Origin of the sequence: Roseateles cavernae, from assembly GCF_040187885.1 — a bacterium.
Lineage (GTDB): Bacteria > Pseudomonadota > Gammaproteobacteria > Burkholderiales > Burkholderiaceae_C > Roseateles_E > Roseateles_E cavernae.
In genome coordinates this window covers 1-87,897 of the sequence record NZ_JBDPLH010000012.1, presented here as the reverse complement: position 1 = coordinate 87,897, position 87,897 = coordinate 1, and the positions used below count along the sequence as shown (strand labels likewise).

Below are 87,897 nucleotides of genomic sequence, written 5' to 3'. Positions count from 1 at the left end.
CCTTCAGCACCTCGCGTTCGCCATAGCGTTTGTGCAGGTTTTCAACAACAAGACTGTCCATGATGGTTTCTTTTTCTTCAGGCACTCAGGAGTTTGCCGCTGCGCAGCGCCTGCTCGCCGGCGATCTTGGCCAGGCGCAGGCCGGCATGGGCGTAGCGGCGGTGTTCGCGGGCATAGAGCAGGCCGTCGACCGGGCTCAGCAGCGGCGTGATTGCGCCACTGAGCGGGTCGATCAGCTCGACGATCAGCTCCCCTGCCCTGAGCTCGTCGCCAGGCGCACGTGCAAACACCAGGATGCCGGCATGCGGCGCGTGCAAGGGCATCGAGCCCTCCAGCGGCCGGGCGGCCCGGCGCAGCGGCGGCGGCTCGCTGACCGGTTGATCGATGAAGCCGCGCTCGCTCAGAAAGGCCAGGATGGCCATTGCATCCTGCACCGCCAGGCCATGGCCGACATCGCCGTAGCCGCGGTGCTCGATGGTGGCCGCGAAGCAGGCCTGCGGCACCGGATGGCGGCCCGCGAAGATCTGGCCAAGCCGCCACCAGACCTGGGAGCAGGCCTCATCGAAGGGCTCATCGCCGGACTCATTGGCCAGCAGGCTCAGGCCCACGCCCAGATGGCGGGCCAGGCGCTCGGCCTGCGGCCACAGCGGCGTGGCGCTGTAGAGATGCAGCACGGCCTCGCAGTCGCAGTGCAGGTCCAGCACCACATCGGCATCGATCGCCAGGCCCAGCAGGATCTTGCGCAGGCTTTGCAGCTCGCTGCTGACCGGCAGCGCCGCCAGGCTCTCGCGCAAGGCCTGGCGCAGCACGGCCACATTGAGGGTCGGGTCTTGCGTCAACCGCGGCGCGGCGCGCTCGGCGGCCTGGCGGCTGAGGTCGACATAGTGGCGGTTGAAGTTCTCGCCCGAGTTGGCCTCGAAGCGGCCCTGATGGGCCAGCTGCTGCCATTGCGACAGGCCGATCGGGTTGGCGGCCGGCAGCAGCACGATCTCGCCGCGCAGCGACCCGGCGTCCTCAAGGCGCTGCAGCATCTGGCGCAGATGATGAGCCACCAGCATGCCGGGCACCTCGTCGGCATGCAGCGAGGCCTGCAACACGGCCTTGCGGCCGCTGCGCCCCTGATCGGGGCCGTAGTGCAGGCTCAGCAGCTCGCGCCGGGTGCCGGGCGTGCCCAGCTCGATCACATGGTGAAGGGTTTGCATCGGTTCAACGGGCCAGCATCGGCTGCAGCCAGCGCTGCTCGGCAGCGCGCAGCAGACCGACCAGGGCCAGGGTGATCAGCAGATAGAAGGCACCGGCCGTCAGATAGGCCTCGAAGGGCAGATAGTGGGTGGCGTTGAACTGGCGCGCCACGCCGGTCAGGTCGGCCAAGGTGACGATGCTGGCCAGCGAGGTGCCGTGCAGCATCATCACGATCTCGTTGCCATAGGCCGGCAGCGCGCGGCGCAGCGCGCTGGGCAGGGCCACACGGCGCAGCATCTGGGCCCGGCTCAGGCCCATCGCATAGGCCGCCTCGATCTCGCCGGCCGGCAAGGCGCGGATCGCGCCAGCGATGATTTCGGTCGTGTAGGCGCAGGTGTTGATCGCGAAGGCCGCCACCGCGCAGAACCAGGCCGAGCTGAGCCAGGGCCAGGCCAGGCTCTCGCGCACCGCCTCGAACTGGGCCAGGCCGTAGTACAGCAGGAAGAGCTGCACCAGCAGCGGCGTGCCGCGGATGCAGTAGGTGAAGGCAAACACCGGCCGGCTCAGCCAAGGCGAGGGCAAGGCCCGCAGCAGCGCCAGCGGCACGGCGCAGACCAGACCCAGCAGCAGGGCCAGCAGCAGCAGCTTGAAGGTGGTGACGGCGCCCTGCAGATACAGCGGCAGCGCCTCGGCAATCAGGTCCCAGTTCATAGCCGGCTCCCCTTGACGCCGATGGCCAGGCGCCGCGACAGGCGTGCAAAGCCCAGCTCCGACACACTGGTGAAGGCCAGATAGACCAGGGCCGCCGTGCCGTAGAACAGAAAGGGCTCGCGGGTCGCACCGGCCGCGAGGCCGGCGCGGTGCATCAGATCGGTCAGGCCGATCACCGAGACGATGGCCGTGCTCTTGAGCAGCACCAGCCAGTTGTTGGCCAGCGCCGGCAGCGCATGACGCAGCATCTGCGGCGCGACGATGCGCGAGAACACCCGCCACCCGCCCATGCCGAAGGCCTGGGCCGCCTCGCGCTGGCCCGGCGGCACGGCCATGAAAGCGCCGCGAAACGTCTCGGTCAGGTAGGCGCCGAAAATGAAGCCGATGGTGGCCACGCCGGCGACAAAGGGATTGATGTCGATGTAGTCCTGATGGCCCAGGCGCAGCGCGATCTCGTTGATCAGGGCCTGGCCGCCGAAGAAGACCAACAGCATCAGCAGCAGATCGGGCACCGCCCGTATCGTCGTCGTGTAGCTCTGGGCCAGGCCGCGCAGCAGCCGGCTGTGCGAGAGCTTGGCCAGCGCGCCCAGCAGGCCCAGGGCCAGGGCCACGCCCAGCGAAGCCAGCGCGAGCACGAGCGTCATCAGGGCGCCCTCGGCGAGGCTGGCGCCGTATCCATGCAACATCGGGAACTCCTTGCGGCTCAGGGGGTGGGCGCGTTCATCGGCAGGTAGAAAGGACGCCTGATCTGCACCGGCAGCACATCCAGATGCATGCGGACCACGGTGTAGTCCTCGCCGCCAAAGGCGCCGGTGAACCAGCCGCGGGTGTCGGGGCCTTTGTAGAGCCGGAACTCGAAGGCCAGGTCCGGTTTTGCATCGTCGGCCAGCGGCTGACCGCTGAAGGCCAGGCCTCGGGCCTCGCTCGCCGGGCTGTCCAGCAGCTGGCCCATCGCGTTGACGATGGTGGTATCGCCCAGCATGTCGGGATAGAAAGGCACGCTCTTGAAATAGGGCTTGAAGCCGGTGGCATGGGGGTCGATGAAGAGGTCCCTGGCCTTCTGCGGCGAGGGCGTGGTGAGGCCGCTCTTCAGCGAGTGGCGATCCCCGCGGTCCAGATAGCTCAGGCTGGCTCCGCGCAGATTGAAGGCGGCCAGCTTGGCGTCATGCGTGGCCTGGCCCAGGTCCACCAGCAGCGCGCCCTTGGCGCCTATCACCTCGATCTCGCCGCTGCGGATGACCGCGGCGCTGTTCTCCTCGACACCGAGGCCCAGCCGGTAGCCCTGGGCCTGCATCAGCGGCAGCATGCGGCCGAAGCGGCCGCGCTTGAGAAAGTGCTGGTCGATGAAGAGATCCGGGCCGACGAAGCCCAGGCCCCGGTCGGTCTCTATGCCCTCGCGCAGCTGGCCCTTCAGCACCTTCAGCGTGTCCTGCGCATCGCGGAACATCGTGCGGCTCATGATGGCTGCGCCGGCGCTGCTGCCGGCCACGACGCCGCCACGCTCGAACACGGACCAGATCGCCTTGAGCATCTCGGTGGGCCGGCCAGCGGGCTGCAAGGTGTCGACGATCAGCTCCTGGGCACCGCCGGAGAAATAGACGCCGCGCGACTCGCGCACCCGGGCGATCAGCGCCGGGTCGTTGAGGCGGGCCTGCAGGTCCTCGCCCTTCAGGCGCGGGGCGACCGGGATGTGCTCGGCCTGGGCGCCGTTGCGGTTCAGCGCCTCGATGATCTGGCGGGCGCTGCGCTCGGGGTTGCCGGCGGCGGTGGCGAACACCGCGAAGCGTGCGCCGGGGCCGCCGGCCTCGTCGACGATGCGCCTCCAGACCGCATCGTTGTCGAATTTCAGTGCGCCGCCGATCGCGATGGCGGTCTGGGCGCTGGCAGGGCCGGCCTGCAGCAGCGCGGCCAGCAGCAGAAACAGTTTCAAGAAAGGCATGGAGCGTCGGTCTGGTGGTCGATGGCTGCCATCTTGTCAGCCGTCGCCGCGCCCGGCCAGCGGGTAAGGCCCTGGAAAAGCCCTCGCTGCACCGAGGCCGCAACTGCATGTCGCATTCACGCAAGAGCGCGACAGGCCGCAGGCCCCGGCGCAACAAGGGCTTGCACGCAAGCGACGAGGACTTGCGCACAAGCGACCGCCCCGCCAAAACCCCATCCCCGCAACTTGCGGCCGACTTCTAGAGTCGCCTCAAGGCCTGCAGTCCAGGGCCCGCTCCCTCCACCGTTCGCCAAAGAGGCTTTCCATGTCCATGCCCCGCTTCCGCCGCCCCCAACTTCATCTGCTGGCCCAGGCCAGCCTGTTGCTGCTCAGCAGCGCCGCGCTGGCGCAAGAGGCCAAGCTCGAGCGCGTCGAGATCACCGGCTCCAGCATCAAGCGCATCGACGGCGAGACCGCGTTGCCGGTGCAGACCATCAAGCGTGACGACATCGACAAAAGCGGCGTCACCACCGCCGCCGAGCTGCTGAAGAACATCAGCGCCAGCGCCGCCAATCTCGGTGACGGCGCCTCGATCACCGACAACACCGGCGGCCAGCGCGGCTTCAACGGCGCCAATCTGCGCGGCATCGGCGTCTCCAGCACCCTGGTGCTGCTGAACGGCCGCCGCCTGGCCAACTTCGCCTCGCCCGGCGACAGCGCCGGGGTCGATCTCAACAGCATCCCGGCCGGCGCGATCCAGCGCGTCGAGATCCTGAAGGACGGCGCCTCGGCCATCTACGGCACCGACGCGATCGGCGGCGTGATCAACTTCATCACCCGCCAGGACTATCGCGGCGTCGACATCAGCGCCTATGTGGCCGACACCCAGGACGGCGGCGCCGGCAAGCGCACAGTGACCTTGAGCGGTGGTGTCGGCGACCTCAGCCGCGACCGTTTCAATGTCTTCGCGACGCTGGACATCCAGCAGCTGGACGCGCTGCGCAGCACCCAGCGCGACTTCATCCAGGAGCGTCCGCTGGCCGAGACCGTGCCCTACTACCTGTCGAGCCGCCCTTTCCCGGGCAATATCCGTCTGTCGGGCACGGCCGCCACCCGCAACGCCCAGCTGGCCGCGATCAACGCCGCCGGCTACCGCTTCAACGGCCAGCCCTACAACCAGCGCACGGTCAATCTGTTCGCACCGGGCTGCAACCCGCCCGCCTCGGTCTACACCGAGCTGGTCGGCACCCAGGCCTGCGGCTATGACTATATGGCCGATACCGAGGTCTATCCCCAGTCCGACAAGATCGCCTTCCTCAGCCGCGGCATTGCCGATCTGGGCGGCGGCCAGCAGGTCTTTGCCGAGCTGATGCTGGCGCGGGCCGAGACGCTGTATGTGCTGTCGCCCAACCCGACCACGCTCTCCGGCGTCAACTGGAGCGCGATCAACGCCTTCCTGCCCAATCCGGTCAACCACCCGAGCAGCTTCGAAGTGCGCTTTCGCGCCACCGAGCTGGGCAACCGCAGCAGCGAGGTGAGCAGCGAAGCCAATCGCGTCGTCGTCGGCACCACCGGCACCTTCGGCAGCTGGGACTACACGGTGGGCGCCAGCCATGCGCTCAACAAGGTCGAGGACCGCTATGTCAACGGCTATTTCAAGTTCAACGAGCTGCTGGCGGCCGTGCGGGGCGGCCAGATCAACCCCTTCGGGGCGAGCCCGGCCGCCAGCCAGGCGCTGATCCAGTCGCTGCGCATCGATGATGCGGCGCGCCGCAGCGAGGGCACGACCTCGGGCCTGGACGCCAAGATCACCGGCACCCTGGGTCAGCTCGACGGCGGCGATATCGGCGTGGCCTTCGGCGCCGAGCTGCGCCGCGAGACCCAGAAGTTCACACCCTCGGCCCTGCTGGTCAGCAACAATATCGGCGGCGACCGTGACGGCAGCGGCACCAGCCCGGCACTCGTCGCCACCCGCAACGGCCGCAATATCAGCTCGGCCTATGCCGAGATCAGCGCGCCCTATAGCAAGACCCTGGAGATCCAGGCCGCGCTGCGCGCCGACCACTACCAGCGCGTCGGCAGCTCGGTGAACCCCAAGCTGGGCCTGCGCTGGCAGCCGAACAAGGAGCTGCTGGTGCGCACCTCGGCCGGCACGGGCTTCCGGGCGCCGAGCTTCAGCGAGCTCTACCGCCCGACCTCCTATGGCACCAGCGCCGCCTTCCTGTACGACGGCGTCTACGACTCCTTCGAGCAGTACCCCACCGAGAAGGTCGCCAACCCCGATCTGAAGCCCGAGAAGAGCAAGCAGTTCTCGCTGGGCCTGGTGTTCGAACCGCTGCGCGACACCAGCGTCAGCGTCGACTACTGGCATATCAAGAAGACCGATGTGATCAGCGACCTGTCCGGCAAGATCATCCTGGAGAACCCGGATCGCTATGCCGCCTACATCAAACGCGATCCGATCGACGACTTCCCGACCCTGATACTGCGCAAGGAAAACCAGGGCGGCCTGAAGACCTCGGGTCTGGACCTCGAAGGCCGCTGGCGCTCGGCCAGCACGGCAGCCGGCCGCTTCGGTGTGAACTTCAGCGGCACTTATGTGATCGAGTACAAGCGCCAGTTCGGCAAGACCGAGCCCTTCATCGAGAACGCCGGCCGCTTCCTGCAGGACCAGACCATCCAGCGCTGGCGCCATCGCCTGTCGCTGGACTGGGACCTCGGCCCGGCCAGCCTGACCCTGGGCAATAGCTACTTCTCGGCCCATACCGACGACAGCTACCTGCCCGACACCCAGCCGCGCAAGGTCAAGGCCTATGCGCTGTGGGACCTGAGCGGCAGCTACGCGATCAGCAAGGACCTGAAGCTGCGCGCCGGCCTGCTGAACCTGCTGAACACCGACCCGCCGTTCAGCAACCAGTCCTACTACTTCCTGTCCACCTATGACCCGACCTACACCGACCCGCGCGGCCGGACCTGGTTTGCAAGCCTGAGCTACAGCTTCCGCTGAGCGGGCCACAGCGCCAGGCCGCCGGCCAGGCTGAAGGCCTGGTCGCGGCCCAGCCGCCGCAGCGCCCTCGCGGCCTGGGCGCTGCGCTTGCCGCTGCGGCAGAAGAACAGCAGCGGCATCCCGGCCGGCAGGGCCAGCCAGCCGGGCAGCGCCTCGGGCAGCGCCGACAGCGGCACGGCCTGGCAGGGTAAGGCCGTGCCGAGATCGAGGCTGAGGCCCATGCGCTGCTCATAAGGCTCGCGCACATCGACCAGCAGCAGCTCGGGGTGCTGCTGCAGCAGGGCCCGCACGGCGGCGGCGTCCAGCTCCGACCGCTGCTCCTGCGCATCACCGCCCTCCAGCGACAGCACGGGGTGCAGCGGGCGCGGGCCGGCGCTGCATTGGCGCAGGGACTCGCCGCAGGCGCGGATGCGCTCGCAGGCCTGGGCGATGAACTCGGGCTCGGTGGCCGGGCCGAAGGACAGGCGCACCGCCGAGGCCGTCTGCCAGTCGGGCAATCCCATGGCCTCCAGCACATAGCTGGGCTGGGCCTTCGCGGCGCCGCAGGCCGAGCCGCCGCTGACGCGGATCTCGGCGGCGTCGAACAGGTCCAGCAGCAGCTTGGCGCTCAGGCCCGGCACCGCGAAGTTCAGCGTGGTGGGCAGGCACAGATCTGGCGGCGCATTGAAGACCAGGCCGGGAAAAGCCTGCCGCAGCGCGTCGGCGAGGCGCTCGCGGTAGCCGGCCAGCACGGCATGGTGCTTGAAGGTCTTGCCCTCATCCAGCGCCGCCAGCACCGCGCCCAGCGCGGCAATGCCCGACACATTCTCGGTGCCCGCGCGCTGCGCGCCCTCCTGGCCGCCGCCGGCCATCAGGGGCGTCAGCGGCGCGCCTTCGCGCACATAGAGCAGGCCTATGCCCTTGGGCGCATAGAGCTTGTGGCCCGAGAACGGCGCGTAGTCGATGCGGCGCCCGGCCAGGTCCAGGCCCAGCTTGCCCAGGGCCTGCACGCTGTCCACCAGCCACAGCGCCGGGCTGTCGGCCAGCGCGGCCGCGATGCCGTCCAGATCGCTGATCACGCCGGTTTCGTTATTGGCGGCCATGGTGCAGACCAGGCCGGCGCGCGGCGCCTGGGCGCGCAGCCAGTCCAGATCGTGGCGGCCATCGCGGCCGACCGGAATCGCCTGCACGACAAAGTTCAGGCCCAGCAGTGCATTCCAGTGCTTCAGCGCCTCGGGCACGGCCTTGTGCTCGGTGGCGCCATACAGCAGCAGATCGGGAACGAACTGTCCGGCATCGCGACGGGCCCGCAAGGCATTCAGCGCCGACAGCACCGCCGTCTGTATGCCCTCGGTCGCGCCGCTGACGAAGAGCAGCTGGCCGCTGGGCGCGCCCAGCACCCGCCGCGCCTGCGCGCGCACCGCATCCATCAGCGCGCGGGCCTTCAGCCCGGTGCTGTGGATGCTGCTGGGGTTGCCGAAGTCCTCGGCCATCGCCGCCAGCGCGGCGTCGCGGGCCTGGGGCAGCACCGGCGTGGTGGCATTGGCATCGAGATAGATTTCCATGAGATCGGGCGCGGGGCACCGCTGGCTTTGCTGATGCCCGGAATTCTGCGCGGCCGAGGCCGGAAACGACGTTCGTTATTGACCGTCTTCCCGCTTTGTTATGCAATCCAATTCCTCAATAGAGAATAATTATGAAATTGGATTCCCTGGATCTGAAAATTCTTGAACTTCTGCAGCAGGACGCCGAGCAACAGGTGGCGCAGATCGCAGCCCAGGTGGGCCTCTCGACCACGCCCTGCTGGCGGCGCATCCAGCGCCTGAAGGAAGCCGGCGTGATCACCCGCCAGGTGGCCCTGCTGGACGCGCGCAAGATCAATGTGGGCGTCACCGTGTTTGTCTCGGTGCGCACCAGCATCCACAGCCAGGAGTGGTTCGAGCGCTTTCGCGCCACCATCCAGGCGATTCCCGAGGTGGTCGAGTTCTACCGCATGAGCGGCGATGTCGACTATCTGCTGCGCGTGGTCGTGCCCGATATCGCGGCCTACGACGCGGTCTACAAGCGCCTGATCGCCGGCACCGAGCTGCACGACGTCAGCTCCAGCTTCGCGATGGAGGAGCTGAAGCTGACGACGGCGCTGCCGCTGAGCTATGTGAAGTGAAGCGCTGCGTCAGGCCGCGATGCCCAGCTCGGCGGCCATGCGGTGGACCAGGGCCGTCAAGGCCTCGACCTCGGCCCGCAGGCGCAGCTGCTCGGCGCGCAAGGCCTCGATCTCCTGCTCGCGCGGCAGCGCCGGTGCCGCTGCTCCGCCGCTGTAGGCGTCCTGCGCCACCGGCCCGCTCAGCAGATGGGCCCAGCGCGACTCGCGCGCACCCGGCGCACGGGCCAGCTTGATCACATAGGGCTGAGGCTCGCGGCTGGCCAGTTCATCGAGAAAGCCCTCGACCGAGGAGATGTCGGCGAAGCGGTGCAGGCGCTCGGTGTACAGGCGCAGCTCGGCGGCGGTCAGCGGCCCGCGCAGCATCAACAGGGTCAGACAAGCCAGCGCCGCACCGGGCACACCCAGCACGCGCGCGGCGTTGTGCTCGAAGCGCACGACGCGGCTGCCGCTGACGGTGTTGATCAGGTGCATGGCCTTGAGCTCATCGAGCGCCTGCAGCACCTCGGACTCGGAGGCATTCATCACCGGGTCGCGCGCGGTCTTCTGGTTGCAGCCCAGGGTCAGCGCGTTGACGGACAGCGGGTAGCTGTCGGGCACCGTGTGCTCCTTCTCGACCAGCACGGCCAGCACGCGGGCCTCCAAAGGGGTCAGGTCACGCAGCGTCGACATGCGCTCAGACTCCGAAGCCATCATCGGCCTGGATCACGGCCCCGTTGATGAAATGGCTCTCGTTGGCACACAGCATCAGCAGCGAGGTGTCAAGGTCCTGCGGATGGCCGACGCGCTTGCGCGGCAGCAGGTCGATCAGCTTCTTGCCGCCGTCGGTGGTCCAGTGGTGGTGGTTGATCTCGGTGTCGATATAGCCGGGGCAGATCGCGTTGACATTGATGCCGTACTTGCCCCACTCCAGCGCCATCGCCTTGGTCATGTGGATCACGGCGGCCTTGCTCATCGAGTAGACGCCGATCTGACTGAGCACCCGCAGGCCGGCCATCGACGCGATATTGACGATGCGCCCGCCGATGAAGGTGCCCGGCGCCGAGCCGCGGGCCCGCGCCAGCATGCGCTTGCCGACCTCCTGCGCAACGAAGAAGGCGCCGCGCACATTGGTGTCCATCACGAAGTCGTAGTCATCGGTGCTGACATCGACCAGCTTCTGCGTCGTGCTGACGCCGGAGTTGTTGATCAGGATGTCCAGCGTGCCGACCTCGGTCTCGGCATGGGCGACCGCCGACTTGATGCTGTCCAGATCGGTGACGTCCAGGGTCACGACATGGGCGTCGCCGCCGGCCGCCTCGATCTCGGCGCGCAAGGCCTTGAGCCGGTCCAGGCGCCGACCGGCCAGCACCACCCCGGCCCCGGCCTTGGCCAGGGTCTTGGCGAACTGCGCGCCCAGGCCGCTGGAGGCGCCGGTCACCAGGGCCACACGGCCCGATAAGTCAATGCTGTAGCTCATGGTCTCGTCCTCGGAAAACTGCTGGAGGAAACGATAGCATGGGCCGCCCAAGGCTCAGGGTCAGAACTGCATGAAGCTCACCCCGGCACCGATGCTGGTCTGGCGGAAGTTGTAGTCGGTCAGCGTTTCGCCATAGCCGCGGAAGGCCTGCAAATACCAGCGCAGGCCGTTGGGCTGGTCCTCAAAGACCGGGTAGGTCCATTCCAGCTGCAGCGCGCCGTACTTGACGTTTTTCAGTGTGCTGCGATAGAGCAGCGAGGCGGTGTGCTTGCCATGGGCCCAGTTCAGCTGGAACTCGCCGCGGCCGCGGTAGCTGACCAGGTCGGGGTTGTTGTCGGTGGCCAGCGGCTCGTTGAGGCGCTGGGTCAACCGGGTGCTTAGCGACCAGTCACCGCGCTCGAAACCGGCGCCCAGATTGACGCGGTTCCAGCTGCGCGACAGCGGGTCGGACTGGCCGTTGGACTGGTGGGCGATGCCCAGCTGCGCATAGCGCCATTGCCAGCCGAAGGGCAGCTGGCGCCAGGCCTCGGGCGTGGGCAGCACATAGATCACCTCGGGCTCGTAGTCGCTGTTGCGAAAGGGCTTGGAGTCCTTGCCGTTCCAGATCTGCCACATCGCCTGCTGGGTGAAGGCCACCCACAGATCGCCACCGGGCAGTATCAGGTCCTGGGCCAGCTTGGTGCGCAGCGAGAGCTGGAACTTGGCCTCCTCGCGCCGGTAGTTCGGCTGCGCCACGACCGCCTGGGTCGGCGACTGCGGCTGGCGGTTGATGCGGCTGGTGTAGTGAAAGGGCAGCACATAGTTGGGCTTGTAGCCGACGAAGTTGAAGGTGCCGCGCTTGTCCTCGGCGTCGAGCTCCCAGAACTTGGACATCAGGCTGGAGCTGCTGCGCGTTTGCGCGGCGTTCAGCGCACCCTTGGGGGCCAGTTCGGAGCTGGACGGCAAGGGTGCGGCCACCGCAGTGGGCGCCGCCTCGGGCGACGGCGGCAGCTCGGGTGCGCGGCCCGCCAGCTTGTCATAGCAGGCCAGCCGGTCGGCCGGGGCACCGATCGCGGCGCAATAGGCCAGGGTCGGCGCCTCGGCCTCGGCAAATGCCGGCTGAGCGCTGGCAGCGGCCAGCAGGGTCAACAGCGACGGGACAGCGGAATGTCTGGGCATGGGGGCGTTCAAAACGATTCGAGCTGCGCATGATGGCAGCCCCGGCGGCGCCGGTCTGTGACACGGGGTTTCCGCGCCGTGCTAGAGGCTTCAGCCCAAAGCCAAATAGCACGATCGTTCTATTTTTTAATCACACCAGTAGAATGCGGCCCGAACAAGCGCGCGGCCGCCCGCGTGACTCCAGCAAAAGAACCAAGGACAAGCATGACGAGCGAAGAACTTGTGGCCCAGTACGGTCCGCGCGAGAACATGGAGTACGACGTGGTCGTGGTGGGCGGTGGCCCGGCCGGCCTGGCCAGCGCGATCCGGCTCAAGCAGCTGGCGGCCGCCAAGGGTCAGGACTTGTCCGTGGTGGTGCTGGAGAAGGGTTCCGAGCCCGGCGCGCACATCCTGTCCGGCGCCGTGATGGACCCGAGGGCCATCACCGAGCTGTTCCCGAACTGGCAAGAGCTCGGCGCGCCACTGAAGCAGGCCGTGACCGGCGACGAGGTGCTGTTCCTCAGCGAAAGCGGCGCCACCAGCACGCCGCAGTGGCTGATTCCCGAGTGCTTCCACAACCACGGCAACTATGTGATCTCGCTGGGCGCGGTCAGCAAATGGCTGGGCGAGCAGGCCGAGGCGCTGGGCGTCGAGATCTTCCCCGGCTTCACCGCCGCCGAGATCGTCTACGGCGAGCAGGGCGAGGTGCGCGGCATCGCCACCGGCAATATGGGTGTCGGCAAGGACGGCGAGCCCACCGGCGAGTTCCAGCTGGGCATGGAGCTGCTGGGCAAGTACACGATCTTTGCCGAGGGCTCGCGCGGCCATCTGGGCAAGCAGCTGATCGCCAAGTACCAGCTCGACGCCGGCAAGGACCCGCAGAGCTATGCGATCGGCATCAAGGAGCTGTGGGAAGTGCCGGCCGACAAGGCCAAGCCCGGCCTGGTCGTGCACACCGCCGGCTGGCCGATGGACAACGAGACCTATGGCGGCGGCTTCCTCTACCACCTGGAAGGCAACAAGATCACGCTCGGCTTTGTCGTCGGCCTCGACTACAAGAACCCCTGGCTCTCGCCCTTCGAGGAAATGCAGCGCTGGAAGACCCATCCCAGCATCCGCGCGCACCTGGAAGGTGCCAAGCGCATCAGCTACGGCGCGCGCGCGATCACGGCCGGCGGCCTCTTGAGCCTGCCCAAGACCGTGTTCCCTGGCGGCGCCCTGGTCGGCTGCGATGCCGGCTATCTGAACGCGGCCCGCATCAAGGGCAGCCATGCAGCCATCAAGACCGGCATGCTGGCCGCCGAAGCCGCCTTCGAGGCCCTGGGCGCCGGCCGCTCGCACGACGAGCTGGCCGCCTACCCGGCCGCCTTCGAGCAGAGCTGGCTGCACGCCGAGCTGAACCAGTCGCGCAACTTCAAGCAGTGGTTCAAGAAGGGCAACACGGTCGGCGCGCTGATGACCGGCATCGAGCAGTGGTTCCTGCCCAAGCTGGGCATCAAGAGCCCGCCGTGGACGATCCACCGCACCCTGCCCGACCATGTCTATCTGCGCCCCGCCGCCGAGTCGAGCAAGATCGACTACCCGAAACCCGATGGCAAGCTGACCTTCGACCGGCTCTCCTCGGTCTTCGTCTCCAACACCAACCATGCGGAAGACCAGCCGGCCCACCTGACCTTGAAGGACGCCGCGGTGCCGGTGGCCATCAACCTGGCCAAGTTCGCCGGCCCCGAGAGCCGCTACTGCCCGGCCGGGGTCTACGAGTTCGTCAAGACCGATGCCGGCGAGGACCGGCTGCAGATCAATGCGCAGAACTGCGTGCACTGCAAGACCTGCGACATCAAGGATCCGACGCAGAACATCGTCTGGGTCACCCCCGAAGGTGGGGGCGGTCCGAACTACGCGGGCATGTAAAGTCCGACGCAGCGCTTAGCCTTCCGCCATAGCCCGCCCTCACCGGCGGGCTTTTTCATGTCTGCCTTGCTTATCTCTATGCCCTCGCTGATCCGCACTGCCCTGCTCACGATCGCCGCCCTCCTGGCAGGGTCGGCCGCCCAGGCCCAGCCGCTGAGCCGCGCCGAGGTGTTCCGCTCGCCCGACTATGCCGCCGCCCAGCTCTCACCCAGCGGCCGCTATGTGGCCGTTCTGGTGCCCGGCGAAGACCGCCGCCGCAACCTGGCCATCCTCGATCTGGACAGCGACCGTTTCACCGCCCGAATCTCCGTGCCTTTTGCCGACGTCGGCGAGTTCATCTGGCTCGGTGACGCGCGTCTGGTGTTCTCGCTGACCCAGCTGGGACAGAGCCGCAAGACCAGCAGCCATGTGGGGGGTCTCTATGTGACAGGCCGCGACGGCAAGGAGCAGCGCCGCCTGTTCCAGACCGCCGGCGAATGGGCCAACACGGGCGTGCGCCGGATGGTGCAGATGTGGCCGCAGCAGCGCGTGCCTGGCAGCGATGAGGAGCTGATCGTTGCCAGCAACGATGTGGACGAGCACAGCATCGATCTCTATCGCCTCAATGTACTGACCGGCAAACGCAAGCTGCTGACCGACAAGCGCCCGCCGCGCATCGGCCGCTGGGTGCTGGACGCGCAGCTCCAGCCGCGGGTGGCGATCGGCCGGGAGGCCGACTCGCTGGATCTGATCAGCCACTACCGTGACAGCGACGGCAGCTGGCGCGAGCTCTGGCGCCATCGCGGCAGCCGTGGCGACGTCAGCGTGCCGCTGAGCATCGAGGCCGACGGCAAGCTGCTGGTCGCCAGCAACGCGGGCCGCGACACCACGTCCGTGCGCGAGTACGACCCGCAGCGCCAGCAATGGGGCGAGGTCCTGGTCGAGCATCCGCGCTACGACGTGGCCGTTGACGCGCTGGGATCGCCCGTCGGTGCGCAGCTGCATCATGAGCTCACCCACGAGCTGCTGGGCTTTTCCGTCGCGGCCGAGCGCCCGCTGCAGCTCTGGATGGATGAGCGTCGCCGGGCTGTGCAGGCACTGGTCGACAAGGCCCTGCCGGGCCGCAGCAACATCCTGCAGTTCAGCGCCCGCGATCGGGTGCTGGTGGGCTCCAGCTCAGACACCGAGGTGATGCGCTGGTACCTGCTGGACAGCCGGCAAGGCCTGCTCACCGAGCTGCTGAACAGCCGCCCCGGACTGGCACGCGAACGCGTGCCGGGGACCGAGATCCTGGAGCTGCGCGCCCGCGACGGCCTGCCACTGCTGGCCTATCTGCTCAAGCCGGTCAGGGCGCCGAAAGGCCAGCCCCTGCCCGTGCTGATGATGGTGCACGGCGGCCCCTGGGACCGCGGTGCCGTCTGGGGCGACGAGCACGGCGACATGGCCACGGCCCGCTGGCTGGCCTCGCGCGGTTATCTGGTCGTGCTGCCCAGCTTTCGCGGCAGCCTGGGCTTCGGCAAGCGCGTGCTGCAATCCTCGCGCGGCCAGTTCGGCCTGGCCATGCAGGACGATCTGGACGATGTGCTGGCCGCCGTGCTCCAGCGCGCCGATGCCGACCCGCAGCGCCTGTGCATCATGGGCGCCAGCTACGGCGGCTATGCCAGCCTGATGGCGGTGGCCCGGGCACCCGAACGCTACCGCTGCGCGGTCGCCGGCATGCCGGTCAGCGATCTGCCGGCGCTGCTGGACTCGGGCTGGAGCGACATCTCCAGCAACGAGCGGGCGCGCGAGTTCTGGGTCGAGATGGTGGGCGATCCCAAGCAGCAGCGCGCCGCGCTGCAGGCCGTCTCGCCGGTCCATCTGGCCGACAGAATCAAATCCAAGGTGATGATCTACGCCGGCGTCGATGACCGGCGCACGCCGCTGGAGCAGGCCGAGAGCATGCGCCGCGCCTTGCAGCGTGCCGGCAACGAGCCGCTCTGGCTGGCCAAGTACGGCGAGGGCCACGGCTACCGGCTCACCGGCAACCATGACGAAATGCTGGACCTGCTGGAGCGCTTTCTGGCCGAGCAGCTCAAGCCCTGATCGCGTCAGCCCAGCGGATAGTCGTAGCGCACAAAGCCACGATGCTGGGCCACCCGGTCATAGAGCGCGCGGGCCCTGGCGTTGTGGGCCTGGGTCAGCCAGTAGTAGCGCGTCGCACCCTGCGCGCGGGCACACTCGGCCACCGCCGCGATCAGCGCAGCAGCCACGCCCTGGCCACGCGCCTCGGTAGCGACGAACAGATCCTGCAAATAGCAGCAGGGCCCGGTCCAGATGCTGGTGTGGAACAGGTAATGCGCGATGCCCAGCAGCCGGCCCGCGTCATCGACCGCCGCCAGCCCATGGACCTCCTGCCCGGCCAGCAGGCCTTGCCAGGCCAGCTCGTAGGTCGCGGCATCATGCTCGGTCTCGTAGAAGGCCTTGTAGCCGCGCGCCAGCGGCTCCCAGCCGGCACGGTCGGCGGCCTGCAGGGGCCGAATCGTCCAGTCCGGCCGGCTCATGCGCCCAGCCCCAGTTGGTGCATCCACTGCGCCAGTTCGCGTTCCTTGGCCGTGCCGGCCTCGCTGTGGGCGATGATGCGTGCGCGCTCGAGCGCCGAGCGGTTCTGGCTCAGCTTGGCCTTGGCCTCCCAGCGCTCCACCCGGATGCGGAAGCCGACGATGGCGCCCAGCAGCTTGTGCTGGAAGTCCTCGGGCAGGCCGCGCCACTGCTCGGCATAGCCGGGCTCATGGCGGGCGATCAGACGCTTGAGCAGCGCGTCCTTGGCGGCGGCCTCATCCAGGGTCTGCAAGGCCCCGCGCACATGCACGGCCAGGTAGTTCCAGGTCGGCACATTGAGCCGGGTTTCGTAGTGCGTCGGTGAGATATAGCCGTCCGGCCCGCTGAACACCGCCAGCACCTGGCCCTGCGCGGCCAGCCAGGCCCAGTGCGGATTGGCGCGCGCCATATGCCCCTCCAGCCACCAACCCTCTTCATCGCCCCCCCAGGACAGCGGCAGATGGGTCACGAAACTCTGCCCCTGCACATCGGGGCCGACCAGCATCGCGAAGGGTTGTTCATCGATCAGCCGGCGCGCCAGCGCCAGATCGCTCAGTGCAAAGTGCTTGGGTGTGTACATGGCCCTCACTCTAGGGCATCGCTTGGTACGATCAAAGATCCAATATCCGGAATTTTCATGGCACCAATCCTGGCCCTTGATCCAGCCGGCATGAAGCTGCAGCCGGGTCAGCCGCTGGCCCGCCAGATCCATGCGCAGCTGAAGACACGCATCCTGCAAGGCCAGCTGCCGGCCGCACTGCGCCTGCCGACCACGCGCGAGCTGGCGGCAGCGCTCGGGGTGTCGCGCAACACCGTGGTGCGGGCCTACGAGCAGCTGCTGGCCGAGGGCTTTCTGCAGACCCGCGTCGGCGATGGCAGCTATGTGGCCGGGCTGCCGGGCGGCGCCATCGCGCAGGCCGCCGGGTCCGCTGCGCAGCAGGCCATGCCGGGCACCGCGCTGTGGCAGCATCTGCAGCGCTACAGCCAGCCCCGCATGGTCGAGGGGCCGCCGCGCGCCTTCCGCTATGGCGTGCCGGCACTGGACCTGTTCCCGGCCGAGATCTGGGCCCGGCTGCAGGCGCGCTTCTGGCGCCGCGCCGGCCAGCAATCGCTGGGCTACTCGGACCCTGCCGGCCTGCCGCGCCTGCGCGAGATGGTGGCCCGCTACCTGAGCCATTCGCGCGGCCTGCGCTGCACGGCCGAGCAGGTGCTGATCACCGGCGGCTCTCAGCAGGCCATCGCGCTGGCCGCGCTGGCCCTGCTCGGGCCCGGCGAGCGCGCCGCGATCGAGTCGCCCGGCTACCGCGCCGCCGCTGCGGCGCTGGCCCTGCAAGGGGGTCGGGTCTTGCCGGTGCCGGTCGACGCCCAGGGCCTGCAGGTCGGCGCGCTAGAGGCGCTGGGGCCTTGCCGGCTGGCCTATGTCTCGCCCTCGCACCAGTTTCCCAGCGGCGCGGTGATGAGCTTGCAGCGGCGCCTGGACCTGCTGGCCTGGGCGCAGCGCCATGATGCCTACATCCTGGAGGACGACTACGACGGCGAGTACCGCTACACCGGTGTGCCGCTCGCGCCGCTGGCCAGCCTGGACCGCAGCGGCCGCACGCTCTATATCGGCACCTTCTCCAAGCTGCTGTTCCCGGGCCTGCGCCTGGGCTATCTGGTGGCGCCGCCGGCCTGGGCGTCGAATCTGGCCAAGCTGCGCGCGCTGCTGGACCGGCATGCCTCGATCGCCGACCAGAGCGTGATGGCCGACTTCATCGAGCAAGGCCACTTCCTGCGCCATGTGCGCCGGGTGCGTCGCGCCGCCGAGCGCCGGCGCGACGCGCTGCTGGGCAGCTGGCAACAGCACTTCGGTACCGCGCTGCCGCTGGCGCCGGTCGATGCCGGCCTGCACGCGCTGCTGCCGCTGGACAGCGCCGTGCAGGAGCAGCGCCTGCATGCCCTGGCCGAGGCCCAGGGCGTCGAGCTGGGCCCGCTGCGCCAGGTCGGCGCCGTGCTGCCGGCCAGCGCACGCGCCGGGCTGCTGCTGGGTTTTGCCGGCGTGACCGAGGCACAGATCCGGTCCGCCGTCGCAACGCTGGCCCGCGCCTGGCGGTAAGGGCGGCCCAGAAACAACAAAGCCCCCGCAGCTTGCGCTGCGGGGGCTTTTCAACTGTTGGCGGAGTCGGAGAGATTCGAACTCTCGATGCAGGTTTTGCCCACATACTCCCTTAGCAGGGGAGCACCTTCGGCCACTCGGTCACGACTCCAGCTGAGCCTCGCATTCTATACGAAGAATTCGAGGCTTCAAGAAAATCAGGCAGAAATTTCCTGATCCAGGTCGAAGGCCTTGTGCAACGCACGCACCGCCAGCTCCATGTACTTCTCGTCGATCACGACCGAGGTCTTGATTTCGCTGGTGCTGATCATCTGGATATTGATGCCCTCCTCGCTCAGCGCGCGGAACATCTTGGACGCAACGCCCACATGCGAGCGCATGCCGATGCCGACGATGGAGACCTTGCAGATCTTCGGGTCGCCCAGCACCTTGGCGGCCTGGGTGGCCGGGCCGACGGTGCTCTCCAGCAGTTCCATCGTGCGCGCGTAATCGTTGCGGTGCACGGTGAAGCTGAAGTCGGTCTTGCCATCCTGCGAGACGTTCTGGATGATGACGTCGATGTCGATATTGGCCTCGGCCACCGGGCCCAGGATCTGGAAGGCGATGCCGGGCTTGTCCGGCACGCCCAGCAAGGTCACCTTGGCTTCGTCACGGTTGAAGGCGATACCCGACACGACGGCTTGTTCCATTTTTTCGTCCTCTTCAAAACTGATCAGGGTGCCGGACTTGGCTTCCTCGTTGATATCGATGTCCCAGGGCGTGAAGCTGGACAGCACGCGCAGCGGCACGCGGTACTTGCCGGCGAACTCGACCGAGCGGATCTGCAGGATCTTGGAGCCCAGCGAGGCCATCTCCAGCATCTCTTCGAAGCTGATGGTGTGCAGGCGGCGCGCCTCGGGCACGATGCGCGGGTCGGTGGTGTAGACGCCGTCCACATCGGTGTAGATCAGGCACTCGTCGGCCTTCATCGCAGCGGCAATGGCCACGGCCGAGGTGTCGGAGCCGCCACGACCCAGGGTCGTGATGTTCTGATCTTCGTCAACACCCTGGAAGCCGGCGATCACGACGACCTTGCCGGCGGCCAGATCGGCGCGCACGCGCGCGTCATCGATGCTCTCGATGCGGGCCTTGGTGTGCGAGGAGTCGGTCTGCACCGGCACCTGCCAGCCGGTGTAGCTGACGGCCTCCAGGCCTTCGGCCTGCAGTGCGATCGCCAGCAGGCCGACCGAGACCTGCTCGCCGGTAGCGGCAATCATGTCCAGCTCGCGATTCAGCTCCGGGCTGGACGAGGCCGGGGCCAGTTCCTTGGCCAGGCCCAGCAGGCGGTTGGTCTCGCCGCTCATCGCCGAGGGCACGACCACCATCTGATGCCCGGCGCGCGCCCATTTGGCGACGCGCTTGGCCACATTGCGGATGCGCTCGGTGGACCCCATCGAGGTCCCGCCGTATTTGTGAACTATCAGTGCCATGGGGATTCTTCAACGCGGGGGTCGAGGCCCTGAATCGGGCAAGGGGTGCGCCGCGGTCGCAGCCCTCGATTCTAGCTGCCGCACCGCAGCAATCGACGCCCCGGGCGTTACATGCGAGGCACAGGACGCCAGTCCAGGCTCAGCTGCGGCTCGCCCGGCCGGGCCAGGCAGCGCGCATCCAGGCCCAGGCCTGGCACGAAAAGCAGCTGGGAACCGGCATAAAGCAGCGGTGCGCCGCGCTGCCAGGCCGGCAAGGCGGCGCTCTGGAACGCCTTCTTCAGGCTGCGCGGCGGGCCGGCCGCGTGGCGCTGGAACTGCTCACCGCCCTCGCGCGGGCGCATCACCAGCGATGCAAGGCTCGCGGCGGCCACGCCACCGCGCTCGACGGCTTCAACAATCCACGCTCCCTGCCAGGCCGGCACGGAATGGACGCCGGGCCGCCCCAGATTCAGTTCGATCACAGGCGCTGCGGTCGCAGCCGGCGCAGGGACATACAGCAAGCGCCACCGATACAGCCTCAGCGAAGCGCCGGCGCAAGGCCAGGCCCCCTGCCCCGTGCCCGACTCGTGCAACAGTCGCTGCACCAGGCTGGCCGGCGCCGGTCGGCCGAGCCGGGCGTGCAACCAGGCCCGCAAGGCATTGCTGGCGCGTGCCGGCGACAGGGTCAGCAGACCCGCCATGTCCAGGCCCTCGGGGCCGGCGAGTTGCGTCAGATCCGCAGCGGCCATCTCGTGCTGCAAGGCCAAGGCCTGTTGCGCCCATTCGGCCGTCTGCGCCAGGCTGGCTTCGGCGGCCGGAAAAGCCTGGCTCAGCCCCGGCCACACCTGCAAGCGCAGGCGGTTGCGGGCGTAGCGAGGGTCGCCATTGCTGTCGTCATCGATGTAGTCCAGGCCATGGGCGTGCAGATAGGCCTCGATGGCCTCGCGCGGCTGCGCCAGCCAGGGTCGGGCCCAGAGCAGGCCATCGCGCCATTGCTGCACCGGCATCGCGGCCAGACCGGCCACGCCGGCGCCGCGCAGGGCCTGCAACAGCAGGGTTTCGGCCTGATCACGGCGATGCTGGGCCAGCAGCAGCAGATCGGCGCCGGCCGCCTGGGCCATCGCCCTCAGCGCCGCATAGCGCCCCTCGCGGGCCCAGGCCTCGACGCTTTGCGCCGCCGCCGGCGCGCCGTCCAGACGCCGCGACAGCAGGCGCAGGGGCAGCCCCGAGGCGGCCCAGCGCTCGCATTGCCGCTCGCAGTGGGCCAGCCAATCGTCGGCATGGGCGCTGAGCCCGTGATGCACATGCAGGGCCAGGACCTCGAGACCGAGTTCGCCGGCCTGACGGGCCGTCGCATGCAGCAAGGCGGTGGAATCGCGGCCGCCGCTGTAGGCGACCGCTACACAGCGGCGCGACTGAGGCTCAGCGGCTCTTGGTGTCGGTGAAGCGACCATAGGCTTGCAGGCGCTCATAGCGGCGCTCCAGCAATTCCTTGGGCTTCAGATCGCTGACCTGGCGCAGCGCATCGGACAGCGCACGCTTCAGGTAGGAGGCCATGGCCTTGGTGTCGCGGTGGGCACCACCGACCGGCTCGTTGACGATCTTGTCGATCAGGCCCATGGCCTTCAAGCGGTGGGCGGTGATGCCCAGCGCGTCGGCCGCTTCGGAGGCACGTTCGGCGCTCTTCCACAGAATCGACGCGCAACCTTCCGGCGAGATCACCGAATAGGCGGCGAACTGCAGCATCAGGACCTGGTCGGCCACACCGATGGCCAACGCGCCGCCGGAGCCGCCCTCACCGATCACGGTGGCGATGATGGGCACTTCCAGCTGGGCCATCTCGAAGATATTGCGGCCGATCGCCTCCGACTGGCCTCGCTCCTCGGCACCGATGCCGGGATAGGCGCCCATGGTGTCGATGAAGGTGAAGACCGGCAGGCCGAACTTCTCGGCCAGCTTCAGCAGGCGCAAGGCTTTGCGATAGCCCTCGGGGCGCGGCATGCCGAAATTGCGCTTGGTGCGTTCCTTCGAGTCGGCGCCGCGCTGGTGGCCGATGATCATGCAGGCCTGGCCGTTGAAGCGGGCCAGACCGCCAACAATGGCGGCATCGTCGGCGTAATGGCGGTCACCGTGCAGTTCCTGGAACTCGGTGAACACGTCGGCGCAATAGTCCAGGGTCTGCGGGCGTTGCGGGTGCCGGGCGATCTGGTAGACCTGCCAGGGCGCCACATTGGCGTAGATGTCCTTGGTGAGCTGCTGGCTCTTTTTGCTGAGGCGGTCGATTTCTTCGGAGATGTCGACGGCGGACTCGCTTTGCACGTAGCGCAGCTCTTCAATCTTGGTGTCGAGCTCGGCGATCGGCTGCTCGAATTCGAGAAAATGTTTCTTGCTCATCCTGCTTAGGTCTTTCAGAGATGACGGCCCGCGATCGGTAGATACGGGCCGAGATACCAGGGTCAGGGCTCCACCGGGAGCGGATCAAGGCTGCGCCAAATGTACCATGTGGCTACCGAGCGGTAAGGGGCCCAGGCCTCTCCGACCTCGCGGCCCTCGGCGCGCGAGACCGGCTCGCCGCTGAAGTAGTTCTGGCTGATGCCCTTGAGCAGCCCGGGGTCGTCCAGCGGCATCACATTGGGCCGCATCAGATGGAAGATCAGGAACATCTCGGCCGTCCAACGGCTGATGCCTCGGATCGCCACCAGCTCCTCGATGATGGCTTCGTCGTCCATCTGCGTCCATTGGCGCACATGCACCCGCCCGGCCTCGAAATGCTGGGCCAGATCGCTGAGATACTCGACCTTGCGGGCCGACAGACCGGCCGTGCGCAGATCGGCCACCGGCAGTGCCAGCACGGCGGCCGGCTGGATCACGCGGGCGGTCGGCATGCTGATCAGCGCGGCAAACTTCTCCCAGACCACCTGCGCGGACTTGACCGAGATCTGCTGGCCGACGATGGAGCGCGCCAGGGTCGTGAACGCATCGCCACGCACCTGCAGCCGCGCCTCGCCGAACTGCGGGATGAGTTTCTTCATCACGCGGTCGCGCTTGGCCAGATGGCGGCAAGCCTCGTCCCAGTAGTCCGGGGTCACCCCCGCTGCAGCGCGTCCCACCTCAGGCCTTCATCCACGTCGTGCCCTGGGGCGAGTCCTGCAAGACAATGCCGGCGGCCAGCAGCTCCTGACGGATGCGGTCGGCCTCGGCGAAGTTGCGTGCCGCCTTCGCGGCCGCACGGGCTTCGATCTGCGCCTGGATCGCGGCCTCGTCCAGGCCGCTGCCGGCCTGCAGATACTGGCGCGGCGGCTGCTGCAGAATCCCCAGCACCGCGCCCAGGCTCTTCAGCAGGCGTGCCTCGTCCAGCGAACGGCTGCGGTTCAGGCTGGCGGCCAGCTCGAAGAGCTGGGCCACCGCGCCGGGCGCATTGAAGTCATCATCCATCGCGACCCGGAAAGCGGCCGCCTGCGGCTGTGTCCAGTCGATCTCGCCAGCCTCGACGTCGAGGCCATCCAGCGCCGTGTAGAGCCGGCGCAGTGCGCTGCGCGCATCGTCCAGATTGGCGTCGCTGAAATTGAAGGGGCTGCGGTAATGGGTGCGCAGCATGAAATAGCGCAGCGTCTCGCCGTCGTAGCGCTTCAGCACATCCTGGATCGTGAAGAAGTTGCCCAGGCTCTTGGACATCTTCTCGTTGTCGACATTCAGGAAGCCGTTGTGCATCCAGACGTTGACGAAGGGTTTGCCACCGCTGGCGCCTTCGCTCTGGGCGATCTCGTTCTCGTGGTGGGGGAACTGCAGATCCTGCCCGCCGCCATGGATGTCGAAATGCTCGCCCAGCAGCGCGCAGGCCATGGCCGAGCATTCGATATGCCAGCCGGGGCGGCCGGGGCCGTAAGGGCCAGAGTACTTGGCATCCTCGGGCTCGCTGTCCTTGGCGGCCTTCCAGAGCACGAAATCCAGCGGATCGAGCTTGCCGTCGTCGACGGCGACGCGCTCGCCGGCGCGCAAATCGTCCAGCGACTTGCCGGACAGCTTGCCGTAGCCGGGGAACTTGCGCACCGCGTAGTTCACATCGCCGTTGCTGGCGCGGTAGGCCAGACCCTTGTTTTCCAGGGTGCCGATCAGGTCCAGCATCTGGCCCACATAGTCGGTGGCGCGCGGCTCATGCGTGGGTGTCTCGACGCCCAGCGCGCCGATGTCGCGGCGCATCGCGGCAATCATCTCGTCGGTCAGCTCGCGGATGCTGATGCCCCGCTCGACCGCACGCCTGATGATCTTGTCCTCGATATCGGTGATGTTGCGCACATAGGTGACCTTGAAGCCCGAGGCCTTGAGCCAGCGTTGCACCACATCGAAAGCCATCATCATGCGGGCATGGCCGACATGACAGAGGTCGTAAATCGTCATGCCGCACACATACATGCGCACATGACCGGGATCGATAGGGCTGAAGGGCTCGACCTTGCGGGTCAGCGAGTTGTAGATGCGCAGGGACATGGGATCTTGATTTGCCAGCGTCGGTCGTGAATCGATGGCGAGCTCAGGGTTGGGCTGCGGACGGCTCTGTTGCGATGGGGACTTCGAAATCAGGCACTTCGAGATCGCATAAAGCGCGCAGCGGTGGGCCCCGTAGAATCGGTCAGTATAGCGGCTCGCTCTTCGGCGGCGCCCAGGCCCCGGGCTTAGCGCCCAAGAACTTATGCACAGTCCTGCTGCCAGCTTGCGTCCCTTTTTCCGCCCCCACAGGCTACGCCTCGCGGCGCTGCTGACGAGCGCGTGGCTGTGCGCGCTGCCGGCCGGAGCGCAGGATTTCGACGCGGCCCAGGCCCTGTGGCTGCAAGGTCAGAAGACCCAGGCGCTGCAGACCGTGCAGGCCGCGCTGGCCTTGAACCCCAACGATGCCAAGCTGCGCTTTGCCCAAGCCGTGATGCAGATGGAGCTGGGCCAGGCCAGCCAGGCGGAAGCCGGGCTGCTGGCCCTGACGCAGGACTACCCCGACCTGGCCGACCCGTTCAACAACCTGGCCGTGCTCTACGCCGCCCGGGGCGAGCTGGACCTGGCCCATGCCGCGCTGGAACAGGCGGTGCGGCTGCAGCCCGAGCACGCCCAGGCCCAGGAGAATCTGGGCGATGTGCTGCTGCGCATGGCGGCCCGCGCCTATGGGCTGGCACTCAAACATGGCAGCGGCGACGGCGCGGCGCTCAAGCTCAAGCTGAGCCGCTTGAGCCCGGCTCGCTGACGGCCTGGGTAACAATAGCACTCTCGCGTTTTTCAGCCCGCAACCATGTTCATGCAAAAACACTCCTTACTCCCTGCGCTGGGCCTGCTGGCGCTGCTGGCCGCCGCACCGGCCTGGGCCCAGACGGTCAAGCTGAGCACGACCGAGGGCGATATCCGCATCGAGCTGGACGCCCAGAAGGCACCCAAGTCGGTCGACAACTTCATCAAGTATGTGAAGGCCGGCCATTACAACGGCACGATCTTCCATCGCGTGATCGAGGGCTTCATGATCCAGGGCGGCGGTTTCACGCCCAAGATGGAGCAAAAGCCGACGCGTCCGCCGATCCCGCTGGAAGCCGGCAACGGCCTGAACAATGTGCGCGGCACGCTGGCCATGGCCCGCACCGGCGACCCCAACTCCGCCACCGCGCAGTTCTTCATCAATGTCGTCGACAACCCCTTTCTGGACGCCGCCAACGCACGCGACGGCAAGGGTTATGCGGTGTTCGGCCAGGTCGTCGAAGGCATGGACATCGTCGACAAGATTCGCATCAAACCCACGGGCAACCAAGGCATGCATCAAAACCTGCCTCTGACACCCGTGATCATCACCAAGGCCATTGTGGAGCCCAAGAAATGAGCAAGATCGTTGAACTGCATACCAACCACGGCCTGATCAAGGTCGAACTCGACGATGCCAAGGCACCGCTGAGCGTCGAGAACTTCCTCAGCTATGTGCGCAAGGGCCATTACGACGGCACGGTGTTCCACCGCGTCATCAAGGGCTTCATGATCCAGGGCGGCGGCATGGAACCCGGCATGAAGCAGAAGGCCACCGACGCGACGATCCAGAACGAGGCCAACAACGGCCTGACCAACGAGCACTACACGCTGGCCATGGCCCGCACCAATGCCCCGCACTCGGCCTCCAGCCAGTTCTTCATCAACACGACCAATAACGGGTTCCTGAACTTCAAGTCCGAGACCCCGTCGGGCTGGGGCTATGCCGTGTTCGGCAAGGTCATCGAAGGCAAGGAAGTCGTCGATGCGATCGAGAAGGTCAAGACCGGCCGCAGCGGTTTCCATGACGATGTACCGCTGGAAGATGTGGTGATCGAGCGCGCGGTTGAAATCGCCTGATATCGACACCCCGACCCTGATCGCGCCTCCCGAGTGGGGCGTGATCGACTTTCTGTCGGACCTGCATCTGGCGCCCGCCACGCCGCTGACGCTGGCTGCGCTGGAGCAGCACCTGGAGCGCACGCCGGCCAAGGCGGTGTTCCTGCTCGGCGATATCTTCGAGGTCTGGATCGGCGACGATGCCCGCTTCGAGGGTTTTGAAGCCGAGTGCACGGCCCTGCTGCAACGCGCCGGCCGGAAACGCAGGCTCTTCTTCATGGCCGGCAACCGCGACTTCCTGCTCGGCGAGGCGATGGCGCAAGATGCCGGCCTGCAGCTGCTGCCCGACCCGATCGCGCTCGAGGCCTTAGGGCAGCGCCTGCTGCTGAGCCATGGCGACGCGCTGTGCCTGGACGACCAAGACTACCAACACTTTCGCGCCCAGGTGCGCGGCGCGGACTGGCAGCGCGAATTCCTCGCCCAGCCGCTGCCGCAGCGCCGCGCGATCGCGCGCCAGATGCGCGAGGCCAGCGAGCTGAACAAACGCGGGCAAACACTCCAGAACTGGTCCGATCTCGATGCCGCCGCCTGCCGCGACTGGCTGCGGCAGGCCCGGTGCCAGGTCTTGCTGCATGGCCACACGCACCGCCCGGCCGTCCATGACCTGGGCGAAGGCCTGAGGCGATGGGTGCTGTCCGACTGGGATCTGGAGGCCGAACTCCCGCGCGCCGACGTGCTGCGCCTGGACGCCCAGGGCTTGCGGCGCATCGCCCTGCTCTGATGCTGGGGCGCCTGTGGTCGGCCTGGCAGGCCAGGCGGGAGGCGCAAACGCTGCGCGACTACGCCATCCCCGAGCCGCTGTGGCGCTTGACGCTGCTGCGCTACCCCTTCATCGCCGCCCGTTCCAGCGAGGAACTGGCCGAGCTGCGGCGCCTGTGTTCGCTGTTTCTGTCCGCCAAGGAATTCCACGGCGTCGACGGTTTCGAGGTCACCGATGAGGTCGCACTGGCCGTCGCGGCCCAGGCCTGCCTGCCGGTGCTGCGCCTGGGCCTGGCGGCCTATGACGGCTTTGTTGGCATCGTGATGCATGCGGGCGAGGTGGTCGCGCAGCGCGAATTCATCGACGAGGACGGCGTGGTCCACCGCTATGAGGAGGTGCTGGCCGGCGAGGCGATGGAGGGCGGCCCCTTGATGCTGGCCTGGAGCGAGGTCGACAGCGGCGACCCCGCCTCGGCCGAGCCGGACAGCATCTACAACGTCGTCATCCACGAGTTCGCCCATGTGCTGGACATGGGCGACGGCCTCGCCGACGGCGTGCCGCCGCTGGGCTCGGCGGCCGAGCGCGAACGCTGGCTGGATGTGATCGAGGCCGAGTGGCAAGGGTTCTGCGAGCAGGTCGACGCCGGGGCGCCGACCCTGATCGATCCCTATGGCGCCGAGAGCCTGGAGGAGTTCTTCGCGGTTGCGGCCGAGGCCTTCTTTGTCGCCCCGGCCGAACTGAAGTGGGAGCAGCCGGCGCTGTACGAACTACTGGCCGGCTACTTTAGGCAAGACCTGGCCCCGTAAAAAAAGGCCCCGAGGGGCCTTTGTCGATCAGCTGGCCGTCGCCGGCTCGGCCTTGGGTTTGTTGTCGCTGGCGCGCTTGAGCGGCTGGATGTCCAGCTGCACCGCGCCCGCCTCGTCGACATCGACACTCAGGCGGCCGCCGTCGACCAGGCGGCCGAACAGCAGCTCGTCGGCCAGGGCCCGGCGTATCGTGTCCTGGATCAGGCGCTGCATCGGCCGCGCGCCCATCAGCGGATCGAAGCCCTTCTTGCCCAGATGCTTGCGCAGCGCATCGCTGAAGGTGACCTCGACCTTCTTCTCCTGCAACTGGCTTTCCAGCTGCAGCAGGAACTTGTCGACCACCCGCAGGATGATCTCCTCGTCCAGCGCCCGGAAGGACACGATGGCGTCCAGCCGGTTGCGGAACTCGGGCGTGAACAGGCGCTTGATGTCGGCCATCTCGTCGCCCTGCTCGCGCGAGTTGGTGAAGCCGATGCTGGCCTTGTTCATCGTCTCGGCGCCCGCATTGGTCGTCATGATGATGATGATGTTGCGGAAGTCGGCCTTGCGTCCGTTGTTGTCGGTCAGCGAGCCATGGTCCATCACCTGCAGCAGCACGTTGAACACGTCCGGGTGCGCTTTCTCGATCTCGTCGAGCAAGAGCACCGCGTGCGGCTTCTTCGTGATCGCCTCGGTCAAGAGACCGCCCTGGTCGAAACCGACATAGCCCGGAGGCGCACCGATCAGGCGGCTGACCGCATGGCGCTCCATGTACTCGGACATATCGAAGCGGATCAGCTCGATGCCCAGGATATAGGCCAGCTGCTTGGCCACCTCGGTCTTGCCGACGCCGGTGGGGCCGCTGAACAGGAAGCTGCCGATCGGCTTGTCCGGCTTGCCCAGGCCCGAACGCGCCATCTTGATCGCGGCCGCCAGCGCATCGATGGCCGGCTCCTGGCCGAACACCACGCTGTTGAGGTCGCGGTCCAGGCTCTTGAGCTTGCCGCGGTCATCGCTGGACACCGAGGCCGGCGGGATGCGAGCGATCTTGGCGACGATGTCCTCGACTTCGTTGCGGGTGATGGTCTTCTTCTGCTTGCTCTTGGGCAGGATGCGCTGGGCGGCGCCGGCCTCGTCGATCACATCGATGGCCTTGTCCGGCAGATGGCGGTCGTTGATGTACTTGGCCGACAGCTCGGCCGCCGCCTGCAGCGCACCCAGCGCGTACTTGACGCTGTGGTGTTCCTCGAAGCGCGACTTCAGGCCCTTCAGGATCTCGACGGTCTGCTCGACCGAGGGCTCGACGACGTCGACCTTCTGGAAGCGCCTTGAGAGCGCCGCGTCCTTCTCGAAGATGCCGCGGTATTCGCTGAAGGTGGTCGCGCCTATGCACTTCATCGCGCCGGAGGACAAGGCGGGCTTGAGCAGATTGCTGGCGTCCAGCGTGCCGCCCGAGGCCGCACCGGCACCGATCAGGGTATGGATCTCGTCAATGAAAAGCACCGCATTGGGCTGGTCCTTGAGCTGCTTGAGCACCGCCTTCAGGCGTTGCTCGAAGTCGCCGCGGTACTTGGTGCCCGCCAGCAGCGCGCCCATGTCCAGCGAATAGACCACGCTGTCGGCCAGCACCTCGGGCACATCACCCTCGGTGATGCGCCAGGCCAGGCCCTCGGCGATGGCGGTCTTGCCGACACCGGCCTCGCCGACCAGCAGCGGGTTGTTCTTGCGCCGGCGGCACAGGATCTGCACGACGCGCTCGACCTCGTGCTCGCGGCCGATCAGCGGATCGATCTTGCCGTCCTTGGCCAGCTGGTTGAGGTTTTGCGTGAACTGCTCCAGGGGCGAGCCCTTGCCGCCGCCCTGCGCCTCGGCCTCTTCGCGCTCGCTCTCGCCGCCGCCGCTGCCCTCCTGGCCCTTCGGAGGCTCGGGCGGCTCGCTCTTCTTGATACCGTGGGCGATGTAGTTGACGACGTCCAGCCGGGTCACGCCCTGCTGGTGCAGGTAGTAGACGGCGTGCGAGTCCTTCTCGCCGAAGATCGCGACCAGCACATTCGCGCCGGTCACTTCCTTCTTGCCGCTGCCGGTGGACTGCACATGCATGATGGCGCGCTGGATCACGCGCTGGAAGCCCAGCGTGGGCTGGGTATCCACTTCCTCGCTGCCGCCCACCGTGGGCGTGTTTTCCTTGATGAACTGCGCCAGGCTCTTGCGCAAATCATCGATATTGGCCGAACAGGCCCGCAGCACCTCGGCCGCAGACGGGTTGTCCAGCAAGGCCATCAGCAGGTGTTCGACGGTGATGAATTCGTGACGCTGCTGACGCGCTTCGACAAACGCCATGTGCAGGCTGACTTCAAGCTCTTGCGCAATCATGCGGCCTCCATAATGCACTGCAGGGGATGGCCGGCTCGCCTTGCGGCGGCCAGCACCAACTCAACCTTGGTGGCCGCCACGTCCTTGGTGAACACACCGCAAACGCCCCGGCCCTCATGGTGGATTTTCAGCATGATTTGGGTTGCAGTATCCAAGTCATGGCGAAAAAACTCTTGTAGCACCATGACGACAAACTCCATGGGCGTGAAATCATCATTGAGCAGCAGCACCTGGTACAGGCGCGGCGGCTCGGTTTTCTGCGCCACCCGTTCCAGCGTGGTGGTGCCGTCCGCATCGTCGCGGCCGGGCCCGACGCCCGGGGTTTTCACCGGCGGTTCGGGGGGCTTGTTGGGTAGATCGGGCATGGGCTGATTCTATAGAGTGGGGCCGGAGCGCGCCGCTGCAAGGGGATCTTCCGTCAAGCATTCCACAAGCACTGCGGGATATGGGGGCGAGCTGCGCGCCTTTTCAACGCCCGAACCCACCCATCCGTACAACTACCCCCCGGGCAGGCCCTGAATTGACAGCCGGTGGACCGCGCTTTGAGAATCCCGCCGGTACAAAAACCAGTGGGGTGGAGACGGTTATGGCAGTAGGAACGGTGAAATGGTTCAACGACGCCAAGGGCTTCGGCTTTCTTGAACCGGAGGCGGGCGGCGAGGATGTATTCGCCCATTTTTCGGCCATCCAGATGGAAGGCTTTCGTACGCTGCGCCAGGGTGGCCGGGTCAGCTTTGATCTGGTGCAAGGCCCCAAGGGGCAACTGGCACAGAACATCCGCCCGCTGGACGAGGCCGAGCTGATGCAGGAAAGCGAGGCGCTGCGCGCCGCCTGAGGCGGCACGCAGCTCAGATCCGGCACCCTGCCGGATGGGAAGTTCTACATCTGGTCGATCATGACCTGGCCGAAACCGGAGCAGGAGACCTGGGTCGCGCCGTCCATCAGGCGGGCGAAGTCATAGGTGACCTTTTTGCTGGCGATGGCCTTTTCCAGCGAGCTGATGATCAGGTCGGCGGCGGCCGTCCAGCCCATATGGCGCAGCATCATCTCGGCCGACAGGATTTCGCTGCCCGGGTTGACATAGTCCTTGCCGGCATACTTCGGCGCGGTGCCATGGGTGGCTTCGAAGCAGGCCACCGAGTCCGACATATTGGCGCCGGGCGCGATGCCGATACCGCCGACCTGGGCGGCCAGCGCATCGGAGATGTAGTCGCCGTTGAGGTTCAGCGTCGCGACCACCGAGTACTCGGCCGGACGCAGCAGGATCTGCTGCAGGAAGGCGTCGGCGATCGAATCCTTGATCGTGATGTCCTTGCCGCTCTTCGGGCTCTTGAACTTGCACCAGGGGCCGCCGTCGATCAGCTCGGCGCCGAATTCCTTTTGCGCCAGGCTGTAGGCCCAGTCACGGAAGCCACCCTCGGTGTACTTCATGATATTGCCCTTGTGCACGATGGTGACGCTGGGCTTGTCGTTGTCGATCGCGTACTGGATGGCCTTGCGCACCAGGCGCTCGGTGCCTTCACGCGAAACCGGCTTGATGCCGATGCCCGAGGTATCGGGGAAGCGGATCTTCTTGACGCCCATCTCCTCCTGCAGGAACTTGATCAGCTTCCTGGCCTTGTCGCTCTCGGCCTCGTACTCGATGCCGGCGTAAATGTCTTCCGAGTTCTCGCGGAAGATCACCATATGGGTCTTCTCGGGCTCCTTCAGCGGCGAGGGCACGCCCTTGAAATACTGCACCGGACGCAGGCAGACATACAGGTCCAGTTCCTGGCGCAGCGCGACGTTCAGCGAACGGATGCCGCCGCCGACCGGCGTGGTCAGCGGCCCCTTGATCGAGACCACATACTCGCGCAGCACCTCCAGCGTCTCGGCCGGCAGCCAGACATCGGGGCCGTAGACCTGGGTGGCCTTCTCGCCGGCATAGATCTCCATCCAGTGGATCTTCTTCTGGCCGCCGTAGGCCTTGGCCACCGCCGCATCGACCACCTTGATCATCACCGGTGTGATGTCGAAACCGGTGCCATCGCCCTCGATGAAGGGAATGATGGGCTGATCGGGCACATTCAGGGAGAAGTCGGCGTTGACGGTGATCTTCTGCCCGCCCTCGGGCACCTTGATGTGTTGATACATGTGTGGTCTGCTCCGCGCAAAGCGCAAGGGGTGAAACGACTGAGGCGCCGATTCTATGCCGGCAAGTCCGGCGAAGGGCTCAAGTCTTATATAAGTGTTGGACTCAAAAAGCGCGACCACACCAGTCGGCGATCTGCACCCAGACCCCATGGCCCAGCGCGAAAACCGAGGCCGCCGCCAGACCCAGCCCGGCCAGCCGGATCGCCCAGACCAGGCCGCCCTCCCCGACCCCGAACAGGCGGCGCAGCAACGCCGGCCCGAGCACCAGACCCAGGCCGGAGCCGGCGGCGAACGCCGTCATCACCAGCGCCCCCTGCGCCGGCCCCGAGGCCAGCGCCGCCACCACCAGGGCCGACTGCAGCAGGCCGCAGGGCCAGGCCAGCCAGGCCAGGCCGCCCAGCAGCGCGCGGGTGGGCCGGGCCCCTCCCAGCACCGCCTGACCGGGCCGCAGCCCCGCCAGCGACACGCTGGTTTCGCGCGAGACCCGCTGGCCGAGGTTCTCCAGCCAGGCCGGCTGGCGCCCGCGCCACAGCAGATAAAGCCCCAGGCCCAGCGCCGCCATATGCACCATCAGCCACAGCGGCCGCAGCACCGCGGTGGCCTGGCCCAGCTGCGCGGCCCAGCCGACGCTGGCGGCCGCCAGCGCACCGCCGGCGGCGTAGCTGAGCCAGCGCCCGAGCTGGAACGAGGCCATCGCGCGCGGCGCGCCGCCGCTCAGGCCGGCGCAGGCCGCGCCGCACATCGCCAGGCAATGGGGGGAACCGGCCAGGCCCATCAGCAGGGCCGAGCCGGCAAGAGCTGCATCCATGCTCAGATGATCTTAGAAAAGCGCTCTCTTGTGCGATCGGCCTGCAGATAACGGTCGAACACCATCGCGACGGCCCGCACGAAGTACCAGCCCAGCGCCGTCACCTCGATCGCGTCCGGCGTGATCGTGACCATGCCGGCCTGCTGCAGCGGAGCCAGCCGCTCCAGCTCGGGCCGGAAGTACTCGCCCACCTTGATCAGATGGGCCAGCTCGATCGACTCGAATTCGACCCGGCCCTGGCACATCAGCGCCATGATCATCGCGCGGCGCAGCAGGTCGTCGCGCGTCAGCGCCAGGCCGCGCACCACCGGCAACTGGCCCTGGCGCAGCGCGTCGTAGTACTCGGGCAAGGTCTTGGCGTTCTGGCTGTAGGTGGCACCGACCCGGCCGATGGCCGAGACGCCCAGCCCGATCAGGTCGCAGTCGGCCTGGGTGCTGTAGCCCTGGAAATTGCGGTGCAGGCGCCCCTGGCGCTTGGCCACCGCCAGCGAGTCGGTCGGCAAGGCGAAATGATCCATGCCGATATAGCTGTAGCCCTGGGCAATGAAACCGCTGATCGCCCCCGAGAGCATGTGCAGCTTGTCGGCGGCCGGCGGCAACTGGGTGATGTCGATGCGGCGCTGCGGCTTGAAGCGCTGCGGCAGATGGGCATAGCCGTAGAGCGCGATGCGGTCGGGCCGCAGCGCCGCGACCTGGGCGACGGTGCGGGCAAAAGACTCGGGGGTCTGCAGCGGCAGGCCGTAGATCAGGTCGACATTGGTCGACTCGAAGCCCAGCGCGCGGGCCTGGCTCATCAGGCTGGCCACGCTGTCAAAGCTCTGGATGCGGTGCACCGCCTTCTGCACCTCGGCATCGAAGTCCTGCACGCCGAAGCTCAGCCGGTTGAAGCCCAGGCTGCGCAGATGCGTCAGGCGCTGCTCGGTGACGGTGCGCGGGTCGACTTCGATCGAGATCTCGGCGCCGGCCGCCAGCTTGAAGCGGCTGCGCAGGTCCAGCATCAGCTGGCTCAGCTCGGCATCGCTCAGAAAGGTCGGCGAGCCGCCCCCCAGATGCAGCTGCGACACGGTCTGTGCACGGCCCAGATGGGCCAGTGTCAGGTCCATCTCGGTGTTCAGGGCCTGCAGATACTCGCCGGCGCGCTCATGGTGGCGGGTGATGACCTTGTTGCAGGCGCAGTAGTAGCAGACCGATTCGCAGAACGGCACATGCACATAGACCGACAGCGGCGTGCCGCCGCCGACCAGCGAGCCGCTGGCGCGCTGGGCCAACGCCTGTTCGTACTGGGCCACCGTGAAGGCCTCGACGAAACGGTCGGCGGTCGGGTAGGAGGTGTAGCGCGGGCCGGCCACGTCGTAGCGACGCAGCAGTTCTTCGCTGATTCCGAGAGCTGTGGCGGTGGTGCTGTTTGGCATGTCCGCCACTGTGCCAAGCCTAGCTGGCGGGCAATTGACCTGCATCAAGCTTGCTGCGTATGGCCCCGACAACAATCACGGCAACCTTGAGGAACATCATGCTGACACCCCTCCACTCTTCGCCCAAGCCGGACACTGGCACGGAAGGCGGCGGCCCCGGACAGACCATAATGCGCGGCATGAGCACCGCACCCGCCATCAAGATCGAGCCCTTCAAGGTCGCCTGCTCCAGCTGCAATCTGCGCGAGCTGTGCCTGCCGGTGGGCCTGTCCAAGCCCGATCTGGAGCAGCTCGACAGCCTGGTGGCGACGCGCCGTCAGGTCGCGCGCGGCGACACCTTGTTCCGCACCGGCGATGCCTTCCAGTCGCTCTATGCGGTGCGCACCGGCTTCTTCAAGACCTGCGTGTCGTCCGAGGACGGCCGCGACCAGGTCACCGGCTTCCAGATGGCCGGCGAGCTGCTGGGGCTGGACGGCATCAGCAATGACCGCCACAGCTGCGATGCGGTGGCGCTGGAAGACTCCCAGGTCTGCGTGATCCCCTATGAGCAGCTCGAGGAGCTGTCGCGCGAATTCACCGATCTGCAGCACCAGTTCCACAAGATCATGAGCCGCGAGATCGTGCGCGACCATGGCGTGATGCTGCTGCTGGGCAGCATGCGGGCCGAGGAGCGCCTGGCCGCCTTTCTGCTGAACCTGACCCAGCGCCTGCAGGCGCGCGGCTTCTCGGCCTCCAGCCTGGTGCTGCGCATGACGCGCGAGGAAATCGGCAGCTATCTGGGCCTGAAGCTGGAGACCGTGTCGCGCACCTTCTCCAAGTTCCAGGAAGAGGGCCTGCTGGACGTCAAGCAGCGCCAGATCCAGATCCTCGACCAGGCCGGCCTGCAGCGCCTGGTGAACAGCAGCAACTGCTGATTCAGCGCGAAGAAGCCGGCGGCAAGCCGGCCAGCCACAGGCTCAACGCCGAGCTCAGCCCGGTCACGATCCAGAAGCCCAGAAAGCCCAGCGTGTAGATGCTGGTGCTGGACAGTGCGCTGGCCTCGGCCAGCGCGGCCGGATCAAGCAGGCTGAAGACCAGCACCTCCAGCACCCCCGCCATCAGGAACGAGGGCCACAGAATGGCCATGACCAGGCGCGAGCGCCGTGATGGCTCGTCCATCAGCGTCCCCCGGTGGCCGCATGGTTGCGGGCCTTCATCGCCGGGGTCTGCGCCGAACTCGGCGCCGCATCGCTGCCGGCGCTGGCCTGGGCCGGCACCACCTCGATCACCGGGTCCGGGTGGGTGATCGCCAGCGCCAGCGTCACAAAGGAGGCGACCACCACCACGCTGGGGCCGCCGATCACCAGCCACATCATCGATTCGCGCCACCAGGGTCGGTTCGGCGCGCTGCTTGCTTGCGGTTCACTCATATTTGCTCCTGCGGGACGCCGCCACGCTCAGCGCGGCACGACAAAGGTTGACTTCTCGCTCAAGGCGTAGGCGGACTGCTCGTCCGTCCCGGCCTCGCGCTCGATCGCGAAACGGATCTCATGGGCGCCGCTGCCGGCCTGGGCCGCGCTCTGCGGCGGCACCCGCAAGGCCACCGAGACCCAGCGGGCCTCGGCCGGCCCGACCTCCAGCCGCACCGGCTGCGCGGTGGCCAGCCCGGGCAGGCCCTCGGCCGCGATGCGGTAGTGCTGCACGGCCTCGGTGGTGTTCATGATCTGCAGCCGGTAGACGTTCTCGATGAAGCCGTCGTCGACCAGGCGCGCCAGCGCGCCGCGATCACGCACCACATCGACCTTGAAGGGCGCGCGCAGCGCCAGGCTGGCGAACAGGCCGGCGGTGATCAGCAGCAGCACCGCGCCATAGATCAACACCCGCGGCCGGAAGATGCGCAGCAGCCTTTCGCCGCGGCTCAGATGCTGGGACAGGCCGTTCTCGGTGTCGTAGCGGATCAGGCCGCGCGGATAGTTCATCTTGTCCATCACGCTGTCGCAGACATCGATGCAGGCGGCGCAGCCTATGCATTCGTACTGCAGGCCCTTGCGGATGTCGATGCCGGTCGGGCAGACCTGCACGCACAGGGTGCAGTCGATGCACGAGCCCAGGCCCAGCGCGGTCGGATCGGCCTTCTTGCTGCGCGAGCCGCGCGGCTCGCCGCGCTCGGCGTCGTAGCTGATGATCAGCGTGTCCTTGTCGAACATCGCGCTCTGGAAGCGCGCATAAGGACACATGTATTTGCAGACCTGCTCGCGCATATAGCCGGCATTGCCGTAGGTCGCAAAGCCGTAGAACAGGATCCAGAACCATTCCCAGGGGCCCAGGCCCAGGCTCATGACCTCCTGGCTCAACACCTTGATCGGCGTGAAGTAGCCGACAAAGGTGAAGCCGGTCCACAGCCCGATGGCGATCCAGGCCGCCTGCTTGCCGCCCTTGCGCAGCAGTTTCTCGGGGCCCCAGGGCGCGGCGTCGAGCTTGATGCGCTTGGCGCGGTCGCCCTCGAACTTCTGCTCCACCCACATGAAGATCTCGGTATAGACCGTCTGCGGGCAGGCGAAACCGCACCACAGCCGCCCCGCCACCGCGGTGAACAGGAACAGCGCATAGGCCGAGATCAGCAGCAGCCCGGTCAGGTAGATGAAGTCCTGCGGGTAGAGCACCAGGCCGAGGATGTAGAAGCGCCGCGTCTCCAGGTCGAACAGCACCGCCTGGCGGCTGCCCCAGTCCAGCCAGGGCAGGCCGTAGAACAGCAGCTGCGTCGCCCACACCAGCACCCAGCGCCAGGTCGCGAACCAGCCGCTGACGGCACGCGAGTAGATCTTCTGCTGGGCCTGGTAGAGCGACACCATCTCGGTGGCGGCATCGTCGGCCGCCACCAGAGGAATGACCTTGCGCGGGGGGCTGTCCATCGGGGCTTGTGCCGCTGCTTACTTGACTGCCACGGCCGCCGAGGACCGCGACAGGCCCCAGACATAGGCGGCCAGCACGCGGACCTGCTCGGGGCTGAGCCGCTCGCCATGGGCCGGCATCATATTGTTCTTGCCGTTGTTGATGATGGCGACGATGGCGTCCTCACCCCAGCCGTGCAGCCAGATCTTGTCGGTCAGATTGGGGGCACCGAGGGCCTGGTTGCCCTTGCCGTCCATGCCGTGGCAGGCCGCGCAGGCGCCGAACTTGCTGCGCCCCAGCTGGGCCGCGATCGAGTTGTGCGCGCTGCCCGACAGGCTCAGCACATAGTTGGCCACATTGCGCACGTCCTCGGGCTTGCCCAGCGCCGCCGCCATCGGCGGCATCACGCCGTTGCGGCCCTTGCTGATGGTCTCGATCAGGGTCTCGTGCTTGTCACCATACAGCCAGTCGCCATCGGCCAGGTTCGGGAAGCCCTTGCTGCCCTTCGCGTCGGAGCCATGGCAGCCGGCGCAGTTGTTGGCGAACAGGCGCTCGCCGATGCCCATGGCCTGGCCGTTCTTGGCCAGTTCCTCGACCGGCATCGCGTTGAACGGGGCGTAGACCGCCGCCAGCGCGCTGCGCGCCTTGGCCTGCTCGGCCTCGTACTGGCCGGTGCTGCTCCACTTCAAGGTGCCGGCCGCACTGCCCAGGCCCGGGTAGAGGGCCAGATAGATGCCGGAGAACAGCACGGTCAGCACGAACAAGCCCATCCACCAGCGCGGCAGCGGGTTGTTGAGCTCCTTCAGGTCCTCGTCCCAGACATGGCCGGTGCTGTTGTCATTGGCCATCACCTTGCGGCGGCTGGCGACGATCAGCAGGAACAGGCACAGCAGCAGGCCCGCGATCGTGCTCGCGGCCACGAAGATAGACCAGCCGTTGGAGAAGAAATCACTTGTCATTGGGCTCTCCCATCTCGCCTTGCAGCGGCAGCTCGGCGATCTCGTCAAAGGTGCGCTGGTCGCGCTTTCGGCTGTAGACCCAGGCCACGATGGCCAGGAACATCAGCAGCAGCAGCAGGGTCACCGCGCTTCTCAGGGTGTTGATATCCATGCGCCTTCTCCTTTACTTGACGGCGGTGCCCAGCACCTGCAGATAGGCGATCACGGCGTCCATCTCGGTGCGGCCCTTGACGGCCTCGGCCGCGCCGGCAATCTCGGCATCGCTGTACGGTGCGCCGAGCAGGCGCAGCGCCTTCAGCTTGCCCGGCATCTCGGCCGGATCGACCGTCGCGGTGGCCAGCCAGGGGTAGGCCGGCATGTTCGACTCGGGCACCAGATCGCGCGGATTGATCAGGTGGATGCGGTGCCACTCGTCGTTGTATTTGCCACCCACGCGGTGCAGGTCCGGCCCGGTGCGCTTGCTGCCCCACTGGAACGGCCGGTCGTAGACGAACTCGCCGGCGGTCGAGTAGTGGCCGTAGCGCAGCGTCTCGGCACGGAAGGGCCGGATCATCTGCGAGTGGCAGTTGTAGCAGCCCTCGCGCACATAGATGTCGCGGCCGGCCAGCTGCAGCGCGGTATAGGGCTTGAGTCCCGGTGCGGCCTCGGTGGTCGAGCGCTGGAAGAACAGCGGCACGATCTCGACGACGCCACCGACCAGCACGGTCAGCAGCACCAGCACGATCATCAGGAAGTTGTTGGTCTCGATCTTCTCGTGACCGGCGACGGGTTTGTTGTTGTCAGCCATTGTGTTTGCTCCCTCAGGCATGCGCCACCACGGCGGGGATGCGAACCGGCTCGGGTCGTCCGGCACGCATCGTCATCACCACATTCCAGGCCATGATCAGCATGCCGCCCAGGTACAGCAGGCCGCCCAGCAGACGGATCACATAGAAGGGATAGGTGGCCTTGACGCTCTCGACAAAGGTGTAGACCAGGGTGCCGTCCGGATTGACCGCGCGCCACATCAGGCCCTGCATCACGCCGGCGATCCACATCGCGGCGATATAGAGCACGATGCCCAGGGTCGCGACCCAGAAGTGCAGCTCGATCGCGCGCTTGCTGAACATCTCGGTGCGGCCATACATGCGCGGGATCAGGTGGTACAGCGAGCCCATCGAGATCAGACCGACCCAGCCCAAGGCGCCGCTGTGCACATGGCCGACGGTCCAGTCGGTGTAGTGGGACAGCGCATTGACCGTCTTGATCGACATCATCGGACCCTCGAAGGTCGACATGCCGTAAAAGCTCAGCGAGACGATCAGGAACTTCAGGATCGGGTCGTCGCGCAGCTTGTGCCAGGCACCGCTCAGCGTCATGATGCCGTTGATCATGCCGCCCCAGCTGGGCGCCAGCAGCACCAGCGAGAACACCATGCCCACGCTCTGCGCCCAGTCCGGCAGCGCCGTGTAGTGCAGATGGTGCGGGCCCGCCCACATATAGGTGAAGATCAGTGCCCAGAAATGGACGATGGACAGGCGGTAGCTGTAGACCGGCCGGCCGGCCTGCTTGGGGATGTAGTAGTACATCATCCCGAGAAAGCCGGCGGTCAGGAAGAAGCCCACCGCGTTATGGCCGTACCACCACTGCACCATCGCGTCCTGCACGCCGGCATAGGCCGAGTAGCTCTTGGTCCAGCTGACCGGGATCGCCGCGCTATTGACCAGGTGCAGCAGGGCCACCGCGATGATGAAGGCGCCGAAGAACCAGTTCGCCACGTAGATGTGGCGCACCTTGCGCGTGCCCACCGTGCCGAAGAACACGACCGCGTAGCTGACCCAGACCACGGTGATCAGGATGTCGATCGGCCATTCCAGCTCGGCATACTCCTTGCCGCTGGTCATGCCCAGCGGCAGGGTGATGGCGGCCAGCACGATCACCAGCTGCCAGCCCCAGAAGGTCAGCCAGGCAAGACCTGGCGCGAACAGCCGCGTCTGGCCGGTGCGCTGCACCACGTGATAGGCGGTCGCGAACAGCGCGCAGCCGCCAAAGGCGAAGATCACCGCATTGGTGTGCAGCGGCCGCAAGCGGCCATAGCTGAGCCATGAGATGCCGAAGTTCAGCTCCGGCCAGGCCAGCTGCGCGGCGATGATGACGCCCACCAGCATGCCCACCACGCCCCACAGCACGGCGGCCAGCGCGAACGCCCGCACCACGCCGTCTTCGTAATGCGGCCCCGAAAGCCCGGCAGCCCTCGCCGGCGCGGCCGGCTGCGAAACACTAGCCATTGACATGCTTCTCGCTCCTGTCTTCCTCAGATGCAGAAAATTGTCTGCCCGCCAGCGCTCGGGAGGCTTGATCGCCATCAACCCCGGCCGCTTCCCCCTCGAAGATCCGTTCGCCTTCGCGTTCCAGATCGTCCAATTGCCCGTTATTGATCGCCCAGCCGAACAGGCCGACGATGCCCAGCACCAGCAGCACCGACATCGGGATCAAGAGATAAAGAATGTCCATCGTGTGGGCTGCCTCGTCAGCGTTTCAGGCGGTAGGCGTTCATCACCACCAGCAGCGAGCTGGCCGCCATGCCCAGGCCCGCCGCCCAGGGCGGCAGCAGGCCGGCCAGTGCCAGCGGAATGCAGATGGCGTTGTAGAGCGCCGCCCAGCCCAGGTTCTGCCGGATCACACGGCGGGTGCGCAGCGCCAGCGCGCGGGCCAGCGCCACATCGACCAGCCGGCCCGACAGCAGCACGCCATCGGCCTGCGCGCGCGCGATCAGCGCGCCCTGCCCCATCGCCAGGCTGACATCGGCACGCGCCAGCACCGGCGCATCGTTGATGCCGTCGCCCAGCATCAGCACGCGCCGGCCCTCGGCCTGCAGCCGCGCCACCGCCGCCAGCTTGTCCTCGGGGCTGGCGCCGCCCTGCGCCGCCGTGATGCCGGCCCGCGCCGCCATCGCCGCCGCGCGCTCGGGCGCATCGCCAGACAGCAGCAAGGTCCGCAGGCCCTGCTCGTGCAGCCGCGCGACCGCCTCGCGGGCATCGCCGCGCAAGACCTCGCCGAACTGCAGCAGCAGCATCGCCTCGCCGGGCCGGCCGAAGCACAGCTGGGCCTCGGGCAGGGGTGAGTCATTTGGCAAGACCTGCCCCCCGGCAATCCGATCCTCCGAAACCCAGGCCGGCGCGCCGAGACGCCAGACCTGGCCCCCGGCGTCCAGCGCCTGCAGGCCGCGCCCCGGCAGCTCCTGCACGTCGCACCAGTCAGCCGGCGCGGCAGTGGCCGCAGCAACCAGCGCACGCGCGAACACATGCTGGGAGTGCTGTGCCAGCGCGGCGGCCTCGGCGAGCAGCGCGCCGGGCTCGGCCGGCCAGCTCCGCAGCAAGGCCATGCCCTCCTCGGTCAAGGTGCCGGTCTTGTCCAGCACCACGGTGTCGACCAGGGCCAGCCGCTCCAGCATGTCCAGCCGCGCCAGCAGCATGCCGCGCCGCGCCAGCGCGGCCGCAGCGGCCAGCCAGGCCGAGGGCGCGGCCAGCGACAGCGCGCAGGGGCAGGTGACGATCAGCACCGAGACCGCCACCCAGACGGCGCGCTGCGGATCGATCTGGCTCCAGACCAGGGCCGCGCCGGCCGCCAGCGCCAGCACCGTCCACAGAAACGGGCCGGCCACCCGATCGGCCAGGCGCAGCTCGGCCGGGCGCTGGGTCAGGGCCTTGCGCATCAGGCGCACGATGGCGTCGAAGCGGGTGTCGGCGCCGACGCGCAAGACCCGCACGAGCAGCGAACCGCTCAGATTGATGCTGCCGGCCACGACCTCGTCGCCCACCGTCTTGGGCACCGGCCGCGACTCGCCGCTCAGCAGCGCCTCGTCGGCCTCGCTGCGGCCCTGCTCGATGCGGCCGTCGGCGGCAAAGGCCTGGCCGGCCGCGACACGCAGCAGATCGCCCACGCTCAGCTGGGCCGGGCTCAGCCGGCGACTGCTGCCGTCGGGCTCGATGCGCTCGACCCAGTCCGGCAGGCCGGCCGTGGCCCGCTCCAGCTCCTCGGCGACGCGGTGGCGGGCGCGCAGCTCCAGCCAGCGGCCGGCCAGCAAAAAGCAGACGAACATCGTCAGCGAGTCGAAATAGACCTCATGGCCGAACGGCCCGCTGGGATCGAAGGTGGCACCGCTGCTGGCCACAAAAGTCACGGCAATGCCCAGGCTCACCGGCACATCCATGCCCAGGCGGCGCTGACGCAACTGCTGCCAGGCGCTGCGGAAGAAGGGGCCGGCCGAGAACAGCAGCACCGGCAGGCTCAGCACCCAGGCGCCCCAGTTCAAGAGGCGCTGCAGATCGGCACTCATCTCGCCGGGCGCGGCCACATAGATGGGCCAGGCCAGCATCATCACCTGCATCATCAGAAAGCCGGCGACGAACAGACGCCACAGCGCGCGGCGCTGCTCGCGCTGGCGCAGCAGCCGTGCCGGCGCGGCGACATCGGGCTGGGCCTCGTAGCCGGCCCGGGCCACCGCGCGCAGCAGCTGGCTCAGCCGCACCTGCTGCGGATTCCAGCGCAGCTGCAACCGTTCGGCCGCCGCATGGACCTCGGCACCCCGCACACCGGGCTCGGCCAGCAAGGCGCGCTCGATGATGCCGGCACAGGCGGCGCAATGCATGCCGGCCAGCCGCAATTGCGAGGTGGCACTGTCCTCGCCGGCCCATTCGGTGAAAGCGGCCTGGGTCTCGCGCTGATCGATCACCTCCACGACGGATGCCGGCTGGGCAAAGCCGGCGGGCAGGGATTCGGTCAGGGTCGATGCGCTCATGGGTCGGCGTGTGTGCCTCTTGTCAGCCCATAATCTAGGAAGAACTGGCCTTCCTCGACATGACTTATATCAAGACAAGCGCAACTCTCCTACTGGTTCTCGCCCTGGGCCTGGCCCAGGCACAGGACAAGCCTCAGCAATTGCCGGTCACCCCGCTGACCGCGGGCATGCACCTGATCCAGGCCGAGGTGGCCCAGACTCAGGAGCAGCGCGCCATCGGCCTGATGCACCGGCCCAGCATGCCCACCAATGCCGGCATGCTCTTTGTCTTCGAAGAGGCCGGCGTGCAGTGCTTCTGGATGAAGAACACCTTGCTACCGCTCTCGATCGCCTTCGTCGCCGATGACGGCAGCATCGTCAACATCGCCGAGATGCAGGCCATGTCCGAGGCCTCGCACTGCTCGGCCAGGCCGGTGCGCTATGCGCTGGAGATGAACCAGGGCTGGTTCGCCAAGCGCGGCATCAAGGCCGGCGCCAAGCTCAAGGGCAAGCCCTGGCAGTGAGCCCCAAGCCCGGCCCCGGGGCCGGGCTGGCCGTCAGAGCAGCTCTTTGGGAATGTTGCCGCCGTTGTCGGCCAGCTTCTGCAGCACGGTCTTGTGCAGCCACATATTCATCTGGGTCGAGTCGCCCATCTTGTCGGCCGGGCAAGCCAGCTCGGTGGCCAGCTCCTTGCGCGCAGCCAGGCTGCTGTCCAAGCCCAGCAGCTTCATCAGGTCGACGATGGAGAGCTTCCAGTTGAGTTTTTCAGGGTTCTTGGCGGCCAGCGCTTCGAGCTGGGCCACCACATCTACCGCCGAGATCGCCACCGGGGCGGCCGGCGCCGCGGGCGCAGTGGCCGACGCAGCGGGGCCCGGGGCGGCCGGCTCGGCTGCAGCCGAGCCGAAACCGAGCTTGTCGAGAATCTTGCTGAACAGTCCCATCGCCACATCTCCCTGTAGACGCACCGCGACCCTCGCGATGACGACCCATCCTACAGGCAAGACCTGACCCGGACATGAAAAAAGCCGGTACAAGACCGGCTCATGCTCAAGGGCAGTGACGCTCAGGCGTAGTTGGCCTGCGCGAATTCCCAGTTGACCAGATGGTTCAGGAAGGCCTCGACGAACTTGGGACGCAGATTGCGGTAGTCGATGTAGTAGGCATGCTCCCACACGTCGACGGTCAGCAATGCTTTGTCAGCGCTGGTCAAAGGTGTACCGGCTGCGCCCGTGTTGACGATGTCCACCGAGCCATCGGCCTTCTTGACCAGCCAGGTCCAGCCGGAACCGAAGTTGCCGACCGCGCTCTTCGTGAAGGCTTCCTTGAAGGCATCCAGGCTGCCCCACTTGGCGTTGATCGCGTCGGCCAGCGCGCCGCTCGGTGCGCCGCCGCCCTGGGGCTTCATGCAGTTCCAGAAGAAGGTGTGGTTCCAGATCTGGGCCGCGTTGTTGTAGATGCCGCCGCTGGAGGTCTTGATGATCTCTTCCAGGGTCTTGGTCTCGAACTCGGTGCCCTTTTGCAGATTGTTCAGGTTCACCACATAGGCGTTGTGATGCTTGCCGTGGTGGAACTCCAGCGTCTCGGCGCTGTAGTGCGGGGCCAGGGCGTCCTTGGCATAGGGCAAGGCGGGCAAGGTATGTTCCATATCAACTCCTCTTCAAGCTATCGTTCGGGTGGATGATTTCAGTCCGGCTGCGATTGTAGGCAGCTTGGCTATGCCCTTGGCTTTGTGGCGAGTACCTGCAGCTGCGCCTCGCCGTCGGCCAGCACCGCGTGCACCTGGGTCTGCGGCTTCAGCTGCTGCACCGAGCTCAGCGCCCGCCCCTGGCCGTCGTCCAGCCAGGCGTAGCCGCGCGACAGCACGCGCTTGGGGTCCAGCGCCTGCAGCCGTGCCTGCAGGCTGTCCAGCCGCGCGGCATGGCGCTGCAGCAGGGTCTCGGCCGCCCGGCCGCGACGCTCCTGCAGCCGATCCAGCGACTGGGTGTGCCGCTCCACCGTCCGAGGCAAGGCCTGACCCCAGCGCTGGGCCAGCAGGGCGAGGCGGCGATGCTGCTGCTGCAAGGCCTCGGTCGGCCGGGCCAGGCGCAGCGCCGCGCGGTCCAGGCGCTGGGCGGCGGCGTCCAGGCGCTGGTCCATGCGGCGCCTCAGCGCGCCCGCCAGCGCCTGCAGCCGGGCCAGCTCGCCGGCCTGGGCCGGCGCGGCCAGCTCGGCGGCGGCGGTGGGGGTGGGAGCGCGCAGGTCGGCGGCCAGATCGCACAGGGTCACATCGGTCTCATGGCCGACGCCGCAGACCAGCGGCAGGTCCGACTCGGCCACCGCCCGCACCACCCGCTCGTCATTGAAGGCCCACAGGTCTTCCAGCGAGCCGCCGCCACGGCACAGCAGCAGCACATCGACCTCGGCGCGCGCATTCGCCGTCAGCACGGCCTGGACCAGGGCCGGCGGCGCCTCGGCGCCCTGCACCGGGCTCGGGTAGATGACGACCTCCACCTGCGGCGCACGGCGGCGCAGCGCCGTCAGCACATCATGCAGGGCGGCGCCGGCGGTCGAGGTGATCACGCCGATGCGGCGCGGGAAGGCCGGCAGCGGGCGCTTGCGCTCCGGCGCGAAAAAGCCCAGCGCCTCCAGCTGGGCCTTCAGGCGCAGGAACTGCTCATACAGCGCGCCGGCGCCGGCGCGGCGCATGCTCTCGACGACAAACTGCAGCTCGCCGCGCGGCTCATACAGGGTCAGCCGGCCGCGCAGCTCGACCAGCTGGCCGTCGCCGGGCGCGAAGTCCAGCAGCGCGGTGGCACGGCGAAACATCGCACAGCGCAGCAGCGCGCTCTGCCCCTCGGCGTCCTTCAGGCTGAAATAGCAGTGCCCGCTGGCCGCCCGCGTGAAGCCCGAGATTTCGCCCTGCACGACACAGACCGCAAAGCGGGTCTGCAAGGCATCGGAGACCGCATGCAGCAGGGCCGCGACCCCCCAGACCATGCGGCGTGGCGCGGCTTGGAGGGCATCAATCATGCGCAAACCCAAGGCTGGCGCGGGGGTAGAACTCCACAGCCGCGCCGAATGGGGCCTGGCGGCCTATCCGGCGCGTCACGGATTTGACACACGCGCATAAACGCTTGTTTTTCAAGTGTTTTTTCATGCCTAAAAATTGAGCAATTTATCCAAGCCCTTGATTTTTCGGGCCTCGGCGGGCCACCGGGCCAGCTTGCCCACAAAGTTATCCACAGCGAAAGTGGACTGTTTGGATGTGCGGGCAAGACCTGACGCCGAGACTGCCGAAGCGGGCCCGCCTTCGGGCCATAATCGCGCGCATCGCGGCGGGCCGGTTGACGGTCGGCCCTGTCTTCTCAAGAGGGAGCGCCTTTGTTTTCGATCATACAAGCCGCCGGCTGGCCGATCTGGCCCCTGCTCCTGTGCTCCGTCGTGGCACTGACCCTGGTCATCGAGCGGCTGACCAGCCTGCGCAGCGCGCGCATCGCGCCGCCGACCCTGCTCGATGAGGTGCTCAGCGTCACCAACCAGCACCTGCCCAGCGCCGAGGTGGTCAACAAGCTGGCCGAGAACTCGGTGCTGGGCCAGCTGCTGGCCAGCGGGCTGCGTGCGGTGATCGCCGATCCGCGCATTCCCGATGCCAGGCTGCGCCAGACCTTCGAGCTGGCCGGCCGGTCTGCCATCCACAAGCTCGAACGCTATCTGAACACGCTGGGCACGATCGCGACGGCCGCGCCTCTGCTGGGCCTGCTGGGCACGGTGGTCGGCATGATAGAGATCTTCGGCAGCCAGAGCCCGAGCGGCGCCAACCCCGCACAGCTGGCCCACGGCATCTCGATCGCGCTCTACAACACCGCCTTCGGCCTGATCATCGCGATCCCCTCGCTGATGTGCTACCGCTACTTCCGCGGCCTGGTCGAGGTCTATGTGCTGGAGCTGGAGCAGGCCAGCGAGCGCTTCATGAACCATCTGACGCGCTTCACCCAGGCCGCCCCGGCACAGCCGGCGGTGCGCAGCGGCAAATGAAGTTCCGCCAGCGCAAGGCCGACGAGCCCGAGATCAATCTGATCCCCTTCATCGACGTGTTGTTGGTGATCCTGATCTTTCTGATGCTGTCGACCACCTATTCCCGCTTCACCGAGCTGCAGGTCACGCTGCCGACGGCCAATGCCGACAAGCTGCAGGAGCGGCCGCGCGAGATCATCGTCGCCATTTCGGCCGACGGCCGCTATGCGGTGAACCGCCAGGCCGTCGAGGGCCGCACGCCCGAGCTGCTGGCCGCCGCGCTGCAACAGGCCAGCGCCGGCCAGCCCGAGACCATGATCATCATCTCGGCCGATGCCAACGCGGCCCACCAGGCCGTCGTCAACGTGATGGACGCGGCCCGCCGCGCCGGGCTCAACCGCCTGACCTTTGCCGCCCAGGGCGACGCCGCGAAGTAGCCCGATGAGCCTCGCCGAGCGCCTGCAGCGGGCCTGGCAAGAAGGTGGGCCGTTGGCCCAGGCCTTGCGCCCGCTGGGCTGGATCTACGGGCTGCTGATCGAGATCCGCGCCCTGCTCTACCGGCTCGGCCTGCGGCGTGCCGAGGCCCTGCCGGTGCCGGTCATCGTGGTCGGCAACTGGATCGTCGGCGGGGCCGGCAAGACCCCCACGACGCTCGCCCTGCTGCGGCTGCTGCAGGCCCAGGGCCTGGCGGCCGGCGTGATCTCGCGCGGCTATGGCCGCGACAACGACGAGCTGCGGCTGGTGGACCGCGCCAGCACGGCCGCCGAGGTCGGCGACGAGCCACTGCTGATCCATCTGCGCAGCGGCGCGCCGGTGGCCGTGGGCCGCGACCGGGTGGCCGCAGCCCGCGCGCTGCTGGCCGCGCGGCCCGAGCTGCGCCTGCTGATCAGCGACGACGGGCTGCAGCACTGGCGGCTGCCGAGGCGCTTGAGCGTGCTGGTGTTCGACGAGCGCGGCCTGGGCAATGGCCGGCTGCTGCCGGCCGGGCCGCTGCGCCAGCGCCGGACCATGAGTGCCGAGCCCAGCCTGGTGCTGTATAACGCCGGCGCGCCCAGCACCGCGCTGCCCGGCCATCTGGCGCGGCGCCAGCTGGCCGGCGCCGTGGAGCTGGCGGCCTGGTGGCAGGGTGCGGCGGCCGATCCGCTGGCCTGGCAAGGCCTGCGCGGCCGCCCGGTGCTGGCGGCCGCCGGCCTGGCGCAGCCGGAGCGCTTCTTCACGATGCTGCGCGCCCAGGGGCTGGATGTGCTGCCCCTGCCCCTGCCCGACCACCATGACTTCAGCACGCTGCCCTGGCCGGCCGACACCGCCGAGGTCTTGCTGACCGAGAAGGACGCGGTCAAGCTGCGGCCCGAGCAGCTGGGCCGCACCCGGGTCTGGGTGGTGGCGCTAGACTTCAGGCCCGACGACTCCTTTGAGCGCGCGCTGCAGCAAGCCTTGCAGGCGCTGCCGAGATAACGATAGCTATGGACATCCGATTGCTGGAAATGCTGGTCTGCCCGATTTGCAAAGGGCCTCTGGAGCATCAGCGCAGCGGTGACGGCAGCCGCGAGCTGATCTGCCATGCCGACCGCCTGGCCTTCCCGGTGCGCGACGGCATCCCGGTGATGCTGGAGAGCGAGGCCCGGGTGCTGGACGCACCGCAATGAGCGAGGGCTTCACCGTCATCGTGCCGGCCCGGCTGGCCTCGACCCGCCTGCCCAACAAGCCGCTGGCCGATATCGGCGGCCTGCCGATGATTGTGCGGGTCGCGCAGCGCGCAGCGCTGTCGCAGGCCCGCGCGGTGGTGGTCGCAAGCGACGCGCCCGAGGTGCTGGCGGCCTGCCAGGCCCATGGCGTGCGTGCGCTGCTGACCCGGGCCGACCATGCCTCGGGCAGCGACCGGCTGGCCGAAGCCTGCGAGCAGCTGGGGCTGGACGGCAGCGATCTGGTCGTCAATGTGCAGGGCGACGAGCCGCTGATCGCGCCGGCCATGATCAATGCCTGCGCCGCGCTGCTGCGCGAGCGCGCAGACTGCGTGATGAGCACGGTGGCCCATGCGCTGGACGACACGGACCAAGGCCGGGCCGAGTTCGCCAACCCGAATGTGGTCAAGCTGGTGACCGATGCACGCGGCACGGCGCTGTATTTCTCGCGCGCGCCGATCCCCTGCTGGCGCGACGGCTCGGGCCCCCGACCCGGCTCGGCGCTGCGCCATGTCGGCCTGTACGCCTACCAGGCCGGCTTTCTGCGCCGCTTCCCGGGCCTGGCGGCCAGCCCGCTGGAGCAGATCGAGTCGCTGGAGCAGCTGCGCGTGCTCTGGCATGGCGAGCGCATCGCGGTGCACATCAGCGCCGAGCGCCCGGGGCCGGGTGTCGATACGCCCGAGGATCTGGCGCGGGTGCGCGCCCTGGTCACAGCCGGCGCCTGAGTTACAAGGGCGTGACAAGCGCGTCCCGCGTCAGCGGGGCGTAGGCCCCGCCATGCTATCCTCGCCCGCAGTTTGCAAGGGCGACTTCCTTCACGGCAGGCCGCCCTTTCCATTGAAAATCGAGGAGACCCCGTGCGACTGATTCTTCTTGGCGCCCCCGGCGCTGGCAAAGGCACCCAAGCCGCTTTCATCTGCCAAAAGTTCGGCATCCCGCAGATTTCCACCGGCGATATGCTGCGTGCCGCGGTCAAGGCCGGCACCGAAATGGGGCTTGCCGCCAAGAAGGTGATGGATGCGGGCGCCCTGGTCGGCGACGACATCATCATCGGCCTGGTCAAGGAGCGCATTGCGCAAGCCGACTGCGCCAAGGGCTTTCTGTTCGACGGCTTCCCGCGCACCATCCCGCAGGCCGATGCCATGAAGGCCGCCGGCGTCAAGCTCGACTTCGTGCTGGAGATCGATGTGCCGCACAGCGCCATCATCGAGCGCATGAGCGGCCGCCGCGTCCATGTGGCCTCGGGCCGCACCTATCACGTCAAGTTCAACCCGCCCAAGGTCGAAGGCAAGGATGACGCCACCGGCGAGGACCTGATCCTGCGCGAGGACGACAAGGAAGAAACCGTCAAGAAGCGACTGGACGTCTACCAGGCGCAGACCCGCCCGCTGGTCGACTACTACTCGCAGTGGGCAGCCTCGGGCGACGCCAACGCGCCGCAGTACCGCCGCATCGAAGGCCTGGGCTCGGTCGACGAGATCACCGCACGCGCGCTGGCCGCGCTCGGCTGAAGCTGCAAACCAGATCCGACAAAGCCGCTGTTCAGCGGCTTTTTCTTGATCGACAATTGACGTTTACGTCAACGTAATCCAAACAGGAGACTTTATGGACATCGCAGGCAAGGTATTCATCGTGACCGGCGGCGCGTCGGGCCTGGGCGAAGGCACGGCCCGCATGCTGGCGCGCGAAGGCGCGATGGTCGTGATCGCCGATCTGCAGGTCGAGCGCGGCGAAGCCCTGGCCAAGGAGCTGCACGGCGCCTTCGTCAAGGCCGATGTCAGCCAGGAGGCCGATGGCCAGGCCGTCGTCGTCAAGGCGGTCGCGATGGGCAAGCTGATGGGCCTGGTCAACTGCGCCGGCATCGCACCGGCCGCCAAGACGGTGGGCAAGGAAGGCGCCCATGCGCTGGCCTTGTTCAGCAAGGTCGTGACCGTCAATCTGATCGGCAGCTTCAATATGATCCGCCTGGCCGCCGAGGCCATGAGCAAGAACGAGCCCGAGAGCACCGGCGAGCGCGGCGTGCTGATCTCGACCGCGTCGGTCGCTGCCTATGACGGCCAGATCGGCCAGGCGGCCTATGCGGCCTCCAAGGGCGGCGTGGTCGGCATGACCCTGCCGATCGCCCGCGATCTGGCGCGCAACGGCATCCGCAATATGACCATCGCCCCGGGCATCTTCGGTACGCCGATGCTGTTCGGCATGCCGCAGGAGGTGCAGGACGCACTGGCCGCCGGCGTGCCCTTCCCGTCCCGCCTGGGCACGCCTGAGGACTATGCCAAGCTGGTGCACCAGATCGTCACCAATGAGATGCTCAACGGCGAGGTGATACGCCTGGACGGCGCGATCCGGCTGGCGCCGAAGTAAGCCGCGCGCTCGACCAAAAGGAAACGGCCTCCGAAGAGGCCGTTTGTCATGCAGGCTGGTTCATGCAGCCGTGCAGGCCTTACTTCTTGGCACTGCGCGAATGGATGGTCCACAGGCGTGCCAGTTCGGCCGCACCGTCATTGCCCTTGACGCCGCGCCAGGCGGTCTGGGCCTTGGCGATGTCACCGGCCGTGAACAGGGCCAGGCCCTGATACAGCTTGGCATCGTCGGGGCGCTTCAGATTGCCCTTGGCGATGCCGGCCTCGACCAGCTTCAGGCCATGGGCGGCCTCGCCACGGAAGACCTGGGCCAGGCCCAGCGCGACCAGGGCGTCGCCTTCCTTGGCCGCTTCGGCGGCCTGCTCGGCGCTGGCCTGGGCAGCCTTGGCCTCGCCGATGCGCTTGACCATCAGGTCCAGCAGACGCTTGTGGCGCGCACCTTCGGCGCCCTGACCCAGCACATTGGCGGCCAGACCCTTTTCGACGACCTGCTTGCCCTCTTCCGGATAGCCGGCCTGGGCCGCCAGCTGGGCCATCTCCATATAGTCGTTGGCATCGCGCATATTGCCGGTCGCCAGCTTCAGACGGAACACGTCCAGACCGAAGCGCGGCGAGAAGCCCCGCTTCTGCGGCAGGCCGCCGAGGATCTGGGCCCACAGCTCCTTGCGCGGGTAGTAGTTCAGCAGCTTCTCGGTGGCCAGGGACTCGGTGGTGGCGTCGTTCTTCTTCTGCGCCGCGTAGAGCAGCAGATTGAGCTTGTCCTGCGACGGCGCCTTGCCGGCGCGCTCGTCGGCCTGCACTTCGGCCAGCGTGTCCTTCAGCACGGCCGTCATATCGCCCGACTTGAACTGCGCCTGCTGCTGCACCGTCTTCATCGTGCCGCTAGCACCGCCGGCTGCGAAGTACTTGTTGGCCCACTCCAGCGCCTTCGGCGCATTGTTGGCGCGCAGATAGGTGCCGGCCACGGCCTCCATATACTGCAGCTGCTGCGCAGCGGCCAGGCGGGGCTTCAGCACTTCGAAGGCGCGGGCCATCGAGTCGGGATCGTTGGCACCCATCGCGGCCGAGAAGCGCGTGCCCTCGATCGCATTGTTCTCGGCGGCGGTGCGGCCGGACACGCCTTCGGCGTCGCGCAGCTTGGCCAGCGCTTCCTTGTGCTTGCCGCTCTTGATCAGCGCAGCCGCATCCTTCAGGTGCTTGCCCACCTCGGGGCGCACCGACTCCGCCTGGGCTGCGGCGCTGGCGAAACCCAGCTCGCCCTGCGGAGCGCTGCCGAACACAAAGGCCGCCGTGCCGACAGCGACGCTGGCGAGGGTCTTGAACTTCATCATTGCATTCTCCTAAGAAAAAAACGCGCCGCCCTTGCGGGCAGCGCGTTCGTTCGATCATGCCTGCATCAGTCGATGAACTGCTCGTTGCCGACCATGCCCATCTTCTTGACGCCGAGCCGCTGAGCCGCCGCCATCACCGCCGCCACATTGCCGTACTCGACCAGCTTGTTGGGCTTGATGTGGATCTCGGACTGGTCCGGCTCCGCTGCGATCTCGGCCAGCTTGGCCTCGACGGCCGCATGATTGGCCAGCGCCACGCCATCCCAGCTGACCGTGCCGTCGAAGTCGATGAAGACCTCGTGCACCACCGGCTCCTTGGTCGGCGGCGGCGGGTTGCCCGCCGGCATGTCCAGGTTCACCGAGTGCAGCTGGATCGGGATGGTGATGATCAGCATCACCAGCAGCACCAGCATCACATCGATCAGCGGCGTGGTGTTGACGTCCAGCATCACCTCGGGTTCGTCACCACCGGACGAGCTGCCTACATTCATTCCCATGCTCTAGCTCCTCGCCTCAACCACCGCGCGCCGGAGGCTCGGTGACGAAGCTGATCTTCACGATGCCCGCGCGCTGGCAGGCCACCATCACGCGCCCCACCGATTCGTAGCGCGACTTCTCGTCGCCACGGATATGCACTTCGGGCTGCGGGTCAAGCACCGACACCTTCTTCAGTCGCGCCACCAGCGCTTCGCTGTCCGGCACCAGAGCGGTGTTCCAGTAGACGTCGCCGTCCTTGGTCACCGCCAGCTCGATATTTTCCGGCTTGGTCACGCGCACGACATTGGTCTCTTTGGGCAGAGACAAGGTCACCGATTGCGTCACCACCGGAATGGTGATGAGGAAGATGATCAACAGCACCAACATCACGTCCACGAGGGGCGTGGTGTTGATGGTCGAGACCACTTCGTCATCGCCGGAAGAGGATCCGACGTTCATGCCCATGATTAATGCTCCGGGTCGAAGCGGCTTAGCGCTTGGCGACCGAACGGTTGCCCATCAGCACGCCGTGCAGGTCGGCAGCGAAGGCACGCACCTGGCCCATCACGGCCTTGTTGCGGTTGACCAGCCAGTTGTAGCCCAGCACGGCCGGCACGGCCACGCCCAGACCGATGGCGGTCATGATCAGCGCTTCACCCACCGGGCCGGCAACCTTGTCGATCGAAGCCTGGCCGGCCACACCGATGGCGGTCAGCGCTTGCAGAATGCCCCACACCGTGCCGAACAGGCCGATGAACGGCGAGGTCGAACCGACGGTGGCCAGGAAGCCCAGGCCGGTCTGCACGCGGCTGTTGACTTCGCCGACAGCGCGCTCGACGTTCATCGTCACCCAGCTGCTGTGGTCGATGTTCTCGGTCAGCGCGCCTTCATGGTGCTCGGACGCCTCGATGGCCGACTCGGCGATGAAGCGGAATGCGCTGCCTTCCTTCAGGCCCTTGACGCCTTCGGCCAGGCTGGCCTTCTTGAAGAAGGTCACGCGCACGCTCTTGGCTTCGGTCGCCAGCTTCTGGGTGTCCCACAGCTTGGTGATCAGGATGTACCAGCTGCCCATGGACATGATGACCAGCAGCAGCAGCACGCCCTTGGACACGGCATCGCCGTGGTCGATCATGGCCTTCAGGCCGTAGGGGTTCTCGGCCGGCTCGGCCTTGGCAGCGGGAGCGGCCGGGGCGGCAGCATCAACCGCTGCGGGCGCGGCGGTTTCCACCGGTGCGGAGGCGGCGTCAGCGGCTTGGGCGTGAGCGGCCAGAGGGGATGCAGCCAGGGTCGCGGCAAATGCGATTGCGGCGAACAGGCCGGAGATACGAGAGATCATGGAGTCAACTCCTACGCAATAGAGATCGAGAGATCGGTTGTCGGTTGAGAGGCACCGGGGCGGGCCGGTTGCCAGGAAATGGGGTCTTGCTTATTCGATGCGGAACTGGAACTCCTGCTCGAACACATGGTCGCCCGGGCATTCGTACGTGCTTTGCAGCGTGTCGGTGATGGCGGCGATCAGGGCGCGCTGCACCTTGCGATCATTGCCACCGCGCATCTGCGAGCTGGTCACCTCGATCGCGCTGACGCGACCGGCCTTGACCGTGGCCAGCACCTTGAACAAGGCATCACCACTCCAGTTGACGGCCGGCACCTCGGGCTTGCCCATCTTGGTGCAGACCATGCCGGCCGTGATCTTGGCGGGCTTGGCCACCGGTGCGGGCGCCGGTGCCGGTGCCGGCGGTGGCGCAGCAGCCACCTCACGCGTCGGCGGCGGGGTGTTGCTGACCGGTGCCTGGATGGCATTGGGCGGCGGCGGCGCCGTCACCTGCACCTCGGGCGGCGGCACGAACGGCGGCGGCGGTGCCTTCATGTCCGGCGGCGGCGGCACGACCTTCTCGGGCGGCGGCGGCGGCTTGACCTTCTCCTCCACCACCTTCACATCGATCGGACCCTTGATCGCCTCGACGGCCTTGCGGGCCAGACCGCTGGCCAACGCCCAGATGATCAGCACGTGAATCAAGATCACGAGGCCGATACCTGTAAAGCGGGACGCCCCTTGCTTCTCCTGCGCAAAGTTCATGCGCGCTCCTTCATAAGACTGCGAAACTTTTTCATCGACATATGCGGGGAGTTCGGCTCTACACAGCGCCTGCCTAGAAACCTACGAGCCCCAACTCAGACCGGAGCTCGGAGCAGTTCTTGCCGGCTGTGCGAGAGACTGCACCAGACACCAAGGGCGGGCACACAGGCGCCGTTCGCTGGCTGCCGCAACATGCTTGCGGCTCGGGTGCATCTGCTGGCTGCAGAATGGACATCACAACTCATCACTCGGGGCACGATGGGAACCCACACTCAACAAAAATGCCCACTGGCTTGTGGCCCGCGGGCGGTTCTTCAAGTCGGAACAGCGTTGTAGTCAAACTACAAAACACCGCACCATGAAGCGGCCTAGATCATAAACGAGTTGACCCGGCCAACCGGCATGGGGCTTACCCGAGCTGACCAAGCCCTTACACACTGAAACTCCGGCGTCTTCTGCTCTTCACTTTCAACGCCGAACCCACAGTGGTATCTTACTGGTACTTTCACCGGCGGACCGGCCTAAGAATTCAGGGTTTTCACCATGAACCCCGTGAAACAGGGTGCTGAGCGCCCGCGCGGCGCGGCCTCAGCCTGCGACGCCGGCCTGCGCCTCGCGGTGCTGCACCCGCGGCACCGCCGCCAGCAGCGTCCGCGTGTAGTCGCTCTGTGGACGTCCCAGCACGGCAGCACAGCCACCGGCCTCGACGATACGCCCCGACTGCATCACCGCCACCTCGTCGGCGATGTACTCGACAACGCCGATATTGTGGGTGATGAACAGATAGGACAAGCCGCGCTCGCGCTGCAAATCGCGCAAGAGATTGAGAATCTGCGCCTGCACCGACACATCCAGCGCCGAGGTCGGCTCGTCGCAGACGATCAGGCGCGGCTCCACCGCCAGCGCCNGCCGATATTGTGGGTGATGAACAGATAGGACAAGCCGCGCTCGCGCTGCAAATCGCGCAAGAGATTGAGAATCTGCGCCTGCACCGACACATCCAGCGCCGAGGTCGGCTCGTCGCAGACGATCAGGCGCGGCTCCACCGCCAGCGCCCGCGCGATCGCGATGCGCTGGCGCTGGCCGCCGGAGAACTCGTGCGGAAAGCGCTCCAGTGCATCGCGCCGCAGGCCCACCTGGTCGACCAGCAGCTCCAGATTGCGCCGCCGCGCCGCCGCATCGAGATCGGGCCGCAAGGCCTGCACGCCCTCCTCCAGCAGCTCGTAGACCCGCATGCGCGGGTTCAGCGAGGCAAACGGGTCCTGGAAGATGATCTGCACTTGGCGGCGCGCCTCGCGCAGCGCATCGCCTTGCAAGGTGAACAGATCCTGCCCGTTCAGCAAGGCCTGACCCTCGATCTGGGCCTGGGTGCGCAGCAGCTGCACGATGGCCTTGCCCGAGGTGGTCTTGCCGCAGCCGGATTCGCCCACCAGGGCCAGCGTGCGGCCCGGCAGGATGCGGTAGGACACATCGTCCACCGCATTGAAGTAGCGCGGCGCGCCGCGCTCCAGCAGGCCGCGCTTCAGGGCAAAGCGCACCCGCAGATGCCTGACCTCCAGCAGCGGTTTGTCCGGGTCGCCGGCCGGCGCGGCGGCCCGTGCGAGCGCAGCCGCCACGGCCGGCACCGGCAGCGCCTCGCCGGGGTGCGTGTAAAGCCGGCAGCGCACCTGGTGGGTGGCGCTCAGCGCCGTCAGCTCGGGTACCTGGTCGTGACAGGCCGGCATCACCCGGTCGCAGCGCGGCGCGAAGCGGCAGCCGCTGAATGCCATCCACAGCGGCGGCACGGTGCCGGCAATCGCGGCCAGGGCCTCGCCGCGCTTGGCCGCGTCCGGCAGCGCCTGCAGCAGCAAGCGCGCATAGGGATGCTTGGGCGCGGCGAAGAACTCCTCGGCCGGCGCCACCTCGACGATCTGGCCCGCATACATCAGCGCGACCTGGTGCGCCATGCCAGAGACCACGCCCAGGTCGTGGGTGATCAGCAGCACGCCCAGCTGGCGCTCACGCTGCAAGTCCTTCAGCAGATCGAGGATCTGCGCCTGGATGGTCACATCCAGCGCCGTGGTCGGCTCGTCGGCGATCAGATAGTCGGGCTCGGCCGCCAGGGTCATCGCGATCATCACGCGCTGCTTCTGGCCGCCCGACAGGCGAAACGGATACTCGTCGATACGGCGCTCGGGCTCGGGAATGCCGACGCGCTTGAGCCAGTCGATGGCCTTGGCCCGCGCCGCCGCGCCGCGCAGCGGCGTGTGCGCCTCGATGGCCTCGACGATCTGGGCCCCGACCCGCATCACCGGGTTCAGGCTGGTCGAGGGCTCCTGGAAAATCATGCCGATGCGCCCGCCGCGCACCTCGCGCATCTGCGCCTCGGGCAGGCCGAACACATCCTCGCCTTCCAGGTCCAGCCGCCCGGCGGTGATGCGACCGTTGTCGGGCAGCAAGCGCATCAGGGCCAGCGCCGTCATGCTCTTGCCGCAGCCCGATTCGCCGACCAGCGCAAAGGTCTGGCCGCGCGTGATCGCCAGGCGCATGCCGTCGATCGCGCGCACCAGGCCGGCATCGGCGTCCAGCGCCACCTTCAGATCTTCAATCTTCAACATGGCTTCTTACTTCTTCGCAAGAGACAGCACGCGCGGACGCAGGCTGCGCGAACGCGGATCGAAGGCGTCGCGCACGCCGTCGGCGAACAGATTGGCGGCCAGCACCAGGGTCACCATGAAGCCGAAGGCGGCCACAAAGCTCCACCACACCACCGGGTCGCGCGACATCTCGGAGCGGGCCAGATTGATCATGCCGCCGAAGCTGTTCATGCTGGGGTCGACACCGACGCCCACATAGGTCAGCACCGCCTCGTAGAGGATCAGCTCGGAGAAGCTCAGCACCACGGTGATCAGCACCAGGTGCATCACATTGGGCACGATGTGGCGGGCCATGATGCGGCCATGGCTGACGCCGAAGGCGGTGGCCGCCTGCACATAGTCGAGCTCGCGCAGCTTCAGCGTTTCGCCCCGCACCAGCCGGCACAGCCCGGCCCAGCCGGTCACGCCCAGGATCACGCAGAGCAGGAACATCTTCAGGTCCGAGCGCTCGGCGCCGGTCTCGAACAGCTCCGGGTTCTTGTCGAGGAAGACCTGCACCATCAGCACGCAGGCGGCGATCAGCAGCACATTGGGCACCGAACTCAAGGTCGTGTAGATGTACTGGATCAGCTCGTCGACCCAGCCCTTGAAGTAGCCGGCCAGAATGCCCAGCACCAGGGCCAGCGGCAGGGTCGCCAGCGTCGAGATCGCACCGATCACAAAGGCCGTGCGTATGCTTTTGAGCGCCTGGTAGAGCACATCGTTGCCGGTGCGGTCGGTGCCGAACACATGGTAGTGCCCCATCAGCGCCACCGTCGGGCCGACCAGCAGCAGCACCGCGCCCAGGGTCAGCAGCAGCGCACGCAGCGGGTAATGGGTGCGGTCGGCCAGCAGATCGCGCCAGGCCCGCGCAAAGCCGCCATGACCACGCGCGAGCGCCGCCGCGGTGGCCAGGGCCGCCAGCAAGGCCAGCAGCAGGCCGGCGGCCATGCCGCCGAGCGTGCGCCGACCGACATCGCCGGCCCAGTCGGCCGCCGGGTCCGACAGATGCGCGCCGCCAAAGCTCAGGCGCGGAAAGTCGCGCGCGGTCTGGCCAGCCGCATCGGTGACGCTTTCCTTGTTCAGGCCGACATAGGCCAGCGGCGCCGAGTAGGTGGTCTCGCGCATCTCGATCTGGCGCGCCAGCGCCAGGTCCAGCAGCGACTCGGTGCGGGTGTCGTAGAAGACCTGCGCGTTCTGCGCCGGCAGCGCGCGGCGGAAGTGCATGCTGTCCAGCGCCGTGACGAGCAGGAACAGCAGCATCACCAGGCCGGCCGAGGCGGCGGCCGGGTCGCGCAGCACGCGGCTCCAGGTGGCGCGCAGCGTGGGGTGCGAACGGACGCGCAGGACATAGGCGAGCAGCGCGGCGAACAAGGCCCACAGCGCCACATCGGTCCACAAGAAAACAAGCTTGAATCCCATGATGGTCAGCGATCTATCCGTTCAGGCCAGACGCACCCGGGGGTCGACCCAGGTGTAGGCGATATCGATCAGCGCATTGGTCGCGATATAGAGCACCGCGCCGAGGAAGACCATGGTGCGCACGATGGCGAAGTCCTGGCCGGTGATGGCCTCGATCACGAAGGCGCCCAGGCCGGGGATGCCGAAGAAGCTCTCGAACACCAGGCTGCCCATGAAGACATAGGGCAGATAGGCGCCGGCGCTGGTGATGATGGGGATCAGCGCATTGCGCAGCACATGGCGGAACAGCACGATCTGCTCGGACAGGCCCTTGGCCCGCGCGGTGCGCACATAGTCCTTGCCGACCTCCTCCAGGAACATCGCCCGGTACAGCCGCGCCTCGCCGCCCAGCCGCGCCAGCAGCGACAAGGCGATCGGCAGGGCCAGGAACTTGATCGCGTCCAGGCCCGGCGCATAGCCGTTGATCGGCACCAGCTTGAGCAGGCGCGAGAAGAAGTACTGGCCGACGATGATGTAGAACAGGCTGGAGATCGACAGCATCAGCACGCACAGCACCACGCCCCAGAAATCGATGCGCGTGTTGCGGAAGAACACCAGCATCAGCGCGAAGGCGGTGCTGACGATCACCTGCAGGATGAACAGCGGCACGGCCAGCTGCAGGCTGACGCCCATGCGGGTCTTGATCTCGTGGCCGATATTGACGGCCTGGCGCGCGTCCGAGCGGCCGAAGTCCAGCATCATCAGCGAGACCGAGCGCTCCCACAGAATCGTCTTGGTGAGCTTGGCCGAGCCGGCCTCGGCCTCGTTCCAGTACAGCGGCTTGTCATAGCCCCGCTCGGCCTTCCACTTGACGATCTGCTCCTGGCTCACGCGCTTGCCGCCGATGTTCAGGCGGGCCATATCGTCGGGCGTGTTGACCGAGAAGAACAGGAAGAAGGTGAACAGGTTCACCCCTATCAGTATCAGCAGGCCGTAGCCGAGACGGCGGATCATATAGCTCAGCATCGCTCGTCCCTCAGGCAACGGTCTGCGGTTTGACATAGCCACGCGCGGTGGCCTGCTCGCGGGCGCGGAAGCTGCGGCGCGTGGTCCAGACGATGGCGGCCGCACCGCCGATCAGCAGCAGCAGCGGCCACCAGATCGGCCGGTTCCACTCGGCCTGCCGGCTCGCGCGCATCTGCGCATCGACGCGGTAATAGCGCGCCATATCGCGCACCATGATGCCGGGCTTGCCGTTGTAGACCCAGGGCTGGAAGGCCAGGCCCACATAGGGCCAGTAGCCCCAGGCCCAGGGTGAATCCTCGCGCACGAGGCGCACCATCTGGTCGATCACCTGCTGCTTCTCGGGGCCGTCGTCGATGCTTTGCAGCCGGCGGTACAGGCGGTCGTACTCGGGGTTCTCGTAGTTGGCGGCGTTCTCGCCCTCGTGCTTGGACTTGCTGTTCGGGCCGTAGAGCAGGAACAGGAAGTTCTCGGCGTCCGGGTAGTCGGCCAGCCAGCCCCACCAGAAGATCTGGTGCTTGCCCTTGATGACCTTGTCCTGGAACTGGTTGTAGTCGGTCGCGCGGATCTCCAGCTGCACGCCCAGCTTGGCGAACTGCTTGACCATCCAGTCCAGCTCGGCCTTGATCTCGGGCGTGGTGGTGCGCTGGTAGTCGTAGTTCAGCACCAGCGGGCGGCCGGTCTTGGCGTCGCGGCCATCCGGGTAGCCGGCCTCGGCCAGCAGTTTCTTGGCATCCGCTATCGGGCGGCGCACGACCTCGCCATTGACCAGATGATGGGTCACCGGATTGAAGCCCTCGGCCGTGCCCTCGCGCGAGCCGAACACGCCCGGCGGCACCGGCCCGTGGGCCGCGACCCCGCCCTTGGTGCGGAAGATGCGGCCATAGCCCTCTTCCCAGTCGATCGCGATCGACAGCGCCTGGCGCAGCTTGCGGTTCCTGGCCTGCTGCTCGGGCGTGTCGCCCTTGCCGACCACCGGGTCCATCCAGTTGAAGCCCAGGTACCAGCTGTTGATGTCGGTGACCAGCGGGAACTTGAAGCCCTTGGCCTGGTAGGCAGCCTTGACCTCGTCGGAGTCGTCCATATCGACCTGGAAGTCCACACCCCATTCGGGCCGCTCGATCTCGGGCACGTCCAGATAGCCCTGCTTGAACATCTCCTTGCGCGGCACCTTCTCCTTGATGATGGTGGAGACGATGGTGTCGACGAAAGGCATGGTCTTGCCGCAGTCGTCCAGCAGGCCGGCCTTGCGGTCGGCCTCCGAGCCCTCGCAGGGATAGATGTCACCGCGATAGTTCGGATTGCGCTTCATCACATGGCGCCGGTCCTGCACATACTCGGTCATCATGAAAGGCCCGGTGCCGATCGGCCACTGGTTCAGCGACAGGCTGTTCTCGCTCATGCCGGGCTGGGCATAGAAGGCATCGGCCTCCCAGGGCAGCGGAGAGATGAAGGTCATCGCCATCCAGTACTGCCACTGCGGGTACTTGCCCTTGATGCGCACGCGCAGCGTGTGGCTGTCGATCGCCTGCGCGCCCTCCAGCGGCCATTGGCGGAAGTCCAGGAAGGGCTTGTCGCGTATGGTCTCGGGCAGGCCCTTGAGCAGCTTGGCGTTTTCCTCGCGCACCAGCTTGCCGTAGTCCTTCAGCCCCAGCACATACTCAGAGAAGATCGCATAAATCGGCGCCTCAATGCGCGGCGTGGCATGGCGCTTGATCGCGTAGACATAGTCCTCGGCCACCATCTCGCGCGTGCCCTGCACCTCGAAGTCCCAGGGCGAGCGCTTGTCGCCCAGCTGTTCGCGGCTGAGCTTGTGATAGAGGTAGTTGCCCTTGGCATCGGTGGCCAGCGCCGGATGCGGCGCGTACTTGATGCCCTTCTTGATCGCGATGTCGTAGACGCTTTGCGCGATCTGCTCGGCCGGCGCATCGTCGGGCAGGCGCTTGCCGTCCTTGTCCAGGTAATAGGGCTTGACCACCTTCTCGGCGGCCTTGGGCACCAGCTCGTAAGGCCGCTTCAAGTAGTGATAGGCGTAGAGCGGCTCGTAGATCTGGTAGGTGTAGACCGACTCCGGATTGCTGTAGGAGGCAATCGGGTCCAGATAGCGCGGCGAGCGCTCGTCGAAGGAGTTGTAGAGCGTGTTGTCCGCGGCGGCGCCGAGCGGATAGGGGCTGTTGTTGCAGGCCGCCAGCAGCAGTGCGGCGGCGGCGCTGAGGCCCAGACAGATGCTGCGGCACCATTGTTGGCCACGTCCAAGCCCATGCATGTAAAACCCCTCCAGAGCGGCCATCGCAGACCGGCACCTGCGTAAGGTGTCGGCGCGGCGGCAATGAAAAACAACGAGCCTCCGGCACCGGCGGCTCGTGACCGCGTGCTCTGGAGGCAAGGCCTGCATCATATCGGTTGTGCTGGTCGCGGCGGCGCAAGCCCGGCCCGGGGATACCAGCAGTCACCCCATATTCCGGGGATGACGAAAGTCAGGTCTCAATGGTGGTGGTGCTCGTGATGCTGATGACCCTGGTGCTGATCGCCACCCCAGGCCAGCAAGGCCTCGCGGCCCTGCACCAGCATGTCCACCTTGACACCGACCGGCAGGCTGACCTTGGTCGGCACATGGCCGAAAGGCAGGCCGGTGAAGATCGGCGTCTTGCTGCGCGCGCGCACCGCCTCGATCGCGGTCTTCAGCGTGTAGCCGCGGTCCAGCGGCGACTTCTTCCAGTCGCTGAACTCGCCCAGGATGATGGCCTTCTGCGCGTCCAGCACACCCGCCTGCTGCAGCTGCAGCAGCATGCGCTCGACCCGGTAGGGGTGTTCGTTGACGTCTTCGAGAAACAGGATGCCGCCCTTGACCTTGGGGAAATGCGGCGTGCCCAGCATCGAGCTCAGCACGCAGAGATTGCCGCCCCACAGAACGCCGCGGGCCTCGAAGCCGTCATGACCGGCCTCGCAGCGAAAGCCCACCGCCTCCAGCAGCCCGTCCATGGCCTCGACAAAGCAGTCCTGGGTCACATCATCGACCCCACCCTCCTCCGCGCTGCGGCCGAAGTCGTAGCAGGCCAGCGGGCCGGCCCAGCTGGGCGACTTGGTGTGCGCCAGCAGGCCCAGATGCAAGGCCGTCAGATCGCTGTGACCGACCCAGCGCGTGCCGTGTTCGACGCTATGGGCCAGCAGCTTCCAGTCGATCGCGTCCAGCAGCCGTGTCATGCCGTAGCCGCCGCGGCTGGCCATCGCGATACTGGGCGCCGCCTTGGCCACGCGGTGCAGCGCCGCCAGCCGGGTCGCGTCATCGCCGGCAAAGCGCTGGTGCTTGGCCAGCGCATCGGCGTCGATGCCGACTTCGAAGCCCAGCTTGGCCAGGCGCTTGGCGGCACGCTTGAGCGGCTGCGCCTGGGCCAGCACGCCGGCGGGGGTGAAAAGAGTCAGGGTGTTGCTCATGGGGGGATGTCGTCCAGATGGCGGGCCTCGCCGGTGGGGATGGCCTCGGGTTCCTGAGACCGAGCCGCGGCACGGCGCTGGCGCGCCGCCTCGCGCCGCTCGGCAAAAAATTCGCGCAGCAGCTGCGCCGCAGGCTCGGCCAGCACGCCGCCCTGGATGCAGGTGTGGTGGTTCAACCGGCCTTCGGCAAACAGGTCCAGCACCGAACCGGCCACGCCGGTCTTGGGATCGGGCGCGGCGAACACGACGCGCTTCAGGCGCGCATGCAACATCGCCATCGCGCACATCGCGCAGGGCTCCAAGGTCACATAGAGCTCGCACTCGGGCAGGCGGTAATTGCCCAGCAGGGTCGCGGCATGGCGCAGCGCGACGATCTCGGCATGGGCGGTCGGGTCATGCGTCGTGATCGGGCGGTTGTAGCCGGTCGCGATCACCTGGCCGGCGCGCATGATGACCGCGCCCACCGGCACCTCGCCGACCAGCCAGGCGTTGTGGGCCTGGTCCAGCGCCAGGCGCATCGCGTACTCGTCGGTAGCGGAGGAGGAAGAGGTGGTGTTCATGACGGCCGGGCAGTGTAGCAACAGCTATCCTCGCGGCCATGCAAGATGCACTGTTTCCGGACGAGGCGCCGCCGCTCGCGAAGGCGCCCGCCGCACGGGTCCGACCCCAGCCCATCGATGAAGAGCAGGCGGCGCTGGCGGCCGCGCTGCCGCCGCTGGCCTATCTGGGCAGCTCCTCCTGGACCTATCCCGGCTGGGCCGGTCTGGTCTGGGACAAGTCCTATTCGGAAAGCCTGCTGTCCAAGCACGGCCTGGCTGCCTACAGCCAGCAGCCGCTGCTGCGCGCCGTCAGCATCGACCGCGGCTTCTACCGGCCGCTGACGGCCAGCCAGTACCAGCGCTATGCCGAGCAGGTGCCGGCCGGCTTTCGCTTCACCGTCAAGGCACCCAGCCTGGTGGCCGATGCGCTGGTGCGCAGCGAGGACAGCGGGCGCGGCAAGCAGCTCAACAGCGCCTTTCTGAACCCGGCGCTGGCGGTGCAGGAGTTCGTGCAGCCGGCGCTGGAAGGCCTGGGCGGCAAGATCGGCGCGCTGGTGTTCCAGCTGAGCCCGCTGCCGCCCAGCCTGCTGGCGCGCATGCCCGAGCTGCTGGAGCGGCTGCGCCTGATGCTCAAGGCCCTGCCCGCGCTGCGGCCGGCGGCGCCGGATGGCGTGATCGCAGTCGAGGTCAGAGACCCGCAGTGGCTGAGTCCGGACTTCGTCGCCGTGCTGCGCGAGGCCGGCGCCACCTACTGCCTGGGCCTGCACCCCAAGCTGCCGCCGATCGAGGAGCAGCTGCCGCTGCTGCGCGCGCTGTGGCCCGGCCCGCTGGTCTGCCGCTGGAACCTGAACCGCCTCCACGGCCCTTTCGGCTACGAGGACGCGCAGAAGCGCTACGGCGATTTCGACCAGCGCCTCGACCCCGATCCGCACACCCATGCCTTGCTGGCCAAGGTCGTGCGCGGCACCACGGCCGCCGGCCAGCGCGCCTATGTGACCATCAGCAACAAGGCCGAGGGCTGCGCGCCGCTGACGGTGCGGGCGCTGGCGCGCGAGATCGTCGATCCCTGCCCGGCTCAGGGCTGAGCGTCGGAGGCCCGCGAGCCGGCCTGCTCCATCGCCTGCTGCAGCTGCTGGCGCACCGCCTGCGGTGCGTTGATCGGCGCGCTGGCTGCCGTCGGCGCGGCGGCCGGCGCCAGCTGGGTGGCCTGTTTTTTCATCACGGCCAGCACGATGGCCATGACCACCACCAGGCCAAGAATGCTCAAGGCTGCACGCATCGCTACCCTCTCCTGCTGCACGTCAAGGCCGGCGCCAGCCGCCGGCGGCAACGACGATTGTGCTTCGGAACCAGCCGCGGCCGATCAGGCGCGCAGCGGCCAGCGCGCCAGCGGCACATGGCGATGCTGGCCGATCAGGCTGTTGACCAGCACCAGCTCGTCGGCCCGCCAGCCCAGTGCCTCGATCGGCCGCTGCGGCACCAGCGCATCGTCATAAAGAAGAGTCAGATGCGGCGTGAAACTGCCGGGCCTGGCCAGCCCGGCGCGCGCCAGCACCTCGCCCAGCTGCCGCCGCAGCTGCCTGACGGCATCCAGCCCGCTGCCGCCGCCCAGCACCAGCGGGCGGTTCCTGGCGTTCTTGCGCTCAAAGCTGAGCAGGTGGTCGAAATGCAGCGCCAGCGGCGCACAGCGCAGCGTGGCGGCCGCAGCCTCGGCGGCGGCACGCTCGCGCTGCGGCAGACCGACGAAGTCGCCCAGATGATGCAAGGTGATGTGAAAGCGATGCGAATCCTGCGGCCGCCCCTTCAGGCCGAGCTCGGTGCGCACCCGCGAAGCCAGCGCGGCAATGCGCAAGGCCGTCGCGGTGTCCGGATACAGCGCGAAGAAGAGCCGGTGGTCGGGTGCCATGCACCGAGTCTACGGGCGCGCCAGAGCCGGAGCGGCCGAAGCCGACAAAGACCGGCCCGATCGGCGGAGCCGGGTTCTGACTTATCTCAGCGGCCAGCTCGCCAGCTGCTGATGTTCACCGCTGGCGAGCCGGGTGTTCATCAACAGCAGCTCGCCGACCCGCCAGCCGACCGGCCCGAGCGGCTGCGACTCGACCGGGATCTTGTCTTGCAAGAGCGTCAGCTGCGGAGTGAAGGCGGCGTAGCGGTAGAGCTCGGCCGCCTTCAAGGCCTTGACCAGCGCCTCGTGCAAGGCTTTCAGCGGGCCCAGCGGCTCACCGGCCTGCAGCACGCAGGGCAGCTGCCTGGGCTCGCGGCGTTTCAGGCTGACGGCGCGGTCCAGCACGATGTCGAAGGCCGGCACCTCCAGCGATGCGGCCGCGGCCATCGCCTTGTCGACCAGGGCCTGCGGGAAGCGGGCGAAGTCACCCAGATGATGGAGCGTGATCAGGAATTGCTCGGCGGGCTGCAGCGGGCCGGTCAGGCCCTGCTCGGCACAGAGCTGGCTGCGCAGGGCCATGATGCGCTCGCTGGCGGCCGCTTCGGGGCGGATCGCGAAAAACAGCCGGTCGGTGATATTGGACATGGGACTCAGGAAAGAAGTTCGAACCGACCGGGAGATCGGCCGGGCCGCAAGGGCCCGGCCTTCTCAGCTCAGCCGCGCACCGTCGCGAGGGCGGCGTTGAGGGTCTTGCTGGGGCGCATCACGGCGGCCAGCTTCTGCATATCGGGCTGGTAGTAGCCGCCGATATCGACCGGCTTGCCCTGCACCTCGGCGAGCTCGGCCACGATGGTCTGCTCGTTGTCGCTCAGAGCCTTGGCCAGCGGTGCGAAGCGCTCGGCCAGGGCCTTGTCCTCGGTCTGTGCGACCAGCTCCTGGGCCCAGTACATCGCCAGGTAGAACTGGCTGCCGCGATTGTCCAGCTGGCCGGTCTTGGGGCTGGGGTTCTTGTTATTGTCCAGCAGCTTGCCGGTGGCGGTGTCCAGGGTCTTGGCAAGGATCTTGGCCTGCGCGTTGCCGGTCTTCAGGCCCAGGTCCTCCAGGCTGACGGCCAGGGCCAGGAACTCGCCCAGCGAGTCCCAGCGCAGGTGGTTCTCTTCGACCAGCTGCTGCACATGCTTGGGCGCAGAGCCACCGGCACCGGTTTCGTACATGCCGCCGCCGGCCATCAGCGGCACGATGGACAGCATCTTGGCGCTGGTGCCCAGTTCCATGATGGGGAACAGATCGGTCAGGTAGTCGCGCAGGATGTTGCCGGTCACCGAGATGGTATCCAGGCCGCGGATCACGCGCTCCAGCGTGTAACGCATCGCGCGCACCTGGCTCATGATCTGGATGTCCAGGCCCGCGGTGTCGTGGTCCTTCAGGTAGAGCTTGACCTTCTTGATCAGCTCGTTCTCGTGCGGGCGATAGGGGTCCAGCCAGAACACCGCCGGCATGCCGGAGTTGCGGGCGCGGGTGACGGCCAGCTTGACCCAGTCGCGGATCGGCGCGTCCTTGACCTGGCACATGCGCCAGATGTCGCCCTGCTCGACGTTCTGCGTCAGCAACAGCTCGCCGGTGGCCAGGTCGACGATATTGGCCACGCCGTCTTCGCTGATCTCGAAGGTCTTGTCATGCGAGCCGTATTCCTCGGCCTGCTGGGCCATCAGGCCGACATTGGGCACGGTGCCCATGGTCTTGGGATCGAAGTTGCCGTGCCACTTGCAGAAGTTGATCATCTCCTGGTAGATGCGGGCGAAGGTGCTCTCCGGCATCACGGCCTTGACGTCCTTCAGGCGGCCATCGGCACCCCACATCTTGCCGCCGTTGCGGATCATCGCGGGCATCGAGGCGTCGACGATGATGTCGTTGGGCGAGTGGAAGTTGGTGATGCCCTTGGCCGAATCGACCATGGCCAGCTCGGGGCGGTGCTCGTGGCAGGCGTGCAGATCGCGCTTGATCTCGTCCTGCTTGGCGCTCGGCAGCGTGGCGATCTTGTTGTAGAGATCGACCATGCCGTTGTTGACGTTGACACCCAGCTCGTCGAACAGCTTGCCGTGCTTCTCGAAGGCCTCGCGGTAGAAGATGCGCACGCAGTGGCCGAACACGATGGGGTGCGAGACCTTCATCATCGTGGCCTTGACGTGCAGCGAGAACATCACGCCGGTCTTGTGTGCGTCCTCGATTTCCTTCTCATAGAACTCGAGCAGGGCTTTCTTGCTCATGAACATCGAGTCGACGATCTCGCCGGCCTGCAGCGCGACCTTGGGCTTGAGCACCAGGGTCTGGCCGCTCTTGGTGATCAGCTCCATCTTGACTTCGCGCGCCTTGTCCAGCGTGATGGACTTTTCGCCGTGATAGAAGTCGCCGTGGTGCATGTGCGAGACATGCGAGCGCGAGGCCTGGCTCCAGTCGGCCATCGCATGCGGGTTCTTGCGGGCGTATTCCTTGACGGCCTTGGGCGCACGGCGGTCGGAGTTGCCCTCGCGCAGCACCGGGTTCACCGCGCTGCCGATGCACTTGGCATAGCGGGCGCGGATGCCCTTCTCTTCCTCGGTCTTGGGATTCTCGGGATAGTCAGGAATCGCGTAGCCCTTGCCCTGCAACTCCTTGATCGCGGCCAGCAGCTGCGACACCGAGGCGCTGATATTGGGCAGCTTGATGATGTTGGCCTCGGGCGTCAGCGTCAGCTTGCCCAGCTCGGCCAGGTTGTCCGGCACGCGCTGCGCCTCGCTGAGGAACTCGGGAAACGCGCCCAGGATGCGCGACGCCACCGAGATATCGCTGGTGCCGATGCGGATGCCTGCCGGCTCGGCGAAGGCCTGCATGATGGGCAGAAACGCGCTGGTGGCGAGCATCGGGGCCTCGTCGGTCAGCGTGTAGATGATGTTGGGCTGCTGGGTGCTCATGGGTCGGTGTCCTGGAATTGTTGGCCCCGCCGGCACAGGCTGCAGGGCGCGTCGTCAAATGAGGCCTGACAAGCGCCGGCCTGAGCCGGCGCTTGTCGTAGCGACGCGCGCGATTTTCCTGCAATTTCACACCGCCATGTGAAATTGCTTATTTGTTCGCGCGGCAGACACTCCAATCGGCAAAAAAAGGGAGCCCCATGGACTCCCTTCGCAGGCGGCTGGGGCGCTCAGCTCACTCCCATTCGATGGTCGCGGGCGGCTTGCTGCTCACGTCATAGGTCACGCGGTTGATGCCGCGCACCTCGTTGATGATGCGGCCCGAGGTGCGCTTCAGAAGGCTGTAGGGCAGCTCGGCCCAGTCGGCGGTCATGAAGTCGCTGGTCTGCACCGCACGCAGCGCGACCACATAGTCATAGGTGCGACCATCGCCCATCACGCCCACGCTCTTGACCGGCAGGAAGACGGTGAAGGCCTGGCTGGTCAGTTCGTACCAGGTCTTGCCGGTGGCTTCGTCCTTGGTGTTGCGCAGTTCCTCGATGAAGATCGCATCGGCGCGGCGCAGCAGGTCGGCGTAGTCCTTCTTCACCTCGCCGAGGATGCGCACGCCCAGGCCGGGGCCGGGGAAGGGATGGCGGTAGACCATCTCGGGCGGCAGGCCCAGGGCCACGCCCAGCTCGCGCACCTCGTCCTTGAACAGTTCGCGCAGCGGCTCCAGCAGCTTCAGGCCCAGCTGCTCGGGCAGGCCGCCGACATTGTGGTGGCTCTTGATCGTCGTGGCCTTCTTGGTCTTGGTGCCGCCGCTCTCGACCACATCGGGATAGATCGTGCCCTGGGCCAGGAAGGTGGCGCCCTTGTGGCCGGCATCGCCGGCCTTCAGCTTGGCCGCCTCGGCCTTGAAGACGTCGACGAACAGGCCGCCGATGATCTTGCGTTTCTTCTCCGGGTCGGTCACGCCGGCCAGTTGGCCGAGGAACATGTCGCTGGCATCGACACGGATCACCTTCGCATGCAGCTTGCCGGCGAACATGTCCATCACCATATCGCCCTCGTTCAGGCGCAGCAGACCGTGATCGACGAAGACGCAGGTCAGCTGGTCGCCGATGGCACGATGGATCAGCGCGGCCGCGACCGAGGAATCGACACCGCCGGACAGGCCCAGGATGACTTCCTCGTCACCGACCTGCTCGCGGATCTTGGCCACGGCCTCGGCGATGTAGTCGCCCATGATCCAGTCGCCCTTGCAGCCGGCGATCTCGCGCACAAAGCGGGTCAGCATCGCCTGGCCCTGCAACGTGTGCGTGACCTCGGGATGGAACTGCAGCGCGTAATAGCCTTTCTCCTCATTGGCCATGCCGGCGATCGGGCAGCTGGGTGTCGAGGCCAGCAGCTTGAAGCCCTCGGGCAGGGCCGTGACCTTGTCGCCATGGCTCATCCAGACCTTGAGCATGCCGTGGCCCTCGGCGGTCGTGAAGTCGGCGATGTCCTTCAGCAGCGCCGTGTGGCCGTGGGCGCGCACCTCGGCATAGCCGAACTCGCGGTGGTCGCTCCACTCCACCTTGCCGCCCAGCTGCACGGCCATGGTCTGCATGCCGTAGCAGATGCCCAGCACCGGCACGCCCAGATCCCAGACCGCCTGCGGCGCCCGCAGCTCATGGTCCTCATAGGTCGAGGCATGGCTGCCCGACAGGATGATGGCCTTGGGCGCAAAGCCGCGGATGAACTCGTCCGAGACGTCGTTGGGATGGATCTCGCAATACACGGCCGCCTCGCGCACCCGGCGCGCAATCAGCTGGGTGACCTGGGAGCCGAAGTCGAGGATCAGGACTTTGTCATGCATGGTGGAATCCAATCATCAAGAAGCTTGTGCCAAGGGCGCCGCCGTGCCGCCGCTGCGGGCGAAATGGCGCCAGGCAAAGAAGAGGGACAGCGCCTGCAGCAAGGCGCAGAAGTAGAAAGGCGCGCCGATGCGCCAGTCGCCCTGGGGCAGTTCGGCGACGAAATAGATCAGGCCGGAACCCAGCACCGGAGCCAGCACGGCCATCACGCTGTTCAGCGAGGCCACCGCGCCCATGGTCTGGCCCTGGGTCTTGGCGTCGGCGGCGTTGGAGATCAGGCTTTGCAGGCTGGCGGTGGCGGCGAAGCCCAGCACATTGAATGCGATCACCGCGTACATCATCCAGCCGGCGGTCGCCGCACCCCAGACGAAGTTGGTGATCACGCTGGACGCCAGGCCCAGCACGACCAGGCGCTTGGCGCCAAAGGCCTTCAGCAGATGCGGCAGCAAGAAGCCCTGCACCAGCACCGCCATCACACCCACCGCGAACAGCGACAGGCCGTTGTCCTTCGGGCCCCAGCCGAACTTGAAGCTGGTGTAGAGCACCCAGCTGGTGTGCAACACCAGCTGGGCCAGGCCGCTGAGCGCGATCACGAAGACCAACGAGCCCACACCTTTGAGTGCGGAGAGCTTCTTCAACGCGCTGACCGGGTTGGCGCTCTTCCACTCGAAAGCGCGGCGATGCTCGGGCGCCAGCGATTCGGGCAGCACGAAATAGCCATAGACCCAGTTCAGCAGCGCCAGGCCGCCGGCCACATAGAAAGGCAGATGCAGATCGATATCGCCCAGCAGCCCGCCCATCACCGGACCGAGGATGAAGCCCATGCCGAAGGCCGCGCCCAGCATGCCGAAGCGCTTGGCACGCTCCTCGGGCGCGCTGATATCGGCCACATAGGCATTGGCCACCGCCGCATTGGCCTGCATCGCGCCGCTGAACAGACGCACGACGACCAGCATCCACAAGGCCGTGGCCATCGCAGTGACGAAGAAGCTCAGCGCCAGGCCGGAGAAGCCGATCAGCATCACCGGCCGGCGGCCGTAGCGATCGGACAGCGCACCGAGGATGGGCGAACCGAAGAAGTTGGCGATGCCGAAGGCAAAGGTCACGGCCAGATAGGCCAGCGTGTGCTCGGACGGCGTGCTGGCAAACAGGCCCACCAGCGGCGGCAGCACCGGGATGATCAGGCCGATCGAGATCATGTCGATCAACACCGCCACCATGATGAAGCCCATGCCGGCCGCTGGCCGCTGCTGGACTGCACTATCGCTCACACCTGCTCTCCTTTGCCCTAGAAAGAAGAAATGGGGGCTGGCAGGCCCCCATCCTTGTCATCACCAGCCGCTTATTCCGAACGGTAGTTCGGTGCTTCCTTGGTGATCTGCACATCGTGCACATGGCTCTCGCGCATGCCCGCCGAGGTGATCTCGACGAACTCGGCCCGGTTCTGCATATCGGCGATGGTCGCGCAACCGCAGTAATGCATCGAGGCCTTCAGGCCGCCGGCCATCTGGAAGATCACCTGCACCACCGAGCCCTTGTAAGGCACCTGGCCCTCGATGCCCTCGGGCACCAGTTTGGAGGTGTTGGGATTGTTGGCCGAGGTGTCCTGGAAGTAGCGGTCGGCCGAACCCTTGGCCATCGCGCCCATCGAGCCCATGCCGCGGTAGCTCTTGTAGCTGCGGCCCTGGTAGAGGATCAGATCGCCCGGGGCTTCCTCGGTGCCGGCAAAGGCGCCGCCCATCATCACGCAATCGGCGCCGGCGGCGATCGCCTTGGCCAGATCGCCCGAGAAGCGCACGCCGCCGTCGGCGATCACCGGCACGCCGGTGCCGCGCAAGGCGGTCGCGACATTGTCGATCGCGGTGATCTGCGGCACACCGACACCGGCGACGATGCGGGTGGTGCAGATCGAGCCGGGGCCGATGCCGACCTTGACGCCGTCGGCGCCGGCCTCGACCAGGGCCAGGGCCGCCGCGCCGGTGGCGATATTGCCGCCGATCACATCGACCTCGGGGAAGTTCTGCTTGACCCAGCGCACCCGCTCCAGCACGCCGGCGCTGTGGCCGTGCGCGGTGTCGACGATCAGCGCATCGACGCCGGCCTTGACCAGCAGCTTGACGCGCTCTTCGGTATCGTCGCCGAAGCCGACCGCCGCGCCGACGCGCAGCTTGCCCTGCGCATCGCGGGCGGCATTCGGGAAGCTGGTCTGCTTGGTGATGTCCTTGACGGTCATCAGGCCGCGCAACTCGAAGGCGTCGTTGACGACGACCACGCGCTCCAGCTTGTGCTTGTGCATCAGCGCCTTGGCTTCTTCCAGCGAGGCGCCTTCCTTGACGGTGATCAGCTTTTCGGCCGGCGTCATCATCTCGCGCACCGGCAGATCCATGCGGGTCTCGAAGCGCACATCGCGGCCGGTGACGATGCCGACCACCTTCTTGCCGTCCAGCACCGGGAAGCCGGAGACGCCGTGCTGGCGCTGCAGCTCGACCACCTCGCGCACGGTGGCGCTGGGCGTGATCGTGAAGGGCTCGCGCACCACGCCGGACTCGTAACGCTTGACCCGTGCGACCTCGATGGCCTGCTGCTGGGCCGTCAGGTTCTTGTGCACGATGCCAATGCCGCCCTCCTGGGCGATGGCGATGGCCAAGCGGGCTTCCGTGACCGTGTCCATGGCGGCAGACACCAAGGGCAGGTTCAGCTGGATATTGCGGGAAAGCCGGGTGGCAAGACTGGTGTCGCGGGGCAACACGTGGGAGAAGGCAGGCACCAACAACACATCGTCGAAGGTGAGCGCTTTACCAAGCAGGCGCATGAGAGAAGCTCCAGACGCAAAGCGGCATTATACGGAAGTCGCGACAAAGCTCACGCCGGCCGCCTCGGCTACATCTTGTCACCGCCCTGAGGACTACACTTTGCGGCAGTTGCAACAAAGGCCGTGTTGATGATCCCCTCCTCCCGCAAGTCCCTCGCCTGCCGCAGCCTGCTGGCCCTGCTGCTGCTGGGCATCGCAGGCAGCGCGATGGCGCAGTGGAAATGGCGCGACGCCACCGGCAAGGTGCTGTACAGCGATCTGCCGCCGCCGGCCGGCATTCCCGAAAAAGATGTGCTGCAACGCCCGCCAGGCCAGCGCCAGCAGGTGATCGTGCGCTCGACCGATGTGCCCGCCAGCGCGCCGCGCCCGGCCGCCAGCCCCGCCTCGGCGCCGCCCAGCAAGGCCGAGCTGGAGCAGCAGGCCAAGCAGAAGGCCGAACAGGAGCAGCAGCTCAAGCGCCAGAAGGAAGAAGAACGCAAGGTCGCCGAGCAGCGCGCCGAGAACTGCAAGCGCGCCAGCAACAATCTGCGCGCGCTGGAAGAAGGCATCCGCATCTCGCGCCGCAATGATGCGGGCGAGACCGTGTATCTGGACGAGAAACAGCGTGCCGAGGAAGTGGCCCGCACCCGCGCCATCGTCAGCAGCGACTGCCGCTGAGCCGCTCCCCTTAGCGACTGGTCTTGCCGGCCAGCGGTCGGTGCCGGGAGACGATGCGCTGGCCGGCCGCACGGTAGCGCAGGCGCCGTGCCTCCTTGGGATCGACGGTCAGCGGGCGATAAACCTCGATGCGGTCGCGCTCGCGCAGCAGCGTGTCCAGCGGTTTGATTCGCCCCCAGATGCCGATGCGCAAGCTCGCCAGCCCAGGCAGCTGGTCGGCGAAATCGGCGCAGCCGCGCAAGGCCTGCTCCAAGCTCGTGCCCGCCGGCAGCTGCAGCCAGCGGTGCCGCACATCGCCGGCCGCCGGGCTCCAGACCAGCTCGATCCGCAGCGGCTCAGCGGGGGCCATAGACCGCCTCGGCGCGCTGCACAAAGCGGTCGACAAAGGTATTGGCCACCCGGTCGAACACGGGGCTGACCACGGCCTCCAGCGCCCGGCTGGAGAAGGCATAGCGCAGCTCGAACTCGATCTTGCAGGCCTGGGCATCGCCTTGCTGCGAGCCCGGTTTGGCCAGCGGCAGGAACTGCCAGACGCCGTCCAGCAGCGAGAACGGCCCGTCGACCAGCTCCATCTCGACTTTGCGGTCGGCCTCATGGCGGTTGCGGGTCGTGAAGGCGTGGTGCACGCCGGCATAGGCCAGCGACAGCCGCGCGGTGACGCTGTCGGCGTCCTGCGCCAGCAGCTCGGCCTTCTCGCACCAGGGCAGGAACTCCGGGTACTGGGCAATACCGGTCACCAACTCGTACATCTCGTGCGGCGAGTACCAGAGCAAGACTGACTTTTTGACATGCTTCATACAATGGCCGGATTGTATTGGCGAGCCACGCCTCCAGATTGAGTCCCATGTCCATTGCCGAGAACCGCCGTGCCCGCTACGACTACCACATCGCCGAACAGTTCGAGGCCGGCCTCGTGCTGGAGGGCTGGGAGGTCAAGGCCATACGTGCCGGCCAGGTCCAGCTGACCGACGGCTATGTGCTGATCAAGAACGGCGAACTGTTCCTGATCGGCTGCCGCATCAATCCCTTGCGCACCGCGTCCACCCACGTCAACCCGCTGGCCGACCGCACCCGCAAGCTCTTGATGAAGAAGGACGAAATCAAGCGCCTGATCGGCAAGGTCGAGCAGCGCGGCTTCACCCTGGTGCCGCTGAACCTGCACTACAAGGGCAGCCATGTGAAGGCCGACATCGCGCTGGTCAAGGGCAAGGCCGAGCACGACAAGCGCGACACCGAGAAGAAGCGCGACTGGGAGCGCGAAAAGGGGCAACTGATGAGGCAAGCCTCATTGAGGCCGAAGGACTGAGACGCGAAGCGGCTCGTTGCCACTTTCGCTAAAAGGGGCAACTGATGAGGCAGGCTTCCTTACGCCCGAAGGACTGAGAGCGCCTGCTCGATGTCCGCACGGAGGTCGGCCTCGGCCTCCAGCCCCAGCGCAAAACGCACGATGACGCCGCCCTCGTAGGGCAGATCCAGTGCACGGCTGCGGCTCATGTCGTAGGGCACGGCCAGGCTCATCGGCCCGGCCCAGGAGTAGCCGATGCCGAACAGCTGCAAGGCATCGACAAAGGCATCGACCTGGGCCGCGCTGTACTCGGGCTTGAACACCGCCGAGAACAGGCAGGCCGCACCGGCACTGCTGGTCTGGGTCCAGAACTCGTGGCCGGGCGAACCGGGCAGGGCCGGATGCAGCACCCGGGCCACCTCGGGCCGGGCCGCCATCCACCGGGCCAGCGCCCGCGTCGTCGCATCCTGGGCGCGGTAGCGCAGTTCCAGCGTCGGCAAGCCGCGCAGCACCAACTCCACATCGTTCTGCCCCAGGCCATAGCCCAGGTGTTCGTGGGTGTAGTTGAGCCGCTCGTGCAGCGCGCGGTCACGCGTGCAGACCGAGCCCATCAGGATGTCGGCACCGCCCGAGGCGTACTTGGTCAGCGCCTGCATCGAGATATCCACACCGAGGCCGGGATGGGCATCCGGGGCGATCTCGAAGGGATTGAAGGCCACGCCCGAGCCCCAGGTGTTGTCCAGCGCGCTGATCACGCCGTGCGACTTGCAGGCCTGCAGCAGGCCGACCAGGTCGGGAAACTCCAGGGTGATAGAGCCGGCCGCCTCCAGCCAGACCAGTTTGGTCTGCGGCCCCAGCAGCTCGGCAAAGCCGGCCGCATCGAGCGGGTCGTAGAAGCGGTGTGCGATGCCGAACTGCGGCAGAAAGGACTCGCTGAGATAGCGGTTCTGGCCGTAGACATTGTCGGGCACCAGCACCTCGTCGCCGGGCCGCAGCAGGCCCAGCGAGACCAGGGTCACCGCCGCCAGGCCGCTGGGTGCCAGCAGGCAGTGTTCCGCCCCCTCCAGGCTGGCGATGCGCGCGGCCAGCGTGTACGAGGTCGGCGTGCCATGCAGGCCGTAGCGGTAGCTCAGGCCGTCGCGCGGGCGCGGGGTGTGCAGATCGGCGGTGTTCTTGAACAGCACCGTCGAGGCCTTGTAGACGCCGACCGGAATGGCCGCCCAGCCCTCGGGCGCGCGGTAGGGGTGGTGGATCTGCTCGGTCGAGAGGGCACGTTTGCTCTTGCCCATATCAGATGGGCATCGCGATCAGGTCATGCCCCTCGGCCGCGACGATGCGTGCCTTCGTGAACTCGCCCACCTTCAGGGTCTTGCTGGCCTTCTCGGGCGGCAGCAGACGCACCGTGCCGTCGATCTCGGGCGCATCGGCGTAGGAGCGCCCCACCCCGCCCTTGCGGCCCAGCGCCGGCGCCGAATCGACCAGCACCTGCATCGTCGCGCCGATGCGCGAGCGCAGCTTCTCGGCCGAGACGCGCTCGGCCACTTCCATGAAGCGGGCGCGGCGCTCCTCACGCAGGGCTTGCGGCAGCGCGCCGTCCAGCACATTGGCGCTCGCGCCTTCGACGGGCGAATAGGCAAAGCAGCCGGCACGATCGATGCGGGCCTCGGCCATGAAGTCCAGCAGATACTGGAACTGCTCCTCGGTCTCGCCAGGGAAGCCGGCGATGAAGGTCGAGCGGATCACGATGTCCGGGCAGGTCTCGCGCCAGCGCAGAATGCGCTCCATATTCTTCTCGCCGCTGGCCGGGCGCTTCATGCGCTTGAGCACGTCCGGATGCGCATGCTGCAGCGGCACGTCCAGATAGGGCAGGATCAGCCCCTGGGCCATCAGCGGCAGGATCTCGTCCACATGGGGATAGGGGTAGACATAGTGCAGGCGCACCCAGGCGCCGTGCGCCTTGGCCAGCTCGCCCAGCTGGGCCACCAGGTCATACATGCGGGTCTTGACCGGCTTGCCGTCCCAGAAGCCCATGCGGTATTTGACGTCGACGCCGTAGGCGCTGGTGTCCTGGCTGATCACCAGCAGCTCCTTGACGCCGGCCTCGAACAGCGCGCGCGCCTCGTTGAGCACATCGCCGATCGGCCGCGATACCAGATCGCCGCGCATGCTGGGGATGATGCAGAAGCTGCAGCGGTGGTTGCAGCCCTCGCTGATCTTCAGATAGGCGTAGTGCTTGGGCGTCAGCTTGATGCCCTGGGCGGGCACCAGGTCCACAAAGGGATCGTGCGGCTTGGGCACATGGGTGTGCACCGCGTCCATCACCTCCTGGGTCGCATGCGGGCCGGTCACGGCCAGCACGCTGGGGTGGATCTCGCGCACCAGGCTGCCGGCGTCGCTGCTGGCCGTGCCGCCCTTGGCACCCAGGCAACCGGTCACGATGACCTTGCCGTTCTCGGCCAGGGCCTCGCCGATGGTGTCCAGGCTTTCCTTGACGGCGTCATCGATGAAGCCGCAGGTGTTGACAATCACCAGATCGGCGCCGGCAAAGGTCTTCGAGGTTTCGTAGCCTTCGGCGCGCAGCTGGGTCAGTATCAGTTCGGAGTCGGTCAGGGCCTTGGGGCAACCCAGGGATACAAAACCGATTTTGGGGGCCGCGCCGGGCGTGATGGCTGGGGACGGGCTCAGGACGGTGGAATCGCTCATGCCCGGATTGTCCCAGATGCCGCCCGGCTGCGGCCAGCGCGGCGGTTTCTCAGGGCTTTTTGGGCGGGAAACCGGGCATGCCGGGGAATAGCGCGCCGGCCTGGCTCATCTGCTCCTGCATTTTCTCGAGCAGGTTCTTGGACTGCTCCATATAGCTGCCCATGAAGTTCTGCATCACCGGCGATTGCGCGCTCATGAACTGGGTCCAGAGCTCGGGACTGAAGGCCAGGCCCTTGCTCTGCTCGGCGAACTGGCCCTGCAGATCGGTGAAGGTCTGCATATTCTTTTCCAGATAAGCCCCCATCACGCCCTGCATCGCATGGCCATAGAAGCGGATGATCTGCTCCAGCGAGGAGGTGCTGAACATCGGCACGCCGCCGGTTTCCTCTTCCAGAATGATCTGCAACAGGATGGAACGGGTCAGATCCTCGCCGGTCTTGGCGTCGCGCACCTCGAAACTCTCGCCGCCCAGCACCATCTTCTTGACATCGGCCAGCGTGATGTAGCTGCTGGTCTGGGTGTCGTACAGGCGCCGGTTCGGGTACTTCTTGAGCACTCGCACATTCACCTGTTCGGCCTCCGTCTCGGCCGCGCCTGCCTTGTCGCTCGCCTTGCCGCCTGTCTTGCCGCTGCGGGCAGTGACCATGAAAACTCCTTGCTGCAAACCTGTTTGATTGAGCCCGATTCTAGGAGGCACACCCCCTGGGTCCGGAGGGGTTTTCCCCTGCGCTGCAGCATGACTGTGCGCACTCGCGTGTCGGCGGGCAGGCGCTCCCGAAAAGTCCCCATTCAAGACGCTTTTCCGGACTGTTAAGCTCACGTTCATGAACCTGCTACTGGCCGAAGACGATGCCATCCTGGCCGATGCCTTGTGCGACCAAATGCGAGCCTGCGGCTTCGCGGTCGAACACGCGCCCAATGGGGCGGTGGCGCAGTACCTGCTGGCCAAGCAGGTCTTCGACATCGTCGTGCTGGACCTGGGCCTGCCGATGGTCGACGGCCTGACCGTGCTGAAACAGCTGCGCCTGTCCAACCCCTCGCTGCCGGTGCTGATACTGACCGCACTGGACAGCCTGGATGACCGCGTCGCCGGCCTGAATGCCGGGGCCGATGACTATCTGACCAAGCCCTTCGATTTTCCCGAGCTGGAAGCCCGGCTGCGCGCGCTGCTGCGCCGCAGCCGCAGCCACAAGGCCAGCAGCGATCTGGGTCAGCTGAGCGTGCAGCGCGACACCCGCTGCGCGCTGGTCCGGGGCGAGATGCTGGAGCTCAGTCCGCGCGAGTGGGCGCTGCTGGACCTGCTGCTGACGCACCACGGCCGGGTGATCACCAAGGAAGAGATCAACCAGGCCTGGGCCGGCGAGCGCGGCGCCGAGCGTGGCGCTGAGCCCCTGGCCGCCACCAATGCGGTCGAGGTCTATATCCACCGCCTGCGCCGCAAGCTCGAGGGTGCCGAGGTCGCGATACGCACCGTGCGTGGCCTGGGCTATCTGCTGGAAGCCGAGCGCCCCTGAGATGCCCAGGCTGTGGCTGGCCGACCGTCTGGGCTCGCGCTCACTGAAGCGCCAGCTGCTGCTCTGGCTGCTGCTGCCCCAGCTGGTGCTGTGGCTGGCGGGCGCACTGTTCACCTACAAGCTGGCGGCCCGCTACGCCAACGAGGCGGTCGACGCCAGCCTGCTGCAGGCCACGCGCTCGCTGGCGCGCCAGGTCAAGCCCATGGGCAACGGCCTGCTGATCGACTTTCCGCGCGCCGCCCAGGATGTGCTGGAGGCCGATCCCAGTGACAAGCTGCTCTACACCGTCAGCTCACCGCCGGGCCAATTCATCCTGGGCAACCGCAAGCTGCCCGGCCCGCGCCTGGACAGCGCCAAGCCGCAGCTGGGCCGGGCCTATTTCTACGACGGCGAGATCGCCGACGCCGAGGATGCCAGCCGACGCTCGCGCATCCGCATGGCCGCGCTCTACCTGCATTTCGGCGAGGACCCCGACGACCAGCAGACCATGCTGGTGCAGGTGGCCCGCTCCAGCGCCAACCGCGAGGAGCTGGCGCGGCGGCTGTTGATCGACACGGTGCTGCCGCTATCGGCCCTGATCGTGCTGATGAGCATGATCGTCTGGGCCGGCGTCAGCGCCGGACTGGCACCGCTGACGCGGCTGCGCAACCTGGTCGAGGGCCGGGCCCCCAATGACCTCCGGCCGATCGAGCTCGATGCGGCGCCACAGGAGCTGCGCTCGCTGGCGCGCGCGATCAACGAGTTGCTGGAGGCCGTCCAGCACAATGTGCAGGCGCAGCGGCGCTTCATCAGCGACGCCGCCCATCAGTTGCGCACGCCGCTGGCGGGGCTGAAGAGCCAGACCGAGCTGGCGCTGACCGAGGCCAGCGATTCGTCCCGCCAGGCCCAGCTGATGGCACGGCTGCTGCGCGTGCAGGAGAGTGCCGGCCGCAGCGCCCATTTGGTCAATCAGTTGCTGGCGCTGGCGCGCACCGAACCGGAGTCGCTCACCAGCCAGCCGCTGCAGCGCCTGGACCTGGGCCGGCTGGCGCGCGAGGTGACGGCCGAACTGGTGCCGCGGGCCCTGCAGCGCGGCATCGACCTGGGCTATGGCGATGCCGGCAGTGACGAGGCCGATGAGCGGCAGCCGGCGCTGGAGGTCATGGGCATCGCGCTGCTGCTGCGCGAGGCCCTGGTCAATCTGATCGACAACGCCCTGCTCTACGCCGGCACCGGCGCGGCGGTCACGGTGCTGGCCCGCCCGGCGGCGACCGGCGAGGTCGAGCTGACCGTCTCGGACAACGGCCCCGGCATCGCGGCGGACTTGCAGCCGCGCGTCTTCGAGCGCTTCTTCCGCGGCACCCAGCAGGGCAATGGCTGCGGCCTGGGTCTGGCCATCGTCAAGGAAATTGTCGAGCGCCATGGCGGCCGGCTGAGCCTGGGCAATCTGCAGCCACAGGGCCTGCGCGTCGTCGCCACGCTGCCGCTCGCGCCGCGCCGCTGAGCGCGTCGCTCCCCCTCCCTCTCGCCCCCCCAGCACCCCGCCCGCAAAGGGCGCAGCGAGCACCAAGACGGCGCCCGATGGGCCGTCTTGCGCACTAATGGTAAGCACGGATACTGAAACATTAACAAGAAATTAATATCCGCTCCGCATGCAAAGAACATGAACATTTGCTTAACGCCACGCACCCGGAGCGGCGTCGGGCAAACAACACAGAGACAAGCAACCATGACGCAGCACTACACCCGGGCGCTCAAGCGCCTCCCTCTGGCCCTGGCCCTGCTGGGCGCCAGCGGCTACAGCCTCGCCGTCGACTGGACCGGCTACTTCCGCGCCGGCCCCGGGCTGACCAGCAACGCCACCTCGCGTGCCTGCTACGGCCTCAACGGCGGCAGCTCGGGCATGAAGTACCGGCTCGGCAATGAATGCGACTTCTACGGCGAGTTCCAGCTCAGCCAAGGCTTCAAGAAGGACGGCATCGACTACAAGGTCACGCTGATGACCGACCACTACACGGCCGCCACCGACACCAATGGCGACGGCCTGAAGATCGCGCAGATGTTTGCCGAGGCCAAGGGCTTCGACATCGCCCCGGAGGCCACCTTCTGGATCGGCAAGGAGCGTGGCCGGCGCGGCGATGTGCACATCGTCGACACCTACTTCACCGAGATGGTGGGCGTCGGCGCCGGTGCCAAGGGCTTCAAGGTCGGTCCCGGCGCGCTGGGCGTCGCCTACTACAAGACCGAGGCCAGCGCCGTGCTGCCGGGCCATCGCGGCAACGTCGAATGGGTGGGCATAGATAGCAACCCGGGCGGCAAGCTCAATGTCTTCGCCACCGTCACCAAGGGCCAGTTCGCCGGCGGCACCGAGGGCGCCGGCCTGGCCATCCGCCATGACCAGGAGAAGCTGCTGGGCAGCGGACTGAACAACACCCTGTGGCTGCAGTACGCCCAGGGCTCGGCCGGACTGAACTCCAACTTCGGCGACCTGACGGCTGGGTCCAAAGCCAAGTCCTACCGCATCGTCGAGTCGATCAACTGGCAGCAAGGCCCGTTCGGCGGCCAGGCCCTGATCCTGCTGGCCCGCGAGAAGAACAAGCTGGGCATCAGCACCAAGTCCTTCTCGGTCGGCGGCCGGGCTTCCTATGCGCTGTCACGCCACTTCAAGATGGTCGGCGAACTGGGTGTCTCGCAGTACAAGCCCGACGGTGGCCAGACCGCGCGCCTGACCAAGCTGACGATCGCGCCGACCCTGTCGGTTGGCTCGGACTTCTTCAGCCGCCCCGAGTTCCGCCTCTACGCGACGATGGCCAAGTGGAACAAGGCCGCCGGCAATGTGACCGGCCAGGCCGCTTTCGACGACAAGACCTCGGGCAACAGCCTCGGCGCCCAAGTCGAGTGGTGGTTCTGAAGTCCAATGTCACGCCAGCAAAATCCTTGAAGGAGACATCATGAAAAAATTCATCCCTACCCAAGCAGCGATGGCTGCCCTGCTGTTCGCCACCGCCGCCGCCCAGGCCGGCGAGGTCGAGGTGCTGCATTGGTGGACCAGCGGCGGCGAGGCCAAGGCGGCCACCGCGCTGAAGGCCACGCTGCTGGCCCAGGGCCACAGCTGGAAGGACTTCGCGGTCGCCGGCGGCGGCGGCGATTCGGCGATGACGGTGCTGAAGTCGCGCGTGGTCTCGGGCAATGCGCCGGCCGCCGCACAGATCAAGGGCCCGTCGCTGCAGGAGTGGGCCCGCGAGGGCGTGCTGACCCCTATGGACGAAGTCGCCAAGGCCGGCAAATGGGACGAGATCCTGCCGGGCCCGGTCGCCGACATCATGAAGTACAAGGGCCACTACATCGCCGCGCCGGTCAATGTGCACCGCGTCAACTGGCTGTGGGCCAACCCCGAGGCGCTGAAGAAGGCGGGGGCCAAGCTGCCGAGCAACTGGGATGAGTTCTTCGTCGCCGCCGAAGCGCTGAAGAAGGCCGGCATCGTGCCGGTCGCCCATGGCGGGCAGAACTGGCAGGACTTCACCACCTTCGAAGCCGTGGCGCTGGGCGAAGGCGGCGTGGACTTCTACAAGAAGGCCCTGGTGCAACTGGACCCGGCCACGCTGAACGGCCCGACCATGGAGAAGGTGCTGAGCACCTTCAAGCGCATCAAGACCTACACCGACAAGAACGCCCCGGGCCGCGACTGGAACCTGGCCACCGCGATGGTGATCAAGGGCGAGGCCGGCATGCAGATCATGGGCGACTGGGCCAAGGGCGAGTTCGTCGCGGCCGGCAAGGTGCCGGGCAAGGACTTCATCTGCACCACGACGCCGGGCAGTGCCAAGGCCTTCACCTTCAACATCGACTCCTTCGCGCTCTTCAAGCTGAAGAACGAGGCCAATATCAAGGCCCAGAAGGACCTGGCCGTGGCCATCATGTCGCCGGAGTTTCAGGAGCTGTTCAATCTGAACAAGGGCTCGATCCCGGTGCGGCTGAACATGAAGATGGACAAGTTCGACGACTGTGCCAAGACCTCCTCGGCCGACTTCGTCTCGACCGCGAAGTCCGGCGGTCTGGTGCCCTCGATCGCGCACGGCATGGCCGTCGGCGCGGCCGCCGAGGGCGCGATCAAGGACGTGGTCAGCCAGTTCTGGAACAGCGACAAGATGACGGCCAAGGAGGCGCAAGCCAAGATCGCCGCCGCCGCCAAAACCAAGTAGGCCACGCGCCCGCAGTCCGCTGGCGCGGCCCGGTCCGCGCCAGCTTCCCCGCCCTAGGTTCACCGGTCTTCCGCGCATGACAGCCCTCCCCTCGGTCGCGCGCAGCCCCTGGCTTCCCAAGCTGGTGGTCGCGCCCACCTTCGTCCTCTCCTTCTTCTTCATCTATGGCCTGATGGCCTGGAACGGCTATTTCTCGGTCTCGGCCTCGCGCCTGCTGCCCAACTACGAGTTCGTCGGCCTGGAGCAGTATCAGGCGCTGTTCGAGAACGAGCGCTGGTGGCTGGCGCTGCGCAATCTGGGCGTGTTCGGCGGCCTCTTCATCGGCGGCGGCATGGCCCTGGGCCTGCTGCTGGCCATACTGCTGGACCAGAAGGTGCGCGCCGAAGGCCTGCTGCGCACCATCTACCTCTACCCGATGGCGCTGTCCTTCATCGTCACCGGCACGGCCTGGAAGTGGATCCTGAACCCCGGTCTCGGGCTGGAGCATCTGCTGCAGCAATGGGGCTTCGAAGGCTTCAGCTTCGGCTGGCTGGTCGATCCCGATATGGCGATCTACTGCGTCGTCATCGCCGGCATCTGGCAGTCGGCCGGCTTCGTGATGGCCTTGTTCCTGGCCGGCCTGCGCGGCATCGACGACGCCATCATCAAGGCCGCGCAGGTCGACGGCGCGAGCCTGCCGCGCATCTATTGGCGCATCCTGATCCCCAGCCTGCGCCCGGTGTTCTTCTCGACCCTGATGGTGGTCAGCCATCTAGCGATCAAGAGCTTCGACCTGGTGATGGCGCTGACCGCCGGCGGCCCCGGCTACGCCACCGACCTGCCCGCCACCTTCATGTACACGATGGCCTTTTCGCGCGGCCAGATCGGCCTGGGCGCGGCCAGCGCCACCATCATGCTGGCCACGATCGCGGCCATCGTCGTGCCCTACCTCTACTCCGAGCTGCGGAGGAAATCCTGATGCGCACGCCCGCCCTGACCCTGCACCGCCTGGTGCTGATCGGCAGCCTGCTGCTGTTCGCCGCCTTCTTCCTGACGCCGCTGTACGTGATGGTGTCGACCTCGCTGAAGAGCATGGACGAGGTGCGCAACAGCACCCTGCTGGCGCTGCCGATGAGCCCCAGCTTCGAGGCCTGGAGCAAGGCCTGGCGCAGCGCCTGCACCGGCACCGACTGCGGCGGCCTGCGGCCCTTCTTCATGAACTCGGTGCTGATGGTGGTGCCGGCCGTGCTGATCTCGACCGTGCTGGGCGCGCTGAACGGCTATGTGCTGACCAAATGGCGCTTTCGCGGCAGCGAGCTGATGTTCGCGCTGCTCTTGTTCGGCGTCTTCATGCCGATGCAGGTGGTGCTGCTGCCGATGAGCCAGGTGCTGGGCTGGCTGGGCATCGCCAGCTCGGTCTGGGGCCTGATCCTGGTCCATGTGCTGGCCGGCATCCCGTCGACCACGCTGTTCTTCCGCAACTACTACATCGGCCTGCCCGACGAGCTGATCAAGGCCGCGACCCTGGATGGCGCCTCCTTCTGGCAGATCTTCTGGCGCATCGTCGTGCCGCTGTCCACGCCCATCATCGTCGTCACGCTGATCTGGCAGTTCACCGCGATCTGGAACGACTTCCTCTACGGCGTCGTGTTCTCCGGGGCCGACAGCAAACCCATCACCGTGGGCCTGAACAATCTGGCCAACACCTCGAGCTCGGTGAAGGAATACAACGTCGACATGGCCGCCGCGATGATCGCCGCGCTGCCGACCTTGTTCATCTACATCGTGGCAGGCAAGTACTTCGTGCGCGGGCTGACGGCCGGCGCCGTGAAAGGTTGAGAAAAACTATGGGCGCCCTGAATATTTCCCAGGTCCGCAAGAGCTATGGCGGCGTCGAGATCCTCAAGGGCATCGACATCGCGATCGAAGCCGGCGAATTCCTGATACTGGTCGGGCCCTCGGGCTGCGGCAAGTCGACCCTGCTGTCGATGATTGCCGGCCTCGAGCATCCGAGCTCGGGCCGCATCAGCATCGGCGAGCGCGATGTCACCTACCTGCCCAGCAAGGACCGCGACATCGCGATGGTGTTCCAGAGCTATGCGCTCTACCCGAATATGAATGTGGCGCAGAACATCGCCTTCGGCCTGGAGATGCGCAAGGTGCCGCGCGCACAGCGCGAGCAGACCGTGCAGCGCGTCGCGAAGATGCTGCAGATCGGCCATCTGCTGGACCGCAAGCCGGGCCAGCTGTCCGGCGGCCAGCGCCAGCGCGTCGCGATGGGCCGGGCGCTGGCGCGCGACCCCAAGCTCTTCCTGTTCGACGAACCGCTGTCCAATCTCGATGCCAAGCTGCGCATCGAGATGCGCGCCGAGATCAAGCTGCTGCACCAGCGCACCCGCACCACCACGGTCTATGTGACCCACGACCAGGTGGAGGCCATGACCCTAGGCGACCGCATCGCGGTGATGAAGGAAGGCGTGGTCCAGCAGTTCGGCACGCCCGAGGAGATCTACAGCCGGCCGGCGACCCGCTTCGTTGCCGAGTTCATCGGCTCGCCGACCATGAACTTCGTCAGCGCCGAGCGCAGCGCCAACGGCCTGGCGGCGCAGGGTCAGGCCTTGCCATTGAGCGCGACGCAGGGCGCCGCGCTGGCCGCGGCCTCCGCGCAATGCCTGTACGGTCTGCGGCCCGAGCACATCACGCTGGCCGCGCAAGGCCTGCCCGGCCGCCTGCTGATGATTGAGCCGACCGGTCCCGAGACCTATGTGCTGGTCGAGACCGCGCTGGGCAAGATCACCTCGCGCGTCGCCGGCCATCTGCGCATGCAGGTCGGCGAGGCCGTGCATCTGCAATGGGCGGCCGAGGCCGCACATCTGTTCGACGCCGCCAGCGAAAGGCGGGTGGCATGAGCGTGGGCCTGATGGACGCCCGGCTGCTGGCCGATGTCGGCGGCACCCATGCCCGTTTCGCCTGGCAGCCGGCCGCCGGCGCGCCGCTGCGGGATGTGCAAACCTATCGCTGCGCCGAGCATCCCAGCCTGCAGCAGGCCATAGAGACCTATCTGCGCGACAGCGGCAACGCTGGCGCGGCCCAGGGCGCGATCGGCATCGCCAACCCGATCACCGGTGACCGGGTGCAGATGACCAACCACCACTGGTCCTTCTCGATCGACGCGTTGCGCGAGACGCTGGGCCTGCGGCGATTGCTGGTGCTGAACGATTTCGCCGCGCTGGCGATGGCGCTGCCGATGCTGCGGCCGGGCGAGAAGCAGCAGCTCTGCGGCGGCCAAGCCGAGCCCGGCGCGGCGATGGCCTTGATCGGCCCCGGTACCGGTCTCGGTGTCTCCGGCCTGCTGCCCTGCGGCGCTGGCTACCGCGCGCTGGAGGGCGAAGGCGGCCACGCCACCTTGTGCGGCGTCACCGAGCTTGAAGTTGCGGTGCTGGCCCAGCTGCAGCGGCGATTCGGCCATGCCTCGGCCGAGCGCGCGGTCTCGGGCCCGGGCATGGTCTGGGTCTACGAGGCCTTGTGCGCGCTGGACGGTGTGCCGGTGCCCGCCGGCCTGGACGCCCCGGGCATCAGCGCGGCGGCCTTGGCGGGCAGCGATGCCCGCGCCGTGCAGACCCTGGACCTGCTGTTCGCCTTCCTCGGGTCCATGGCCGGCAATCTGGCCCTGACCCTGGGTGCGCGCGGCGGTATCTATCTGGGCGGCGGCGTGCTGCCCCGCGTGATCGAGCGGCTGGACGGATCGCCCTTCTACGAACGCTTCGTCGGCAAGGGGCGCTTCCGGAGCTTTCTGGAAGCCATCCCCGTCTACCTGATACGGGCACAGGAGTCGCCGGCGCTGCGCGGCATTGCGCAGGCGCTGCGCTGAAGACCCGACCCTGGCGGGCCGGGTCCGGCCCGGATCTGCTCAAGGCAGATCCGGGCACGTCGATCAGCGCACGACGGCGAGCTGCTGGCGCGAGCCCGACTTGTAGGTGAACAAGGTCAGCGCACCGTTCTTGATATCGCCCTTGTTGTCAAACGAGATCGTGCCGGTCACGCCCTTGTAGCCGTCCGTCTTGGCCAGCACCGGCAGGTACTTCGCCGGCTCGGCCGAACCGGCCTTGACCATCGCGTCGACCATCACATTGACGGCGTCGTAGACATAGGGTGCGTAGATCTGCACGTCGGCCTTGTACTTGGCCTTGAACTTGACCTTGAAGTCGTCCAGCGACTTCTTGGATTCGCCCTCGACGCCGCCGGCTTCGGCGCAGACCACCTGCTCGTCGGCCATGGTGCCGGCCGAGAGCTTGGGCAGTTCGCCGGTGCAGATGCCGTCGCCGCCCACGAACTTGGCGCTGATGCCCAGCTGCTTCATCTGGCGCAGCATCGGGCCGGCCACCGCGTCCATGCCGCC

The 87,897-nt window shown here is 67.1% G+C and carries 87 protein-coding genes, 1 tRNA gene and 1 pseudogene; 31 read left to right on the top strand and 58 right to left on the bottom strand.

Annotated features, from left to right (window positions below; translation table 11 throughout):
• Positions 1-77: 77 nt before the first annotated feature.
• From ABGI63_RS23190 to ABGI63_RS23175, 4 genes are read right to left on the bottom strand one after another with little or no spacing between them, the layout of a single operon-like run.
• Positions 78-1,202: a succinylglutamate desuccinylase/aspartoacylase family protein gene (locus ABGI63_RS23190; RefSeq protein ID WP_349744933.1), complete on the bottom strand. Its 1,125-nt coding sequence runs from the start codon at positions 1,200-1,202 to the stop codon at positions 78-80.
• A gap of 4 nt (positions 1,203-1,206) precedes the next feature.
• Positions 1,207-1,893: an ABC transporter permease gene (locus tag ABGI63_RS23185; protein WP_349744932.1), complete on the bottom strand. Its 687-nt coding sequence runs from the start codon at positions 1,891-1,893 to the stop codon at positions 1,207-1,209.
• On the bottom strand, positions 1,890-2,579 hold the full coding sequence (locus ABGI63_RS23180; RefSeq protein WP_349744930.1) for an ABC transporter permease: 690 nt from the start codon (positions 2,577-2,579) through the stop codon (positions 1,890-1,892). The genes ABGI63_RS23185 and ABGI63_RS23180 overlap by 4 nt, the downstream gene beginning before the upstream one ends.
• 17 nt (positions 2,580-2,596) lie before the next feature.
• Complete coding sequence (locus ABGI63_RS23175) at positions 2,597-3,832, bottom strand: cyanophycinase (RefSeq protein WP_349744928.1); 1,236 nt, start codon at positions 3,830-3,832, stop codon at positions 2,597-2,599.
• A 304-nt stretch (positions 3,833-4,136) separates the two neighbouring features.
• Between ABGI63_RS23175 and ABGI63_RS23170 the strand changes: the two genes are divergently transcribed.
• On the top strand, positions 4,137-6,818 hold the full coding sequence (locus ABGI63_RS23170) for a TonB-dependent receptor (protein WP_349744926.1): 2,682 nt from the start codon (positions 4,137-4,139) through the stop codon (positions 6,816-6,818).
• Here the strand turns inward: ABGI63_RS23170 and ABGI63_RS23165 are convergent.
• Positions 6,803-8,362, bottom strand: coding sequence for an aminotransferase class V-fold PLP-dependent enzyme (locus tag ABGI63_RS23165; RefSeq protein ID WP_349744925.1), 1,560 nt, complete (start codon positions 8,360-8,362; stop codon positions 6,803-6,805). The genes ABGI63_RS23170 and ABGI63_RS23165 overlap by 16 nt on opposite strands.
• A gap of 131 nt (positions 8,363-8,493) precedes the next feature.
• Between ABGI63_RS23165 and ABGI63_RS23160 the strand changes: the two genes are divergently transcribed.
• Positions 8,494-8,961, top strand: a complete 468-nt coding sequence (locus ABGI63_RS23160; protein ID WP_137941954.1) for an Lrp/AsnC family transcriptional regulator — start codon at positions 8,494-8,496, stop codon at positions 8,959-8,961.
• Positions 8,962-8,970: 9 nt separating this feature from the next.
• Here the strand turns inward: ABGI63_RS23160 and ABGI63_RS23155 are convergent, their stop codons facing one another.
• From ABGI63_RS23155 to ABGI63_RS23145, 3 genes are read right to left on the bottom strand one after another with little or no spacing between them, the layout of a single operon-like run.
• Complete coding sequence (locus ABGI63_RS23155; RefSeq protein ID WP_349744924.1) at positions 8,971-9,630, bottom strand: YceH family protein; 660 nt, start codon at positions 9,628-9,630, stop codon at positions 8,971-8,973.
• A 4-nt stretch (positions 9,631-9,634) separates the two neighbouring features.
• Positions 9,635-10,417, bottom strand: a complete 783-nt coding sequence (locus ABGI63_RS23150; RefSeq protein WP_349744923.1) for an SDR family oxidoreductase — start codon at positions 10,415-10,417, stop codon at positions 9,635-9,637.
• A gap of 60 nt (positions 10,418-10,477) precedes the next feature.
• Positions 10,478-11,575: a phospholipase A gene (locus ABGI63_RS23145; protein ID WP_349744921.1), complete on the bottom strand. Its 1,098-nt coding sequence runs from the start codon at positions 11,573-11,575 to the stop codon at positions 10,478-10,480.
• 204 nt (positions 11,576-11,779) lie between these two features.
• Here ABGI63_RS23145 and ABGI63_RS23140 point away from each other — a divergent pair, with 204 nt between their 5' ends.
• Both ABGI63_RS23140 and ABGI63_RS23135 read left to right on the top strand, forming a co-directional pair.
• Complete coding sequence (locus ABGI63_RS23140) at positions 11,780-13,465, top strand: electron transfer flavoprotein-ubiquinone oxidoreductase (protein ID WP_349744919.1); 1,686 nt, start codon at positions 11,780-11,782, stop codon at positions 13,463-13,465.
• A 78-nt stretch (positions 13,466-13,543) separates the two neighbouring features.
• Positions 13,544-15,529 (top strand): alpha/beta hydrolase family protein, encoded by a 1,986-nt coding sequence (locus ABGI63_RS23135; protein ID WP_349744916.1) that lies wholly within the window; start codon positions 13,544-13,546, stop codon positions 15,527-15,529.
• A 5-nt stretch (positions 15,530-15,534) separates the two neighbouring features.
• Here the strand turns inward: ABGI63_RS23135 and ABGI63_RS23130 are convergent, their stop codons facing one another.
• Positions 15,535-15,987 carry a GNAT family N-acetyltransferase gene (locus ABGI63_RS23130; protein WP_349744915.1) on the bottom strand — a complete coding sequence of 151 codons (453 nt, stop codon included), beginning with the start codon at positions 15,985-15,987 and terminating at the stop codon, positions 15,535-15,537.
• Complete coding sequence (locus tag ABGI63_RS23125) at positions 15,984-16,604, bottom strand: FMN-binding negative transcriptional regulator (protein ID WP_349744912.1); 621 nt, start codon at positions 16,602-16,604, stop codon at positions 15,984-15,986. The genes ABGI63_RS23130 and ABGI63_RS23125 overlap by 4 nt, the downstream gene beginning before the upstream one ends.
• Positions 16,605-16,661: 57 nt before the next feature.
• Here ABGI63_RS23125 and pdxR point away from each other — a divergent pair, with 57 nt between their 5' ends.
• Positions 16,662-18,119 carry a MocR-like pyridoxine biosynthesis transcription factor PdxR gene (gene pdxR, locus ABGI63_RS23120; protein WP_349744910.1) on the top strand — a complete coding sequence of 486 codons (1,458 nt, stop codon included), beginning with the start codon at positions 16,662-16,664 and terminating at the stop codon, positions 18,117-18,119.
• 58 nt (positions 18,120-18,177) lie between these two features.
• Here pdxR and ABGI63_RS23115 read toward each other — a convergent pair.
• The 6 genes from ABGI63_RS23115 to cysS all read right to left on the bottom strand — a co-directional run bounded on the left by ABGI63_RS23115 (position 18,178) and on the right by cysS (position 24,055).
• Positions 18,178-18,270, bottom strand: a tRNA-Ser gene (locus ABGI63_RS23115).
• Between the two features lie 46 nt (positions 18,271-18,316).
• Complete coding sequence (locus ABGI63_RS23110) at positions 18,317-19,588, bottom strand: aspartate kinase (RefSeq protein WP_137942247.1); 1,272 nt, start codon at positions 19,586-19,588, stop codon at positions 18,317-18,319.
• 107 nt (positions 19,589-19,695) lie between these two features.
• Entirely contained in the window at positions 19,696-21,021 is a 1,326-nt protein-coding gene (gene tilS, locus ABGI63_RS23105) for a tRNA lysidine(34) synthetase TilS (RefSeq protein WP_349744934.1), read from the bottom strand.
• Entirely contained in the window at positions 20,990-21,961 is a 972-nt protein-coding gene (locus ABGI63_RS23100) for an acetyl-CoA carboxylase carboxyltransferase subunit alpha (protein ID WP_349744908.1), read from the bottom strand. The genes tilS and ABGI63_RS23100 overlap by 32 nt, the downstream gene beginning before the upstream one ends.
• 62 nt (positions 21,962-22,023) lie before the next feature.
• Positions 22,024-22,677, bottom strand: coding sequence for a DNA-3-methyladenine glycosylase family protein (locus ABGI63_RS23095; RefSeq protein ID WP_349744907.1), 654 nt, complete (start codon positions 22,675-22,677; stop codon positions 22,024-22,026).
• A gap of 1 nt (position 22,678) precedes the next feature.
• Positions 22,679-24,055, bottom strand: a complete 1,377-nt coding sequence (cysS, locus tag ABGI63_RS23090; protein WP_349744905.1) for a cysteine--tRNA ligase — start codon at positions 24,053-24,055, stop codon at positions 22,679-22,681.
• Between the two features lie 223 nt (positions 24,056-24,278).
• On the opposite strand from cysS, the gene ABGI63_RS23085 reads away from it, so the two are divergent.
• The 5 genes from ABGI63_RS23085 to ABGI63_RS23065 are packed head-to-tail and all read left to right on the top strand — an operon-like array spanning position 24,279 to position 27,463.
• Complete coding sequence (locus ABGI63_RS23085; RefSeq protein WP_349744904.1) at positions 24,279-24,797, top strand: tetratricopeptide repeat protein; 519 nt, start codon at positions 24,279-24,281, stop codon at positions 24,795-24,797.
• Between the two features lie 51 nt (positions 24,798-24,848).
• Positions 24,849-25,418 carry a peptidylprolyl isomerase gene (locus ABGI63_RS23080; RefSeq protein WP_432767464.1) on the top strand — a complete coding sequence of 190 codons (570 nt, stop codon included), beginning with the start codon at positions 24,849-24,851 and terminating at the stop codon, positions 25,416-25,418.
• Between the two features lie 5 nt (positions 25,419-25,423).
• Positions 25,424-25,918: a peptidylprolyl isomerase gene (locus ABGI63_RS23075; protein WP_262968509.1), complete on the top strand. Its 495-nt coding sequence runs from the start codon at positions 25,424-25,426 to the stop codon at positions 25,916-25,918.
• Positions 25,905-26,678, top strand: coding sequence for a UDP-2,3-diacylglucosamine diphosphatase (locus ABGI63_RS23070; protein WP_349744901.1), 774 nt, complete (start codon positions 25,905-25,907; stop codon positions 26,676-26,678). The genes ABGI63_RS23075 and ABGI63_RS23070 overlap by 14 nt, the downstream gene beginning before the upstream one ends.
• A complete protein-coding gene (locus ABGI63_RS23065) occupies positions 26,678-27,463 on the top strand; it encodes a M90 family metallopeptidase (protein WP_349744899.1) in 786 nt (261 codons plus the stop codon). The genes ABGI63_RS23070 and ABGI63_RS23065 overlap by 1 nt, the downstream gene beginning before the upstream one ends.
• Before the next feature lie 27 nt (positions 27,464-27,490).
• Here the strand turns inward: ABGI63_RS23065 and clpA are convergent, their stop codons facing one another.
• Together clpA and clpS are read right to left on the bottom strand one after the other, a co-directional pair.
• Positions 27,491-29,815 (bottom strand): ATP-dependent Clp protease ATP-binding subunit ClpA, encoded by a 2,325-nt coding sequence (gene clpA / locus ABGI63_RS23060; protein WP_349744898.1) that lies wholly within the window; start codon positions 29,813-29,815, stop codon positions 27,491-27,493.
• On the bottom strand, positions 29,812-30,180 hold the full coding sequence (gene clpS, locus ABGI63_RS23055; RefSeq protein WP_137942239.1) for an ATP-dependent Clp protease adapter ClpS: 369 nt from the start codon (positions 30,178-30,180) through the stop codon (positions 29,812-29,814). The genes clpA and clpS overlap by 4 nt, the downstream gene beginning before the upstream one ends.
• A gap of 221 nt (positions 30,181-30,401) precedes the next feature.
• Between clpS and ABGI63_RS23050 the strand changes: the two genes are divergently transcribed.
• A complete protein-coding gene (locus tag ABGI63_RS23050) occupies positions 30,402-30,650 on the top strand; it encodes a cold-shock protein (RefSeq protein WP_349744896.1) in 249 nt (82 codons plus the stop codon).
• A gap of 44 nt (positions 30,651-30,694) precedes the next feature.
• On the opposite strand, the gene icd is transcribed toward ABGI63_RS23050, so the two are convergent.
• The 3 genes from icd to hemN form a co-directional block, all read right to left on the bottom strand.
• Positions 30,695-31,948: an NADP-dependent isocitrate dehydrogenase gene (gene icd / locus ABGI63_RS23045; RefSeq protein ID WP_349744895.1), complete on the bottom strand. Its 1,254-nt coding sequence runs from the start codon at positions 31,946-31,948 to the stop codon at positions 30,695-30,697.
• Between the two features lie 103 nt (positions 31,949-32,051).
• Positions 32,052-32,756: a sulfite exporter TauE/SafE family protein gene (locus ABGI63_RS23040; protein WP_349744893.1), complete on the bottom strand. Its 705-nt coding sequence runs from the start codon at positions 32,754-32,756 to the stop codon at positions 32,052-32,054.
• A gap of 2 nt (positions 32,757-32,758) precedes the next feature.
• Positions 32,759-34,168, bottom strand: coding sequence for an oxygen-independent coproporphyrinogen III oxidase (gene hemN, locus ABGI63_RS23035; protein ID WP_349744891.1), 1,410 nt, complete (start codon positions 34,166-34,168; stop codon positions 32,759-32,761).
• Between the two features lie 179 nt (positions 34,169-34,347).
• On the opposite strand from hemN, the gene fnr reads away from it, so the two are divergent.
• Positions 34,348-35,082: a fumarate/nitrate reduction transcriptional regulator Fnr gene (fnr, locus tag ABGI63_RS23030; protein WP_266007473.1), complete on the top strand. Its 735-nt coding sequence runs from the start codon at positions 34,348-34,350 to the stop codon at positions 35,080-35,082.
• A 1-nt stretch (position 35,083) separates the two neighbouring features.
• Here fnr and ABGI63_RS23025 read toward each other — a convergent pair whose 3' ends face one another.
• The 9 genes from ABGI63_RS23025 to ABGI63_RS22985 are packed head-to-tail and all read right to left on the bottom strand — an operon-like array spanning position 35,084 to position 42,778.
• Complete coding sequence (locus tag ABGI63_RS23025; RefSeq protein ID WP_349744889.1) at positions 35,084-35,326, bottom strand: hypothetical protein; 243 nt, start codon at positions 35,324-35,326, stop codon at positions 35,084-35,086.
• A complete protein-coding gene (locus ABGI63_RS23020) occupies positions 35,326-35,577 on the bottom strand; it encodes a hypothetical protein (protein ID WP_349744887.1) in 252 nt (83 codons plus the stop codon). Before ABGI63_RS23020 ends, ABGI63_RS23025 begins: the two co-directional genes overlap by 1 nt.
• A gap of 27 nt (positions 35,578-35,604) precedes the next feature.
• A complete protein-coding gene (gene ccoG / locus ABGI63_RS23015) occupies positions 35,605-37,059 on the bottom strand; it encodes a cytochrome c oxidase accessory protein CcoG (RefSeq protein WP_349744885.1) in 1,455 nt (484 codons plus the stop codon).
• Between the two features lie 18 nt (positions 37,060-37,077).
• Positions 37,078-37,998, bottom strand: a complete 921-nt coding sequence (gene ccoP, locus ABGI63_RS23010) for a cytochrome-c oxidase, cbb3-type subunit III (protein WP_349744883.1) — start codon at positions 37,996-37,998, stop codon at positions 37,078-37,080.
• Positions 37,988-38,149 (bottom strand): cbb3-type cytochrome oxidase subunit 3, encoded by a 162-nt coding sequence (locus ABGI63_RS23005; RefSeq protein ID WP_137942229.1) that lies wholly within the window; start codon positions 38,147-38,149, stop codon positions 37,988-37,990. Before ABGI63_RS23005 ends, ccoP begins: the two co-directional genes overlap by 11 nt.
• A gap of 12 nt (positions 38,150-38,161) precedes the next feature.
• Positions 38,162-38,785: a cytochrome-c oxidase, cbb3-type subunit II gene (gene ccoO / locus ABGI63_RS23000; protein WP_137942228.1), complete on the bottom strand. Its 624-nt coding sequence runs from the start codon at positions 38,783-38,785 to the stop codon at positions 38,162-38,164.
• Positions 38,786-38,798: 13 nt separating this feature from the next.
• Complete coding sequence (gene ccoN, locus ABGI63_RS22995) at positions 38,799-40,265, bottom strand: cytochrome-c oxidase, cbb3-type subunit I (protein ID WP_349744881.1); 1,467 nt, start codon at positions 40,263-40,265, stop codon at positions 38,799-38,801.
• Positions 40,258-40,491, bottom strand: a complete 234-nt coding sequence (gene ccoS, locus ABGI63_RS22990) for a cbb3-type cytochrome oxidase assembly protein CcoS (protein WP_137942226.1) — start codon at positions 40,489-40,491, stop codon at positions 40,258-40,260. The genes ccoN and ccoS overlap by 8 nt, the downstream gene beginning before the upstream one ends.
• A 16-nt stretch (positions 40,492-40,507) precedes the next feature.
• On the bottom strand, positions 40,508-42,778 hold the full coding sequence (locus ABGI63_RS22985) for a heavy metal translocating P-type ATPase (protein WP_349744879.1): 2,271 nt from the start codon (positions 42,776-42,778) through the stop codon (positions 40,508-40,510).
• A gap of 59 nt (positions 42,779-42,837) precedes the next feature.
• Here ABGI63_RS22985 and ABGI63_RS22980 point away from each other — a divergent pair, with 59 nt between their 5' ends.
• Positions 42,838-43,281 (top strand): DUF192 domain-containing protein, encoded by a 444-nt coding sequence (locus tag ABGI63_RS22980; RefSeq protein ID WP_349744877.1) that lies wholly within the window; start codon positions 42,838-42,840, stop codon positions 43,279-43,281.
• A gap of 33 nt (positions 43,282-43,314) precedes the next feature.
• On the opposite strand, the gene ABGI63_RS22975 is transcribed toward ABGI63_RS22980, so the two are convergent.
• The 3 genes from ABGI63_RS22975 to xseA all read right to left on the bottom strand — a co-directional run bounded on the left by ABGI63_RS22975 (position 43,315) and on the right by xseA (position 45,766).
• A complete protein-coding gene (locus ABGI63_RS22975; RefSeq protein ID WP_349744875.1) occupies positions 43,315-43,698 on the bottom strand; it encodes a DUF3597 domain-containing protein in 384 nt (127 codons plus the stop codon).
• Positions 43,699-43,820: 122 nt separating this feature from the next.
• Positions 43,821-44,402 carry a superoxide dismutase gene (locus tag ABGI63_RS22970; RefSeq protein WP_349744873.1) on the bottom strand — a complete coding sequence of 194 codons (582 nt, stop codon included), beginning with the start codon at positions 44,400-44,402 and terminating at the stop codon, positions 43,821-43,823.
• Between the two features lie 68 nt (positions 44,403-44,470).
• On the bottom strand, positions 44,471-45,766 hold the full coding sequence (gene xseA, locus ABGI63_RS22965; protein WP_349744871.1) for an exodeoxyribonuclease VII large subunit: 1,296 nt from the start codon (positions 45,764-45,766) through the stop codon (positions 44,471-44,473).
• A gap of 351 nt (positions 45,767-46,117) precedes the next feature.
• Here xseA and ABGI63_RS22960 point away from each other — a divergent pair, with 351 nt between their 5' ends.
• The 7 genes from ABGI63_RS22960 to ABGI63_RS22930 all read left to right on the top strand — a co-directional run bounded on the left by ABGI63_RS22960 (position 46,118) and on the right by ABGI63_RS22930 (position 50,796).
• Positions 46,118-46,771: a MotA/TolQ/ExbB proton channel family protein gene (locus ABGI63_RS22960; protein WP_349744870.1), complete on the top strand. Its 654-nt coding sequence runs from the start codon at positions 46,118-46,120 to the stop codon at positions 46,769-46,771.
• Positions 46,768-47,187: an ExbD/TolR family protein gene (locus tag ABGI63_RS22955; protein WP_349744869.1), complete on the top strand. Its 420-nt coding sequence runs from the start codon at positions 46,768-46,770 to the stop codon at positions 47,185-47,187. The genes ABGI63_RS22960 and ABGI63_RS22955 overlap by 4 nt, the downstream gene beginning before the upstream one ends.
• Positions 47,188-47,191: 4 nt before the next feature.
• Entirely contained in the window at positions 47,192-48,205 is a 1,014-nt protein-coding gene (gene lpxK / locus ABGI63_RS22950) for a tetraacyldisaccharide 4'-kinase (protein WP_349744868.1), read from the top strand.
• An 8-nt stretch (positions 48,206-48,213) separates the two neighbouring features.
• Positions 48,214-48,396, top strand: a complete 183-nt coding sequence (locus ABGI63_RS22945; protein WP_349744866.1) for a Trm112 family protein — start codon at positions 48,214-48,216, stop codon at positions 48,394-48,396.
• Positions 48,393-49,157: a 3-deoxy-manno-octulosonate cytidylyltransferase gene (kdsB, locus tag ABGI63_RS22940; RefSeq protein ID WP_349744864.1), complete on the top strand. Its 765-nt coding sequence runs from the start codon at positions 48,393-48,395 to the stop codon at positions 49,155-49,157. The genes ABGI63_RS22945 and kdsB overlap by 4 nt, the downstream gene beginning before the upstream one ends.
• A 132-nt stretch (positions 49,158-49,289) precedes the next feature.
• Positions 49,290-49,943: an adenylate kinase gene (gene adk, locus ABGI63_RS22935; RefSeq protein ID WP_349744863.1), complete on the top strand. Its 654-nt coding sequence runs from the start codon at positions 49,290-49,292 to the stop codon at positions 49,941-49,943.
• A gap of 94 nt (positions 49,944-50,037) precedes the next feature.
• Entirely contained in the window at positions 50,038-50,796 is a 759-nt protein-coding gene (locus ABGI63_RS22930) for a 3-hydroxyacyl-CoA dehydrogenase (RefSeq protein ID WP_349744862.1), read from the top strand.
• A 79-nt stretch (positions 50,797-50,875) separates the two neighbouring features.
• Here ABGI63_RS22930 and ABGI63_RS22925 read toward each other — a convergent pair whose 3' ends face one another.
• The 12 genes and pseudogenes from ABGI63_RS22925 to tadA form a co-directional block, all read right to left on the bottom strand.
• Positions 50,876-52,123, bottom strand: coding sequence for a hypothetical protein (locus ABGI63_RS22925; RefSeq protein WP_349744861.1), 1,248 nt, complete (start codon positions 52,121-52,123; stop codon positions 50,876-50,878).
• 68 nt (positions 52,124-52,191) lie between these two features.
• Positions 52,192-52,623 (bottom strand): ExbD/TolR family protein, encoded by a 432-nt coding sequence (locus ABGI63_RS22920; RefSeq protein WP_137942212.1) that lies wholly within the window; start codon positions 52,621-52,623, stop codon positions 52,192-52,194.
• A 16-nt stretch (positions 52,624-52,639) separates the two neighbouring features.
• Positions 52,640-53,068, bottom strand: a complete 429-nt coding sequence (locus tag ABGI63_RS22915; protein WP_137942211.1) for an ExbD/TolR family protein — start codon at positions 53,066-53,068, stop codon at positions 52,640-52,642.
• 25 nt (positions 53,069-53,093) lie between these two features.
• Positions 53,094-53,939 (bottom strand): MotA/TolQ/ExbB proton channel family protein, encoded by an 846-nt coding sequence (locus ABGI63_RS22910; RefSeq protein ID WP_137942210.1) that lies wholly within the window; start codon positions 53,937-53,939, stop codon positions 53,094-53,096.
• A 90-nt stretch (positions 53,940-54,029) separates the two neighbouring features.
• Entirely contained in the window at positions 54,030-54,629 is a 600-nt protein-coding gene (locus ABGI63_RS22905) for an ABC transporter substrate-binding protein (RefSeq protein ID WP_349744859.1), read from the bottom strand.
• A 642-nt stretch (positions 54,630-55,271) separates the two neighbouring features.
• Positions 55,272-55,589 (bottom strand): annotated as a pseudogene (locus tag ABGI63_RS22900) (ABC transporter ATP-binding protein); the annotation flags it as partial.
• Positions 55,565-57,280, bottom strand: a complete 1,716-nt coding sequence (locus tag ABGI63_RS22895) for an ABC transporter ATP-binding protein (RefSeq protein WP_349744858.1) — start codon at positions 57,278-57,280, stop codon at positions 55,565-55,567. The gene ABGI63_RS22895 and the pseudogene ABGI63_RS22900, both read right to left, overlap by 25 nt.
• A 6-nt stretch (positions 57,281-57,286) precedes the next feature.
• On the bottom strand, positions 57,287-58,720 hold the full coding sequence (locus ABGI63_RS22890; RefSeq protein ID WP_349744857.1) for an ABC transporter permease: 1,434 nt from the start codon (positions 58,718-58,720) through the stop codon (positions 57,287-57,289).
• Positions 58,721-58,741: 21 nt separating this feature from the next.
• Positions 58,742-59,725 (bottom strand): ABC transporter permease, encoded by a 984-nt coding sequence (locus tag ABGI63_RS22885; protein ID WP_137942206.1) that lies wholly within the window; start codon positions 59,723-59,725, stop codon positions 58,742-58,744.
• Positions 59,726-59,735: 10 nt separating this feature from the next.
• Positions 59,736-61,988 carry an ABC transporter substrate-binding protein gene (locus ABGI63_RS22880; protein ID WP_349744856.1) on the bottom strand — a complete coding sequence of 751 codons (2,253 nt, stop codon included), beginning with the start codon at positions 61,986-61,988 and terminating at the stop codon, positions 59,736-59,738.
• Between the two features lie 218 nt (positions 61,989-62,206).
• Entirely contained in the window at positions 62,207-63,157 is a 951-nt protein-coding gene (locus ABGI63_RS22875; protein WP_349744854.1) for an LD-carboxypeptidase, read from the bottom strand.
• The gene (gene tadA / locus ABGI63_RS22870) at positions 63,154-63,717 is read right to left on the bottom strand and encodes a tRNA adenosine(34) deaminase TadA (RefSeq protein WP_349744853.1); all 564 of its coding nucleotides are present in this window, start codon (positions 63,715-63,717) and stop codon (positions 63,154-63,156) included. The genes ABGI63_RS22875 and tadA overlap by 4 nt, the downstream gene beginning before the upstream one ends.
• A 38-nt stretch (positions 63,718-63,755) precedes the next feature.
• On the opposite strand from tadA, the gene ABGI63_RS22865 reads away from it, so the two are divergent.
• Entirely contained in the window at positions 63,756-64,781 is a 1,026-nt protein-coding gene (locus tag ABGI63_RS22865; RefSeq protein WP_349744852.1) for a DUF72 domain-containing protein, read from the top strand.
• On the opposite strand, the gene ABGI63_RS22860 is transcribed toward ABGI63_RS22865, so the two are convergent.
• From ABGI63_RS22860 to guaB, 7 genes are all read right to left on the bottom strand, one after another.
• Positions 64,772-64,975, bottom strand: a complete 204-nt coding sequence (locus ABGI63_RS22860) for a hypothetical protein (protein WP_349744851.1) — start codon at positions 64,973-64,975, stop codon at positions 64,772-64,774. The two genes, ABGI63_RS22865 and ABGI63_RS22860, sit on opposite strands and share 10 nt — an antisense overlap.
• Positions 64,976-65,059: 84 nt before the next feature.
• Positions 65,060-65,602, bottom strand: a complete 543-nt coding sequence (locus tag ABGI63_RS22855) for a 2'-5' RNA ligase family protein (RefSeq protein WP_349744850.1) — start codon at positions 65,600-65,602, stop codon at positions 65,060-65,062.
• 81 nt (positions 65,603-65,683) lie between these two features.
• On the bottom strand, positions 65,684-66,226 hold the full coding sequence (locus ABGI63_RS22850) for a 2'-5' RNA ligase family protein (protein ID WP_349744849.1): 543 nt from the start codon (positions 66,224-66,226) through the stop codon (positions 65,684-65,686).
• Positions 66,227-66,294: 68 nt separating this feature from the next.
• Entirely contained in the window at positions 66,295-68,532 is a 2,238-nt protein-coding gene (locus tag ABGI63_RS22845) for an NADP-dependent isocitrate dehydrogenase (RefSeq protein WP_349744848.1), read from the bottom strand.
• A gap of 232 nt (positions 68,533-68,764) precedes the next feature.
• Entirely contained in the window at positions 68,765-70,369 is a 1,605-nt protein-coding gene (gene guaA, locus ABGI63_RS22840; protein WP_349744847.1) for a glutamine-hydrolyzing GMP synthase, read from the bottom strand.
• Positions 70,370-70,384: 15 nt separating this feature from the next.
• Positions 70,385-71,638, bottom strand: coding sequence for an MFS transporter (locus ABGI63_RS22835; protein ID WP_349744846.1), 1,254 nt, complete (start codon positions 71,636-71,638; stop codon positions 70,385-70,387).
• A 71-nt stretch (positions 71,639-71,709) separates the two neighbouring features.
• Complete coding sequence (gene guaB, locus ABGI63_RS22830) at positions 71,710-73,179, bottom strand: IMP dehydrogenase (RefSeq protein WP_137942194.1); 1,470 nt, start codon at positions 73,177-73,179, stop codon at positions 71,710-71,712.
• A gap of 129 nt (positions 73,180-73,308) precedes the next feature.
• Here guaB and ABGI63_RS22825 point away from each other — a divergent pair, with 129 nt between their 5' ends.
• Positions 73,309-73,836 (top strand): DUF4124 domain-containing protein, encoded by a 528-nt coding sequence (locus ABGI63_RS22825; RefSeq protein ID WP_349744845.1) that lies wholly within the window; start codon positions 73,309-73,311, stop codon positions 73,834-73,836.
• 10 nt (positions 73,837-73,846) lie between these two features.
• On the opposite strand, the gene ABGI63_RS22820 is transcribed toward ABGI63_RS22825, so the two are convergent.
• Together ABGI63_RS22820 and ABGI63_RS22815 are read right to left on the bottom strand one after the other, a co-directional pair.
• Positions 73,847-74,185, bottom strand: a complete 339-nt coding sequence (locus ABGI63_RS22820) for an RnfH family protein (protein WP_349744844.1) — start codon at positions 74,183-74,185, stop codon at positions 73,847-73,849.
• Entirely contained in the window at positions 74,172-74,633 is a 462-nt protein-coding gene (locus ABGI63_RS22815; RefSeq protein WP_137942191.1) for a type II toxin-antitoxin system RatA family toxin, read from the bottom strand. Before ABGI63_RS22815 ends, ABGI63_RS22820 begins: the two co-directional genes overlap by 14 nt.
• A gap of 47 nt (positions 74,634-74,680) precedes the next feature.
• Between ABGI63_RS22815 and smpB the strand changes: the two genes are divergently transcribed.
• Positions 74,681-75,142, top strand: a complete 462-nt coding sequence (gene smpB, locus ABGI63_RS22810) for an SsrA-binding protein SmpB (RefSeq protein WP_137942190.1) — start codon at positions 74,681-74,683, stop codon at positions 75,140-75,142.
• Between the two features lie 59 nt (positions 75,143-75,201).
• On the opposite strand, the gene ABGI63_RS22805 is transcribed toward smpB, so the two are convergent.
• From ABGI63_RS22805 to phaR, 3 genes are read right to left on the bottom strand one after another with little or no spacing between them, the layout of a single operon-like run.
• Positions 75,202-76,410 carry a PLP-dependent transferase gene (locus ABGI63_RS22805; protein ID WP_349744843.1) on the bottom strand — a complete coding sequence of 403 codons (1,209 nt, stop codon included), beginning with the start codon at positions 76,408-76,410 and terminating at the stop codon, positions 75,202-75,204.
• 1 nt (position 76,411) lies between these two features.
• Positions 76,412-77,824, bottom strand: a complete 1,413-nt coding sequence (gene rimO / locus ABGI63_RS22800; RefSeq protein ID WP_349744841.1) for a 30S ribosomal protein S12 methylthiotransferase RimO — start codon at positions 77,822-77,824, stop codon at positions 76,412-76,414.
• A 49-nt stretch (positions 77,825-77,873) separates the two neighbouring features.
• Positions 77,874-78,470: a polyhydroxyalkanoate synthesis repressor PhaR gene (gene phaR, locus ABGI63_RS22795; protein ID WP_349744839.1), complete on the bottom strand. Its 597-nt coding sequence runs from the start codon at positions 78,468-78,470 to the stop codon at positions 77,874-77,876.
• A 178-nt stretch (positions 78,471-78,648) separates the two neighbouring features.
• Between phaR and ABGI63_RS22790 the strand changes: the two genes are divergently transcribed.
• The 8 genes from ABGI63_RS22790 (at position 78,649) to glk (ending at position 87,369) form a co-directional block, all read left to right on the top strand.
• Complete coding sequence (locus ABGI63_RS22790; protein WP_269840952.1) at positions 78,649-79,338, top strand: response regulator transcription factor; 690 nt, start codon at positions 78,649-78,651, stop codon at positions 79,336-79,338.
• A gap of 1 nt (position 79,339) precedes the next feature.
• Positions 79,340-80,821: a sensor histidine kinase gene (locus tag ABGI63_RS22785; protein WP_349744838.1), complete on the top strand. Its 1,482-nt coding sequence runs from the start codon at positions 79,340-79,342 to the stop codon at positions 80,819-80,821.
• Between the two features lie 225 nt (positions 80,822-81,046).
• Positions 81,047-82,228, top strand: a complete 1,182-nt coding sequence (locus ABGI63_RS22780) for a maltoporin (protein WP_349744836.1) — start codon at positions 81,047-81,049, stop codon at positions 82,226-82,228.
• Between the two features lie 40 nt (positions 82,229-82,268).
• Positions 82,269-83,519 carry an ABC transporter substrate-binding protein gene (locus tag ABGI63_RS22775; RefSeq protein WP_349744835.1) on the top strand — a complete coding sequence of 417 codons (1,251 nt, stop codon included), beginning with the start codon at positions 82,269-82,271 and terminating at the stop codon, positions 83,517-83,519.
• Between the two features lie 76 nt (positions 83,520-83,595).
• Positions 83,596-84,477 carry a carbohydrate ABC transporter permease gene (locus tag ABGI63_RS22770; protein WP_349744834.1) on the top strand — a complete coding sequence of 294 codons (882 nt, stop codon included), beginning with the start codon at positions 83,596-83,598 and terminating at the stop codon, positions 84,475-84,477.
• Entirely contained in the window at positions 84,477-85,337 is an 861-nt protein-coding gene (locus tag ABGI63_RS22765; RefSeq protein WP_262968498.1) for a carbohydrate ABC transporter permease, read from the top strand. The genes ABGI63_RS22770 and ABGI63_RS22765 overlap by 1 nt, the downstream gene beginning before the upstream one ends.
• Positions 85,338-85,345: 8 nt before the next feature.
• Positions 85,346-86,407, top strand: coding sequence for an ABC transporter ATP-binding protein (locus ABGI63_RS22760; protein WP_349744832.1), 1,062 nt, complete (start codon positions 85,346-85,348; stop codon positions 86,405-86,407).
• Positions 86,404-87,369: a glucokinase gene (gene glk / locus ABGI63_RS22755; protein ID WP_349744831.1), complete on the top strand. Its 966-nt coding sequence runs from the start codon at positions 86,404-86,406 to the stop codon at positions 87,367-87,369. The genes ABGI63_RS22760 and glk overlap by 4 nt, the downstream gene beginning before the upstream one ends.
• Positions 87,370-87,432: 63 nt before the next feature.
• Here glk and ABGI63_RS22750 read toward each other — a convergent pair.
• On the bottom strand, positions 87,433-87,897 hold a 465-nt coding region (locus tag ABGI63_RS22750; RefSeq protein WP_349744829.1), incomplete at its 5' end, for an ABC transporter substrate-binding protein.

Excerpts from the sequence above, each read along its gene's own strand:
- ABGI63_RS23190 (WP_349744933.1), bottom strand. The coding sequence starts at position 1,202 with ATGCAAACCCTTCACCATGTGATCGAGCTGGGCACGCCCGGCACCCGG.
- ABGI63_RS23185 (WP_349744932.1), bottom strand. The coding sequence starts at position 1,893 with ATGAACTGGGACCTGATTGCCGAGGCGCTGCCGCTGTATCTGCAGGGC.
- ABGI63_RS23180 (WP_349744930.1), bottom strand. The coding sequence starts at position 2,579 with ATGTTGCATGGATACGGCGCCAGCCTCGCCGAGGGCGCCCTGATGACG.
- ABGI63_RS23175 (WP_349744928.1), bottom strand. The coding sequence starts at position 3,832 with ATGCCTTTCTTGAAACTGTTTCTGCTGCTGGCCGCGCTGCTGCAGGCC.
- ABGI63_RS23170 (WP_349744926.1), top strand. The coding sequence starts at position 4,137 with ATGTCCATGCCCCGCTTCCGCCGCCCCCAACTTCATCTGCTGGCCCAG.
- ABGI63_RS23165 (WP_349744925.1), bottom strand. The coding sequence starts at position 8,362 with ATGGAAATCTATCTCGATGCCAATGCCACCACGCCGGTGCTGCCCCAG.
- ABGI63_RS23160 (WP_137941954.1), top strand. The coding sequence starts at position 8,494 with ATGAAATTGGATTCCCTGGATCTGAAAATTCTTGAACTTCTGCAGCAG.
- ABGI63_RS23155 (WP_349744924.1), bottom strand. The coding sequence starts at position 9,630 with ATGTCGACGCTGCGTGACCTGACCCCTTTGGAGGCCCGCGTGCTGGCC.
- ABGI63_RS23150 (WP_349744923.1), bottom strand. The coding sequence starts at position 10,417 with ATGAGCTACAGCATTGACTTATCGGGCCGTGTGGCCCTGGTGACCGGC.
- ABGI63_RS23145 (WP_349744921.1), bottom strand. The coding sequence starts at position 11,575 with ATGCCCAGACATTCCGCTGTCCCGTCGCTGTTGACCCTGCTGGCCGCT.
- ABGI63_RS23140 (WP_349744919.1), top strand. The coding sequence starts at position 11,780 with ATGACGAGCGAAGAACTTGTGGCCCAGTACGGTCCGCGCGAGAACATG.
- ABGI63_RS23135 (WP_349744916.1), top strand. The coding sequence starts at position 13,544 with ATGCCCTCGCTGATCCGCACTGCCCTGCTCACGATCGCCGCCCTCCTG.
- ABGI63_RS23130 (WP_349744915.1), bottom strand. The coding sequence starts at position 15,987 with ATGAGCCGGCCGGACTGGACGATTCGGCCCCTGCAGGCCGCCGACCGT.
- ABGI63_RS23125 (WP_349744912.1), bottom strand. The coding sequence starts at position 16,604 with ATGTACACACCCAAGCACTTTGCACTGAGCGATCTGGCGCTGGCGCGC.
- pdxR (WP_349744910.1), top strand. The coding sequence starts at position 16,662 with ATGGCACCAATCCTGGCCCTTGATCCAGCCGGCATGAAGCTGCAGCCG.
- ABGI63_RS23110 (WP_137942247.1), bottom strand. The coding sequence starts at position 19,588 with ATGGCACTGATAGTTCACAAATACGGCGGGACCTCGATGGGGTCCACC.
- tilS (WP_349744934.1), bottom strand. The coding sequence starts at position 21,021 with ATGGTCGCTTCACCGACACCAAGAGCCGCTGAGCCTCAGTCGCGCCGC.
- ABGI63_RS23100 (WP_349744908.1), bottom strand. The coding sequence starts at position 21,961 with ATGAGCAAGAAACATTTTCTCGAATTCGAGCAGCCGATCGCCGAGCTC.
- cysS (WP_349744905.1), bottom strand. The coding sequence starts at position 24,055 with ATGTCCCTGCGCATCTACAACTCGCTGACCCGCAAGGTCGAGCCCTTC.
- ABGI63_RS23080 (WP_432767464.1), top strand. The coding sequence starts at position 24,849 with ATGCAAAAACACTCCTTACTCCCTGCGCTGGGCCTGCTGGCGCTGCTG.
- ABGI63_RS23065 (WP_349744899.1), top strand. The coding sequence starts at position 26,678 with ATGCTGGGGCGCCTGTGGTCGGCCTGGCAGGCCAGGCGGGAGGCGCAA.
- clpA (WP_349744898.1), bottom strand. The coding sequence starts at position 29,815 with ATGATTGCGCAAGAGCTTGAAGTCAGCCTGCACATGGCGTTTGTCGAA.
- clpS (WP_137942239.1), bottom strand. The coding sequence starts at position 30,180 with ATGCCCGATCTACCCAACAAGCCCCCCGAACCGCCGGTGAAAACCCCG.
- ABGI63_RS23050 (WP_349744896.1), top strand. The coding sequence starts at position 30,402 with ATGGCAGTAGGAACGGTGAAATGGTTCAACGACGCCAAGGGCTTCGGC.
- icd (WP_349744895.1), bottom strand. The coding sequence starts at position 31,948 with ATGTATCAACACATCAAGGTGCCCGAGGGCGGGCAGAAGATCACCGTC.
- ABGI63_RS23040 (WP_349744893.1), bottom strand. The coding sequence starts at position 32,756 with ATGGATGCAGCTCTTGCCGGCTCGGCCCTGCTGATGGGCCTGGCCGGT.
- hemN (WP_349744891.1), bottom strand. The coding sequence starts at position 34,168 with ATGCCAAACAGCACCACCGCCACAGCTCTCGGAATCAGCGAAGAACTG.
- fnr (WP_266007473.1), top strand. The coding sequence starts at position 34,348 with ATGAGCACCGCACCCGCCATCAAGATCGAGCCCTTCAAGGTCGCCTGC.
- ABGI63_RS23025 (WP_349744889.1), bottom strand. The coding sequence starts at position 35,326 with ATGGACGAGCCATCACGGCGCTCGCGCCTGGTCATGGCCATTCTGTGG.
- ABGI63_RS23020 (WP_349744887.1), bottom strand. The coding sequence starts at position 35,577 with ATGAGTGAACCGCAAGCAAGCAGCGCGCCGAACCGACCCTGGTGGCGC.
- ccoG (WP_349744885.1), bottom strand. The coding sequence starts at position 37,059 with ATGGACAGCCCCCCGCGCAAGGTCATTCCTCTGGTGGCGGCCGACGAT.
- ccoP (WP_349744883.1), bottom strand. The coding sequence starts at position 37,998 with ATGACAAGTGATTTCTTCTCCAACGGCTGGTCTATCTTCGTGGCCGCG.
- ABGI63_RS23005 (WP_137942229.1), bottom strand. The coding sequence starts at position 38,149 with ATGGATATCAACACCCTGAGAAGCGCGGTGACCCTGCTGCTGCTGCTG.
- ccoO (WP_137942228.1), bottom strand. The coding sequence starts at position 38,785 with ATGGCTGACAACAACAAACCCGTCGCCGGTCACGAGAAGATCGAGACC.
- ccoN (WP_349744881.1), bottom strand. The coding sequence starts at position 40,265 with ATGGCTAGTGTTTCGCAGCCGGCCGCGCCGGCGAGGGCTGCCGGGCTT.
- ccoS (WP_137942226.1), bottom strand. The coding sequence starts at position 40,491 with ATGGACATTCTTTATCTCTTGATCCCGATGTCGGTGCTGCTGGTGCTG.
- ABGI63_RS22985 (WP_349744879.1), bottom strand. The coding sequence starts at position 42,778 with ATGAGCGCATCGACCCTGACCGAATCCCTGCCCGCCGGCTTTGCCCAG.
- ABGI63_RS22980 (WP_349744877.1), top strand. The coding sequence starts at position 42,838 with ATGACTTATATCAAGACAAGCGCAACTCTCCTACTGGTTCTCGCCCTG.
- ABGI63_RS22975 (WP_349744875.1), bottom strand. The coding sequence starts at position 43,698 with ATGGGACTGTTCAGCAAGATTCTCGACAAGCTCGGTTTCGGCTCGGCT.
- ABGI63_RS22970 (WP_349744873.1), bottom strand. The coding sequence starts at position 44,402 with ATGGAACATACCTTGCCCGCCTTGCCCTATGCCAAGGACGCCCTGGCC.
- xseA (WP_349744871.1), bottom strand. The coding sequence starts at position 45,766 with ATGATTGATGCCCTCCAAGCCGCGCCACGCCGCATGGTCTGGGGGGTC.
- ABGI63_RS22955 (WP_349744869.1), top strand. The coding sequence starts at position 46,768 with ATGAAGTTCCGCCAGCGCAAGGCCGACGAGCCCGAGATCAATCTGATC.
- lpxK (WP_349744868.1), top strand. The coding sequence starts at position 47,192 with ATGAGCCTCGCCGAGCGCCTGCAGCGGGCCTGGCAAGAAGGTGGGCCG.
- ABGI63_RS22945 (WP_349744866.1), top strand. The coding sequence starts at position 48,214 with ATGGACATCCGATTGCTGGAAATGCTGGTCTGCCCGATTTGCAAAGGG.
- kdsB (WP_349744864.1), top strand. The coding sequence starts at position 48,393 with ATGAGCGAGGGCTTCACCGTCATCGTGCCGGCCCGGCTGGCCTCGACC.
- ABGI63_RS22930 (WP_349744862.1), top strand. The coding sequence starts at position 50,038 with ATGGACATCGCAGGCAAGGTATTCATCGTGACCGGCGGCGCGTCGGGC.
- ABGI63_RS22925 (WP_349744861.1), bottom strand. The coding sequence starts at position 52,123 with ATGAAGTTCAAGACCCTCGCCAGCGTCGCTGTCGGCACGGCGGCCTTT.
- ABGI63_RS22920 (WP_137942212.1), bottom strand. The coding sequence starts at position 52,623 with ATGGGAATGAATGTAGGCAGCTCGTCCGGTGGTGACGAACCCGAGGTG.
- ABGI63_RS22915 (WP_137942211.1), bottom strand. The coding sequence starts at position 53,068 with ATGGGCATGAACGTCGGATCCTCTTCCGGCGATGACGAAGTGGTCTCG.
- ABGI63_RS22910 (WP_137942210.1), bottom strand. The coding sequence starts at position 53,939 with ATGATCTCTCGTATCTCCGGCCTGTTCGCCGCAATCGCATTTGCCGCG.
- ABGI63_RS22890 (WP_349744857.1), bottom strand. The coding sequence starts at position 58,720 with ATGGGATTCAAGCTTGTTTTCTTGTGGACCGATGTGGCGCTGTGGGCC.
- ABGI63_RS22885 (WP_137942206.1), bottom strand. The coding sequence starts at position 59,725 with ATGCTGAGCTATATGATCCGCCGTCTCGGCTACGGCCTGCTGATACTG.
- ABGI63_RS22880 (WP_349744856.1), bottom strand. The coding sequence starts at position 61,988 with ATGCATGGGCTTGGACGTGGCCAACAATGGTGCCGCAGCATCTGTCTG.
- ABGI63_RS22875 (WP_349744854.1), bottom strand. The coding sequence starts at position 63,157 with ATGAGCAACACCCTGACTCTTTTCACCCCCGCCGGCGTGCTGGCCCAG.
- tadA (WP_349744853.1), bottom strand. The coding sequence starts at position 63,717 with ATGAACACCACCTCTTCCTCCTCCGCTACCGACGAGTACGCGATGCGC.
- ABGI63_RS22865 (WP_349744852.1), top strand. The coding sequence starts at position 63,756 with ATGCAAGATGCACTGTTTCCGGACGAGGCGCCGCCGCTCGCGAAGGCG.
- ABGI63_RS22860 (WP_349744851.1), bottom strand. The coding sequence starts at position 64,975 with ATGCGTGCAGCCTTGAGCATTCTTGGCCTGGTGGTGGTCATGGCCATC.
- ABGI63_RS22855 (WP_349744850.1), bottom strand. The coding sequence starts at position 65,602 with ATGGCACCCGACCACCGGCTCTTCTTCGCGCTGTATCCGGACACCGCG.
- ABGI63_RS22850 (WP_349744849.1), bottom strand. The coding sequence starts at position 66,226 with ATGTCCAATATCACCGACCGGCTGTTTTTCGCGATCCGCCCCGAAGCG.
- ABGI63_RS22845 (WP_349744848.1), bottom strand. The coding sequence starts at position 68,532 with ATGAGCACCCAGCAGCCCAACATCATCTACACGCTGACCGACGAGGCC.
- guaA (WP_349744847.1), bottom strand. The coding sequence starts at position 70,369 with ATGCATGACAAAGTCCTGATCCTCGACTTCGGCTCCCAGGTCACCCAG.
- guaB (WP_137942194.1), bottom strand. The coding sequence starts at position 73,179 with ATGCGCCTGCTTGGTAAAGCGCTCACCTTCGACGATGTGTTGTTGGTG.
- ABGI63_RS22825 (WP_349744845.1), top strand. The coding sequence starts at position 73,309 with ATGATCCCCTCCTCCCGCAAGTCCCTCGCCTGCCGCAGCCTGCTGGCC.
- ABGI63_RS22820 (WP_349744844.1), bottom strand. The coding sequence starts at position 74,185 with ATGGCCCCCGCTGAGCCGCTGCGGATCGAGCTGGTCTGGAGCCCGGCG.
- ABGI63_RS22815 (WP_137942191.1), bottom strand. The coding sequence starts at position 74,633 with ATGAAGCATGTCAAAAAGTCAGTCTTGCTCTGGTACTCGCCGCACGAG.
- smpB (WP_137942190.1), top strand. The coding sequence starts at position 74,681 with ATGTCCATTGCCGAGAACCGCCGTGCCCGCTACGACTACCACATCGCC.
- ABGI63_RS22805 (WP_349744843.1), bottom strand. The coding sequence starts at position 76,410 with ATGGGCAAGAGCAAACGTGCCCTCTCGACCGAGCAGATCCACCACCCC.
- rimO (WP_349744841.1), bottom strand. The coding sequence starts at position 77,824 with ATGAGCGATTCCACCGTCCTGAGCCCGTCCCCAGCCATCACGCCCGGC.
- phaR (WP_349744839.1), bottom strand. The coding sequence starts at position 78,470 with ATGGTCACTGCCCGCAGCGGCAAGACAGGCGGCAAGGCGAGCGACAAG.
- ABGI63_RS22790 (WP_269840952.1), top strand. The coding sequence starts at position 78,649 with ATGAACCTGCTACTGGCCGAAGACGATGCCATCCTGGCCGATGCCTTG.
- ABGI63_RS22785 (WP_349744838.1), top strand. The coding sequence starts at position 79,340 with ATGCCCAGGCTGTGGCTGGCCGACCGTCTGGGCTCGCGCTCACTGAAG.
- ABGI63_RS22780 (WP_349744836.1), top strand. The coding sequence starts at position 81,047 with ATGACGCAGCACTACACCCGGGCGCTCAAGCGCCTCCCTCTGGCCCTG.
- ABGI63_RS22775 (WP_349744835.1), top strand. The coding sequence starts at position 82,269 with ATGAAAAAATTCATCCCTACCCAAGCAGCGATGGCTGCCCTGCTGTTC.
- ABGI63_RS22770 (WP_349744834.1), top strand. The coding sequence starts at position 83,596 with ATGACAGCCCTCCCCTCGGTCGCGCGCAGCCCCTGGCTTCCCAAGCTG.
- ABGI63_RS22765 (WP_262968498.1), top strand. The coding sequence starts at position 84,477 with ATGCGCACGCCCGCCCTGACCCTGCACCGCCTGGTGCTGATCGGCAGC.
- ABGI63_RS22760 (WP_349744832.1), top strand. The coding sequence starts at position 85,346 with ATGGGCGCCCTGAATATTTCCCAGGTCCGCAAGAGCTATGGCGGCGTC.
- glk (WP_349744831.1), top strand. The coding sequence starts at position 86,404 with ATGAGCGTGGGCCTGATGGACGCCCGGCTGCTGGCCGATGTCGGCGGC.